The 113975-nt window shown below is 58.4% G+C and carries 104 protein-coding genes, 3 tRNA genes and 2 pseudogenes (2 of these 109 cut by a window edge); 60 read left to right on the top strand and 49 right to left on the bottom strand.

Features of this window, described 5'->3' with window-relative positions:
• The 13 genes from BMZ32_RS13590 to BMZ32_RS13535 form a co-directional block, all read left to right on the top strand.
• A protein-coding gene (locus tag BMZ32_RS13590) for a portal protein (protein ID WP_090242846.1) crosses the window boundary here: on the top strand, positions 1-1157 show its 3' portion. It extends 1144 nt beyond the left edge of the window; the window shows 1157 of its 2301 coding nt (coding positions 1145-2301); the start codon falls outside the window, past its left edge; the stop codon is at positions 1155-1157.
• A gap of 266 nt (positions 1158-1423) precedes the next feature.
• Positions 1424-2431, top strand: a complete 1008-nt coding sequence (locus BMZ32_RS13585; protein WP_090242844.1) for a hypothetical protein — start codon at positions 1424-1426, stop codon at positions 2429-2431.
• A gap of 33 nt (positions 2432-2464) precedes the next feature.
• Entirely contained in the window at positions 2465-3757 is a 1293-nt protein-coding gene (locus tag BMZ32_RS13580; RefSeq protein ID WP_090242842.1) for a phage capsid family protein, read from the top strand.
• 55 nt (positions 3758-3812) lie between these two features.
• Positions 3813-4292, top strand: a complete 480-nt coding sequence (locus tag BMZ32_RS13575; RefSeq protein ID WP_090242840.1) for a hypothetical protein — start codon at positions 3813-3815, stop codon at positions 4290-4292.
• Positions 4293-4339: 47 nt separating this feature from the next.
• Positions 4340-5191 (top strand): RyR domain-containing protein, encoded by an 852-nt coding sequence (locus tag BMZ32_RS13570; protein WP_139213960.1) that lies wholly within the window; start codon positions 4340-4342, stop codon positions 5189-5191.
• A complete protein-coding gene (locus tag BMZ32_RS13565; protein ID WP_090242836.1) occupies positions 5191-5862 on the top strand; it encodes a phage adaptor protein in 672 nt (223 codons plus the stop codon). The genes BMZ32_RS13570 and BMZ32_RS13565 overlap by 1 nt, the downstream gene beginning before the upstream one ends.
• Entirely contained in the window at positions 5859-6149 is a 291-nt protein-coding gene (locus BMZ32_RS13560; RefSeq protein WP_090242835.1) for an HP1 family phage holin, read from the top strand. Before BMZ32_RS13565 ends, BMZ32_RS13560 begins: the two co-directional genes overlap by 4 nt.
• A complete protein-coding gene (locus tag BMZ32_RS13555; RefSeq protein ID WP_090242833.1) occupies positions 6146-6709 on the top strand; it encodes a glycoside hydrolase family protein in 564 nt (187 codons plus the stop codon). Before BMZ32_RS13560 ends, BMZ32_RS13555 begins: the two co-directional genes overlap by 4 nt.
• Before the next feature lies 1 nt (position 6710).
• Positions 6711-6851, top strand: a complete 141-nt coding sequence (locus BMZ32_RS19455) for a hypothetical protein (RefSeq protein WP_167376760.1) — start codon at positions 6711-6713, stop codon at positions 6849-6851.
• Complete coding sequence (locus BMZ32_RS13550; protein WP_090242832.1) at positions 6839-7330, top strand: lysis system i-spanin subunit Rz; 492 nt, start codon at positions 6839-6841, stop codon at positions 7328-7330. Before BMZ32_RS19455 ends, BMZ32_RS13550 begins: the two co-directional genes overlap by 13 nt.
• Complete coding sequence (locus BMZ32_RS13545) at positions 7323-7955, top strand: hypothetical protein (RefSeq protein WP_090242829.1); 633 nt, start codon at positions 7323-7325, stop codon at positions 7953-7955. Before BMZ32_RS13550 ends, BMZ32_RS13545 begins: the two co-directional genes overlap by 8 nt.
• Positions 7952-8524 (top strand): hypothetical protein, encoded by a 573-nt coding sequence (locus tag BMZ32_RS13540; protein ID WP_090242827.1) that lies wholly within the window; start codon positions 7952-7954, stop codon positions 8522-8524. The genes BMZ32_RS13545 and BMZ32_RS13540 overlap by 4 nt, the downstream gene beginning before the upstream one ends.
• 2 nt (positions 8525-8526) lie before the next feature.
• Entirely contained in the window at positions 8527-8958 is a 432-nt protein-coding gene (locus BMZ32_RS13535) for a hypothetical protein (protein WP_090242825.1), read from the top strand.
• 106 nt (positions 8959-9064) lie between these two features.
• On the opposite strand, the gene BMZ32_RS13530 is transcribed toward BMZ32_RS13535, so the two are convergent.
• Positions 9065-9511: a hypothetical protein gene (locus BMZ32_RS13530; RefSeq protein WP_090242823.1), complete on the bottom strand. Its 447-nt coding sequence runs from the start codon at positions 9509-9511 to the stop codon at positions 9065-9067.
• Between the two features lie 174 nt (positions 9512-9685).
• Here BMZ32_RS13530 and BMZ32_RS13525 point away from each other — a divergent pair, with 174 nt between their 5' ends.
• The 11 genes from BMZ32_RS13525 (at position 9686) to BMZ32_RS13475 (ending at position 30134) form a co-directional block, all read left to right on the top strand.
• The gene (locus BMZ32_RS13525) at positions 9686-10879 is read left to right on the top strand and encodes a hypothetical protein (protein ID WP_090242821.1); all 1194 of its coding nucleotides are present in this window, start codon (positions 9686-9688) and stop codon (positions 10877-10879) included.
• Positions 10876-11376: a hypothetical protein gene (locus BMZ32_RS13520; RefSeq protein ID WP_090242819.1), complete on the top strand. Its 501-nt coding sequence runs from the start codon at positions 10876-10878 to the stop codon at positions 11374-11376. The genes BMZ32_RS13525 and BMZ32_RS13520 overlap by 4 nt, the downstream gene beginning before the upstream one ends.
• 9 nt (positions 11377-11385) lie before the next feature.
• Positions 11386-11805, top strand: a complete 420-nt coding sequence (locus BMZ32_RS13515; protein ID WP_090242817.1) for a phage tail fiber protein — start codon at positions 11386-11388, stop codon at positions 11803-11805.
• Positions 11795-12241 (top strand): hypothetical protein, encoded by a 447-nt coding sequence (locus BMZ32_RS13510; RefSeq protein WP_090242814.1) that lies wholly within the window; start codon positions 11795-11797, stop codon positions 12239-12241. Before BMZ32_RS13515 ends, BMZ32_RS13510 begins: the two co-directional genes overlap by 11 nt.
• An 8-nt stretch (positions 12242-12249) precedes the next feature.
• The gene (locus BMZ32_RS13505; RefSeq protein WP_090242812.1) at positions 12250-14130 is read left to right on the top strand and encodes a hypothetical protein; all 1881 of its coding nucleotides are present in this window, start codon (positions 12250-12252) and stop codon (positions 14128-14130) included.
• Positions 14097-16907, top strand: coding sequence for a hypothetical protein (locus tag BMZ32_RS13500; RefSeq protein WP_090242809.1), 2811 nt, complete (start codon positions 14097-14099; stop codon positions 16905-16907). Before BMZ32_RS13505 ends, BMZ32_RS13500 begins: the two co-directional genes overlap by 34 nt.
• On the top strand, positions 16897-17850 hold the full coding sequence (locus tag BMZ32_RS13495) for a hypothetical protein (RefSeq protein WP_090242807.1): 954 nt from the start codon (positions 16897-16899) through the stop codon (positions 17848-17850). Before BMZ32_RS13500 ends, BMZ32_RS13495 begins: the two co-directional genes overlap by 11 nt.
• Positions 17850-18515, top strand: a complete 666-nt coding sequence (locus tag BMZ32_RS13490) for a hypothetical protein (RefSeq protein WP_090242805.1) — start codon at positions 17850-17852, stop codon at positions 18513-18515. The genes BMZ32_RS13495 and BMZ32_RS13490 overlap by 1 nt, the downstream gene beginning before the upstream one ends.
• On the top strand, positions 18516-18974 hold the full coding sequence (locus BMZ32_RS13485) for a hypothetical protein (protein ID WP_090242803.1): 459 nt from the start codon (positions 18516-18518) through the stop codon (positions 18972-18974).
• Between the two features lie 100 nt (positions 18975-19074).
• A complete protein-coding gene (locus BMZ32_RS13480) occupies positions 19075-21045 on the top strand; it encodes a hypothetical protein (RefSeq protein ID WP_090242801.1) in 1971 nt (656 codons plus the stop codon).
• Positions 21045-30134, top strand: a complete 9090-nt coding sequence (locus tag BMZ32_RS13475; protein ID WP_090242799.1) for an ADP-ribosyltransferase-containing protein — start codon at positions 21045-21047, stop codon at positions 30132-30134. Before BMZ32_RS13480 ends, BMZ32_RS13475 begins: the two co-directional genes overlap by 1 nt.
• Positions 30135-30165: 31 nt before the next feature.
• On the opposite strand, the gene BMZ32_RS13470 is transcribed toward BMZ32_RS13475, so the two are convergent.
• Positions 30166-30408, bottom strand: a complete 243-nt coding sequence (locus BMZ32_RS13470) for a hypothetical protein (RefSeq protein WP_139213959.1) — start codon at positions 30406-30408, stop codon at positions 30166-30168.
• A 393-nt stretch (positions 30409-30801) separates the two neighbouring features.
• On the opposite strand from BMZ32_RS13470, the gene BMZ32_RS13465 reads away from it, so the two are divergent.
• The gene (locus BMZ32_RS13465) at positions 30802-35643 is read left to right on the top strand and encodes an NAD-glutamate dehydrogenase (protein WP_090242795.1); all 4842 of its coding nucleotides are present in this window, start codon (positions 30802-30804) and stop codon (positions 35641-35643) included.
• Positions 35644-35746: 103 nt separating this feature from the next.
• Here BMZ32_RS13465 and rnt read toward each other — a convergent pair whose 3' ends face one another.
• Together rnt and pyrC are read right to left on the bottom strand one after the other, a co-directional pair.
• Positions 35747-36421, bottom strand: a complete 675-nt coding sequence (gene rnt / locus BMZ32_RS13460; RefSeq protein WP_090242793.1) for a ribonuclease T — start codon at positions 36419-36421, stop codon at positions 35747-35749.
• Positions 36418-37464, bottom strand: a complete 1047-nt coding sequence (gene pyrC / locus BMZ32_RS13455; RefSeq protein ID WP_090242791.1) for a dihydroorotase — start codon at positions 37462-37464, stop codon at positions 36418-36420. The genes rnt and pyrC overlap by 4 nt, the downstream gene beginning before the upstream one ends.
• 204 nt (positions 37465-37668) lie before the next feature.
• On the opposite strand from pyrC, the gene BMZ32_RS13450 reads away from it, so the two are divergent.
• The 3 genes from BMZ32_RS13450 (at position 37669) to gloA (ending at position 40397) form a co-directional block, all read left to right on the top strand.
• Positions 37669-38580, top strand: coding sequence for a flagellar protein MotY (locus BMZ32_RS13450; protein WP_090242789.1), 912 nt, complete (start codon positions 37669-37671; stop codon positions 38578-38580).
• A 130-nt stretch (positions 38581-38710) separates the two neighbouring features.
• Positions 38711-39928 carry an argininosuccinate synthase gene (locus tag BMZ32_RS13445; RefSeq protein WP_090242786.1) on the top strand — a complete coding sequence of 406 codons (1218 nt, stop codon included), beginning with the start codon at positions 38711-38713 and terminating at the stop codon, positions 39926-39928.
• 76 nt (positions 39929-40004) lie between these two features.
• Positions 40005-40397, top strand: coding sequence for a lactoylglutathione lyase (gloA, locus tag BMZ32_RS13440; protein WP_090242784.1), 393 nt, complete (start codon positions 40005-40007; stop codon positions 40395-40397).
• A gap of 57 nt (positions 40398-40454) precedes the next feature.
• Here the strand turns inward: gloA and BMZ32_RS13435 are convergent, their stop codons facing one another.
• The 9 genes from BMZ32_RS13435 to metG form a co-directional block, all read right to left on the bottom strand.
• Positions 40455-40634 (bottom strand): PA3496 family putative envelope integrity protein, encoded by a 180-nt coding sequence (locus BMZ32_RS13435; protein ID WP_090242782.1) that lies wholly within the window; start codon positions 40632-40634, stop codon positions 40455-40457.
• A gap of 107 nt (positions 40635-40741) precedes the next feature.
• Positions 40742-41380, bottom strand: coding sequence for an endonuclease III (gene nth, locus BMZ32_RS13430; protein ID WP_090242780.1), 639 nt, complete (start codon positions 41378-41380; stop codon positions 40742-40744).
• Positions 41377-42090: an electron transport complex subunit E gene (locus BMZ32_RS13425; RefSeq protein WP_090242778.1), complete on the bottom strand. Its 714-nt coding sequence runs from the start codon at positions 42088-42090 to the stop codon at positions 41377-41379. Before BMZ32_RS13425 ends, nth begins: the two co-directional genes overlap by 4 nt.
• Entirely contained in the window at positions 42083-42724 is a 642-nt protein-coding gene (gene rsxG / locus BMZ32_RS13420) for an electron transport complex subunit RsxG (protein WP_090242776.1), read from the bottom strand. Before rsxG ends, BMZ32_RS13425 begins: the two co-directional genes overlap by 8 nt.
• 2 nt (positions 42725-42726) lie before the next feature.
• Entirely contained in the window at positions 42727-43758 is a 1032-nt protein-coding gene (locus BMZ32_RS13415; RefSeq protein ID WP_090242774.1) for an RnfABCDGE type electron transport complex subunit D, read from the bottom strand.
• A gap of 132 nt (positions 43759-43890) precedes the next feature.
• On the bottom strand, positions 43891-46185 hold the full coding sequence (rsxC, locus tag BMZ32_RS13410) for an electron transport complex subunit RsxC (protein WP_090242772.1): 2295 nt from the start codon (positions 46183-46185) through the stop codon (positions 43891-43893).
• Positions 46182-46757 (bottom strand): electron transport complex subunit RsxB, encoded by a 576-nt coding sequence (gene rsxB / locus BMZ32_RS13405; protein ID WP_090242770.1) that lies wholly within the window; start codon positions 46755-46757, stop codon positions 46182-46184. The genes rsxC and rsxB overlap by 4 nt, the downstream gene beginning before the upstream one ends.
• Positions 46754-47338, bottom strand: a complete 585-nt coding sequence (gene rsxA, locus BMZ32_RS13400) for an electron transport complex subunit RsxA (protein ID WP_090242768.1) — start codon at positions 47336-47338, stop codon at positions 46754-46756. The genes rsxB and rsxA overlap by 4 nt, the downstream gene beginning before the upstream one ends.
• A 157-nt stretch (positions 47339-47495) precedes the next feature.
• Positions 47496-49538 (bottom strand): methionine--tRNA ligase, encoded by a 2043-nt coding sequence (metG, locus tag BMZ32_RS13395; RefSeq protein WP_090242766.1) that lies wholly within the window; start codon positions 49536-49538, stop codon positions 47496-47498.
• 194 nt (positions 49539-49732) lie between these two features.
• Between metG and apbC the strand changes: the two genes are divergently transcribed.
• Entirely contained in the window at positions 49733-50824 is a 1092-nt protein-coding gene (apbC, locus tag BMZ32_RS13390) for an iron-sulfur cluster carrier protein ApbC (RefSeq protein WP_090242764.1), read from the top strand.
• A 109-nt stretch (positions 50825-50933) separates the two neighbouring features.
• Here the strand turns inward: apbC and BMZ32_RS13385 are convergent, their stop codons facing one another.
• On the bottom strand, positions 50934-51143 hold the full coding sequence (locus BMZ32_RS13385) for a cold-shock protein (RefSeq protein WP_090242762.1): 210 nt from the start codon (positions 51141-51143) through the stop codon (positions 50934-50936).
• A 323-nt stretch (positions 51144-51466) separates the two neighbouring features.
• Here BMZ32_RS13385 and dcd point away from each other — a divergent pair, with 323 nt between their 5' ends.
• On the top strand, positions 51467-52033 hold the full coding sequence (dcd, locus tag BMZ32_RS13380; RefSeq protein WP_090242759.1) for a dCTP deaminase: 567 nt from the start codon (positions 51467-51469) through the stop codon (positions 52031-52033).
• A gap of 52 nt (positions 52034-52085) precedes the next feature.
• Here the strand turns inward: dcd and nadE are convergent, their stop codons facing one another.
• The 5 genes from nadE to BMZ32_RS13355 all read right to left on the bottom strand — a co-directional run bounded on the left by nadE (position 52086) and on the right by BMZ32_RS13355 (position 57074).
• Positions 52086-52913, bottom strand: a complete 828-nt coding sequence (gene nadE, locus BMZ32_RS13375) for an ammonia-dependent NAD(+) synthetase (RefSeq protein ID WP_090242757.1) — start codon at positions 52911-52913, stop codon at positions 52086-52088.
• Between the two features lie 301 nt (positions 52914-53214).
• Positions 53215-55728, bottom strand: a complete 2514-nt coding sequence (locus tag BMZ32_RS13370; RefSeq protein ID WP_244153975.1) for a penicillin acylase family protein — start codon at positions 55726-55728, stop codon at positions 53215-53217.
• Positions 55729-55892: 164 nt separating this feature from the next.
• On the bottom strand, positions 55893-56348 hold the full coding sequence (locus BMZ32_RS13365; RefSeq protein ID WP_090242755.1) for a DUF2489 domain-containing protein: 456 nt from the start codon (positions 56346-56348) through the stop codon (positions 55893-55895).
• A 7-nt stretch (positions 56349-56355) separates the two neighbouring features.
• Complete coding sequence (locus tag BMZ32_RS13360; RefSeq protein ID WP_090242753.1) at positions 56356-56571, bottom strand: SEC-C metal-binding domain-containing protein; 216 nt, start codon at positions 56569-56571, stop codon at positions 56356-56358.
• 5 nt (positions 56572-56576) lie between these two features.
• Complete coding sequence (locus BMZ32_RS13355) at positions 56577-57074, bottom strand: LEA/WHy family protein (protein ID WP_090242751.1); 498 nt, start codon at positions 57072-57074, stop codon at positions 56577-56579.
• Between the two features lie 112 nt (positions 57075-57186).
• Here BMZ32_RS13355 and BMZ32_RS13350 point away from each other — a divergent pair, with 112 nt between their 5' ends.
• Entirely contained in the window at positions 57187-57756 is a 570-nt protein-coding gene (locus tag BMZ32_RS13350) for a hypothetical protein (RefSeq protein WP_090242749.1), read from the top strand.
• A gap of 58 nt (positions 57757-57814) precedes the next feature.
• On the opposite strand, the gene BMZ32_RS13345 is transcribed toward BMZ32_RS13350, so the two are convergent.
• Positions 57815-58288, bottom strand: a complete 474-nt coding sequence (locus BMZ32_RS13345; protein ID WP_090242747.1) for a YchJ family protein — start codon at positions 58286-58288, stop codon at positions 57815-57817.
• Between the two features lie 4 nt (positions 58289-58292).
• Positions 58293-58790: a DUF6231 family protein gene (locus tag BMZ32_RS13340; protein ID WP_090242745.1), complete on the bottom strand. Its 498-nt coding sequence runs from the start codon at positions 58788-58790 to the stop codon at positions 58293-58295.
• A gap of 436 nt (positions 58791-59226) precedes the next feature.
• On the opposite strand from BMZ32_RS13340, the pseudogene BMZ32_RS19595 reads away from it, so the two are divergent.
• The 4 genes and pseudogenes from BMZ32_RS19595 to BMZ32_RS13320 all read left to right on the top strand — a co-directional run.
• Positions 59227-59580: pseudogene (locus BMZ32_RS19595) on the top strand (OmpA family protein); the annotation flags it as partial.
• Positions 59581-59719: 139 nt separating this feature from the next.
• Positions 59720-60436: a PA1041 family peptidoglycan-binding anchor lipoprotein gene (locus tag BMZ32_RS13330; RefSeq protein WP_244153973.1), complete on the top strand. Its 717-nt coding sequence runs from the start codon at positions 59720-59722 to the stop codon at positions 60434-60436.
• A 188-nt stretch (positions 60437-60624) separates the two neighbouring features.
• Complete coding sequence (locus BMZ32_RS13325) at positions 60625-60942, top strand: DUF1145 domain-containing protein (RefSeq protein ID WP_090242739.1); 318 nt, start codon at positions 60625-60627, stop codon at positions 60940-60942.
• The gene (locus BMZ32_RS13320; RefSeq protein WP_090242737.1) at positions 60935-61696 is read left to right on the top strand and encodes a hypothetical protein; all 762 of its coding nucleotides are present in this window, start codon (positions 60935-60937) and stop codon (positions 61694-61696) included. The genes BMZ32_RS13325 and BMZ32_RS13320 overlap by 8 nt, the downstream gene beginning before the upstream one ends.
• Positions 61697-61748: 52 nt before the next feature.
• Here BMZ32_RS13320 and BMZ32_RS13315 read toward each other — a convergent pair whose 3' ends face one another.
• Positions 61749-62213: a CopD family protein gene (locus BMZ32_RS13315; RefSeq protein ID WP_090242735.1), complete on the bottom strand. Its 465-nt coding sequence runs from the start codon at positions 62211-62213 to the stop codon at positions 61749-61751.
• A gap of 269 nt (positions 62214-62482) precedes the next feature.
• Here BMZ32_RS13315 and dinG point away from each other — a divergent pair, with 269 nt between their 5' ends.
• From dinG to pdxH, 5 genes are all read left to right on the top strand, one after another.
• Positions 62483-64627: an ATP-dependent DNA helicase DinG gene (gene dinG / locus BMZ32_RS13310; protein WP_090242733.1), complete on the top strand. Its 2145-nt coding sequence runs from the start codon at positions 62483-62485 to the stop codon at positions 64625-64627.
• A 214-nt stretch (positions 64628-64841) separates the two neighbouring features.
• Positions 64842-66977: a beta-agarase gene (locus BMZ32_RS13305; protein WP_167376759.1), complete on the top strand. Its 2136-nt coding sequence runs from the start codon at positions 64842-64844 to the stop codon at positions 66975-66977.
• A gap of 117 nt (positions 66978-67094) precedes the next feature.
• Entirely contained in the window at positions 67095-68240 is a 1146-nt protein-coding gene (locus tag BMZ32_RS13300) for a serine hydrolase domain-containing protein (RefSeq protein WP_090242731.1), read from the top strand.
• A 94-nt stretch (positions 68241-68334) separates the two neighbouring features.
• Positions 68335-69015: an OmpA family protein gene (locus BMZ32_RS13295; RefSeq protein WP_090242729.1), complete on the top strand. Its 681-nt coding sequence runs from the start codon at positions 68335-68337 to the stop codon at positions 69013-69015.
• Between the two features lie 90 nt (positions 69016-69105).
• The gene (gene pdxH, locus BMZ32_RS13290) at positions 69106-69753 is read left to right on the top strand and encodes a pyridoxamine 5'-phosphate oxidase (protein WP_090242727.1); all 648 of its coding nucleotides are present in this window, start codon (positions 69106-69108) and stop codon (positions 69751-69753) included.
• Positions 69754-69760: 7 nt separating this feature from the next.
• Here the strand turns inward: pdxH and BMZ32_RS13285 are convergent, their stop codons facing one another.
• A complete protein-coding gene (locus BMZ32_RS13285) occupies positions 69761-69997 on the bottom strand; it encodes a hypothetical protein (protein ID WP_090242725.1) in 237 nt (78 codons plus the stop codon).
• A gap of 175 nt (positions 69998-70172) precedes the next feature.
• Between BMZ32_RS13285 and BMZ32_RS13280 the strand changes: the two genes are divergently transcribed.
• From BMZ32_RS13280 to BMZ32_RS13235, 10 genes are all read left to right on the top strand, one after another.
• Entirely contained in the window at positions 70173-70634 is a 462-nt protein-coding gene (locus BMZ32_RS13280; RefSeq protein WP_090242723.1) for an outer membrane lipoprotein, read from the top strand.
• A 327-nt stretch (positions 70635-70961) separates the two neighbouring features.
• Entirely contained in the window at positions 70962-73754 is a 2793-nt protein-coding gene (locus tag BMZ32_RS13275) for a monovalent cation/H+ antiporter subunit A (protein ID WP_090242721.1), read from the top strand.
• Position 73755: 1 nt separating this feature from the next.
• Entirely contained in the window at positions 73756-74085 is a 330-nt protein-coding gene (locus BMZ32_RS13270; RefSeq protein WP_090242719.1) for a Na+/H+ antiporter subunit C, read from the top strand.
• Positions 74082-75587, top strand: coding sequence for a monovalent cation/H+ antiporter subunit D (locus tag BMZ32_RS13265; RefSeq protein WP_090242717.1), 1506 nt, complete (start codon positions 74082-74084; stop codon positions 75585-75587). The genes BMZ32_RS13270 and BMZ32_RS13265 overlap by 4 nt, the downstream gene beginning before the upstream one ends.
• Complete coding sequence (locus tag BMZ32_RS13260) at positions 75584-76087, top strand: Na+/H+ antiporter subunit E (protein WP_090242715.1); 504 nt, start codon at positions 75584-75586, stop codon at positions 76085-76087. Before BMZ32_RS13265 ends, BMZ32_RS13260 begins: the two co-directional genes overlap by 4 nt.
• The gene (locus BMZ32_RS13255) at positions 76072-76341 is read left to right on the top strand and encodes a K+/H+ antiporter subunit F (RefSeq protein WP_090242714.1); all 270 of its coding nucleotides are present in this window, start codon (positions 76072-76074) and stop codon (positions 76339-76341) included. The genes BMZ32_RS13260 and BMZ32_RS13255 overlap by 16 nt, the downstream gene beginning before the upstream one ends.
• Before the next feature lie 10 nt (positions 76342-76351).
• Entirely contained in the window at positions 76352-76684 is a 333-nt protein-coding gene (locus tag BMZ32_RS13250) for a Na+/H+ antiporter subunit G (protein WP_090242713.1), read from the top strand.
• Positions 76685-76790: 106 nt separating this feature from the next.
• Complete coding sequence (locus BMZ32_RS13245) at positions 76791-77696, top strand: DMT family transporter (protein WP_090242711.1); 906 nt, start codon at positions 76791-76793, stop codon at positions 77694-77696.
• Between the two features lie 10 nt (positions 77697-77706).
• The gene (locus BMZ32_RS13240) at positions 77707-78807 is read left to right on the top strand and encodes a PLP-dependent cysteine synthase family protein (RefSeq protein WP_090242709.1); all 1101 of its coding nucleotides are present in this window, start codon (positions 77707-77709) and stop codon (positions 78805-78807) included.
• Between the two features lie 25 nt (positions 78808-78832).
• Positions 78833-79228 (top strand): DUF488 domain-containing protein, encoded by a 396-nt coding sequence (locus BMZ32_RS13235; protein WP_090242707.1) that lies wholly within the window; start codon positions 78833-78835, stop codon positions 79226-79228.
• Between the two features lie 21 nt (positions 79229-79249).
• Here the strand turns inward: BMZ32_RS13235 and BMZ32_RS13230 are convergent, their stop codons facing one another.
• The 12 genes from BMZ32_RS13230 to BMZ32_RS13175 all read right to left on the bottom strand — a co-directional run bounded on the left by BMZ32_RS13230 (position 79250) and on the right by BMZ32_RS13175 (position 88117).
• Positions 79250-80866, bottom strand: a complete 1617-nt coding sequence (locus BMZ32_RS13230) for an NAD(P)/FAD-dependent oxidoreductase (RefSeq protein ID WP_090242705.1) — start codon at positions 80864-80866, stop codon at positions 79250-79252.
• A gap of 151 nt (positions 80867-81017) precedes the next feature.
• Positions 81018-82019: a type I glyceraldehyde-3-phosphate dehydrogenase gene (gap, locus tag BMZ32_RS13225; RefSeq protein ID WP_090242703.1), complete on the bottom strand. Its 1002-nt coding sequence runs from the start codon at positions 82017-82019 to the stop codon at positions 81018-81020.
• Positions 82020-82121: 102 nt separating this feature from the next.
• A complete protein-coding gene (locus tag BMZ32_RS13220; RefSeq protein ID WP_090242701.1) occupies positions 82122-82793 on the bottom strand; it encodes a COG3650 family protein in 672 nt (223 codons plus the stop codon).
• Positions 82794-83062: 269 nt separating this feature from the next.
• The gene (locus tag BMZ32_RS13215) at positions 83063-83245 is read right to left on the bottom strand and encodes a DUF2986 domain-containing protein (RefSeq protein WP_090242699.1); all 183 of its coding nucleotides are present in this window, start codon (positions 83243-83245) and stop codon (positions 83063-83065) included.
• Between the two features lie 109 nt (positions 83246-83354).
• Entirely contained in the window at positions 83355-83672 is a 318-nt protein-coding gene (locus BMZ32_RS13210) for an antibiotic biosynthesis monooxygenase family protein (protein ID WP_090242697.1), read from the bottom strand.
• A 92-nt stretch (positions 83673-83764) separates the two neighbouring features.
• Positions 83765-84208 (bottom strand): hypothetical protein, encoded by a 444-nt coding sequence (locus BMZ32_RS13205; protein WP_090242695.1) that lies wholly within the window; start codon positions 84206-84208, stop codon positions 83765-83767.
• Between the two features lie 137 nt (positions 84209-84345).
• Positions 84346-84996, bottom strand: a complete 651-nt coding sequence (locus tag BMZ32_RS13200) for a hypothetical protein (protein WP_090242693.1) — start codon at positions 84994-84996, stop codon at positions 84346-84348.
• Between the two features lie 77 nt (positions 84997-85073).
• Positions 85074-85544: an RDD family protein gene (locus tag BMZ32_RS13195; protein ID WP_090242691.1), complete on the bottom strand. Its 471-nt coding sequence runs from the start codon at positions 85542-85544 to the stop codon at positions 85074-85076.
• Between the two features lie 110 nt (positions 85545-85654).
• On the bottom strand, positions 85655-86434 hold the full coding sequence (locus tag BMZ32_RS19355) for a hypothetical protein (RefSeq protein ID WP_139213958.1): 780 nt from the start codon (positions 86432-86434) through the stop codon (positions 85655-85657).
• 127 nt (positions 86435-86561) lie between these two features.
• Positions 86562-86906, bottom strand: coding sequence for an immunity protein Tsi6 family protein (locus BMZ32_RS13185; protein ID WP_090242686.1), 345 nt, complete (start codon positions 86904-86906; stop codon positions 86562-86564).
• A 112-nt stretch (positions 86907-87018) separates the two neighbouring features.
• Complete coding sequence (locus BMZ32_RS13180; protein WP_090242684.1) at positions 87019-87630, bottom strand: hypothetical protein; 612 nt, start codon at positions 87628-87630, stop codon at positions 87019-87021.
• Between the two features lie 88 nt (positions 87631-87718).
• Positions 87719-88117 carry a hypothetical protein gene (locus tag BMZ32_RS13175; RefSeq protein ID WP_090242682.1) on the bottom strand — a complete coding sequence of 133 codons (399 nt, stop codon included), beginning with the start codon at positions 88115-88117 and terminating at the stop codon, positions 87719-87721.
• A gap of 141 nt (positions 88118-88258) precedes the next feature.
• Here BMZ32_RS13175 and BMZ32_RS13170 point away from each other — a divergent pair, with 141 nt between their 5' ends.
• On the top strand, positions 88259-89227 hold the full coding sequence (locus BMZ32_RS13170; protein ID WP_090242680.1) for an integron integrase: 969 nt from the start codon (positions 88259-88261) through the stop codon (positions 89225-89227).
• Positions 89228-89266: 39 nt separating this feature from the next.
• Here BMZ32_RS13170 and rimO read toward each other — a convergent pair whose 3' ends face one another.
• The 5 genes from rimO to BMZ32_RS13145 form a co-directional block, all read right to left on the bottom strand.
• Positions 89267-90589 carry a 30S ribosomal protein S12 methylthiotransferase RimO gene (gene rimO, locus BMZ32_RS13165; protein ID WP_090242678.1) on the bottom strand — a complete coding sequence of 441 codons (1323 nt, stop codon included), beginning with the start codon at positions 90587-90589 and terminating at the stop codon, positions 89267-89269.
• 131 nt (positions 90590-90720) lie between these two features.
• Positions 90721-91272, bottom strand: coding sequence for a cytochrome b (locus BMZ32_RS13160; RefSeq protein ID WP_090242676.1), 552 nt, complete (start codon positions 91270-91272; stop codon positions 90721-90723).
• 133 nt (positions 91273-91405) lie between these two features.
• A tRNA-Met gene (locus BMZ32_RS13155) sits at positions 91406-91482 on the bottom strand.
• A gap of 122 nt (positions 91483-91604) precedes the next feature.
• Positions 91605-91681 (bottom strand) — tRNA-Met (locus BMZ32_RS13150).
• Between the two features lie 242 nt (positions 91682-91923).
• Positions 91924-92000, bottom strand: a tRNA-Met gene (locus BMZ32_RS13145).
• A gap of 204 nt (positions 92001-92204) precedes the next feature.
• Between BMZ32_RS13145 and BMZ32_RS13140 the strand changes: the two genes are divergently transcribed.
• Positions 92205-92420: a zinc-ribbon domain-containing protein gene (locus BMZ32_RS13140; protein WP_090242675.1), complete on the top strand. Its 216-nt coding sequence runs from the start codon at positions 92205-92207 to the stop codon at positions 92418-92420.
• 23 nt (positions 92421-92443) lie between these two features.
• Positions 92444-93505: a DNA polymerase IV gene (gene dinB / locus BMZ32_RS13135; RefSeq protein ID WP_090242673.1), complete on the top strand. Its 1062-nt coding sequence runs from the start codon at positions 92444-92446 to the stop codon at positions 93503-93505.
• A gap of 208 nt (positions 93506-93713) precedes the next feature.
• Here dinB and rhlB read toward each other — a convergent pair whose 3' ends face one another.
• The 5 genes and pseudogenes from rhlB to BMZ32_RS13110 form a co-directional block, all read right to left on the bottom strand.
• A complete protein-coding gene (rhlB, locus tag BMZ32_RS13130; RefSeq protein ID WP_090243068.1) occupies positions 93714-95156 on the bottom strand; it encodes an ATP-dependent RNA helicase RhlB in 1443 nt (480 codons plus the stop codon).
• A 112-nt stretch (positions 95157-95268) separates the two neighbouring features.
• Positions 95269-96299, bottom strand: a pseudogene (locus tag BMZ32_RS13125) (dipeptidase).
• 103 nt (positions 96300-96402) lie between these two features.
• Entirely contained in the window at positions 96403-97341 is a 939-nt protein-coding gene (locus BMZ32_RS13120; RefSeq protein WP_090242671.1) for a GGDEF domain-containing protein, read from the bottom strand.
• A 194-nt stretch (positions 97342-97535) separates the two neighbouring features.
• Positions 97536-99437: an acyl-CoA synthetase gene (locus BMZ32_RS13115; protein WP_090242669.1), complete on the bottom strand. Its 1902-nt coding sequence runs from the start codon at positions 99435-99437 to the stop codon at positions 97536-97538.
• A 22-nt stretch (positions 99438-99459) separates the two neighbouring features.
• Entirely contained in the window at positions 99460-100119 is a 660-nt protein-coding gene (locus BMZ32_RS13110; protein WP_090242667.1) for an alpha/beta hydrolase, read from the bottom strand.
• Positions 100120-100595: 476 nt separating this feature from the next.
• Here BMZ32_RS13110 and BMZ32_RS13105 point away from each other — a divergent pair, with 476 nt between their 5' ends.
• The 4 genes from BMZ32_RS13105 (at position 100596) to BMZ32_RS13090 (ending at position 104789) form a co-directional block, all read left to right on the top strand.
• Positions 100596-101624, top strand: a complete 1029-nt coding sequence (locus tag BMZ32_RS13105) for an amino acid ABC transporter substrate-binding protein (RefSeq protein WP_090242665.1) — start codon at positions 100596-100598, stop codon at positions 101622-101624.
• A 100-nt stretch (positions 101625-101724) separates the two neighbouring features.
• Positions 101725-102909 (top strand): amino acid ABC transporter permease, encoded by a 1185-nt coding sequence (locus tag BMZ32_RS13100; protein WP_090242663.1) that lies wholly within the window; start codon positions 101725-101727, stop codon positions 102907-102909.
• Positions 102910-102918: 9 nt separating this feature from the next.
• Entirely contained in the window at positions 102919-104016 is a 1098-nt protein-coding gene (locus tag BMZ32_RS13095) for an amino acid ABC transporter permease (protein ID WP_090242661.1), read from the top strand.
• Positions 104017-104027: 11 nt separating this feature from the next.
• Entirely contained in the window at positions 104028-104789 is a 762-nt protein-coding gene (locus tag BMZ32_RS13090) for an amino acid ABC transporter ATP-binding protein (protein WP_090242659.1), read from the top strand.
• A 60-nt stretch (positions 104790-104849) separates the two neighbouring features.
• On the opposite strand, the gene BMZ32_RS13085 is transcribed toward BMZ32_RS13090, so the two are convergent.
• From BMZ32_RS13085 to BMZ32_RS13070, 4 genes are read right to left on the bottom strand one after another with little or no spacing between them, the layout of a single operon-like run.
• The gene (locus BMZ32_RS13085; protein WP_090242657.1) at positions 104850-105254 is read right to left on the bottom strand and encodes an META domain-containing protein; all 405 of its coding nucleotides are present in this window, start codon (positions 105252-105254) and stop codon (positions 104850-104852) included.
• Positions 105251-105691 carry a hypothetical protein gene (locus BMZ32_RS13080; RefSeq protein ID WP_090242656.1) on the bottom strand — a complete coding sequence of 147 codons (441 nt, stop codon included), beginning with the start codon at positions 105689-105691 and terminating at the stop codon, positions 105251-105253. Before BMZ32_RS13080 ends, BMZ32_RS13085 begins: the two co-directional genes overlap by 4 nt.
• Positions 105692-105718: 27 nt before the next feature.
• Positions 105719-106711: a 2-hydroxyacid dehydrogenase gene (locus BMZ32_RS13075; RefSeq protein WP_090242654.1), complete on the bottom strand. Its 993-nt coding sequence runs from the start codon at positions 106709-106711 to the stop codon at positions 105719-105721.
• A gap of 35 nt (positions 106712-106746) precedes the next feature.
• Positions 106747-109497 carry an ATP-binding protein gene (locus BMZ32_RS13070; protein ID WP_090242652.1) on the bottom strand — a complete coding sequence of 917 codons (2751 nt, stop codon included), beginning with the start codon at positions 109495-109497 and terminating at the stop codon, positions 106747-106749.
• A gap of 151 nt (positions 109498-109648) precedes the next feature.
• Between BMZ32_RS13070 and cysM the strand changes: the two genes are divergently transcribed.
• The 3 genes from cysM to relA all read left to right on the top strand — a co-directional run.
• Positions 109649-110545, top strand: a complete 897-nt coding sequence (gene cysM / locus BMZ32_RS13065; RefSeq protein ID WP_090242650.1) for a cysteine synthase CysM — start codon at positions 109649-109651, stop codon at positions 110543-110545.
• Positions 110545-111897 carry a 23S rRNA (uracil(1939)-C(5))-methyltransferase RlmD gene (gene rlmD / locus BMZ32_RS13060; RefSeq protein ID WP_090242648.1) on the top strand — a complete coding sequence of 451 codons (1353 nt, stop codon included), beginning with the start codon at positions 110545-110547 and terminating at the stop codon, positions 111895-111897. The genes cysM and rlmD overlap by 1 nt, the downstream gene beginning before the upstream one ends.
• Positions 111898-112067: 170 nt before the next feature.
• Positions 112068-113975: the 5' portion of a GTP diphosphokinase gene (gene relA / locus BMZ32_RS13055; RefSeq protein WP_090242647.1), read on the top strand. 336 nt of this gene lie beyond the right edge of the window; the window shows 1908 of its 2244 coding nt (coding positions 1-1908); the start codon lies at positions 112068-112070; the stop codon falls past the right edge of the window.

The following is a 113975-nucleotide window of genomic DNA, read 5'->3' as shown; positions in this document are numbered from 1 at the left end:
CAGTGGATATGACCGATGCTCAGTTCCGTCGCCAGGTTGGCCGCGTGGACGCGGACATTGTGCTGAATGCCGAGCACATGGCTCGTAACGGCGCACGCTTTGATGTGAAGCGCGACTTCCAACTCAACGCCCAGCACTTCCAGCTGATCCAAGACAGCCGTCAGGCCATCCAGCGCGTGTCTGCAGTCACCAGCGGCTTTATGGGCAAGGAGGGCACTGCGCGTAGCGGACTGCAGGAGCAGACCCAGGTAGAGCAGAGCAACCAAAGCCTGGCCCGGATGATGGACAACTTCCGGGCAGGTCGCTCCATGGTCGGCGAGCTGCTACTGGCGATGATCGTTGAAGACTTGGGCGATAAGCCGCAGACGATCATCATCGAGGGCGATGCCGTGCGCGAGGATCGCGAGGTGGTGATCAACAAGCCCGAGGTCGACGAGCTGGGCTATGCGTACCTGAGCAACGACCTGCAGCGCACTCGCCTGCAAGTGGCACTGGAAGACGTGCCGAGCACCAAGAGCTATCGCGGCCAGCAGCTCAACGCTATGTCCGAAGCGGTCAAGTCGCTGCCGGCGCAGTACCAGGCGGCAATGCTGCCGTTCATGGTTTCGCTCATGGATGTGCCGTTCAAGAAGGATGTGGTCGAGGCTATCCGCGCTGCTGCCGAGCAGGAGTCTCCCGAGGCCGTTGAGAAGCGTATCGAGCAAGCGGTGAAGGACGCACTGCAGAAGTCTGGTGTTGACGTGAAGATGCGCGAGCTGGCGATGAAGGAGCGCAAGAGCGAGAGCGAGATTGCCGAAATCCAGGCGCGTGCCGTGCAGATCGGTGTGCAGGCTGCGTACTCCGCGATGCAGGCCGGCGCACAGGTGGCGCAGATGCCGCAGATCGCGCCGATTGCCGACGCGGTGATGCAGGGCGCTGGCTACCGCTCACCAACACCAGGCGGCGACGATCCCAACTTCCCGACGGTCGACAAGGCCGCGGCGATGAACATTCGCAGCCCGTACATTCAGGGCGATGGCGCGCAGCCAGGCAGTGAGCAGCTGCCGCCTGCTGTGCAGCAGAACACCAGCCCGGCTTATCCCCCGGTGCCGCAGCAAGGTGGCTCGCCGATGCAGGGCATCGAGACACCCGCCACCACTGACAACTTAGGAGCATGAGCAAAGAGCAAACGACTGGCCGCCATGACGTGGGTGGCACTGCTTAAAACGAACAGCGTGCAAGACCTTGACCCGCTTCGGCGGGTTTTTTTACGCCTGCAATTTGACCTGCAAAAACCCTGTCCCTTTGTAGGGTTCGCTCGACCCCCCCCCTGTCTTGACACTTGTTCGTAAGTTGAGCGCTACGCGCGCAGCGATGAGTAGGCCGTTGTTTGGCCTGCATTGCTAAGCCCCAAGCGGCCACGGCGATATGTGGCGGGACAGGCATGAATACCGAACAAGAAGCGTTTTTACAGCAGCACGCCGACGGCGAAATGACCGCAGAACAGGCTGCCCGGCTTTTAGAGCTGGGTGAGGGCGATACCGGCTTGCCGGAAATTGGTGGCGAGCCCTGCGCCACCCCTGAGAACGATCCAGCGCCAGGCGATGCGAAGGCCAGCAACGAGCCCGAGCTGACACCCGATAACGCGGTGATTTTGGCGCGGGACGGCAAGCACACCATCGACTACCAGAAGTTAGTGGATGAACGCGAAGCCGCGAAGACAGCCCGCGAGGGCGAACAGCGGGAGCGGGAGCGAGCAGAGGCCGCCCTGCAGGAGTTAGCCGAACTAAAAGCCCAGTCTCAACAGCGTGCGGACGCCGGGATAGCGCCCACCAAAACCGACAACCAAGTGGCTGCTGCTGAAGCGGCCATCGAGGCCGGTGTTGACCCTGAGTTGTTCGGCGACTTCAGCGAGGAAGCCATTGCCAAGGGCGTGTTGCATTTGGTTCGGCAGCAGACCGCAGCGCTGCAACAGCAGTTTGACGAGAAGCTGGCGAACGCCCTTAGCCCCTTCCAGCAAGAGAAGGCGCGCACCGTCGAGGATGCCCACTTTGGTGCCATCTACGCCGCGCACCCCGACCTCGACTCGATCACCGAAAGCAAAGAGCTGGCCGACTGGCTCAAGGCTCAGCCCGCGTATGTACGCGCCGGGTATGACCACCTGAGCCAGAAAGGCACCGCCGCCGAAGTGATCGAGTTCTTCGACACGTTCAAGCAAGCCACTGGAAAGACGCAGGCCGCGCCATCGGCTGACCCGAAGGCCGCCGCCAAAGCCGTTATCGCCCAATCACGCCCCGCTGTGCCAGCAAGCCTCTCGGACATTCCGGGCGGCACCGCAGGCCCAGCTTCGCGTGATGAGGCGCTGGCGCAAATGGGGAGCGTGGAAATGGCTGAAGCCATGGCCTCGATGACCCCCGAACAAATCGAAGCCTATTTGAACCGGCAGCTTTAACGCGCCGCCGTCCCGACTACAGGAGGTCATCACATGACCAACAAAACGAATACCCCTTACGGTGATAAGACCGCGCAGATTCAACAGGCCGTTGGCTTGTTTGCATCGCACAACCAGCGCAATACCACCATGAACCGCCTGACCGGCAAGATGCCGACGGGTACGGCCGGCGCCGAAATGACCCTGCGCAAGCAGAGTTCTTCGCACATGCCCATCGTCAAGTGTATGGACCTGGGCAAGAGCACTGGCGACGAGGTGACGTTCCACCTGCTGAACCCGGTGGGCGCCAAGCCGATCATGGGCAGCGCCAACGCTGAAGGCCGTGGCGTCGGCATGAAGCTGTCCGAAGACCGTCTGCGCGTGGATCAAGCGCGTTTCCCGGTTGACCTGGGCAACGCCATGACCAGCATCCGCAGCCCTGCCGACTTCCGCAAGCTGGGCCGCCCAGTAGCGCAAGGCCTGGCTGACAAGTACGTCGACCAGAGCAACCTGGTGCACATGGCGGGTGCGCGCGGCTTTAACGACAACATCGAGTGGGTGGTTCCGACCACTGCCGACTCGGACTTCGCCGCCATCATGGTCAACCCGGTGAAGGCGCCGACCAAGAACCGCCACTTCATCGCCGACGGCGGCAATGGCGTGAAGCCGTTCACCGTCAACGCTGGCGAAGTCGACCTGGTGTCGACTGACCTGCTGAAGATGGACACCGTTGACGGTATCCGCACCTACATGGAGCAGATCGCGCTGCCGCCGCCACCGGTCATTTTCGAGGGCGACGAAGCCGCCACCGATTCGCCGCTGCGCGTGTTGCTGGTTTCGCCGGCGCAGTACAGCACCTTCGCCACCGACCCGAACTTCCGTTCGTTCCAGGCCAGCGCTATGGCGCGTGCCAGCCAGGCGAAAGGCCACCCGCTGTTTAAGGGTGACGCGGGCCTGTGGAACGGCGTGTTGATCGTCAAGATGCCGAAGCCGATCCGCTTCTATGCGGGCGACACCATCAAGTATTGCGCCTCCTACACCAGCGAAGCGGAAACCAGCTGCATCGTGCCGGCCTCCTTTGGCACTACGCACGCGGTCGACCGCGCCATCCTGCTTGGCGGCCAGGCCGTTGCTGAAGCCTGGGCCGCCTCGGACAAGTCGAAGATTCCGTTCTTCTGGTCTGAGAAGGAGCTGGACCACGGCGACAAGTGCGAGCTGCTGCTGGGCATGATCCGGGGCGTTTCCAAGATTCGCTTCGATGTGGATCACGGCGACGGCAGCCAGTTCACCGACTACGGCGTGACGGTATTCGATACCGCCGTGCCGATCATCGGCGCCCGCAAGTAATGCGATGGGCCTGCTAGCCAGGCCCATCCGTTCCATCTGATTGAAGGAGGCCATCATGGCTAAGGTAACGATTAACCAGTTTCGCGGTCGCCAATTCGGCGGCGCTTCCCCGTTCGGCAACCTGTCGGTGCTGACCTACGCGCTGGCCACTGCTGCCAATGGCGGCGCGGTTGGTGCTGACTCTGCTGCGCCACTGGCAGTAGATGACAAGGTAGTCCTCGGCACTCTGCCGGCCGGCATGCGCCTGGATGACTGCACGCTGGTGATTTCCACTGCAATGTCCGCCACCGTCACCGGTTCGCTCGGCTTTGAGTACGAGGACGGTGAAGACAGCGCTGCTGTGCCGCAGGACGCGGCGTATTTCGGCGCCGGCATTGCCCTGAGTTCTGCCGCTCGCCTGCGCAACGCATCGAGCAAGGCCATCGTGACGCTGCCCAAAACGGCGAATCTGGTCCTGACCATCGCAGGCGCCCCAAACGCCAAGGCGAGCAAGGTCGACGTAGCGGTAATCGGCGAACTGCTTGGTCCGAAGTAATCCACTAGCGGGAGGGCTTCGGCCTTCCCGCGCTCAGGAGTAATGCCGTGTCTAAGTTAATGAGTGTTGCGCTGATGGCGATGGTTTGCCATGAAGCGAATCGCGCGTACTGCCAGTCGCTCGGCGATGACAGCCAGCCTGCATGGGCAGACGCACCGCAATGGCAAAAGGACAGTGCCGAGGCGGGTGTGAAAATGCACCTGGCCAACCCGGATGCAACCCCGGCTGACTCGCACGCTTCCTGGCTGGCGGGTAAAGAGGCCGACGGCTGGACCTATGGCCCGGTCAAGGACGCCGACGCCAAGACCCACCCTTGCTTTATGCCGTATGACGACCTGCCGGCCGAGCAGAAGGCTAAGGACTTCATCTTTCGTGGCGTAGTGCATGCACTGGCAGCCGTACCGATCACCGTCGAGGCAGAGCCTGAACAGCGGCCGAGCAGCGCCAAGGTGCTGATCGTCGACGACGTACAGGCGGGCTATGCACTGGTGGAATACATCGGTCGCCGCGAGTCGTGGAAGGACCACCTTTACCAAACCGGTCTGACCTTTGAGCGTGGCCAGGTGCGTTCTGTGCCTCACGACATTGCGCGCAAGCTGCTGCGCCACGGCGATATGTTTGCCGTTGGCAAGACGGCCCCGCGCACCACTAAGGCGACCAAGGCGGCCAGCACGGACGATACCGACGCCCTGCTGGAAGAAGCCGGCAAGCGTCAGGAAGAGCAGCGCACCGAGCTGTCTGACCTGCAAGACCTGCGCGACCGCGTGATGCTGATGGACAAGGCCGCCCTGCGCGAGTTTGCCACCAACAACTACCGGCAGACGTTCGGCAGCCGGGACACGGTAGACGTCATGCGCACCAAAGCTATTGGCTTCATTGACCAGTACGGGGCTGTCTGATGACGCGCGACGAGCTGACCAAGGCGTTTCGCATCGACGTGCAGGACACGGTTAAGCCGTACCTGTTCGACGACAGTACGGTGCATGGCTGGCTGGCTGAGGCCGAGGCAGAAGCGGCTATTCGTGGGCGCTTACTGCATGAGTCGAGCAATGCGCTTGTGTGCGAAATCGACGCCGAGGTCGGCACGTCGGTGTATCAGCTGCATCCGGCGCTGTACGAGATAAGCAGCGTTGGTTTCCGCCTGGTCGGTGCGCCACGGCGCGAGCCGGTCAAGCTGGTGTCCGTCGAGTACCTGGATGACCGGGTGCGCGATTGGCGCGATCTGGACGGCACGCCGACTTACGCCATTCAGTCCGAAACCTCTATTCGCTTGGTACCGCGCCCATTGGCGGCCGGCACCTTGCTGATGGAGTGCTACAGACTGCCGCTGAAGTCGCTCGCCGAGAACGGCACGGCCAAGCCAGAAATACATGTGGCGCACCATCGCCACCTGGTCGACTGGGCGTTGTTCCGTGCCTACGGCTTGCCTGACTCCGAAACCATGAACCTGGGCAGCGCTGATGCAGCTGAGCGCCGCTTTACCAACTACTTCGGTGTACGTCCGGACAGCAATCTGCGCCGGATCACGCGCGAAGACGGACCACACCACAATCAGGCGCACTTTCTATGAGTCAGACAGCCGACAAAGTAATGAGCGCGGCCAGTTATGCAGGCGGCGCGGTGTCCGTGGCAGCAGGCCTGACGCTGACCGAATGGGGAGTCATCGTCGGCATCGTGACAGCGCTGCTTACGTTCCTGGCCAATCAGTTGTGGCAGGTGCGCAAGTACCGGATGGAGCTGCGCATGCAGGAGACTGCTGATGCTCGGGCACAGCGCATCCATGACCTTGAGGTCCAGCGCCTGTGTCGCCAGCTGCCAGGCTCAAACACTTGCGAGCTGCAGGGAGGTGGCGAGTGACAGGGCGCGTTAGGACGCTTGCTGCTGCTCTTACGTTGAGCGCGATAGGGTTTGCCGGGTGGATTGCCAGCGAAGGCAGTAGCCCCGCAGTCAAGCAGGATGGCGCTGAGTTACTGGCGCCGCACATCCCTACCAAGGGCGACGTACCCACCATTGGTTATGGCTCAACCCGCTATGAGGACGGTACGCCTGTCACGCTGGCTGACCGCCCGATTACCCGCGAGCGTGCTGACCAATTGGCGCGAGCACTTCACAGCGAGGAAGAGCGGCGTTTCCGCGCCACGCTTCCTGGCGTGAAGCTGTACCAAGAGGAATACGACCTGTACCTGGATTTTACGGGCCAGTACGGCATCGGCAATTGGAGCCGGTCAGCCATGCGCCGTGAACTGCGTGCAGGAAATTACGGAAAGGCCTGCGCCGCGCTGCTGTCGTATCGGTTCGCCGCAGGCTACGACTGCTCAACCCTGGTCAACGGCAAGCCCAACCGACGCTGCTGGGGTTCATGGCAGCGGCAGTTAAAGCGCCATGCTCAGTGCATGGCCGCACAAGGAGGACAGTGATATGCGCCTACGTCAACGCAAGCGTGTAGTCGCTCGCCGAAAGCCAGTGCTGACGCCTGAGAAAGTGCAGGCGCCCACTGACGATATGCCGGTGGCCCTGACCTACCCAATCGCCAAAGGGGCAAAGCCATGCGCGTATTGATCGCCATTACGGCCGCTCTTAGCGTCCTGTTGGTCCTGGCGCTGTGGCGCATCGATAACGTCACCAGTGAGCGCGATAACGCGGTAACGGCGGCCGACGAGAGTGCCGTTAAGGCTGAATCACTGCGCGTCACGCTGCGTATCAGCCGTGAGCTGATCACCGACTACCAGGCGGCCGAGGCCGAATACCAGAAGGAAACGACCGATGCTCAAGATGAAGCTGATCGTCTGCGCCGCTGTCTTGCTGATGGCACTTGCGGGCTGCGAGTCAATGCCACCTGCGTGCGAGTGGACCGCCCCACCGCCATTGCCGGCGAGCCTGATGCAGGAACCGCAGAGCTTACAGCCGCTGCTGGATGGGATTATTCAGCCCTACAGCAAGGGCTCAAACAACACCGCGCCCAAATAAAGGGGCTACAGAAAGCCCTTATCGGCCTGCACAGCAAGTGCAAAATAATCGGAGTTGGCAGCAATGGCTGAGCAGATCGATCTAACTATCACCCGCGGCAAGACCTTTGAGTTTGGCTTTCTGTACGCCGACGATGAACCGCGCCAGTTCATCATCGAGGGCATGCCAAGCAAAGCACCGCTGCGCCTTACCGTGCAGGCTCATGGCCTGCCGGAGGGCTGGCCTTTTTGGGTGACGTGCGTAAAGCGTCCTGCTGAGCTGAACACGGCGGTGCAGTCGAGCGATGCGCGTGAAGTGATCGAGGCCGAGCCTTACTTTGTGACCGTCGTTGACGAGAACACCATCGAGGTTCCAGGTGTAGTGGCCTTCTGCTGGAAAGATTTGGTCGGCCAAGGGTTGCTGATAACGCGGCCGCCGGTCGACCTTACCGGCTGGCACTGTCGCGCCCAGGTGCGTGACAAGGCTGGCGGTCAGGTTTTGTTCTCTTGGCACAGTGATCCGGCTGAAACCCGAGACGGTACTGCGATTGTTGATGTGGGCCTGAGCGCGTTCTTCTTGACGATGGACGCTGCCACTTCGGCGGGCCTCAGTTGGAGGCGTGGTGTGTACGACGTTGAGGCGATCGCCCCTACTGGCCAAATTTACTCACTGACTGCCATCAGCCAGATGGTAGTTGAGAATGAGGTGACAGCATGAGCCCGCTTTACATTACGAAGCGAGGTAGTCGGTCCGTTATATCGGCCGGCATGCGCGGTATCGCTGGCGGCGGCCCTGGAGGCAGCGGCGGGGTGCGCACATTCAATACCAGGTCGGGTGTTGTAGTCCTCATAGGCGCTGACGTAACCGCAGCTCTTGGTTACACGCCGGCCAATGGTGCAAGCCTGGCAGCGGTTGCCTTCTCCGGGGCTTATTCGGCGCTAACTGGCAAGCCGTTCATCCCAACAACTGCCGCGCAAATAGGCGCAGCAACACAGAGCCAGGGCGAACTTGCGGCAACGGCTGTGCAGCCGGAGGCGCTGACCATAGCCCTGAATAGCAAGGTGGACAGGGCAGAAGGCTACGGCCTAAGCCAAGAAAACTTCACGCTCACAGAGAAGAACAAGCTGGCCGGCATTAGTGACAACGTGACAGCTCAGCTGGCAGACCTGACTCTGCGCCTTGAAACGCTTGAAAGCAGCGGGGGGGCGCCTAATGGCGCACTGACTGATGGCGCTGGCAATGTGCTGGTCGATGGTGCGGGCAATACACTCATAGCAGGAGCATGATCATGGCGACAAAGCAGCATATTTATGAGGGCGTGGTTCCGCCGACAGATACATTTATCGCCGAAACTGGGTCGCACTATATTGACACCAACAATGGAACGATCTGGTTTGCTGTGGATAGCGGCGTGTACGAAGGCGTGCCGTACACCTACTGGAGTGAAATGAAGGTGGTTAGTAATTTGCTCCCGCCCGTGCAGGGCGGTGGGTTTGGCACGAACTCAAAGTTTGACTTTGAGGGTGTCTTAGATGCTGGATCTGGAGTCAACCTTGGAAATGCGGGGACTATTTACACCAATGTCACAATTCAGGTTAGCGGAACAGGCGAACGCTCATACACAGTGCCAGGCAGCGAGCCATGCTATTACAAGGCTAACAGTGATGGGGCAGGCAACATGCTGTTCATGGTTACTCCGCTGAACATTTACGTCGGATAAAACAGGGCTGGTAGGATTTTAGCCCTATGTAACTCTGAAAGCCCGCCACGTGCGGGCTTTTTGTTGCCTGTAGACGAGAGCGCCCCAGTGACATTACTCCAATACATCAAGTATCCGGCGACTCAGCTACGGCATATATACTTTCACAAATAACCTGGTACTCCGTTCGCGCAGAACCATCCATTAATATTGGGGTCATGGTGTTTTTGCTGAAGAAATTTAGTCCTTGAGTCATCAGGTAGGTTTCTACTTCCATAGGTTCTCCTGTGACCGCGTGGGCGGCTAAAACACGAATACAACCCAAGCACTCTGCGGACTTCAGATTAGGAACGGTCAGGCTCATTTTGACGGTGTATTTTTTGCCAAAAACTGTGCCTTTTCCGTACGGAGGATTTTCGCTAACTACCTCGAATTCGTTGCCAAGGTCGCTGGCTATTTCTTGCCAGCGGGTTATGTGTTTAAGAAAATTTATTTGTATTTGCTGGAACTGTTCATCCATGTTCAAGAAGAGAGACTTGATAGATCCTGTTTTGGTGAGGCGAAGCTGTTCCATGTGATATGAGCCCTGACTGTATGGTTCGAGTGGACACTATAAATACAGCTAATACTGCCATCCACTCAAACGATGTGCGCGTACTCTTGCTGCTTTGTGAAGCCTGACCCCCTGTAGGGTTCGCCCCCTAAATCGCCGTAATCCAGTATCTGCTCATCACAAGCAGGTACGGATATGGCTGAACGCATCGAGCAAACGAACTGGGGTGGCGGCATCGACAACCTGTCGCGCCGTGAGCGAGTCAAAGAAGGTTGCGTGCGCGACGCGTTGAACGTCACCCCGACCAATGGAGGCACCTTTACCCTGCGCCCTGGCGCTGAGCTAGTGGTGTCGGGCAGTCGTATTCGGGGCGTATTGTCGGTTGGCGCTGACGTGCTGTATGCCGAGGGCGACAAGTTGATGCGCCTCGACACTCGCACCGGCACCACTGAGCAGCTGGGCAGCATTCCGCCTGCGGGCGCCTTCGCTGGCGCAGTGCTCAATGACGAGCTGTTTATCAGCACTGAAGCCGACTGCCTGCGCTATAAGGCGGGCGTGCTGCGTGGCTGGGGGCTAGGTGAATGTCGTTTTGACGTGCAGCGGGGTACTGGCCAGCTGGTCAAGGGCATGTATCAAGTGGTGTGCGTGCAGATCAATCAGCACGGCGAGGAAAGCCCGACCGTGGCTCCCGCCTCAATTGCGCTACTGGACGGCTGCTCGCTGGAAGTGACGTGTGATCCTCTGCCGGGGCATAGCGTGCGCGTGTACGCCTCAACCGCTGACGGCGAAACCCTGTACTTGCAGGGCGTGGTCAGCGGAGCGCTGAGCCTGCAAACCTTGCGCGACGACACTGCTCGCTTTCAGGGCGGCGGCGAGCTGTCGCCAATCCCTTGCCGAATGCTGGCCCAGGTCGGCGGCTCGCTCGCCTGCGCCAGCGGCGGCCTGTTGTGGCTTACTGCACCTATGCGCCCCCATGTGCGCAGCAGTCTGGAGCGCTTCTTTCAGTTTGCCGCGCCGGTTGGTGTGCTGCTGAAGGCGGGCGATGGCCTGTTTGTCTCGGCCGACAAAACCTATTTCTTGAGCGGCATCGAAGGCCCGGCCCCGAGCCAGCGTGAAGTGCTGCCTTACCCGGCTATTACCGGCACCGGGGTACAGCTGCGCGACGGTCGAGCCGCTTGGATGACCCCTTACGGGCTGGCTATTGGTCAGGCGGACGGCAGCGTCAGCCTGGTTAGCAGTGACCGCTTCGCCCCGTCCTGTGGCACTGCCGGCACAAGCGCGGCAATTGACCTGGACGGTAATCAAACCGTTGTAACCGGCATGACTGGCCCGCGTGAAGACGCCGGAATGGTTGCCCGCGACTATTACGAAGTGGAGATCGTGCAGTGAAAGAGACAACTGACTGGGGCTTTACCTTCTACCCCGAGCTGACCCTACCGAGCGGCGAGGTCGTCACCGGCCAGCCTGTGCATAACCGCATCCCTAACGAGGGCATTGACCACCTTACCGGGCTATTCCTTGGTACATCGCCACTGATTAGCGCCTGGCACGTCGGCCTGTTTGAAAAGAACTATGTGCCGGTGGCGGAAACCGTTGCCGCCGACCTGCCGCTGACGGTGGCTGAATGTACCACCTACACCAGCGCCACGCGCCCATTGTGGACGCCTGACACGGTAGGAGCGGGGGTGATCGACAACATGGTCAACCGCTCCAGCTTTGAGTTCACCAGCGACAAGCGCCTGTATGGCGGCTTCCTTGCCTCGTCCTCGGACAAGGCGTCGGGCACTGGCCTGCTGTTCTCTATCGCGCGCTTTAACACGCCTATCGACGTGACGGCGGGCAGTACGCTGCGCCTGCGCATCGCCACTGTCTTCGTCACCAGCTAAGGAGGTCGCATGGCCAACACTACGCATTCAAGCGCTGAAATCATCAAGCAGCTGTTTACCACCGAGGCGCTGGCCGCGCGGCCGACCGCTTGGTTTGTGGCAGCGCACACTGGCGAGGCTGGCATTGACGCCAGCTCCAACGAAGTCAGCACCGGCAGCGATGCCAACTACGCGCGCCAAGCCGTGACGTTCGCCACATCGGTTGAGCTCGGCGTGACCAGCGCCAAGAACACCGCCGACCTGGCCTTTCCTGCGTCGGCCGCGGCTGCGCCGTACACCGTGCGTTCCGTGTCGATCCATACGCAGAGCAGCGGCGGCATTGCCCTGGCTGTGCTGCCGCTTGATCCACCGCGCATCGTGCAGCCGGGTGGCGTGCTGCGCTTCCCAATCAATGAATTGATTATCGAGGGCTTCTGTCATGGCGACTAAAATCAGCACTGGGCTGGCCAACTACCTGCTGGGCGTCGGCTCGCTTCGGCAGGCCATGCAGGGTGCAGTGATTCGCGTGTACTCGGGGCAAGAGCCGCAGGCGGCAGACAGTAGCCTGCCGGGCGATGCTGTGCTGCTTGCAGAGTTTTCCGTCGACGGCACCGGCGCCGGCTTGTCGCTGCAGCCCACTGCGACAGGCGCGGTGATTGCCAAAAACCCCGACGAAGCCTGGCGCGCTACTGCCGTCGGCACCGGCACGGCGTCTTGGTTCCGCTGGACGCAGCCAAGCGACGCAGGCGGTTCGGGTTCGACTTATCTACGCCTGCAAGGCGCGGTATCGGTTTCCGGCGCAGAACTGAACTTCTCGTCGCTGAGCTTTGCCCAGGGCGCGATCCAGAAGGTTGATTACTTTGCCGTGGCAATGCCGGCCAACTGAGGCTCAACATGGCCAATCGCCTAAGCAAGGAACTGCAATACATCTTCGACCGTGGGCAGGAGGGCTGGTCCGCCAGCGGCCCGCGCACGTTTGAGGTGCTGCAAGCGGCCAGCGCCAATGGCGGTTATGACGACTACCGGGTTGGCCTGTTCCGGCAGTGGACGGCTGAGCGTGGTGGCACGGAAACCTGGATACGCTATGACCCGCTGACCAATCGCGGCGGCTACTACGTCTTCTACTGGCCTGCCCGCGCAGCTCGCCCGCGCATCCCGCCGAGCATCAAGGTGAAGACTCGCGCCGGCTGGAATGCCAAGGGCGATTCTATCTACCTGAGTGCGGCGGATTTTGCTTTTCGCTTCGACTACGCCAAGCACCCTAATGGTGGCGTGATCGTCGGCGTTGCAGCGGCTCAAGGCGCAGGTAGTCAAGCATTCACTACGGCCGAGATTGTCGGCGGGGTGATGCTGCGCGATGGCTCGATTGAAGTGGTCAGCCGTGGCCTGACCCTGGCCGTAGCGCCGTACACGCCGCAGCAGCAGCCTGCTATTGCGGTGCGCCGTGTGGGCAGCCAGGTAATCGTCAGTGTCGGTGACTGGGCGTATTCGGTGGTAGGCCAGTTGCATGGCGCGGCCTTTGTTCGCGCCATGCCCTACACCGCAGGTGACTACATCAACAATCCGGCGCTTTCCTTCCCTGTGGTGGGTGGCGCAACCGGTGCAGTAGGTTTCCGTGCGGCGGTGCCTGACTTCGCCAGGGCTAAAGGTGGCGTAGGCTTCCGGTTGAAGAAGCTGGCCGCCAAGGACCGCATAGGCTTTGCGGGGTGGGCGAGTGGCTGGGTGGACGCATCGGGGCGCGCCAAGGCCGGGGTAGGCTTTGGCGTTCGCCTGGCAGCTGCTGGTGGCACGCTGCGCGCGACACTGCCAGGGCTTTCCGTGTTTGGTGGGAGTGGCGAGGGTAGTAAAGGGTTGGCCAGGCTGCCGCGCCTCAGTGCGCAGGGCGATGGTGGCTTTTACATTGTGCCGGGTGGTGGCGCGCTATTGGCCCTGCTGCCGCCTGCGGCCTACGGTTCCGGCTTGGTTGGGTTTATCGGCAACAGCGACATTACCCTGCCGGCGCTGGCCTGTGGCGGCGGTGACTACGCCTATGGCTTTGGCCGCCTGCGCTTGCCACGGCTACGGGCGTTTGGTGACGAGGGGCAGACCTTCCCCGGCCTGGCCGACCTGATCATTACGATCAATGTGGCGCAGGCCTACCAGTCGCAGCTGGCGCTGCTGGTGTCGATCCGCGAGCAGGTGGGTGTCTCGGTTGAGCTGTCGCTTACGGCGTTGTTTGCCGAGGCGCTGTTTGAGTCGCTGAGCATGACCGGTAACGTAAGCGTGTCGACGCTGCTGAATGCCATCCTCACTGAGCGGGTGTCTATCGTTGACGCACTTGATCGCATCAAGGGCGAGGCAGTGCAGTACGCCACCAACGTGCTAACCGGTGCGGTATCGCGCTATGAAGGCTTCGACTTTGTGAGCTTCGCCAGCGTTGGCCAGGACACCTACGCGGCGGCCGAGAACGGTATTTACCGTGTGACGCACAACAGCGAACCTCTGCAGGCTGCCATTGAGTTTGCCGCCGTAGGCGCTGGTGCCGGCAACGGCAAGCGCCTGGAGTCGGTTTACCTTGGACTGGACAGTGATGGTGAAACCTATCTGCGCGTAACCGGTGATGATGGCGTGGAGCGCTCTTACAAGGCAGTCGGGCGCGGCGGCATGCTGCGCGGGCAGATGGCCAAGGGCGTGAAGTCGCGGCACTGGGATGTGCGCCTTGAGGTGCTCGACGCCACCAGCCTGGAGCTGGATCGCGTGGAATGGCTGATGCCGATTTCAGCGAGGCGCGTGTGATGCGCCATGTGCTGATCCGCTTTGCTGGCGAGATAGATGCTGTGGTGCGACGTAAAGCGCGCCAGCTCGGCCAGGCTACGCGACCAGGGCATAAAAAGACGCTGGTGTTTCGGGGCTACATCGTCAGTGCGATTGGCGGGGATGACCGCGTGGTTGTGACCGCCATCGAACTGCCTTCGACGCTGCGCGAGCAGGAGAACTTTGTTTTCAGCCTGGATTACAGCTACCTGCTCAGGACGTACAACATCCGCAAAGGGTTGCTGCTGCGACCGCAGTGGGAGCCATTAAAGCCGGGGGTTTACAAGGACAAGCCGCGCAGCAAAATCAGCAGCGTGTACTTTAGCTGCGTGACCCGCTCTGGTCCTGACCGCATGCGACAGCTTTATACACCGCAAGAGGATATGCGCGAGGCGGACTACCTCATGGCGCGATCAGCAGGGATAATCGACCAAGACCAGCGCCGACTGCGCTACGAGGTCGAAGTGAACGCCCAGTACCGCGTGACCATGCTGGACGAAGACGGCAGTGCTCGGCCGTGGCCTTTTGCGTACACCTCATGGCGTGGCGTGCTGGCCCCGCTGAATGACAGCATGCTGGTCAAGGTGGATACGCAGGGCAGGCGCTTGGTGGCAGACGGCTACGAGCTGTACATCGAATCGGGCTACCTGAGTCAGCTGTATGGTTCGCGCGTGCGCTTTATCGGCGCACCGACCCGCACCAATGACCTAACAGACACCGCCAAGCCCTACGGCGACCCGCCACCGACGTTCTTCTATGACGGCCAGCCAGTGCAAGCCCCGCAGCTATTCGGCAAGCGGCCGGGGGATGTAAACAGCCAGTCGTATAGCCAGGGCGTGCGAAACCCCTGGCCCCTGCAGTCAACCCTGGAGGCATTCGGCGCCAGGCCGCAAGCCTGCCACCCGCATGTAGCGCCCAGCTGCGACGCGCCGACGGATAACTCGCCAGGCTATGACGCGGCGCTGTTGATGTTCCCGTGCGTCAACGTGCCTGACGCCTTCGACGTAATGAGCGTTGAGGCGAATGACGAATACGAAGTGCCAGGCCAAGTCACGCGGCGCACTGGCAACCTGTCGTCGCTATCATTCGTGCTGGGCGCTGGCGATATGCTCAACAGCACTGATGGCACGGCGGTGATGGGCTACGGCACGCCGCTGGCTTGCGTGCTCGCGGTCAATCCGAAGGTCGCGCTTACCGAAACCGAGGCCGCCAGCCGGCTTGGCGACCGGGAAGACCGCATACCCAATCTGTTTAGCCCGCCATCGCCCTACAGCAACGGAGCGCGCTACCCGCACCCACTGGGCGAAGTGGAATCGCTTGGCGCTATTGGTCAGTACCTGGACGCGGCACGCCTGGTCGAGGGTGAGCCGATGCCTGACATAGGCGCACACCTGTTCGTATCGCTTTACGACCTGCCGGCATGGATTTGGCCGGATAAGGTGAAAGACGCTTGGACGCAGTTCATTACCGCGTCCGGGGCCGACCTCGAGGAAGAACCCAAGCTACTCAGCGATCAGCGCATGAGCGCGGTTTTTGGCGAGGTGCGCTCGACGCAAGTGGGCAATCAGCTGGAGCTGCTGTTTTCCGTGACCTCGCGCGCCACCACTACGGTGAGCGTGGTCAATCGCTTGCGCGAATATGACAACTGGGGCCAGCCCAAGCTGGATGGCAATGGTCAATTTATCTATTACGGCCCCACCGACGCCCCGGTTCACCAGACCAAAACCGCGCTGGCGAAGGTCACTGCGACTATTAACGCGAGCGACGGGCGCATTACCGGCATAACCCCAGTGAGCCATGAGCTGTTGCACCGGGATGTTCTCGGCCCGACCCGCTCAAGCCTGTTCGCGGGCGGCATGGACGCCAGCACGGCCAAGTACCCGGCCATGCTGTGGGGTGGAGTGATGCAGGGCAAGCGCGTGTACCTGGCCCGCGCTGTGCGCTATCTGCGTGATGAGTTTTGTGGCTCGCTGGAGCAGCGCACGCGCTCATTCCAGACGGGCACCGAGAACGGTAGCAGCTTCTTTGAGGACAACGGCCGCTATGGTCCGCGCCCTGACCAGGCGGCCTTTGAGGAGCTGTGGCTGATGGTCAACGGTGCGCGCACGGTCATTGCCGCGCCGAACAACTTTGTGTTTGCGCCAACCATTGATGGTGACGATTATTTTTTCGGCAGCGCTTACCGGCCTCTGCTGGGTGTCAACACCAGCAACAACGAATCATGGCTGATCGGCACCAGCAACGGTCAGGTCAAGCGCACGGCCAAAGACCGCATGCTGGAAGAACGCTACGGCCTTGGTGCGGTGTTCAACACGGTGGCGCAAATCAGCTCGACCGACATTATGGTGCTGATGCATGAGCCAACCCTGGAAGGCAGCGTAGAGCGTGGCGTCGCCCTGTTGCGGATTAACATTAACAGTGGGGCGCAGCAGGTGGTGTTCACGGGCGACTTGCCCAATAGCCCGAACGGAGCGCCTTCCGGGCGGTTTTTCTCGCTGAACTGCTACCAGCGCGAGGTGCTGAAAGATGGCGAGGTGGTGATGCCAGCGCACTTATTCCTGCGCGAGGGCAGCGGCGGGCTATTCGATCACCGCACCTATCTGTTTGCTTCCGCAGACGGCGGCGCGTCGTGGGTGATGGTGCGCGACGATCTTGGCGGCGGCGGCGGCCTTGGTCAGTACATTGATACAGCGGAAATGAAAAGCGGCGCGGTTGACCCGGCCTCACCACTTTATAAGGGGCGCACAGATGAGCAGTAATTACCCAGCCACAACCAACAACCTTTTTGGCATTGCCAACCGCGCGCTAACCGAGGCGCTGAACACGCGCAGCCTGATCGTCAACACGCGGTCACGCACGCGCGTCAAGCAGGCCAAGTTTGATCACGAAGTAGGTAAGCCGAATACACAGCCACCACCGGCTTTCAGCGATCTGTTTGCCGGTGGCGACAGCACGTCGACCGAGATTGTCCGTCTGAACGGCGAGGCTGACGAGTGGATACAAAAATACTTCCCCAGCATCGGTGCGGGGATCAATAAGTCGCTGCCAGAAGACTTTCTGCTTAACGTGATCAGCGGCGTTAAACCGTTTGGCTTGGATGAAACAGTGTTTGAGCGTATCTGGCACAAGGCTCGCGACCGCGCCTACCGTGCGCAGACGACTGAATCAAAGACCCTGGCGGCGACGTTCTCCGGTGCTGGCTTTACCCTGGCCCCTGGAGCGATGGTCGCCGCACTGACAGAGAGCGAGCAGCGTGCCAGCCTGGCGATAGCAGCAGTGAACATCGAGCAGGCGGTCAAAGAGGCCGAGATTAAGCTGGAGCTGCTGAAGTTTGCCGAAGAGCAAGCGATCAACTTGAAGCTGGGGCTTATGCGCTCAATGGCGGACTTCTACCGCATGTGGTTCGCCATGCCTGACCGCGATCTGGAGCGTGCCCGCGTGCGGGCTCAGGCGATGGGCACCTTCTACCAGGCGCTGTCCAGCTACCACAACGTCGAAGTAGCGTTTGAGCGGTTGAACCTGGAAACCGAGAAAGCCGGCGCTGACATTGACGTGCAGAACGCGCGGATCGCCCTGGACGCCAGCAACGACTTCGACGCTAACCTGTCGGCGCTTGGACAGGCGGCAAGCGCATTTGCCAACGTAGCCAGTGGCGCTGCGAGTGCGGCCGGTACGTTGGTGGCCGAAGTGGAGAACCTGTGATGATCGATAAAAAGTCCGTTGCCATCATCATTTTGCCACCAGAGTACCGGCCAACAGACCCTTACCCGCCCGCAGCCGTGGACAATCCCACATTGTTATTTGAGTCTTATGACGACTATCACGGCTGGCTTTCAGAGAAAGTTTGTAGGCTTGCCATTCATGATCCGATTGCAGGAACAACACTGGTTAAGCGTATAGCCGCGCTGCCGATTACGGGTTTTGGTATTAAAAGTCAGCACCATGTACTGCACGGTAGTGAATGGTTTTCACCAATAGATGCGGGCGTTATATGCGCTAGTTGGGATCGGCTATTTAATGATTATCGGATGACCGTGAGCTATGCAAAATTCGCAGAGGAGGGTGCTGCAGAGCCCGACATTGAGTTGTTGCTTGGCCCTATCGCGCCATCCTCCGACGGTGATGCAAGAGTGTATTTTGCGAGTGACGGCAGAAGACTCTCGATACTCACGATGCCCGCTAACCCCGGAGGGGATGGGGCTTTTCTTTACACAATAACCCCTGAGCCATTGAGCGGTGAAAGTCGCCTCACCACCACCAGGCTTCCTCAGCTCGCATCAGGAACTGCAGGCAGTGATATGACATATGTCTCGGCGGAGCTGAATGGTGATGTTTTTTCCGCTTACACGACCAGGCAGGATTTCTAAATGGCCGCGAACAATTCATTTCAGCTTGTTGTAACCCTGAGTGAAGGGGTGCTGCCTGATGACTGGGCTGATGCTTCTAACGGTTACGAGCGCCCACCTAGTTACGGCACGAAAACAGAAAGTGAGTTTTTCGATTACGGCCTATACCGTTGGTTTCTGCATGCAGCGGGCGCCCTTGAGTCTTCGGTTGTTGTCGTCGGCGGCGAGTATTCAGCTGTCTATGCGACTGACACAGGTATTTTCTTGGGCGTTGGTATTGTTGGCGCGGATGGGTTGCCAGTGTTTGCTGAAACCCCACTGGACATTGACGCGATAGCAAAAGCTGCCGCGCCAGATATTTTGCTGATGCCTTATCTATCTCCACCCATAGCAGGGGGTGCAACTTACCTCGGCGAGGCGGTTATCCCGCCGCCGCCGCGCTTCTGGACGGGCATGGTGAATGCTATTGAAACCGTGTAAGCCTGGCGCCTAAAAGCGTTAATTCCCGCGAACCGCTGTAGGGTTCGCAAGCTAATTCACGCCCCAGCACACTCCCTCTATACACATAGAGGGCTTCCCCATGTTTGGCTTCCCCAGCGCTAAGCGCGCAAAGCAAAAGGGCGGCGGCCCTATCGTCGGCCAGGGCACTGGCACATCTGACTCCATCGACAAACAGACGCCGGTTGGCAGTTACATCATGCCGGCCGACTCAACTGCCGCCGTTGGCCATGACGGCCTGGCCAAGCTGGGCTTTAGCAAGAAGAGCGTCCCGATCAGCGTCAGCAATGGTGAGCATGAAATGCTGCCCGAGCAGGTGCATGCAGTGGGCGTGCAGGCGCTCAACCAGCTGAAAGCAGCCACCCACCAGCCCGTTGCAGCGGATGACCAAGGTCCGCGCCAGTTCTTTGCCAATGGCGGCCTGGTCGAAGACCCTGAAGAGGTGAAGCAGCGCGCCCGGATTGGCATTCCCTCTGTGCGCCCTGGTTATGACGCGATGCCTGCCGTGCGCAGCGCGCAAGCGGCCGTTGATTCAGCCATGCAATCCGGCTCGGTGCGCAATGCTGAAACGGCCCAGCGCGGCCTGCTTGGCGAGGCTGTTACCACCGCAGCAGGGCAGCAGGCCATACAGACTGCGCTGACGCCCCCAATGCCAACGCTGGGCAATCCTGAGCGCGCTGCACGCATGCAAGCGCAGTTCGATCAGCCTGTGACCAAGGGCGGCCAGCCAAAAGCCAATCAGCCTGTGGCAGCCGGTATTCCATCACCTAAAGCTGGCGGGCCGGTTAGCGAAGGCTTGCGGGGCGTAGCTGAAGCAGGGCTAGGCATCGCTGCCTATCCGGCATCTGCCGTTTGGGACGGCGTGCGCAATGCGGCTGGCTATCTCTCGGGCGGTGATACAGACCAGCTAACCCAATACCGCGAGGGAGCGGCGGAGATTTTCGGAACGGGCGTGGACCGCATGAGCGATAGCGCTGCGCAGTTGCGCGAATCAGCGGGAGCCACTGTACGCGGCGCGCTTGGTATCGAGAAGCGCACTCAGACTGCCAGCACTGGCCAGCCATCGGCCAGCAACCCATACAGCGGCGAGCCGTTTGACCAGTGGGCGAAAAGCCAGGGCGCCATGCCTAGCACCTCACCTGCTACGCCAAACACCTCACCCATTAGCGCTGATGCACCCGGCGAGCAGGGGAATGGCTACACCCGCACCGGCATTGGTCAGGGCCGCCAGGGTGGCGAAATCGTCGGTCGTATTGGTGCCAACGGCGTGCCTGAGTTCACCAATGAAGCGGCAACCCCTGGAGCCGTTACTGGAGCCGCGTCGGTTGGCGGCATTGGCCGCGTGGGCAATGGCCAGGGCGGCACCTTCTCGGTAGGTGCGCCAGGCGATGCGCAGTTGGCCTACGACCGCAACGAGCGCGCGATTGCCGAGCGCGAAAAGATGATTGGCATAAGCCGGCGCGGCGAAATTGGCGAGGGCGGTGGCCGCGTGACCGTGGTGCGCGACAGCTCGCGTGTGCCAGGTCGCGATGACCGCCTTCGCGCCCGCAATGATGAGCAGATCGCGCGTACCGAAGCGCTGCGCACCGACGCTCAGCTGGGCCTCAAGCGTGACGCCAGAGAGAGCGCTGATAGCCAGCTCAACCGTGGCGTACAGCAGCAACAGCTTCAGGTGGGCAGCCTGGATATAGCCGACCGCCAGCGCATCCAGAACCTCTACGCCCAATACGAGAGTGCCGCCCCGGGCGAGCGGGCGGCGCTGGCTGAGCAGATTCGCACGCTCACCGGCAAGGATCAGGCGCAGCGCTTCACGGTTGTGCCTGGCGGGCAAGAAGTCGACCCAGTTACTCAGCAGTTAGTGACGCGACCAGCTCGCGTAATCAATAACCAGACCGGCAGTTTTGTTGATCAGCAGGGCGGCGAACAGGCAAGCCAGCCCGAGCAAGGCGCCGCAAAGTTTGAGAGCGGACGTGTGTACCGAAACAGCGCAGGCGAGCGCGCGATCTATCGCGGCGTTGACGCCAACGGCAACGACAAATGGGAGAGTGTGTAATGGCTTTTGATCCTACTGGCGCCATGCTGGACGATGAGCAGCCGTCTGCGCCAGGCCTGGGCCTTCGCAAGAAGCCTGCCGAGCCAAGCACCGCAGCATTTAACCCGGCAGGCGCCATGCTTGATGAGAAAGCCGAGCAGGGCGTCACTGGTACGCTGTGGCAGGGCGCAAAAAGCGCCGCACGCGCGCTTGATTCGGCGACCAGCACTTACACCGGCACCGGCGATGCAGTCGTCGATAACGCGCAAGCGCAGCAGGAAGCGCCGAAGGATTACCGGCTGGAGAATTTCTATGCCGACGTGCAGCGCAACAAGGAAGACGATGCTGAAGACGCCGGCCTATGGGACGGCATCAAGAACGTAGGCGGGGCCATTGCCGACAACCCAGCCGGCGCTGGGCTGGCCATTGTTGAGCAGCTGCCAAACTCGGTCCCAACCCTGGCGGGCGGCTATGCCGGCTTCAAAGGCGGCGCACTGGCAGGCGGCGCTCTTGGCAGTGTCGTACCCGTCCTGGGTACCACGGCAGGCGCGGCGGTCGGCGGCGTCATTGGTGGCTTGACCGGTATGTTCATCGGTAACACCGCCATCGAAACTGGGCACAAGGCGATGGCCGCCGCTGATGATGGCCAGTTCACCACGGACGAAATGGGGCAGGTTCAGCGCGAAGGCGCCATAAAGGGCGGCGTGATCACCGCTATTGACGGCCTGACCCTTGGCCTTGGTGGCAAGGTCGCGAGTGCTATGCAGCGCACCGTAACAACCGCCATGGAAACCGCAACGCGCAAGGTGCTGGTTGACCGCGGTATTGATGTGGCGGACGAGGTGGCCGTGCTTGCTGCGCGCCAGAGCCCTGAAATCTCCGCTGCTGTGCGTGCAGCACAGAATGGCGCTATTAAGGTGACCGACACGCTCAAACGCCGCGCAACTGAAGCAGGCACCTTGCTTGGCATGGAGAGTGTGGGCGAAGGTCTTGGCGAATACCTGGGTGAGCTGGCGGCAACCGGAGAGTCGGATGTAACCGATGCTGTAATGGAGGCGGCGCTTTCGCTTGGCCAGTCCGGCGCTGAGGCGGCCTGGAACATTAGCCGCAACCGAGCGGATCGAGGCCAATGGGAGCCTGCGAAGATTCAGCCAATGTCCACGGCTGACAACCCAAACCCTGTGCCGATTGATCGGCCAGACCCGAATGCCGGCAGCCTGTCGCGCGCCGCTAACCTGCTGCCGGCGCCAGGCGCCCAGAGCGACGTATTTGTCGACGGTAGCGGCAACGCCTCGACCAACCGGCCGACATGGGTAAACCCTGACAACGACCCGAATGCGCAGAGCTTTGGCCCAGGCATGGACCAGCAGGCTGCGCGCGGTGAAAGCACGCTAGAGGGCGACTACATTCCTCGCCCTCGGTTTGCTGAAAAGCCGGGCCTTCGCGCCGACGCGGTGGATGTAGCCGATGCTGCATTCCCAGAGCTGACCGATCAGCGCGAGCGCGTGTTCTTTGCTGACGAACAAGGCAATACCACGCAAGGCCGATCGCCGAATGTACCGCCACGCGATTACGTCCAGGGCGGTCGCGGCATGGACCAGCAAACGCCGACCGGAAAGACCTACAGCAATGTGCTGGCCGCCAAGAACGCCATCAGCAAGGCCGCACAGCCTAGCCTACTGGAAGTAGTAAAGCTGGGCGATAAGCAGTTCGAAGTACGACCGACCGCCGAGGCGCAGGAGCAGACCAAGCCCGTCCTGCAGAACCGCGACCGCTCGACCCCGGCTAGCATTACGCAAATGCGCGGCATTGCCGCCAAGCCGGATTACCAGCGCGTGAGCATTTCCCGCGACTTCGCCAACGGTGCCCCGGTGGTTGAGCCTGGCGCAAGCGTGCCTGCCAACCGTAAGGGCCGTGCCGAAGTGGTGAGCACGGCCAGCGGGCGCAAGATCAACGCGCAGTACGCTGTGATCGAGGCCGCCGACCTGCTACCTAGCCACGACATTAACGGTAGCCAGAATGCCGACTATGAGAGCGGCGCCCCGGGCAAGAGCCGCGCAATCGCCGGCAACGGCCGCGTGACCGGTATTAGCCACGCCTACACCCAAGGCACGGCCGGCGAGTACCGCCGCGAACTGGAAGCCGATGCAGGCGGGCATGGCATCAGCCCGGCCGCCATTAAAGGCATGCGCAACCCGGTGCTGGTAAGGATCATGCCGCAGGGCCAGATCACCCAGGACATTGGCGACGAGTCGAACACCGCCACCGTGTCGGCGCTGTCTGCCGGAGAGCAAGCACGAAACGACGCCAAGCGGATTGACGCCGGCAGCATGGTATTTGACGACAACGGCGAAATCAGCGAAGCCACCGTGCGCCAGTTTATTCAGGCCATGCCTGAAGCTGAGCGCGGCGCCTTGTTGGATGGCGGTCGCCCCAGCCGTCAGGCGCATGAGCGTGCGGCGTCTGCTGTATTTGCCAGCGCGTATGAGAGCGATGAGCTTGTGCGCCTTCAGGCTCAGGCCACCGACCCCGAGGCGCGCACTGTGCTGGCAGGCTTGTTGGCTGCCGCCTCGAAAATGGCACGCCTAAAAGGCCAGGGCCAGTGGGATATTCGCGGCCTGGTGGTCGAAGCCGCGCAGGCAGCTGTAAACGCTACGCGCAACGGGCAGACGCTTGCCGCCTACGCGCAGCAGCTCGACATTGAGCGTAACCCTGAAGCCACTTACTTTATTGACCTGTTTGCGGCCAACAGCCGTTCGGGCAAGCGCATTGGCGAAGAGCTGTCAGCCATCGCTGATACCTTCTATGCTGAAGCCTCAAAGGCCGAAGCCGATATGTTTGGCGCAGTCCCGCGCCGTAACCGCCAAGAATTACTGGGAGAGTCGAATGGAGCCGCCGAAGGTCAGCCAGGCAGTGCGCAACCTACTGGGCAGCCAGCAGGGTCAGCAGCTATTGAAGCAAGCGGGCCAGCAGCAGCCGCTAACGACAGCGAGCAAGCAAGTGCTGGAGCAGATGCACAAGCTGAAACCTTCCAGCTAAACCAGCAGACCGAAGAAGAGCTTGCCGCTGCCGATGCCGCCAACAAGGCGCGCATTAAGGCTGAGGAAAAGGCCCAGGCCGAGGCCGACGAGAAGCAGCGCAAGGCCGACGAGCAGGCGCAGATCAAAGCGCAGAGCGAAGCGCAGGCCGACAACTTCACCCTTGGGGTAAACGCCGACGACAGCCTGTCCGGGCAATCCGGCATGTTCGACAGCCAGCCGAGCCTGACCGAGCTGGGTGGCAAGCCTGACGTGTCAGCCAAGAACGTCATTCCAGCCCAGCCAAAACAGACGCCTACAGCTGAGCCTGATCCGCGAAAAGTCGCTGCGACCAAACCAGAAAAAACCAAACCCCAAGCCACGCCTACAGCCAAGGTCGAGGACTTTGGCGAGAAAATCGGCGGTGCGAGAAAAGACACGTCTACCCCAGGCAAGAGGAAAGCCGCTAAGGGAACGGACAGTCGCCCAGCATGGCAGCGCCGCTACGAAATCACTCAGGTGGTCACCAGTACCGCGCCTGGAGAGGCTGGCCGCTGGGTGATTAGCGACAAGCGCAAACTCGACTGGAAGAAACAGCCGAAGCAGCTGCGTGGTAACTACGCGACTGAAGAAGAAGCCGTGCAAATGCTGCCGGTAATTGCGGTAGCGCAGAAGCATCGCGTTCTGTCTGTTCGCGATGGTGACGGCACCGGCTTTGAAATCTGGCGGGATGTTACGGACCGCAAGCGCGTTAAGGTTGTCGATCAGGTGTTCCCATCCAGAGAAGCCGGGATGGAGTACATGGCGAAGAACGCCGAGGCAATCATCGAAACCAACACCACGTTCGGTGAGGCTGACTTGCCGCGGCCTGATAGCACTCTGCGCCAAGGTGCTGAGCGTCGCACTGGCCCGGTGAAGGACAGTGCATTTACCGAAGCCTTTGGGTTCCGTGGTGTGGAGTTCGGTAATTGGAACAATCAGGAAGAACGTCAGCAGCTTCTGGATGATGCCTACGATGGCCTGATGGATCTGGCTGAAGTGATGGGTATCCCGCCGCGCGCTATCAGCTTGAATGGTGACCTGGCACTGGCATTCGGTGCGCGCGGGCAAGGCCTGAGCGGTGCTCGAGCACACTATGAGCCCGGCAAGGTGGTTATCAACCTGACCAAGCTGAACGGCGCCGGCTCGCTGGCGCATGAGTGGTTCCATGCGCTCGATCACTACTTTGCACGCCAGGATGGCAAGTCCTCTTCCGAGTGGGCGATGGACAAGGACGGTACGCGTGCGCTGAAAATTGCGAGCAACTTCGAGAGTGATGCGGCGAGCTCTGGTTTTTTACGTCACAACTCGGGTGTGCGTGAGGTGTTGCGCGATGCCTACACCGACCTGATGAAAACCATGTTCAGCAAGGGCGAAACCTATGTTGAGGATACGGTCCGCGTTGATGAGTTTGTGGGGCGCTCACGTAAGGAGCTGACAGACCGCCTTGATGAAATCCGCCGTGATCTGGCTGAGCAGAAAGATCCAAGGTACTGGAAGCGCAATAACAAACCGGCCAGTGCTGAGCAGCTAGCCGAGTTCGATACCGTTGCCCAGCTTGTGCGGGATGGCAAAGCGCTAAGTACCGAGCTGCGCGCGAACCCTGGCAAGTCACGCTCCGTTCTAACCAGCATGCGCTGGACCAACGATGCCTTGGAGAAGATGAGCGAAATCTACAAGGCTGTGCGTGGCCGTACTGGGTTTAACGCAGAAACCAGTGGAGTACTCGACCGATTACGCCAGAGTATGAGCGCGTACTCGTCTCGCCTGAAGATGCTTGCTGATGCGCAGAGCGGGGAGGAAAAGGTCAAGAAGGTTCCTACCCAGTTTGCCATGGACGCCAAAGAGCTGGACCAGGGGCGAGGCACCGACTACTGGACTACTCCGCACGAAATGGCAGCCAGAGCGTTCCAGGGTTATGTAGAAGACAAAATTGCAGAGGCTGACGGCAGCAGCCCTTTCCTGAACTTCGGCCCGGAAAATGTCGCAATCCCTACGCCGTGGGGTTGGAAGCGGCCGTTTCCAGCAGGCGAGGAACGCAAGGCAATCAATCGGAGTTTTGACAAGCTGGTAGGGGTGATCCAAACCCGCGAAACGGAAGATGGCAACGTCGCACTATTCAGTCGGCGTGGGCTTGGCGTACCCGGAACGGCAGGTGCCATCTTTGAGCATGATGCAGCAAAAGTCATCATTGAACGCATCGGGGCCAAACTCGGGCTCGGGGTTCCTATCCAGATTTACCGCAGCGAGGCGGCGCTGTTTGCGGCAGAACCAGCGATAAGCAATCAGGCCGAGAAGGATGGCGCCAAGGGCCAGGTACACGCCGTCTATTACCGTGGGAAAGTCCATGTCGTGACCAGTGCCTTTGCGCGCGAAACTGATGTGGAGACGGTCATTCTGGATGCGCTGGCCCACGAAGGGCAAGGACATTACGGCATTCGCGCAATGTACGGCGGTGACGCTGTATCTGTTGATGCGGCGCTGCGCGAGGTGTTTGCAGCCATTGGCGGCGTGGCTGGGATTAAGCGTTTGGCTGCGAAGAATGGCCTTGACCTGAGCCTGTACCTGAAAACAGCCGAAGGCATGAACCCGCGCGCGAGTGCTGGATACCTGGCTGACGAGCTGCTGGCGCACCTGCAGGGCAAGGCCGCTACTGTTGGCCTGACCGAGCGTGCCAAGGCGGCGATCCGCGCGTACTTTGGGGCGGTACGCGAATGGCTGCGCACTTACGGGTTCCCCAATCTGGCGAAAGGCACTGACGCAGATATTGCGCTGCTGCTCAAGCGTATGAGGGAGGCATCAATGCGCAAGCCAAGCGGGCGCGGCTTGACTGCTAGGTTTGTTCGGGCGGGTGACACCCCGGCACGCTTCAAGCGTGCGGCGGGCATTGCTACGGCCGCGTTCAAGAGCTGGTTTGGCGCATCCAAGGTCGTCAACAACCAGGGTGAGCCAAAGATTCTGTACCACGGCACGGGCGAAGACTTCACCGTGTTCGATCAGGGCCGCAGCGGCAGCAGCACCCGACACAGCACGGCGCCGCTGGGCATCTTCTTAACCGGCGACCGCGACACTGCCCAGGCCTACGCCAACAAGGCCAGCGATGGCCAGCCTGGCTATGCCCGCGTGATGCAACTGTACGCCGCGATCCGCAACCCGTACCTGATGAGCGTTGCCGAGTCTCAAGCCATTGATTCGCCGGGTGAGGCGGTGGCCTTCCGGGCCAAGCTGGAGCGCGAAGGCTATGACGGTATCAACCTGGAAGGCACCGACACTTGGATTGCCTTCAGCAACACGCAGGTGAAGTCGGCCACCGATAACAACGGTGAGTTTGACGAGTGGAGCGGCGACATTCGTTTCCGCCGCAGCGCCCGCGAGCTGTTCGACCGCGCCACCGGCCCCGCGCCGCTGGACCGTAACGACCCGTTCGCCGCCGAGAACCGCCGCCTGCGTGAGGATGACAGCACCCTATGGGCCAAGGCCAAGAAGGTATTCGCGCGCCAGTTCGCCCCGGGCGGCCTGCTGCCTGAAGCGGTGTTTAACGAAAAAATCACCCGGGACAGCGAGTTCCAGGCGGTTGAGTTTGACGTGCGCCACCTGTCCAGCACGTTGAGCAAGGCGGTCAAGGCTGACTACGGCGTGGATATTGAGAGCCTGACCCCGGCGCAGATGAAGCTACTGGCAGAGGCCTTGGCTGGGCGCGTTGATCCAAGCATCCCTGAGTCGACCAAGGTGGCCATTGTGGCCATGCGCCAATACATCGACAGCCTGTCGGGTGAGTACCTGAGTATCTTGCAGGCGCAGGTAGAGGCCAACATGGACGGCGCCGACCAGGCGTTGATCGACAAGATCACCGGCAACCTGGGCGCTTACGTCAACCGCTCCTATCAGGCGTTCGACGATCCTAAGTGGTTCAAGACGGTGCCGACCGAGGTGGTTAATGCTGCGCGTGCCTACCTGATTTCAGGCTATGTGAGCCAGGGCGAAACCGCCGCCGAGGCCGCGCGCCTGGCTGACGTGACTGTGAATGAAATGCTCAAGAACGGCACGGCCTACGACTCGATGGGGGCATTCATCGCCGAGGGCAAGCTGGGCGCCAAAGACCTGACCGTGCTGATTAAGCGCAAGGAAATTGCCCCGGAGATACGCGCACTGCTGGGCGAGTACCTTGACCCGCGCCTGAACTTCGCCAAGTCGGCGACCAAGATGGGCCGCCTGGTGTGGAACCAGCGCTTCCTTGATCGGGTGCTGTCGTTTGGCATGGGCACCATCTTGTTCGAGGGCAAGAATCGCCCAGCCGATGCGACCACGCAGATTGCCGGCGATAAGTCGGAAACCTACGCGCCGCTCAACGGCCTGTGGACCTTCCCTGAAGTGGCGCAGGCCTTCCAAGATGCCTTGGGCAAAGAGCAGATGAGCGACCTGTACCGCACCGTTGTACGCCTGAACGGCATGGTGAAGTACGGCAAGACCATCCTGTCGCCGACCACCGCCATGCGTAACTGGCAGTCGGCGATGTTCTTCAGCTTGGCCAATGGTCACTTCGACATGACGCAGATGAAGAAGAGCTGGGCCGCGCTGCGCGAGCAGGTGACGCAGACCGCAACCGGCGATGACCTGACCTACCTGCGTAAGCTCAAGCAGCTCGGCGTGGTGTACGACACGCCATACGCCGGGGAAATGATGGCGCTGCTGCAGGATGCGCGCATGGACGAACTGCTGAGCAGCAAAAGCGGTACCGGCCTGAAGTGGCTGCGCAAGGCCAACCAGTTTGCCCAAGGCTTCTATTCGTTCGGTGACGACTTCTGGAAGATCATCGGTTTTGAGAATGAGAAGGTCGGGCTGCTGAAGGCAGGTATCCCACTGGCTGAAGCGGAAGTGATGGCGGCCAAGCGTATCCGCGACACTTACCCAACCTACTCGATGATCGGCAAGGCGGTGCAGTGGCTGCGTCGGTTCCCGCTGGCGGGTACGTTCGTCAGCTTCCCGTCCGAGATTATTCGCACCAGCGTCAACATGCTGCAGATCACCGCGACTGACCTGAAGAGCGACAACCCAGGCCTGCGCGTCATTGGCCGCAAGCGTGCCGCGGGCATTGCGCTGGTATCGGGAGGCTTCTACGCCCTGGCTGCACTGACCGCTGCTGCTGCTGGCGTGGGTGACGATGAGGAAGAAGCGCTGCGCGACCTGGCTGCGCCGTGGTCGAAGAACTCGACGTTCCTCTACACGGGCCGCGATGCCGACGGCAAGTTGCGCTACTTCGACTTGAGCTTCCTTGACCCCTACGGTTATTGGAAGCGGCCACTCACGGCGATGATGCGTGACCAGCCGTGGGAAAAGGCAGCGGCCAGTGGGCTTAGCGATCTGCTGTCGCCGTTTTTTGGTGCCGACATTACCGCTGGCGCCATCTTTGAGGTGTTGGCCAACAAGAAACCTACAGGCGGCGCGGTGTTCAACCCGGACGCCGGCAGCGTTGACCAGCTGCAGGATATTGCCAACCACATGCGCAAGGCTTTGCAGCCAGGCTTTGTGAGCAACGGTGAACGCCTATGGCTTGCCGGCAGTGAAGCGCGCCGCGAAGGCAGCGGGCAGCCCTACATTATGCGTGACGAACTGGTCAGCCTGCTTGGCTGGCGCGCGTCCACGCTGGACACGCAAACCGGGCTTTACTACCGGTCATTCGACTTCACAGATGGCCTAACCAATGCGAAGAAAACCCTGACGCGCACGCTGCGCAGCAGTAACGAGGTGTCAGAGGGAGATATTCGGGAGGCGAAGGAGTCGGCAAACGCTCAGTACCAGCAGGCATTTGTCGAAATGGGCAGACTTGTTCGATCCGCAGAAGCAGCCGGCATGAGCCGAACTGAAATCATGCAGACACTCAAGCTGAGCGGGGTAGGGCAGCGCAATATCTCCGCGCTGATGGGCGGGCGGGTTCCACCGATTGATATTGGCATGCAGGCGCAGACCAATGCGGTACGTCAGGCGGTAGTGATGCGTGACCGGGAGCATGGCGCAGAGATTGCGCGGCGCTTCAGGTTGGCCAGGGAGGAATAAAGAAGGGCGCCGCAATGGCGCCCTTCTTGTTTTAGTAGCAGCTGCTGGCGCCGCGTGCTGGATTGCATTCACCGTCCGCGCCTTCATCGAAGTCAGGCCCGCGCTCGACCACGGCCAGCGTGAGCAGAAGCGAAAGGACTGCGACGACAGAAAGGATGATCTTGTTGCGCTTGTCGTTGCGCGGCATGAGCCAGGCCATTAGCCCGCCGACAACCAGTAGAAGCCAGACGAAGTTGGTGCCCAGGAAGAGCAGGAAGGTCATTGTTTTAATCACGGTGAATCTCCGTTTTGCTGGCGCCTTAGCGCTTCAGGCAGCTCTATCGCTTGTACCAATTTCTGTACCAATTAACGGGTATTGAGGGGTGTGCATGTTTGCCAGATGCCTCTCCAGCCCAGCAAATACGTTTAAGTACCTACCCCTAAATACCCCCTAATCTAGAAAGAAAATGTCGCAGCGCGATAAGCGCTTCACGGTGTTCCATCGTTAAGCTCATCCGGCAAATGTGACCAGCGGGTCTTGAGACTCGCCAAAGTTAAGTGGCAGCCACTTTAATGCAATCGCTGCCTCCTAGACTAACGTTGAACAACAAGGTTGTGGCGAAGGTCCTTTTCACGGCTTCCCCTGATCGAATCACCAGACGAATCACAAGCCAAATGGAGCACACCCATGGCGTTCTTTACGGCGGCCAGCAAAGCCGATTTTCAGCATCACCTGCAAACGGCACTGGCGCAGCACGTCAGCGAACAGGCTCTGCCACAAGTAGCCCTGTTCGCCGAGCAATTCTTCGGCATCATCGCCCTTGAGGAGCTGACTCAGCGTCGCCTCTCTGATCTGGTCGGCTGTACCTTGTCGTCCTGGCGGGTGCTGGAGCGTTTTGAACCAAGCAAGCCTGAGGTGCGGGTATTCAACCCTGATTACGAAAAACACGGCTGGCAGTCAACCCACACCGCCGTGGAAGTTTTGCACCGTGATATTCCATTTTTGGTCGACTCGGTACGCATGGAGCTGAACCGTCGCGGTTATAGCATCCACACCTTGCAGAACAGCGTGTTCAGTGTGCGCCGCAATAAAAGTGGCGTGCTGCAAGAGATTCTGCCCAAAGGTGCTCAGGGCAAGGACGTGCAACAAGAAGCGCTGATGTTCCTGGAGATTGATCGCTGCTCCAGCGCCGGCGAGCTGAAAGCTCTAGAAAAAGCCCTGCACGACGTATTCGGCGATGTACGCCAGAGCGTGGTGGATTTCCAGCCGATGAAGGACAAGGCCAAAGAGCTGCGCGCCTGGCTGGATAAGGCCAAGCTCAAAGTTGAAGGTGCCGAGCTGGAAGAGGTCAAGGTGTTCATGAGCTGGTTGCTCGATGATCACTTCACCTTCCTCGGCTACGAAGAGTTCACTGTTGCCGACAGCGCCGCTGGCGGCAGTATTGTCTATGACGAGAAGTCTCTGTTGGGCCTGTCCAAACGCCTGCGCAGCGGGCTGACGGCCGAAGACACGCACATCGAGCCGGAGGCGGTCTGTTACCTGCGCGAAGCGCAGTTGCTGTCGTTTGCCAAGGCGGCTGTGCCGAGCCGTGTGCACCGCCCGGCCTATCCGGATTTGGTGTCGATTCGTGAGCTGGACAGCACCGGCAAGGTCATCAAGGAGTGCCGCTTTATGGGGCTCTACACCTCATCGGTATATGCCGAGAGCGTGTGGAACATCCCCTATATCCGTCGCAAAATCGCAGTCATCGAGCAGCGCTCGGGCTTTGATAGCAGCGCTCATCTGGGCAAAGAGCTGGCTCAGGTGCTGGAAGTGCTGCCGCGTGACGACTTGTTCCAAACATCGGTGGACGAGTTGTTCAACACCACCATGTCGATCGTGCAGATTCAGGAACGCAACAAAATTCGTGTTTTCCTGCGCCGCGATCCTTACGGCCGTTTCTGCTACTGCCTGGCCTATGTGCCGCGTGATGTTTATTCCACCGAAACTCGGGTGAAAATCCAACAGGTGCTGATGGATCGCCTGCAGGGTATTGATTGCGAGTTCTGGACCTTCTTCTCCGAGTCAGTGTTGGCGCGGGTGCAGTTCATTCTCAAGGTCGACCCGAAGAATCGTGTGCAAATCGACCCCGTGCGCCTGGAAAAAGAAGTGATCCAGGCCTGCCGTTCGTGGAAGGACGATTACACCAGCTTGATCGTCGAGAGCCTCGGCGAGGCCCAGGGCACTGAAGTGCTGAGTGAGTTCCCGGACGGCTTTCCTGCCGGTTACCGCGAGCGTTTTGCCCCGCATTCGGCGGTGGTGGACATGCAGCACCTGCTTAGCCTTAACGCTAAACGCCAACTGGTGATGAGCTTTTATCAGCCGCTGACCCAGGGTGAGCAGCAGTTGCACTGCAAGCTCTACCACGCTGATACGCCGTTGCCGCTCTCGGACGTGTTGCCCATTCTGGAAAACCTCGGCCTGCGCGTGCTTGGCGAGTTCCCCTACAAATTGCGCCGCGCCGATGGCCGCGAGTTCTGGATCCATGACTTCGCTTTCACCTATGCCGAAGGCCTGGATGTGGATATCCAGCAACTCAACGACACCCTGCAGGACGCCTTTGTCAATATCGTTGGCAGCGCGGCAGAGAATGACGGCTTCAACCGCCTGGTGCTGATGGCCGCCATGCCGTGGCGCGATGTGGCGTTGTTGCGTGCCTATGCGCGTTACCTCAAGCAGATCCGCCTAGGTTTCGACTTGAGCTACATCGCCGGTACTTTGGTCAACCACTCGAATATTGCCAAGGAATTGGTGCGTCTGTTCAAGACGCGCTTCTATTTGGCGCGCAAGCTCACCGCCGATGATCTGGAAGACAAGCAGCAGAAGCTTGAACAGGCAATTCTGGCGGCCCTGGATAACGTCGCCGTACTCAACGAAGACCGCATCCTGCGCCGTTATCTCGACCTGATCAAAGCCACCCTGCGCACCAACTTCTACCAGACGGATGCTGCCGGGCAGAACAAAGCCTACTTCAGCTTCAAGCTCAACCCGCGCGCCATTCCGGATATTCCACGGCCGACGCCGAAGTTTGAAATCTTCGTTTATTCGCCGCGGGTTGAAGGTGTGCATCTGCGCTTTGGTGACGTCGCCCGTGGCGGCCTGCGCTGGTCGGACCGCGAAGAAGACTTCCGCACTGAAGTGCTGGGCCTGGTCAAGGCGCAGCAGGTGAAGAACGCCGTCATCGTGCCGATGGGTGCTAAAGGCGGCTTTGTACCACGGCGTCTGCCGCTGGGTGGCACACGTGATGACGTGCTGGCGGAAGGCATTGCCTGCTACCGTATCTTTATCAGCGGCTTGTTGGATATCACCGACAACCTCAAAGAGGGCGTCGTGGTGCCGCCGCAGAATGTGGTGCGCCACGACGGTGACGATCCCTATCTGGTGGTGGCTGCCGACAAAGGTACTGCCACGTTTTCTGATATCGCCAACGGCATCGCCGCCGATTACGGCTTCTGGCTGGATGATGCGTTCGCCTCGGGCGGCTCTGCCGGTTACGACCACAAAGGCATGGGTATTACCGCTAAAGGCGCGTGGGTCTCGGTGCAGCGTCACTTCCGCGAACGCGGTATCGATGTGCAAAACGATGACGTTACGGTAATTGGTATCGGCGATATGGCCGGTGACGTGTTCGGTAACGGCCTGTTGCTCTCGCAGAGCCTGCAACTGGTTGCAGCCTTCAACCACATGCATATCTTCATTGACCCGAACCCGGACGCTGCTAAGAGCTTTGTCGAGCGTCAGCGCCTGTTCGATCTGCCGCGCTCCAGTTGGACCGATTACGACGCCAAGCTGATCTCGGCCGGCGGCGGCATCTTCCTGCGCAGCGCCAAGAGCATTCCAATCAGTGCACAGATGAAAGAGCGCTTTGACATCAGCGCCGACAAGCTGGCGCCGAACGAGCTGCTCAACGCTTTGCTCAAGGCACCGGTCGATCTGTTGTGGAACGGCGGCATTGGCACCTACGTTAAATCCAGTAAAGAAAGCCACGCTGATGTCGGTGACAAGGCCAACGACCTGCTGCGCGTAGATGGCCGCGAATTGCGCGCCAAAGTGGTGGGTGAGGGCGGTAACCTCGGCATGACCCAACTGGGTCGCGTTGAATACGGTCTCAATGGCGGCAAGAGCAACACCGACTTTATCGATAACGCCGGTGGTGTGGACTGCTCAGACCACGAAGTGAACATCAAGATTCTGCTTGGTGAAATCGTTGCGGCGGGCGACATGACCGGCAAGCAGCGTAACAAACTGATGGTGGAAATGACCGATGCGGTCGGCGGCTTGGTGCTGGGCAACAACTACAAGCAGACCCAGGCGCTGTCGCTGGCCGAGCGCCGCGCCCGCGAGCGGGGCGGCGAGTACAAACGTCTTATGTCGGCTCTGGAAACTTCAGGCAAATTGGACCGTGCTCTGGAATTTCTGCCCACCGATGACGAACTCAATGAACGTGCGGCTAAAGGGCAAGGGTTGACCCGTCCTGAGCTGTCGGTGTTGATCTCCTACAGCAAAATCGACCTGAAAGAGTCACTGCTCAAATCCTTAGTACCCGATGACGAGTACCTGGCGCGCGAGATGGAAACGGCCTTCCCGCCCTTGTTGGCGGAGAAGTTCGGTGAGCCGATGCGTCGCCATCGCCTCAAGCGTGAAATCGTCAGCACGCAGATCGCCAATGACCTGGTCAACCACATGGGCATCACCTTCGTGCAGCGCCTGAAGGAGTCCACCGGCATGAGCGCGGCGAATGTTGCCGGTGCTTATGTGATTGTGCGCGACCTGTTCCGCCTGCCGCATTGGTGGCAGCAGATTGAGGCGTTGGACTCCAAGGTGTCAGCCGAGCTGCAGTTGCAGCTGATGGATGAGCTAATACGCTTGGGCCGCCGTGCTACCCGCTGGTTCCTGCGCAACCGCCGCAATGATCTGGATGCAGCGCGCGATGTTGCGCATTTTGCGCCGCGTATCGAGGCGCTGGTTGGGTGCCTGGATGAGCTGCTCGAAGGCCCGGCCCGTGAACAATGGCTGGCGCGCTTCCGGGGTTATGTCGAAGCCGGTGTGCCGGAAGAGCTGGCGCGGGTGGTGGCGGGTACAAGCCACTTGTACACCTTGCTGCCGATCATTGAGGCGTCGGATGTCACGGGCCAAGAACCGGCGCGTGTGGCGGCTGCCTACTTTGCTATTGGCGGCTCGCTGGAGCTGTCTTGGTACCTGCAGCAGATCAGCAGCCTGCCAGTGGAAAACAACTGGCAAGCGCTGGCCCGTGAAGCCTTCCGCGATGACTTGGACTGGCAACAGCGCGCTATCACCGTCTCGGTGCTGCAAATGGCCGAAGGGCCGGCGGATATCGAAGAACGGGTCGGCGTGTGGTTGGATCAACACCGTCGCTTGGTTGATCGTTGGAAGGTCATGCTCGGCGAACTGCGAGCCGCCACCAACACCGACTACGCCATGTACGCCGTGGCTAACCGTGAGTTGATGGACTTGGCACAAAGCGCTTAAGAGGGATCGGCGCAGGCCTGGCCTGCGCTGCACCTGAAGCAATAAAAAGCCCCGTCTAGAACGGGGCTTTTTATTGCTTCAGGTTAAGTGACAACTAGAGAGGTCAGTCGTCGAAATCCATCCAGCCGCCCATCTCCTTCCAACGATTGACGATGCCGCAGTAAAGCTCAGCCGTTTTCTCGGTGTCGTAGCGAGCTGAGTGGGCTTCCTTGCCATCGAAATCGATGCCTGCCGCCTGACACGCTTTGGCCAGCACGGTCTGGCCATAGGCAAGACCGGCCAGGGTGGCGGTGTCGAAGCTGGAGAACGGGTGGAACGGATTACGCTTGATCCCGGTACGCGCCACAGCGGCATTGAGGAAGCCGAGGTCGAAGCTGCTGTTATGGCCGACCAGAATCGCCCGTTTGCAGCTGTTGGATTTCAGCGATTTGCGCAGGCTGCGGAAGATTTCCGTCAGTGCGTGTTCTTCCGTGACGGCCATGCGCAAGGGGTGATCAAGCTTGATCCCGGTGAAGTCCAGCGCTGCCTGCTCGATGTTCGCGCCAACAAATGGCTCGACACGGAAAAACTGGGTGTGCTCCGGGTAAAGGAAGCCGCTTTCGTCCATACCAATGGTAGTGGCCGCAATTTCCAGCAGGGCATCTGTGGCGCAGTTAAAGCCACCGGTTTCCACATCCACGACTACCGGAAGGTAGCCACGGAAGCGTGCGGCCATCGGGTGGCGCGGGCCTGAGTGGCTGTTGTTCTCGGGCTCGTCGTCGTATAGGTCTTCACTCACGCGTGGTTCTCCAGCAGACGCCAGCGCATGGTTTCACCGGCGCGCAGCGGGATAACGATTTGCTCGCCAAAGGGCAAGCTGGCAGGTGCCGTCCAGTCTTCACGGACCAGGGTAATGCTGTCGCTGTTGCGCGGAAGGCCATAGAAATCCGGGCCGTTTAGGCTGGCGAAGGCTTCTAGTTTGTCCAGCGCGTTGCGCTGCTCGAAGGCTTCGGCATACAGCTCGATGGCAGCATGGGCGCTGTAGCAACCGGCGCAACCGCAGGCAGCTTCTTTAGCATGCTGGGCATGGGGAGCCGAGTCGGTGCCGAGGAAGAACTTAGTATTGCCGCTGGTGGCCGCATCTAGCAAAGCGTCCTGGTGAGTGTTGCGCTTGAGGACTGGCAGGCAAAACAGGTGCGGCCGAATACCGCCAACCAACATGTGATTGCGGTTGTAGAGCAGGTGGTGCGCGGTGATGGTCGCGCCAACGTTGGCCGAAGCACTCTGCACGAACTCCACCGCATCGCGGGTGGTGATGTGCTCGAACACCACTTTCAGGGTCGGGAAACGCTCGACCACACGGCTCAGGTGCTCACTAATAAAGATTTTTTCGCGGTCGAAGATGTCGATCTCGCTGCGCGTTACTTCACCGTGCACCAGCAGCGGCATGCCCACTTCGGCCATGGTCTCGAGCACCGGGAAAATCGTGTCGATGCTGGTTACGCCAGAATCAGAGTTGGTGGTCGCGCCGGCCGGGTAGAGCTTGGCGGCATGGACAAAGCCCGAAGCCATCGCGCTGCGGATATCAGCAGGCTGGGTCAGGTCGGTAAGGTACAGCACCATCAGGGGTTCGAAACGGCTGCCAGCCGGGCGGGCGCTAAGAATGCGCTGGCGGTAGGCATCGGCTTCACTGGCGTTGCGCACAGGCGGCACCAGGTTAGGCATGATGATGGCGCGGCCAAAGGTGCGGGCTACATCAGCGACGGTGTGAGGCAGCACGCTACCGTCACGCAGGTGGATGTGCCAGTCGTCAGGACGCAGCAGGGTAAGGCGGTCAGTCATGGAAGCTTCCAGGCGGGCAAAACGTGGCGAGAATGCTACCGGAAAAGGCCCTTGGCAGCACGCTGAAAGCGGGCTATTCAGGCAAAGCTGACTTAAGGCTGGACTGCACTGCGGCCATTCATGCGTAGCGATATAACGCCCAGCTCAAGTTTTTAGCTTTGGCACCGATAGAAAAGGGGTAAGCCGTATTCACTGGAGTCTGTCGTGCGACCCTATCCACTCGCAGTGCTGTGCCTGCTGGCAAGTCAGTCTGTTCTTGCCATCAGCTTCCAGACCCGTCTGGAGAAGATCGAGTGGCAGGTCGAAGGCGATCAGTTCGAGTGCCGTCTGTCGCAACCTATCACTGATTTTGGCTCCGGACTGTTTGTGCGCCGTGCGGGCGAGCAGGTCACGTTTAGTTTAAAAGCTCGCGAACGCTGGCTGGGAGCCGGTAACGCGACCTTGCTCGCGGCCGCTGCGCCCTGGCAGCCAGGGCGCGGCGATATCAACCTCGGCTCGGTCAGCGTGGTGCCTGCCGAAGTGCTGTTCAACAGCTCCCAAGAGCAGGGCGCGCGTTTGCTTACCGGTTTGCTTGAAGGGCGCAGCCCCTTAGTGCGACATCGCACGGCAATGGGCGGTGATGCGGTTGAAGTACGCTTGCTGCCGGCTAAGTTCAAAAAAGCCTACAACGACTATTTGGATTGCACGGCCAAGTTGTTGCCGGTGAATTTCGATCAAGTGCGCAAAAGCCTGGTGGGTTTCCCGGGCGGCGGTGTCGAGCTTGAGCCGCTGGCTCAGGCCAAGCTGGACATTATCCTGAGCTTTCTTAAGGCTGACCCCAGCGTCAATCGCATCCAGCTTGATGGTCATGCCGATAACAGTGGCAATCGCCTGACTAACCGGGACCTGTCGCGTCGCCGGGCCTTGGCGGTGATGGAGTATCTCAAAGCCAACGGTATTCCAGCCGAGCAGATCACCCTGCGCTTCCATGGTGAACGCTACCCGCTTGTGCCCAATAACAAGGAGGTTAATCGGGCAAAAAATCGCCGGGTAAGCATTCTCCTTGACCGCGTACCTGAAGCCGTTTCACCCCCTGCACCTGCGGCTGCAGCAGCTGATCCTGCTGCTACTTCTTAACACTGACTATTTACGGGCTGCTTAACAATAAACCGTCGCGTGGTCGTCACAAGCTGTCGCGCCTCTGTAAATCAGGCGACATGGGCAGTAGAATCACGGGTTTCCCGCACAACCCCGTGGAGTTGATGGCATGGCCGACGTAAACAAGGTAGTCCTGGCATATTCCGGTGGCCTGGACACTTCAGTGATCCTCAAGTGGCTGCAAGATACCTATAACTGCGAAGTGGTGACCTTCACCGCTGACCTCGGCCAAGGTGAGGAAGTCGAGCCGGCCCGCGTCAAGGCTCAGGCCATGGGCGTCAAGGAAATCTACATCGACGACCTGCGTGAAGAGTTCGTCCGCGACTTCGTCTATCCGATGTTCCGTGCCAACACCGTCTACGAAGGCGAGTACCTGCTGGGTACCTCCATTGCGCGTCCGTTGATCGCCAAGCGCTTGATCGAGATCGCCAACGAGACCGGCGCAGATGCCATCTCCCACGGCGCGACCGGAAAAGGTAATGACCAAGTACGTTTCGAACTGGGCGCTTATGCGCTCAAGCCTGGCGTGAAAGTGATTGCTCCTTGGCGCGAGTGGGATTTGCTCTCGCGTGAGAAGCTGATGGACTACGCCGAGAAGCACGCGATTCCGATCGAGCGCCACGGCAAGAAGAAGTCGCCGTACTCCATGGACGCCAACTTGCTGCACATCTCCTATGAAGGCGGTGTACTGGAAGACACCTGGACCGAGCACGAAGAAGACATGTGGAAATGGACGGTCTCCCCCGAGGCAGCGCCAGACACCGCGACCTATATCGAGTTGACTTACCGCGCCGGCGATATCGTGGCTATTGACGGCGTTGAGATGACTCCGGCTACCGTACTGGCAGAGCTGAATCGCATCGGTGGGATCAACGGCATCGGCCGGCTGGATATCGTCGAGAACCGCTTTGTCGGCATGAAGTCCCGTGGCTGCTATGAGACGCCAGGCGGTACCATCATGCTCAAAGGCCACCGCGCCATTGAGTCGATCACCCTCGATCGCGAAGTCGCGCACTTGAAAGACGAGCTGATGCCTAAGTACGCCAGCCTGATCTACAACGGTTTCTGGTGGAGCCCTGAGCGTCTGATGCTGCAGCAGATGATCGACGCGTCCCAGGCCAACGTGAACGGTGTGGTCCGGATGAAACTGTACAAGGGCAACGTGATCATCACCGGGCGTAAGTCTGATGATTCGCTATTCGACGCCAATATCGCCACCTTCGAAGAAGACGGCGGTGCTTACAACCAGCAGGACGCCGCGGGCTTTATCAAGCTCAATGCCCTGCGCATGCGTATCGCAGCTAACAAAGGCCGCAAGATGCTCTGATAGACTCGAGCACCTGAGCCACAACAAGCCCCGGCCATAAGCCGGGGTTTGCATTTATATGATGAGGAGATACCTGATGAGACTGCTGCATACCATGCTGCGCGTCGGCGATATGGATAAATCCATCGCGTTCTATACCGAAGTACTGGGCATGACCTTACTGCGGCGTAAGGACTATCCAGAAGGCCAGTTCACCTTGGCGTTCGTCGGTTACGGTGACGAAGCGCATAACAGCGTGATCGAGCTGACCCATAACTGGGGTGTGGAAAGTTACGAGCTGGGCAGCGGCTACGGCCATATAGCTTTAGAAGTGGCCGACGTCTACAAAGCCTGTGACGATATCCGTACACGCGGCGGCAAGATAACTCGTGAGCCCGGGCCGATGAAACACGGCAGCAGCATCCTGGCGTTCGTCGAAGATCCGGACGGCTACAAAATTGAATTGCTTTCGCCATCACGCGCTGACTGAGGCGTATGCGTTAGCTAAGAAAAAGCCCCGCATTGTTGCGGGGCTTTTTCTTAGGGCTTACAGATCAAAGTCGTATTCAGATATTTGTCTGTTCAGGCGGCGCTCATCCAGTAGGTTATCGATAATGCGGCGCTTGGTCAGGTTGGTCTTGGCAACCTCTGCCGGTGCCTCGGTGTCATCAGCATCATCGGCCACAAAATCGTCGTCGAGCTCAAGATTTTCTTTATCAGTGCTCATTTGTTTCACTCCAGGCTACAAGGGCCATTTGCGCACCTTATAGCGGCAAAAGCGGAGCGGGTAAAAAAGTTTTTTTCAATCGACTCATTGAGTGGCTGAATAGCCGCTCAATCGTCAGAGGTTTTTTGCTTGTATTCGCACAGGTCTTCGATGCGACAACTGCCGCAACGTGGCTTGCGCGCCTGGCACACATAGCGGCCATGCAAGATCAGCCAGTGGTGTGAGTCGAGCAGAAATTGCTTGGGTACAAACTTCATCAGCTTGTTTTCCACCTCAACAACATTCTTACCAGGAGCGATGCCGGTGCGGTTACTGACGCGAAAAATGTGCGTGTCCACCGCCATGGCCAGTTGGCGAAACGCCGTGTTAAGCACCACGTTGGCGGTCTTACGGCCTACGCCTGGCAGTGCTTCAAGCTCCTCGCGGGTTTCTGGCACCTGACTGCCGTGCCGCTCAATCAGCAGGCGGCAGGTTTCAATCACGTTTTTGGCTTTGCTGTTGTACAGGCCGATGGTCTTGATGTAATCGCTCAAGCCCTCAACGCCTAGGGCATAGATAGCTTCGGGCGTATTGGCCATCGGGAAGAGCTTGGCGGTGGCCTTGTTGACGCTCACATCGGTGGCCTGAGCTGAGAGCGTGACGGCAATCAGCAGCTCAAACGGCGAGCTATAGGCCAGCTCAGTCTTGGGCTCGGGGTTGTCTTCGTGCAGGCGGCGGAAGATTTCCAAGCGTTTAGCGGCGTTCACTCGATCACTCCGGTCACTCGCACGCGACGGCTTAGCACGGGCACTTCGACTTGTTGCGCCTTGGCCCGTTCGGCCAGCACTTCATCCACACGGTTTTTACAGGCAATCAGCAGGCCGAGGACGATAAACGCACCGGGCGGCAGAATGGCCAGCAGAAAGCCTTTGTATTCGGGTATCAGGGTGAGCTGCCAGTTGACGGCCATCGGGCCGAACAATAAATGCATATTGGCTAACACCGCACCGGTGCCAAGTAGCTCGCGCAGCGCGCCTATCATCACCAGGACGATACCGAAGCCAAGGCCCATGACTAAACCGTCATAGGCGGCGCGGGCGGGATCGTGCTTGGCTGCAAAACCGTCGGCGCGGCCGAGGATTACGCAATTGGTGGTGATCAGCGGGATAAAGATGCCGAGTATCTGGTACAGCTCGTAGGTGAAGGCCTGCATCAGCAGCTCGATGCAGGTGGTCAGGGCGGCAATAATCATCACGAAGGCCGGCAAGCGCACAGCGGTATTGACCACGCCACGCACCAACGATACCGCCGTATTGGAACAGATCAGTACCAGGGCGCTGGCTAGGGCCAGGCCGAGAGCGTTAACCGCCGAATTGCTGACGCCCAGTAGCGGACACAGGCCGAGCAGCTGCACCAGGGCCGGGTTGTTCTTCCACAAGCCGTTGATTGTGATCTCGCGATAGCTGGGACTAGCCATTGGACTTCACCTGGGCTGCGAACAGCTGTTGCTGATGGGCATCGAAATACTGCAGGGCTTTGTGTACGGCTTTGACCACGGCGCGCGGGGTGATAGTGGCGCCGGCAAACTGGTCGAATGCGCCGCGATCTTTCTTCACTGCCCAGCCATCGATGCTGGGCGTAGTCAGCGATTTGCCCTCAAAGCTGCGAACCCAGCTGCTCTTAGCTAGATCTATTTTGTCGCCAAGCCCTGGGGTTTCCCGGTGATTGAGCACACGCACGCCGGCCAGGCGGCCATCCGCCTGAATGCCGATCAGCAGTTGGATTGCGCCACTGTAACCGTCCGGTGCGGTAGCGCGGAGGATGATGGCGCTGGGTTTGCCGTCTTTGAGGGCGACATAGGCGGCTTGCGGCGATTTGTTGCCGAGTAGTGGGTCAAACAGTTCAATGCTGTTATCCAGCAAATGATTGTCATAGCTGCCTTGAGGCAGGATCTCACTGAGGGCGCGCACTTGAGCGTCGCGCTCGGCAGTGGCGATGCGTCCTGCAGTGACTTGTTGCAGTACTGCCACCAGCCCGACTGTGGCAATGGCAAATAGCCCAAGCACCAGGCTGTTTTTCAGCATCGAACGGCTAATTTCAGGCAGGGCCATGGTCACTCTCCCAGCTTGAAGCCGCGTGTCGGCTTGCGGTGGCCGTAGGTGCGCGGCCGTGTGTAGTAGTCGATGGTCGGGGCTGCCAAATTCATCAGCAACACGGCAAAGGCGACAGCATCCGGGTAACCGCCCCAGGCGCGAATCACATACACCAACAGGCCAACACCTATGCCGAAAATCAACCGGCCGAGGTTGCTGGTGGCGCCGCTGACGGGGTCGGTGACGATAAAGAAGGCGCCGAGCATGGTGGCACCGGTGAGCAGGTGAAACAGTGGTGAGCCGTGCGAGTCCGAGCCTGAGCCGTTCCAAAACAGCAAGCTCATCAGCGCTAGAGCCGCGAGCATGCCGACGGGGGCATGCCAGGTGAACAGGCGTTTGTGCAGTAGGTACAGGCCGCCCGCGAGGAAGGCTAAGTTAACCGCTTCGCTGCCTGCGCCGCCAAATCGGCCGAACGCTGGGTTTTGCGTCCACAGCTCGTCTATGGTCAGGCTTTTATTGACCTTCAAAGCGTCCAGCGCAGTGGCTTGGGCCCAGCCATCGGGCAGGTTGGCGATGCCGAGAATCTGTTGCAGGCCTTCGAGCATGCCCACCGCATGGGGAGCTGGCCAGCTGGTCATTTCTACCGGGAAGGACACCAGTACCACGACATAGCCGAGCATGGCCGGGTTGAACGGGTTTTGCCCAAGGCCGCCATACAGCTGCTTGCCTAAAATCACCGCAAAACCGGTGGCCACCACCGTTAACCACCACGGTGCATAGGGGGGCAGCGCCAAGGCCAGCAGTACGGCCGTGACTAATACGCTGTAGTCCTTGAGGAAGAACGCCACAGGGCGCTTGCGCAAGGCCAGGATGGCCGCCTCGAAGCCTAGGGCGCACAGGCTGGCCCACAGCAGGTTGAACAAGGTACCGATACCAAACAGCCAGGTCACGGCCAGGATGCCCGGTACGGCAGCCAGCAGCACCTGCAGCATCACTTGCTGGGTGCGGTTGTTGCCCTTAGCGTGGGGCGAGGTGATGCGGGGTAGGGCCATTGGTGCTCCGGTTGAACAATCTGTTGTCGGGCGAGTCAGCCGCGTAACCCACCCACCGGCCTAAAGGCCAGCGGCTTTGGCAGTTAAACTGCCTTCAGTGGGTTACGCCTAGGGCTAACCCACCCTACGATTCTATGCGCTCTGGTGCTGCGCCAGATGCTGCTCGGCGTCGGCCAGACGCTGGCGGGCCGCAGTAAGTACATCCGTTGCGCTATTGTCGTCACGCTCCAGTTTGCGCAGGTCGGCGCGAGCAAAGGCGACTTCGGTTTTCAGCGCGCGGGTGGCTTCGTCAATCGGCTTTTTGTCCGTGCGTACCAGTTCCGGCGCAGGCTTGCCGGACGCCGCTTCAGCCGCATGCAGCGCTTGCTCAGCCAGGGTCAATGCTTCTCGTAAGCTGTTGAGGGTTGCCTCGTCGCTCTGGGCTTTTTCAGCTTTCTTTAGCTCCACCCGTTTCATTGCCAGCTCGATCTTGGCCTTTTTTAGCGGGTCGATGGCTGCGGCTTCTGCTTGGGGGGCAGGCGTGACAGGTGCTTGAGCTTCAAGGTTGGCCAGCAGCGTCTGCGCAGCGTCGAGCTGGTTGCGCAGTTGTTGCAGTTCGTCCTGTTGCTCGTCGCTCGGCGCTTCGAGTTTTTCCAGCTTGCGCACCTGGGCGCGGAGCATGGCGGCGTCGATCTTGGCTTTTTTCAGCGCGCTATCGTCGGCTGTGGGGGCTGCGGCCGCCACAGGCGCTGGCGGGTCGGCTGCCAGCGCTGTATCCAGCGCCAGTTGTGCGGCAGCAGCAGCGCTGCGTAGCGCGTCGACCTGAGTTTGCAATTCGCTTGTGGCGTGGGTGGCCAGCTGCTTTTCGGCTTTCTTCAGCGCCACCTGCGCCATGCTGGCTTCGATTTTCAGTTTCTTTTGTTCGTCGCTCAGGCCCGCTGGCTTGGCGGCAGGGGCATCGCTGCCTGCCGTGGGGGCCGCTTGAGCCTGGGCGGCCTTGGCTTGCGCGGCTTTAGCGGCGCGGGCCTGGCGGTCGGCTTCTTTTTGCTCTTCGGCGCGGCGCAGGCGCTCTTGGCGCAACTCGAAACGCTGCTTGGACTGTTCGGCCTTCAGCTGTTTCTGCTCCAGATCGCGAATTTCGCCTTTGGCGGCGCGGTAATACTGCACCAGGGGGATGCTCGACGGGCAGACATAGGCGCAAGCGCCGCATTCGATGCAGTCGAACAGGTTATGTGCCCTGAGCTGCTCGTGCTCCTGGCCGATGGCGAAGAAGTGCAGCTGCTGCGGCAGCAAGCTAGCCGGGCAGGCTTCGGCACATTCACCGCAACGGATGCACGGCATGGCCGGCGGCGGCGGGGGTAGTTCGGCGGCGCTAGCGGCGAGCAGGCAGTTGGTGGTCTTGATCAGCGGGGCCGTGAAGTCGGGCAGGGTAAAACCCATCATCGGGCCGCCCATGATCAGCCGGTTCAGCTTGGCTTTATCCAGCCCGGCAAAGGCCAGCAGTTCACTGACTGGCGTGCCGAGTAATACCTCGACATTCATCGGCTGCGCCAAGGCTTCGCCCGTCAGTGTGGTGATACGCGAAATCAGTGGTTTGCCGTGGATCACAGCGTCATGGATGGCCACGCAGGTGCCGACGTTGTGGCAGAGCATGCCGATATCGGCCGGTAGGCCGCCGCTGGGCACCTCCACGCCGGTGAGGATCTGGATCAGTTGCTTCTCGCCGCCCGAGGGGTACTTGGTCGGGAACACCTTGAGCTGATAACTGCGCTCGGCCAAAGCGTCGCGCATAGCGGCGATGGCCCCGGGCTTGTTGTCTTCGATACCAATCAGCACCTGATCCGGCTTAATCAAATGCACCAGGATGTCGATCCCAGAGACCAGTTCGCTGGCGCGTTCGCGCATCAGCAGGTCATCGGCGGTGATGTAGGGTTCACACTCGGTGCCATTGATGATCAGCGTGTGGGTTTTCTGCGTGGGCCGCGCATTGAGTTTGACGGCCGTAGGAAAACCCGCGCCACCCATGCCGCTGATGCCGGCCTGACGGATCAGCTCAAGCAGGGCGCTGTGTTCCAAGTGGCGATAGTCCGGGCAAGGCGTCAGTTCGCACCACTGCTCTAGGCCGTCGCTGTCGATGACGATGGCCGGGGCGAGTATGCCGGATACGTGCGGGTATGGCTGCGGGCCGATAAAGCTGACGGTGCCAGAGGTGGGCGCATGCACGGGCACACTGACAAAACCATTAGCAGCGGCAATCAGCTGACCTTTCAGTACGCGCTCACCGACGGCGACAACTGGCTCTGCCGGCGCGCCGATATGTTGGTTAAGCGGCAGTGTCAGGTGTTTGGGCAGCGGTGCTGGCTGGATCGGCGTGCGGTTCGACAGCTCCTTGCGCTCGGCCGGGTGAATGCCGCCGGGGATGTCCCAGATACGTTGTTGTGCGGTCATGCTGCTTGCTCCCGGTCACTGGCAATAAGTTGGCCGGGGGCCAGGGGCTTTTCCCATTTCCAGTTTTGTACGCTGCTGCTAACTTCGAGCATGTCGATGCAGTCCACTGGGCAGGGCTCAACGCACAGGTCGCAGCCGGTGCATTCGCTGACGATCACCGTGTGCATCTGCTTGGCCGCGCCGACAATGGCGTCCACCGGGCAGGCCTGGATGCACTTGGTGCAGCCGATGCATTCGGCTTCGCGGATGTAGGCGACCATCTGCGGCTTTTGGCCTTCCACGGCATCCAGCGGCTCGGCTTCTACGTCGAGCAGATCAGCCAGCGCCTGAATGGTCGCTTCACCGCCGGGTGGGCATTTATTGATCTTGTCACCGCCGGCAATCGCCTCGGCGTAGGGTTTACAGCCGGGGTAGCCGCACTGACCGCACTGGGTTTGCGGCAGCAAGGCGTTGATCTGTTCAGCAATCGGGTTGCCTTCGACCTTGAAGCGCACCGCTGCGAAACCAAGGATGGCGCCGGCCACCAGGCACAGGGTGAGCAATGCTAGAACGGCGATCAGCACCAGGCTCATAGCTTGATCAGCCCGCTAAAGCCCATAAAGGCCAGCGACATTAGCCCGGCGGTGATCATGCCGATAGCCGCGCCCTGGAAGGACTTCGGCACATCGGCAATGGCAATGCGCTCACGCATGGCTGCAAACAACACCAGCACCAGGGAGAAGCCCAGTCCGGCGGCGAAGCCATTGGCGGTGGCGCTGATAAAGGTGAATTCGGCCTTGTTGGCGTTGAGCAAGGCTACGCCGAGGACGATGCAGTTGGTGGTGATCAGCGGCAGGAAGATGCCCAGCACGCGGTAAAGCAACGGGCTGGTTTTGTTCACCACCATCTCGGTGAACTGCACCACCACGGCGATCACCAGAATAAAACTGATAGTGCGCAGGTATTCGATATCCAGCGGCTTGAGCACGTACTGCTGGACCAGATAGCTGCACATGGCCGCCAGGGTCAGCACGAAGGTGGTGGCCAGCGAAAGACCAATCGCCGTCTCGATTTTCTTTGAGACGCCCATAAACGGGCACAGGCCAAGGAACTGGACCAACACGAAGTTGTTAACCAGGATGGCGCTGACCATGATCAAGGCGAGTTCGGTCATTGCAGGTTCCGTTAATGGACGGGCAAAGGCCGCAGGAAAAGGGTGCCTATTATCGATAAGCCGATGCAGCCATACAAGCTGGATCAGCGTTCCTGAGGTGTGGGCATAAGGCTAGCGCAGACAGAGAGTCCTGACTGCGCTGATCCGTCGCAGCGGGTTACTTAACTCGCTGACCCGGCTTCGCGCCGCTGTCGGGGCTGAGCAGGTAAATTTCCTCACCACCAGGGCCGGCAGCCAGCACCATGCCTTCGGATACGCCGAACTTCATCTTACGCGCCGCCAGGTTGGCCACGTACAGGGTCATACGGCCTTCCAGCTTGCTTGGGTCGGGGTAGGCGCTCTTGATGCCACTGAACACATTGCGCTTGGCGTCGCCGATATCCAGGGTCAGGCGCAGCAGCTTGTCAGCGCCTTCAACGAACTCGCATTTCTCGATAAGGGCGATACGCAGATCAACGGCGGCAAAGGCATCGAAAGCGATCTCGGCAGCCAACGGATCTTTGCTCAGCTCGCCATTTCCTTGGGCCGCGGGTGCTGCTTCGCTGGCGGCCAGGTCTTCCTTGGATGCTTCAATCAACGCTTCGACTTTCGCCGGCTCGATCCGGGTGAGTAGGGCATTGAACGGGTTGAGCTGATGGTCCGCCAGTAGGTACTGATGGTCGTCCCAGGTCAATGGCGCGACATTGAGGAAGGCTTCGGCATCTTTAGCCAGCTGCGGCAGTACCGGTTTCAAGAAAATCACCAACTGGCGGAACAGGTTTATGCCCAAAGCGCAGATAGCCTGAACTTCAGCTTCTTTGCCTTCTTGCTTATTGAGCGACCAGGGGGCTTTATCGGCGATCCAGGCATTGGCTCGGTCGGCCAGGCCCATGATTTCGCGCATTGCGCGGGCAAAATCGCGGGTCTCATAGGCTTCGGCGATAGACGGTGTGGCCGCGTCAAAAGCCTCGGTCAACTCCGGCGCAATATTGCCAGCCAGAAGAAGACCATTATTGCCCTTGTGGATAAAGCCGGCGCAGCGGCTGGCGATATTCACTACCTTGCCGACCAAGTCGGAATTGACCTTTTGGATGAAGTCGTCAAGGTTGAGGTCAAGGTCATCGACGCCACGGCCCAGCTTGGCTGCGTAGTAGTAACGCAGGTACTCCGGGTTGAGGTGGTCCAGGTAGGTGCGCGCTTTGATAAAGGTGCCGCGTGACTTGGACATCTTCTGGCCGTTGACCGTCAGGTAGCCGTGTACGGCGACCGCAGTGGGCTTGCGATAGCCGGCGCCTTCAAGCATGGCCGGCCAGAACAGGGTGTGGAAGTTGACGATGTCTTTGCCGATAAAGTGGTACAGCTCAGCAGTCGACTCTTTACCCCAGAACGCGTCGAAATCCAGTTCGGGCGAACGCGCACAGAGGTTTTTGAAGCTGGCCATGTAACCGATGGGGGCGTCCAGCCAGACGTAGAAGTACTTGCCGGGTTCGTCCGGGATTTCAAAACCGAAGTAGGGCGCATCACGGCTGATGTCCCATTCATGCAAGCCGGAATCTAGCCATTCGGCGATTTTATTGGCTACGGCGTCCTGCAATGCGCCGCTGCGGGTCCAGCTTTTCAGCATGGCCTCGAAGTCCGGTAGCTTGAAAAAGAAGTGCTTGGAGTCGCGCAGTTCCGGAACAGCGCCCGAGATCGCCGAGCGCGGGTTTTTCAGCTCGGTCGGTTCGTAGGTGGCACCGCATTTCTCGCAGTTATCGCCATACTGGTCCTCGGTCGCGCATTTTGGACAGGTACCCTTGATGAAGCGGTCGGCGAGGAACATGCCCTTTTCAGGGTCGAAGTACTGCGTGACCGAGCGCGTGGCGATATGCCCGGCATCACGCAGCTTCAGGTAGATGGCCGCTGACAGCTCGCGGTTCTCATCCGAGTGAGTCGAATGGTAGTTGTCGAAGTTCACCCCGAAATCAGCAAAATCCGCAGTGTGTTCGGCTTGTACTTTTGCGATCAACTGCTCTGGGGTGATGCCTTCTTTCTCAGCACGCAGCATGATGGCTGAGCCGTGTGCGTCGTCAGCGCAGACATAGATGGCCTGGTTGCCGCGCAGCTTCTGGAAACGCACCCACATGTCGGTCTGGATGTACTCGAGCATATGGCCGAGGTGGATCGAGCCGTTGGCATAGGGCAGGGCGCTGGTAACGAGAATCTTGCGGGCTTGGCTCATGGGAATTGGCTGCATTGGTAACTCAGAGAAGCCGGCAACTATATAGCGGCGGCGGATATTTTTCATCCTTGCGCGGCCAATGCCTGGTATGAGGGCTGAAGGTGGCGTGGGGTTAATCACCCGCGGATGCGCACCGCTGGCAGGTCAGTGGGTTAACATGCCTGCCTGCTTTACTCAGCCTTTTGGAGCCCACCATGAGTGTCGTTACCCGCGCAGCGGTTGAAGCCGCGTTGTCCCAATACACCGATCCCCACCTGAATCAGGACCCGGTCAGCGCTGGCTGCGTGCGTGAGGTGGATATCCAGGGTGGTCAAGTCAAGGTGCGTCTGCAGTTGGGCTATGCCGCCGGGCTTTTCAAAACAGGCTGGGCGCAAATGCTGCAAATGGCCTTGGAGAGCCTCGACGGCGTAGAGCGTGCGCAGGTGCAGGTGGACTGTGTGATCGAAGCGCACAAAGCGCAGGATCAGGTCCCGGCACTGGCGAATGTGAAAAACGTGATTGCCGTGGCGTCAGGCAAGGGCGGTGTGGGCAAGTCCACTACTGCGGCTAACCTGGCACTGGCGCTGGCCCGCGAAGGCGCGAAGGTCGGTATTCTGGATGCCGATATCTATGGGCCGAGCCAGGGCATCATGTTTGGTATCGCCGAAGGCACGCGGCCAGAGGTAAAAGATCAAAAGTGGTTTGTGCCGCTCAAAGCCCATGGCGTGGAAGTGATGTCCATGGCCTTTCTTACCGATGAGAACACCCCGGTGGTCTGGCGTGGGCCGATGGTCTCCGGTGCATTGCTGCAGTTGATCACTCAGACAGCCTGGAATGACTTGGATTATCTGGTCGTCGACATGCCGCCGGGCACGGGTGACATTCAGTTGACCTTGGCGCAAAAAGTGCCAGTGGCCGGCGCGGTGATTGTCACTACACCGCAGGATCTGGCGCTGCTGGATGCTAAGAAGGGCGTTGAAATGTTCCGTAAGGTGAATATTCCGGTGCTGGGGGTGGTGGAAAACATGGCCGTGCATATTTGCTCGAACTGTGGCCATGCAGAGCATTTGTTTGGTGAGGGCGGCGGCGAAAAACTGGCGGCGCAGTTCAGCGTCGACCTGCTGGCCTCGTTACCGTTGTCGATGGCTATCCGCATGCAGTCCGATGGTGGCAAGCCGACCACCATCGCCGATCCGGAAAGCCAGATCGCGATGATCTATCAAGAAACCGCTCGCAATGTTGGTGCGCGCATTGCTCAAGGTGGCGCGCAGCGGGCGATGCCGAGCATCGTCGTCAGCGAAGATTGATTGGTTCGTGGCGCATGCAAGTGCGCCGCATCTTGCACAGAGATAAATAAGCGCCCACAAAAAAGCCCCGCACATGGCGGGGCTTTTTATCAAGCGAGGTTAGTGCAGGTTATACAACCTGAACTTCCTCAGCCTGCATGCCTTTCTGGCCACGGGTAGCGACGAAAGTCACTGCCTGGCCTTCTTTCAGGCTCTTAAAGCCATCGCTCTGGATAGCTTTGAAGTGTACGAACAGGTCGTCACCGGACTGTGGGGTGATGAAGCCGTAGCCTTTCTCATCGTTGAACCACTTAACGGTGCCATTTTGACGATTCGACATGTTATGTCTCCTAAAAATTTTATTAACAGCCCTGGAAAAGCCCAGGCCGGGACTGAGTGCAACGAGTACTAGGAGTCGTACGATGTTTGGATCGAAATCTAGGCATCATGAAGCGATTCGCGGTGACACATGCAGCACAGTGGCGCACACAATACCCGCTTTTAGCGCTAAGCGCGAATGCTCTGTGCATCTTTCTGTTATTTAGGCGCAGATCGATTCTTGGCGATTTGCACCATGGCTGTTTCCACAGCCTTTGAACCCAATCGTCCGGCCCGGTAAGATGCGAGCATCTTTTCACCCTTCGTTACAGCAGGACAGTCGCCATGAGCATTAAATCGGATAAGTGGATTCGCCGCATGGCTCAAGAGCACGGCATGATCGAGCCTTTCGTTGAGCGCCAAGTGCGCAATGAAGGTGCTGAGAAGCTGATCTCTTACGGGGTTTCCAGCTATGGCTACGATGTGCGTTGTGCCGATGAGTTCAAGGTATTTACCAATATTAATTCGGCCACAGTCGACCCCAAAAACTTCGATGAGAAGAGCTTTGTCGATGTAAAGAGTGATGTGTGCATTATTCCGCCCAACTCCTTTGCCTTGGCCCGCACCGTGGAATTCTTTAGGATTCCACGTGATGTACTGACCATCTGTCTAGGCAAAAGCACCTACGCGCGTTGCGGCATCATCGTCAACGTCACCCCGCTTGAGCCGGAGTGGGAGGGTCATGTGACCTTGGAGTTTTCCAATACCACCACCTTGCCGGCGAAGATTTATGCCAATGAAGGTGTCGCGCAGATGCTGTTTTTTCAGTCCGATGAGCCCTGTGAGGTTTCTTACAAGGACCGCGGGGGCAAGTATCAAGGGCAGCTGGGCGTCACGTTGCCGCGGACCTGATACACAGCGTAAATAAAAAGCCGGGCAATGCCCGGCTTTTTTGTGCTCATTGTTATGGTGCTAGCGGCAGTTCGCGTTTGTGGCGGGTGTTGTCGTAGGTGCGCACGATGATGTCATAGGCTTCTTCGCGCACTGACAGTCCGTGTAAGAATGCATCAATCTCGGTATAGCTGACACCATGCGCTTCTTCGTCAGGCTTGCCGGGGCGCAACTCTTCCAGGTCTGCAGTCGGTACCTTGAGTACCAAGTTTTCCGGTGCGCCCAGGTACTTCGCGATGGAGCGCACCTGGCCTTTGACCAAGCCGGACAGTGGTGCGAGGTCGCAAGCGCCGTCACCAAACTTAGTGAAAAAGCCCATGACCGCCTCGGCGGCGTGATCGGTGCCGATCACCAAGCCATTGTTAGCGTTGGCGATGGTGAACTGGGCGACCATGCGAAGCCGGGCTTTGACATTGCCCATGACAAAATCGCGGCGAGCCGCGCTGAGATTTTGCAGGTGAGTAATTTGTGCACCCAGACCTAGCGCACTGCTTTCGATATTGACCGTATCTTCTTCATCAGCGCGGATAAATTGCAGGGAGGCCTGGGCGTCATGTTCGTCGTGTTGAGTGCCATGGGGCAGGCGTACAGCGATAAAGCGGTAGGCCGAATCGCCGCTCTCACCACGCAATTCCTCAACGGAAAGCTGCGCCAATCTGCCGGCGGTCAGTGAGTCGACGCCGCCGCTGATACCCAGCACCAGTACCTTCAGCCCCGAATTCTTCAAGCAGTTTTTAATAAAGGCTTTGCGCCGGTCGACCTGCGCGACCAGTGCGGCTTCGTCGGCGAAGGGCGGGACTACGTCGAGCGCTGCAGCAATTTCGGCTTGGCGGTTGCTCATTTCAACGTCCTCACTGGGAGCAGAACACATGGCTTGTGCAGTCACACGGCAGGTATACCCGGCTGTAAGGCAGCAAGCGTTAGCAGAATGCGTAAAGCTTACGTTGAAGTGGCTGTGAAGTGCACGCTAGAGGTGCTTGGATACGCTAACTAATGTGTCGAAGCTAAATCGCAGGCAAAAGAAAGGGCGCTAGAAGCGCCCTAAAACGATGATGTGTGGAGTAAGTCCACTTTGTCAGAGCGGCAGTTGTTGGATTGGTTCAGTAACTACCGACGAGCGGTCATTCATGTGCGGCTTCGCTTTAGTTCGCTGGCATCAGCAGCAAGCGCTTGTTGCCATACACCTTGTCGAGATTGCGTGGCTGAAAGGGAAAGCTCATGTAGCTGCCCTTGAGCCAGGCATCGATACCGTCGGCGTAGTGTTTGCTAGCTGGGTTGCCGGATTGCCCTGAGCTGTTAAGGCCGATCAGCGGTTCCTCGCGGCCGAAGTCGACGACGATGCGCATGGCGGGAATCAACCAAGTGTCGAAGTTCTCGCCCCAGTTATATGCCGCCACATTCAGCGTGCTGTGATCGCCGCCTGCCGGGTAAGGGCCGCGATCCAGATAGCCCTTGATGGCATTGATGCTACTGCGCTGGCTGGCGCTCATGTACGGCGCAAGTTGGCTGGTTTCGGTTGTCCAGTTGTAGGTGTGCAACTTGCCCCACTGCCAGGCGCTGCGTTCAACGCCCAGCTTGCTTTCCAGTAGCGTGACTGCGCCTGCCAGGCTGCGCGCCAGGATGGTCGGTTTGTCTTCTTGCTGCGCGGTGCTGCGATCGTTCCAGAAGGGGCTGTCTTCACGGCCCAGCAAGTGGTCCGCCTGAGCGGAGTAGGAACTGTTGGCGGTTTCGACGAATGCCTTCCAGGCCGGTGTATTTTCCGGGCCCAGTTCGTCGAGGAAAGTTTCCCGCGCGCTCTGATAAAGGAAGGCGCTGTACAACGCGGCATCTGCCGAGGTGGCGGCCATCTTGCCATCGAATTTCAGCAGTCGGCTGTGCGCTTCACGGGCTTTGTTACGGTCTGCAGCTGGCATGGAGTCGATAGCGGCTTTTAGACCCTCGGCCATGCCTGGAGCGCTAAACATGTTTTGCAGCTTGGCGGCAAAGGGCGAGGTCTGGTCGTACTGCATGGCGATCATGCTCTGGCTGTCATGTCGACCGGTAGCGGCTAGCTGAGCTATACGCTCGGCGCGTTCTGGGTAGAACCAAGAGTTGGACAGCTGCATGCCATATCCGCGCGGTACCGTACGCTGGTTTGCGGTGCCTAGCCAGCCTTGCGGCGGGTCCTGATCGTAGGGGTGCAGCATGGGATCGGCGAAGCCATCCCATTCGTACTGGCTATCCCAGCCGGGTGAGGGCATCAGACCTAGGCCCGCGCGGCGATTGGGGAAGCGCCCGGTCACTTGCCAGCCTATATGTTGCGCATCAGCGAAGACGATATTCAGCGGCATGGCGCGGATTTCACGGGTGGCCTCAAAGGCCTGCTCGACCGACTGCGCGCGCGACAGGTCGAAGAAGGCATCGAGGGTCTGGTCTGCTTCGAATGGGGTGGTTTTCAGTGCCAGGCCATAGCCGCTGTTCAGCTGCATAGGCTGCAGCTTGTGTTTGCGCCCACCCAGTACCGAATTCAACAGTGGGCCATGGCGGGTTTCGAAAATGGTCTCGCGGATTGGCCGCTGCCCTTTGATGAAGAAGGTCTCTTGACGCTCTTGCGCGGGCAGCCATTTGCCGTCAGCGAGGTAGTGCAGGCGGCCATTCTGGCGTCTGACTTGCTCAAGAAATAAATCCTGATTATCGCCCATGACCATGGTCATGCCCCAGCCTAGCTTGCCATTGAAGCCCGCTACGATAGCGGGTACGCCAGCAATTGAGACGCCGGCGGCTTGGTATTTGGGTGAGCGGATCTGTACAAAATTCCACACGGATGGCATCGACAGTGGCAAGTGGGTGTCGTTGGCCAGTAAGCTTTTGCCGCTGCGCGTACGCTGAGGAGCGAAGGCCCAGTTGTTAGACGCGGCTACGCCGAGCATGTGCGCATCGGCAAATTGGCTGACGGCTTCACTGACCGCGCTTAGGCCCGCCAGCTGACCATTGAGCTTGAGCCCCTTAAGCTTGTCGGCCTCTTCGAGTGGTAAGGGTTCGTCGGGGTAGGTCGGTAGCAGCCAGGCGAGTTGCTCGCTGCCGACTTTTTGCGCGAGTACCAGTGCGGCGATTTCTTCTTGCAGGTTCACTGAAAGACCGAAATTCAGCAGGCAAAACACCAGAGCCGAGTCTTCGGCTTTCCAGTACGCCGGACGATAGCCGGATTCGGCCAGGTCCATTGGTAGTCTGTCGCGGTAGCGGAACAGATAGGCGTTGACCCCGCGTGCATAAACCTCGAAGAAGCGTTTTATCCGCGGAGAAGTGTTGCTGTAGAGCACCTCAGCGCTTTTTTTCAGGTTGACCGCGCGCATGAAGCGGTCCATTTCCAGTACGCCTGGACCAGCCATTTCGGCCAGACGGCCTTCGGCCATTAAGCGCAGGCCAACCATTTGGCTCAGGCGGTCACTGGCGTGCACATAGCCTAGGGCGAACAGGGCGTCATGGAATGTGTTGGTTTCGATCAGCGGCATGCCTAACGGGTTACGGCGTATTACCACGCTTTGAGCCAGACCTTTGACCCTCTCGATACCTTGATCCGGGGGTACGCTGTCGCCGAAGCGGCTGCTCAGGAATGACTGGCAGCCACTCAGTGCGACTGCTGCCGTCAGTATGGCGGCGAGGCTGAGATGAGCCATGGGGCGTATCGCGCGCGCTAGCATGCAGCTGGCTCCTTGCGGATGGAAACCGATTGAGTGAAGTGGCGCCTTCCGGCAAGTGCGACGACGTTCAGGTACGGACCCACTACGTTAGCCAGCGGCCATGCCCCTGACAAGGCGCATGGCGGGTTAAATCAGGCGTTTTATCGGGCTGGCGGCAGGGCTTCGTCGAGTAGCCAGCGGGCAGCGGCGCGAGCCGCCGCCTTGTGCTGCAACTCCAGTTCGCTGAAGTGCTGCTCATGTTGGCGGCGCACGCTTTTCTCCAGGGCTTTCCACTCGGCGTGGGTTGGCACTTGGGTGGTTGCCGCAAACAACTGATGAAAAACCTCACAGTGCTGATTCTGGCTGAGGCTGCTGTCGAAGTTATCCAGCAGTACTTTGATCCGAATCGCGCCCTCGATCAGCGGTAGCTGGCCATCGAGCAAGCTACTAGCGAGGATGCGTAAATCGCCAGCGATGCGTTCGCGTTGCGAAGTGATCGCTTCGGCTTGCGCTTTTTCCTTGCTCCAGACGCGACGCCACAGCTGCAGTGCGTAAAGCGCCAGTGCGGTAATCAGTACGCCGCTTGCGATCAGTACGAGCAAGTTGAGGTTATTCATCGCAGGCTTACGCGCCGTGGCATTTTTTGAATTTCTTCTGGCTGCCGCAAGGGCAAGGGTCATTGCGGCCAACGTCTTTAAGAGCGTTGCGCGCAGGCTCGTGGTGGCCATGATTGCAATCGGGCCCATGTACGTGTCCATGATCATGGTCGTGGCTATGGTCGTGGCTATGGTCGTGATCGTGGGTGCAGTCAGGACCGTGAACGTGTTCTTGCTGGGTCATGCGAGTTACTCCTGGAGGTAATTGCCGGGAATTATCTCGCCATTGCGCGACATGTGCACGCTCCGTCCGAACAACCAGCCGGTTTTCACTGCGCCTTGCAATCGATAGGGGATGGGTTCGTCAGGTCTGTCTAGCGCTTTGACGATCTGCCGCAGGTGTCGCCAGAGGTTAGTACGGACCGGAACGTTGAAACTGTAGTGGCCGTGGGCCGGCACGGTGAAGGAGGCATTCGATTCGCCTTCAGCCAGCTTTACCTGATTCAGATGCACGATGTAGTCCAGCCCGCGCACCGGCAGGCTGAAGTTATTGGGGTTGTCGATACGAAAGCGCAACATGAAATGCTGCTCCAGCAGTCTAGCCTTGACCACATCGACGTTGACCAAGCGGACCTCAGGGTCTTTAAAGTCGCCTGATGACCAAGAGGAACAACCACCGAGGGCCGAAGATAGACCAAAAAATAGCAATAGGCTGAGAATTCTTATCGTTTGCGCCTGATAAAACATTGCTTACTCCGGTTGACGCGTCAGTGTAACAAGCAAGTGCTTGGCTGCCACCTGTTGTGGCGGTAAAAAAACCTGCGCCATACTGAGCACTGAATAGGACAGGAGTATGACCATGGCTCGCTACGAAATTGCCTTTAGTGCGCAATTGGTTTCGGGGGCTCAGCTGGCGTTGGTAAAGGCCAACGTGGCCAAGCTGTTTCAAGCCGATGAGCAACGTGTGGCGTTGTTGTTTTCTGGGCGGCGCATCGTGATTAAAAGCAACCTGGATGCGGCTGGTGCTGAGAAGTACCGCTCGGCGTTGGAGCGTGCCGGGGCTGTGGCCGAAGTGACCTGTATCGACGAAGAGATCGAAGAAATTGAATTAACCGCTGCGCCTGTATCTACGCCCATTTCCGCGCCGGTCGTTTCGCCGGTTAAAGCTGCGGCTAGCAGCCCGCCTGCGGGGCGGTTGCAGGTTGCGCCGCGCGATGAGTACATGGCTGCATTTGCTGAGGTAGATGCGCCGGATTTTGGCATCGCCCCGCTGGGGGATGATGTGCAGGACGATAAGCCGCAGGCGGCTGTTCCTATGCTGGATTTATCGCAGCTCAGTTTGGCCCCGCCCGGCAGTGATATGGGCGAGGCAAAAAAAGCCCCAGCCGGGCCTCCGCCCGATATCTCTCATCTGAAGCTGCAGGATTAGTATGCGTGGCGCAGGGCGCAACAGCTCGTTGCCTCTGCGCGAATAGTCCGCTTCAGTGCTATGGAAAATAGCCCGCACAGCATTTTTTGAACTTCAATCCGCTGTTGCAAGGGCATGGGTCATTGCGCTCGAGCTTGATCTCGACAGTTGGATCAATGAAATACCAGTTGCCGTTATTGCGTACGAATGCCGAGCGCTCGCGATGGCTATGTTCGCCGTTTTCGTCACGCCAGCGTGCGGTAAAGGTGACATAAGCGTGCTGGGGTTCACCTTTAATTAGCTGTGTCTGATTGACCTCAAGCCCAAGCCATGTGCTGCTAAGGCTCCAGGCGAGAATCGCCTGTTGGTCGAGGCTGGCTTGCTGGGCTGGCAGGGTGCTGTGCACCAAATAATTGACCAACCCCAGAGCGTAAGCACTGTAGCGCGAACGCATCAAGGCCTCTGCGCTGGGCGGCGGAGTACCTGCGTGATAGCGGTCGCAGCAAAGCGTTAGCAATTGACCACTGCCGCAGGGGCAGGCCGCGCTGTTCATGGGTTTACCACCAGTACTTTCCAAAATTCTCTGGGTTGGCCCAAAATTTAGCATTTAGCCAGTCAGGTACTTGCTTGTAATCGAGCAGGTCGTAAGTGAACAGGTTGAGTATTTGCTCGTCACGCTGGAAGCTCTCGCTGGCCTGCAGGGCCAGGGCAAAAAAGTCTGTTTCTTGCCAATCGCAAGCCTGCAGGTCGACCAGTACAACCATACGGCTGGCATTCAGGTTGCGAATGCCACCAAGCAATTCCAGCCCTGCACGTTTCGGTAAATGCTCAAGGCAATCGACGATCAGAGCCAGATCGAAACGTTGCGCGGCCACATCGTCGGGCAGTGCTCCAGCCTCTATTTGAGTAATTTGACAGCCTGGGTGGGCTTGGCTAAATGCATCAATCGCAGGTAATCCGCGGTTACCAACTACTAGCAGGCGCTCTGGCATGTAGCGCGCCAGGAGTGCTGCAAGGGCTTGCTGGGGGGTTCGAGATGAAGGGGTTGCAGGCATGTAAGATCCTCGCTTTAGTACGTGAAGACTAACGTGCAGCGGCAGAGTGGCCTAGTGTGGATCGTGCAACTAATGTGTTTGTATATCCTCTGGCGCATTTTGTTACTGGCGTCTTTACTTTGCAGTATCGGTTTTTACCGATTTATCAATTGGAGACTTACATATGAGCATCACCAGGAAAGCATTACCCCTTATTGTCGCGAGTAGCTTATTAACCGGTTGCGCCGGCCTGCAGAAAACGGATTGGCCAACTTGTGCCGCGGTTGGCGGTGTGGGCGGTGCTGCTCTGGGTGCTATTGAAAGCTCTACCTGGGCTGGCGGTGGTGCACTAGTTGGTGCCGGTATGGCGGCCGCTTATTGCTGGGTGCATGGCGCCGGCGAAGAGCAAGTTGTCATGGTTGAAGAAGTGATGGAAGAGCCGGTGATGGCTGAGCCGGCTGAGGCTGTGCGGGTAGAACTGGACGTCAAGTTCGACTTCGACAAGGCTCAGGTTAAGCCTGAAAGCTATGGCGATATCAAGAACCTGGCTGACTTCCTGACGCAATATCCACAAACCACCACCGTGGTTGAAGGTCATACGGACGCTGTGGGTAGCGATGCCTACAACCAGACTTTGTCCGAACGTCGCGCCAATGCCGTGCGTGATGTACTGGTTAATCAGTACGGCGTAGGCAGTAACCGTGTCAACGCTGTGGGCTATGGCGAGACCCGTCCGGTTGCGGACAACGCTAATGCTGACGGTCGCGCCGTCAACCGTCGCGTAGAAGCAGAAGTAGAAGCACGTCCTTGATTGTTTGATTCAAGGCTGCTTGAAGAAAACAAGCCAGACTCTTAGGGTCTGGCTTGTGCAGTTTGAAGGGTAGGTCTTTACTCCTAGTTACCGGCAGTAGCCGGCAAAACAGGAGATTCGTGCCATGAGAGTTAGATCCATGATGGGGCTAGCCCCCATTCTCTTGGCCAGCAGTGTTCTTTCAGGTTGCGTCACAACTTCCAGTACGGGAGATGCGCCACTCAACCAAGGGAACTGGCCCCTGTGCAGTGTAATTGGCGGTCTGGCCGGTGCTGGTCTGGGCGCAATCGAAAGTTCAGCATGGGCAGCAGGTGGAGCCTTGGCCGGTGCGGTCGTTGGCACGCTGATTTGCTACGCCCAGGATGGTGATGAAGACGACGACGGTGTGTTTGATCGTCGCGACCGTTGCCTAGGAACTCCGTCTAATACCCCGGTTCACACTAACGGCTGTCCGATTAAAGAATATGCCAGTACGCCTGTCGAAGTAGAGCCCGTTGAGGTTGCCGACACAGTTCGGGTCGAGCTGGATGTGAAGTTCGATTTCAATAAATCTGATGTCAAAGCAGGCAGTCAGGCGGATATCAAAAGCCTTGCTGACTTTATGAAGCAGTACCCACAAACCACCACCACTGTTGAAGGGCATACCGACGCGATAGGCAGCGATGCCTATAATCGAGGGCTGTCTGAGCGGCGTGCCAATGCGGTGCGTGATGTGCTGGTTCAACAGCATGGCATTGACAGCGGCAGAGTTTCATCGGTTGGCTATGGCGAGTCGCAGCCGGTTGCTGATAACGCAAGTGAATCCGGGCGGGCGATCAATCGCCGTGTCGAAGCGGAAGTTGAAGCGCAGCCATAACTGATGTGACGCGCTGGCAGTTCCTTGCGAACCCTGTGAGTCGATTCACAAGGGCCTGCTGATAATAGGGCAGTTTCAACCCAGTAAAGCCATGAAGGCATGCAGTCGTCATGGTTTTTACTGGTCTTCTGGCAGCACACCCCTAAAGCAGATATGGTGCAGCGAAATAAAAAACTGCTGGGGCGGGTATGAAGATATTTTTGACGTTGGGCAAGGGTCTGACTGCATTGTTCTGGGGAGCCGTATTGGCGAACCTGTTGCAGCCTTTCGCACAACCTTTTGCACTGCTACTTAATGGTGCAGGCGCTTTTATCCTGCTGATTCATGCGCTGGAACTGTGGTTTTTTAACGCGCGTATCGCCGCTTGCCCCAAGCCGGCTCAAGAGCGTGTACATGTCATGCTCTTCGGGATCTTTCAGTTGCTTGGGTTGCCAGCGGAGCAAGTGGCTGTCGCCACCGTCGCCGAACCGCAGGAAGCACTGCAGATGGAGGCTGAAAATGCATAAGCTACTCGCTCTCGCGGCATTGTTCAGCCCTCTGGCGTTTGCCCAGGCTGTGATTGAAGTCGATTCCCATGCGTTCATGCGCCTGCCAAGCAATACCAGTGTGTTGCTGCTGGACCGTCTGGACATTGCCGATCATGGCACCTTGTTGATTCCTGCTGGTTTAACTGAAATCCGTGTGACGCAATTGCGTTTGGGTCGCGAGGCGCGCCTGGCGATTGCCCCTAGCGAGCAGGTGCTGCGCCTCGAAGTGGCGTCTGCAGAGATTGCCAGTGGGGCGCAGATCAGTGCGCGTGGAGCCCAAGGCAGCGCTGAAAAGCCAGCCTTGCCAGGGCGCAACCTAAGCGTGCGCTTGCAAATTATGACCTTCGAAAACTTGGTGCTGGATGCCCGCGGTGGAGCGGGTGCGCCTGGTTATGCAGGGCTTGCCGGCGCCGATGGCGAGCCGGGTGGATGCACTTGGGGTGAGGCCAGTCGTGGCCACGATGGCTTAGATGGGGGTGACGGCCAGCCAGGTGCCGCCGGTGCACAGGTGCGTCTGGAAGTGCCGCAGGGCTTCCCGGTTGAGCAATTGCAGGTGCGTGTGGACGGTGGCAGCGGTGGTCAACCGGGCGCACCGGGGCCCGCTGGTCAAGGTGGTATGAGTAAGGGGTGCTGGTTGTACAGCACCGATGGCGCGCGTGATGGCAAACCTGGACAGGCAGGGCGTGGCGGTGAGTCCGGCCCTGCCGGCGCGTTGAATGTTGTGCAGTTCTAATCGCACTTACCGTTCTAACCGCTGCCTTCTGGCAGCGGTTAATTGAACAGTGCTAGAACGAAGGGCGGGCCGCCGCGATTACAACCACCAGCACCCCCAGCAATAGATTGATGCCGACTAGGCGTCGAATACGCCCAAGCACTGCGCCGCCACTCTGCCAGTCTTCTGCTGTTACGGCGCGGCGCAATTCCGGCAGTTGCAGGGCCTGAATCCGCAGAAACAGCGCCAGCATCGCGATATACAGCCCTATCATGATGTGCACATAGCGTGGCGCGGTCTCGAAGCCGCTAAAGCGCAGATGCAACATGCCCATGCCGGTAATTGGCAAGACAATCACAGCCGCCCAAACCCAGTAGAAAAAACGTGGGAAAACCGCCAGCCAAAGTTTTAAGCGGGCCGGGGCTTCCAGTGCGGCAACGGCTGCGGGACGCAAGACCATCCACGCGAAGAACATGCCGCCCACCCAGGCGAGTGCTGCGAGCAGGTGCAGGCTGTAGATGAAGGCGTAAGGGGTCATGCAGGTACTCCTGTTGGTTACGCGGTTCAGCGCTGGATCGATTAGCGCGCTATGATAGCCGCCGATTTCAAACACTGAAAATTTATCCAGCCTTTTGCGTCCTGAACGTCTGTCGGATTTCACCGTCCGTAATGAGGAACAGTCCGGTGCGAGGCGTTTTATCGTGCTTGTGAGGCGAGTAGGGCTCTATTTAATGAGAAACAGCGGTAAAAATGGCCGTGTCCGGCTTTTCTGCAGTAGAACAGTGTCAAGTCCGACAGGCTCCTAGCATGCTCAGCACCGAACTCAAGTCCCAGATCCAGGGCGCTTATTCCCGTTTTCTCGAAGCCAAGTCGCTTAAGCCGCGCTATGGCCAGCGCTTGATGATTGCCGAAATCGCTAAGGTGCTCGGGGCCATTGAGGTTGATGAAGAAGGCCGGCGTGTCGGTGACCCCGCAGTGGTAGCGGTTGAGGCCGGCACCGGTACGGGCAAAACCGTGGCCTACAGCATGGCGGCGATTCCCACGGCTAAGGCTGCCGGCAAACGCTTGGTGATCGCCACAGCCACCGTGGCGCTGCAAGAGCAGATCGTGCATAAAGATCTGCCGGACCTGATGCGCAACAGCGGTCTTAACTTCAGCTTCGCCCTGGCTAAGGGACGCGGCCGTTATCTGTGCCTGTCCAAGCTGGATATGCTGCTGCAGGAAGGCCAGGCGCAAAGCGCTACCGCGCAGCTGTTCGAGGAGGAAGGCTTCAAGATCGATGTGGATGAGCAGAGTCAGAAGCTCTTTACTGCGATGATCGAAAAGCTCGCTGGAAACAAGTGGGACGGCGACCGCGACAGCTGGCCGGAAGAGCTGGAAGACGCGCGCTGGTCACAACTGACCACCGACCACAGCCAGTGCACCAGCCGTCATTGCCCGAACTTCCAGCAGTGCGCCTTTTACAAGGCGCGCGAGGGCATGGGCAAGGTTGATGTCATCGTCACCAACCATGACATGGTCCTGGCTGATCTGGCTCTTGGCGGCGGCGCAGTATTGCCGGACCCACGTGACACCCTTTATGTGTTTGATGAAGGCCATCACCTGCCGGATAAAGCCATCGGTCATTTCGCCCATTTCACTCGCCTGCGTTCGACTGCTGATTGGCTGGAACAGACCGCCAAGAACCTTACCAAGTTGCTTGCCCAGCACCCGTTGCCGGGTGATTTAGGCCGGTTGATTGAGCAGGTGCCGGAGCTGGCGCGGGAGATCAAAACCCACCAGCAATTTATGTTCGCCGCGTGTGAGCAGGTAGCCGACTTTAAACCGGGCGAAGACATGCAGGGCCGCGAGCGACCGCGTCATCGTTTTATCGGTGGCCTGGTGCCTGGCCATTTGATTGAGTTGGGCGTCGAACTGAAAAAGGGCTTTTCCAAGCTAACCGAGTTGTTTACTGGCGTGACCGAAAAGCTTAAAGAGGCTATGGATGGCGAGGCCACTGTTGGCATCGCCAGTCACCAGGCCGAAGAGTGGTACCCGTTGTTCGGCAGCCTGCTGGCGCGGGCTCAGGGTAGCTGGGAGTTATGGTTGGCCTTTACCGCCGAAGACCCCGAGGAAAGCCCGCCGATGGCGCGTTGGCTGACCTTAGCCGACAGCGGCGCGCTGTTTGATATTGAAGTCAACGCTAGCCCGATCTTGGCCGCCGAAACCCTGCGCCGAAACCTGTGGAATGTGGCCTATGGCGCGCTGGTGACCTCGGCGACGCTGACGGCGCTGGGTACCTTTGACCGCTACCGCATGCGTGCCGGCTTGCCGAAAGTCGCGGTCAGTACCGTGGTGCCGAGCCCGTTTCACCATGCTGATGCCGGTGTGCTGCGGGTGCCCAACTTGAATGCCGATCCGCGTGATGCGGTGGCCCATACGGCAGCGATTATTCGTGACTTGCCTGGGCTGGTTGAGGGCTCGCGTGGCACCTTGGTGTTGTTTTCCTCGCGTAAACAAATGCAGGACGTCTTCGAAGGGCTGGAGCGCGACTGGCGCAAGCGGGTGTTTATTCAAGGCAACCTGTCCAAGCAGGAAACCCTGAACAAGCACAAGGCGCGGGTCGATAGCGGTGAGGAAAGCGTGCTATTTGGCCTGGCCAGTTTTGCCGAGGGGGTCGACCTTCCGGGTGCCTACTGCGAGCATGTGGTGATCGCCAAGATCCCTTTTGCCGTACCGGACGACCCAGTGGAAGCGGCTCTGGCCGAGTGGATCGAAGCGCGCGGCGGCAACCCCTTTATGGAAATCGCCGTCCCGGATGCTTCGCTGCGCCTGGTGCAGGCGTGCGGCCGCTTGCTGCGCACCGAGGCGGATCGCGGAATTATTACCCTGTTGGATCGCCGCGTAGTTACGCAGCGGTACGGCAAATCAATTCTCAATGCTTTGCCGCCGTTTCGGCGGGAAATCAGTTAGCACCCCGCCTGTCGGTACAAGGCAACTCGCTGCGCTGTATAGGTTCCAAGTGGAGCGCATAGAGGGCCTTGGTGATCACCAAGGCCTGAATTTTGCCACGGACAGTGTTGTCCGTGGTGGCTGAAACAATGGGGGAGTGTGGTTCGTGAAGGTTAAACGCAGGCTGCAGACAGGTATTTTGCTATCAGTACTACTGGGTTATTGCAGCGCAGCCATGGCGACAGAACCGCAGGAGTTGTTCAACTTTGTCCGGCCACTGGACGCTGTTCAGGTGACCACGCAGGATGCTGAGCTGCCTAATCGCATTGGCGAGCCGACCCCGCAAGGCGAAGTGCTGCGCCGGGTGACCTTCCATCCCGCCGCGCAGCCGAGCCTACGCCTTACCCCGCAAAGCGGTAGCTGGGACTGGTCGCAGCAAACCCTGGTCAGCTTGCGTGTGCAAAACGCCATGGATTGGGCGCTAACTCTGGATGTGCTGATTGAAAGCACGGACGGCCAGCGCCTAAGCACCCGCATCGCTTTGCCGGCGGGGCCAGCGCAAACCTTGCTGATTCCCCTAAAAGCAGCTTCGCCGCGTGATCAGGGTATGCGCGCCGGGGTACCGATGCCCTGGACGCACAAAGGCCAGCGGCTGCTGCTCGCGGATACACTCACTGGCGCGCTGGACCTGAGCAAGGTCAGCGCGCTAACCCTGTCCATACCGCAACCGCAGGCGGCGCAAGATATTTTGATCAGCCAGTTCGGCGTCAGCAGCGAACAGCTATCGGCCGCGGCCTATGCCGGTATCGTCGACAGCTACGGCCAGTTCACGCGGGGCAACTGGCCAGGCAAGGTCAAGAGCGAGGCGCAACTGCAGGAAGCCGTAGTGCAGGAGCAGAAGCAGTTGCATGACTGGCTGGCTGAGCGTCCGGCGCAGGATAAATTTTCCGGTTGGACGGGTGGGCAGCCGTTTGAAGCGAGCGGCTTTTTCCGTACGGAAAAGCGTGACGGCCGTTGGTTTCTAGTGACGCCAGAGGGCCATCCGTTTTACTCGCTGGGCGTAAACGCGGTGACCGCACAACAGAGCGCCACCTATGTTGAGGGGCGTGAGGCGATGTTTAGTGCTTTACCGCAACAGGGGGATGCCCTGGCGGCCTACTTCGGCACGTCCGACAGCCGCAGCGATAACGGCGCCAACCAGGGGCGGACATTTGCCAGCGGGCGTTGGTTCGATTTCTACAAGGCTAACCTGCAGCGCAGTTACCGCGGGGCTGATCCGGTGGCTTGGCGCATGCTCAGTCAGGACCGTCTGCAAGCCTGGGGCTTCAATACCCTGGGGAACTGGAGTGAGCCGGCCTTTGCCGGCGATGCACGCATGCCGTTCAGTATTCCGCTGTTGATTGGTGGCGACTACGCCACCATCAGCACAGGTGTCGACTGGTGGGGCGCGATGCCTGACCCGTTTGATCCGCGCTTTGCCATGGCCACTGAGCGCGCTGTAGCGATTGCCTCACGCGATCACCGTGATAACCCTTGGCTGCTCGGTTATTTCGCCGACAACGAGCTCGCTTGGGCGGGGCCTGCGGATGACCCTAATGGTCGTTACGCTCTGGCTTACGCCACGCTAAGGTTGACCACCGATGTGCCGGCTAAGCGTGCGTTCCTTAAGCAGCTGCGCGATAAATACCGTAACCACAATGGCCTGTCGCGCGCCTGGGGTATTCAGTTGCAGGCTTGGGAACTGATGGAAGACCCTGGTTTTCAGGCGCCGCTGCCCAGTGCTGAGTTCCCGGCCATCGAGCAGGACATGCAGGCCTTTTTAAGCCTGTACGCCGAAACCTACTTCAAGACCATTGCCGACTCGCTCGACTGGCACGCGCCTAATCACTTGCTGCTGGGTGGGCGTTTCGCCAGCAGCATCCCCGAGGCGGTGAATGCCTGTGCGCGTTTCTGTGATGTGCTGAGCTTCAATTTCTACACCCGTGAGCCGCAGCAGGGGTATGACTTCGCCGCGCTGCGCGAGCTGGACAAGCCGCTGATGATCACCGAGTTCCACTTCGGCTCGCGTGATCGCGGGCCGTTCTGGGGCGGCGTCGCCGAGGTTTATAAGGAAGAGGAACGCGGCCCGGCCTATGCGCACTTCCTCACTAAAGCGCTGGAAGAGCCTCAGATCGTTGGCGTGCACTGGTTCCAGTACCTTGATCAACCGGTTACCGGGCGTCTGCTGGATGGCGAAAATGGCCATTTGGGCCTGGTTGCAATCACCGATCGACCTTGGGCAGGCTTCGTTAAAAGCGTGCGCAACGCCAACTTGGCGGTGCCAAAGGCCCTGCTTAAGCCAGTGCCTGCGCCCGCCACGGCAGGCCCGTGAAGGGCTATTCGCGGGGCTGATAATGCTGTTTCTAGCCCTGAGTCGGGTTCACCGCAAGTGGCGCAGCTGAAACAATCCGCCGAACAGTTGGCCGAACAGTGATAGAGGAGCAAGACGGTGCAGATACAGGGCTATTTCGACCTTAAGTTCGAGGCGCTGAGAGACGCTTTTGCGGCGTTGTTCGAGGACCCACAAGAGCGCGGCATGGCGCTCTGTGTGCAAGTCGGCGGTGAAACCGTGGTGGACCTGTGGGCTGGAGTGGCCGACAAAGACGGCCAGCAGGCCTGGCACAGCGACACCATTCTCAACCTGTTCTCTTGTACCAAGACCTTTACCGCAGTCACTGCCTTGCAGTTGGTCGGCGAGGGCAAGCTTGAACTGGATGCTCCGGTCGCACGTTACTGGCCCGAGTTCGCCGCGGCCGGCAAAGACAAAGTCACCCTGCGTCATTTACTCAGCCATCAGGCTGGGCTTCCGGCCTTGCACCAGATGCTGCCGGCCGAAGCATTGTATGACTGGCAGACCATGACTGCCGCGCTAGCCGCAGAGCAGCCCTGGTGGGCCTTGGGCGAGGGCCATGGTTATGCACCGATCACCTACGGTTGGCTGGTGGGTGAAGTGTTGCGCCGGGTCGAGGGGCGCGGGGCGGGTGAGTCCATCGTCGCGCGCACGGCCACGCCTCTTGGCCTCGACTTTCACGTCGGCCTTGCAGATGAAGAGTTTGATCGGGTGGCGATTATCTCGCGTGGCAAGGGCAACTTTGGTGATGCCGCGGCTCAACGCCTGCTCAAGACCATGATGAGCGAGCCTGCGGCTATGAGTACACGGGCTTTTACCAATCCACCGTCGATCATGACCAGCACCAACAAGCCTGAATGGCGGCGTATGCAGCAACCGGCGGCCAATGGCCATGGTAATGCGCGCAGCCTGGCAGGTTTTTACAGCGGCTTGCTGGACGGCCGGTTGCTGGAGAGCGAGTTGCTGGCCGAGCTGACCCGCGAGCATGCGGTGGGCGAGGACAAAACGCTGCTGACCCGTACCCGTTTCGGTCTGGGTTGCATGCTCGATCAGCCAGAGGTCGCCAACGCTACCTATGGCATGGGGCCACGTGCATTTGGTCACCCTGGTGCCGGCGGCTCCATTGGCTTTGCCGACCCAGAGCGGGATGTGGCCTTCGGCTTCGTCACCAACAATCTGGGACCGTTCGTCCTGATGGACCCCCGCGCGCAGAAACTTGCGCGTCTATTGGCTGATTGTTTATAGCCAGCTCAGCTAAACTGCTGCGAACCATGGCCTGGTCTGCTTTCTGCGCAGGCCATTAACCGGCTTCTTTTGCTTATCACGATGTGGATTCCCGATGCTCGCCAACAAAACTCTCGCCATCGCCCTGTGTGTGCTGATCAGCGGTTGCAGTGCTTTCGAAAAATACACAAAGCCTGAGCCTAAAGTGGTCGCCATGCCGCCGCCGGCAGTGACCCAGGCCTGGCTGGATGTGTATGAGCCCAAGGTGCGCGAAGCGATTAAGGGCACTCCTTTCGAATTTGAACGCCGAGAAAACCTCTTGGTGATCACCGCGCCGGTGCAGGGTACGTTCAACCCCGACCGTCCGAATATGATGCTCCCCGTCACCCTCGGCCCACTGAGCCGCATGGCTAAGTTGCTGGAGAGTGATGAAAGCATCGGCGTGCTGATCCTTGGCCATGCCGACAGCAGCGGCGAAGTGAATGCCAACCGTGAGCTGAGCCAACAGCGTGCCCGCGCGTTCACCTCGATCTTCCGTCTCAGCGGTCTTAAGCAGAATCGTCTGATGGTTAAAGGCATGGGCTCCGACATGCCGCGTGCGGCTAACGACAGCCGGCAAGGCCGCGAACTGAACCGTCGGGTCGAGATCATGCTGACCTCGAAAGCCACTCTCAATGCGCTGATTGCCAAATACAGCGCACCTGCGCCTGCCACTGCTGTTGCGGTAGTCAAGCCTGCTTCAGGCAAGAACGCCAAGGTGATTGCCAAGGCGGACAAGCCAGCCACTCGCCCATAAGGCCGAGATACAGCGGCCTTTTGTCGCAGATCAAGCTAAGTAGAGCGCCAGTGGTTAAGCTTGGCGCCATCTGTTCGAGAGGATTTGCCGATGACTCAAACCCTGGCTGATATGCGCCGTGACTACACCCGTGATGGCTTGTGCGAGGCGCAAGCGCCGCTTGAGCCGTTTGCACTGTTTGAGCAATGGTTTGCCGAGGCGGTGAAAACCGAACAGCTACCGGTTGAACCCAATGCCATGACCCTGGCAACCGTTGATGCTGAGGGGCGGCCACATTGCCGCGTGCTGCTGCTCAAAGGACTGGATGCGCGCGGTTTTACCTTCTTTAGCAATTACGACAGCGCAAAAGGTCAGCATCTGCTGGCCAATCCATTTGCTGCTATGACCTTCTTCTGGCCCAGCCTGGAGCGTCAGGTGCGCATCGAAGGGCGTGTCGAGCGGGTAACGGCAGAGGAGTGCGATGCCTACTTTCAAGTGCGTCCATTGGGCAGCCGTTTGGGTGCCTGGGCTTCACCGCAAAGCCAGGTCATCGCTGATCGCACTGAGTTAGAAGACCTGCTGGCGCAAACGGAGCAACGCTTTCTTGATCGCGCACCGCATTGTCCGCCGCACTGGGGTGGCTATCGTCTGCTGCCGGAGCGTATCGAGTTCTGGCAGGGCCGTTCTAGCCGTCTGCATGACCGCCTCAACTTCCGTTTAGAAAACGCCGCCTGGTTGCGCGAGCGCCTGGCACCTTGAACACTATTCACTCGCCAGGATAATTCGCTGCGGCTTGCTCAAGTAAGTTGGGCAGGTCGCTGCGCTTGATGCCTTTAGCCTGTGCTTCAGCCAGTCGATCGAGCATATAGCGACGCTTGCGCGACGAGTCGCCGGCCATTGATAGCGCCAGGTCACGGTCCATCCAGCGTTTGATCCGTACATACAGCCACCAGTGGAAGTACAGGCCGGCAGCGGTAGTAATAGCGACGATGAAATAATCCATAAATCCCCCAGTTCGAGCTTTAGTCTAGGCTGACCCGGCAGCTGCATTAAAGGTGGTGTTGTGTCGCGGCCGAGCCCTGCGTTTCAGGTCGGATAATTTTTTGCCGTATATTGGCGGGTGACAGCTTAGCGGTGCAGGCGTTCTAATGATGGCCTGCCTAACTGGAGAAATAATCATGCGTAAACCCCTTTTGTTGGCTGCATCGTTTGCCGCACTAGCCCTGTTGGGCGGTTGCGCCTCCAGCCTGACCGGTGACACTTACTCGCGTGATGAAGCACGCACCGTGCAGACCGTGCGCATGGGTACTATTGAATCGCTGCGACCGGTGAAAATCGAAGGCACGAAAACCCCAATCGGCGCAGGTGCCGGTGCGGTAATTGGTGGTGTTGCAGGCAGTAGCGTTGGCGGCGGCCGCGGCAGTGTAGTGGCGGCAGTGATCGGTGCAGTGGCCGGTGGCCTACTGGGCGCCGTGACCGAAGAAGGCCTGACTCGCACTCAGGGTGTGGAAATCACCGTGCGTGAAGATGACGGCAGCATGCGCGCTTATGTGCAGGCCGTGGAAGAGAATCAAATCTTTCGGGTCGGCGAGCGCGTTCGCATCATGACGGTCAATGGCACCAGCCGCGTTACCCAGTGAGTGTTGCAGAAGCCGGATCAGTATTGACTGATCCGGCTTTTTATTGCCTTTTTTCTAGATAGGCAAGACGTTTCCCGGTGTTTGTCGGTTATCTCAGGCAAGTTCGCGGTAAGTGGAGCGTTTTGTAATGATTCTATCCATGACGGCTGGCCGATAGTTATGGATAATCGCCCACGTTTTTCTGTTGATCGGCTTTCGTCGCTGCGCGGCGTATTACATATGTGTGGGCTGTGACTCGGGTAAAAGCCTGTGGTTTACCGCCAGTGAGTAAGTTAGAGAGTCGGCCGGGTACGTGTGCGTGCCTGGTTCGTATTAAGAGGTTTATTTATGACGCTTGCGCTGATCATCGCCTTGCCATTTCTCGGCATGTTTCTGCCTCTACTGGCCGAACGTTTGGGCCGTTCAGCCTGCGCCGCAGCGGCCTCGTTGGCACCGCTGACGGCACTGGTGCTGTTGCTCTCGCAGCAATCTGCGGTGTTCTCTGGTGAGCTGCTCAAGGTCAAGTTGGAGTGGCTGCCGAGCCTGGGCCTGAATCTCAGCCTGCGCCTCGATGGCTTGGGTTTTCTGTTTGCCCTGCTGATTCTCGGTATCGGCCTGTTGGTGATTCTCTACGCGCGCTACTACCTAGCGAAAAAGGAGCCGATGGGGCGTTTCTTCGCCTTCCTCCTGCTATTTATGGGCGCCATGCTCGGCGTGGTGCTCTCAGAAAACCTGCTGTTAATGCTGATGTTCTGGGAGCTGACCAGCCTGTCGTCGTTCCTGCTGATTGGCTTCTGGGGCGAGCGCTCGGATGCACGTAAGGGTGCGCGCATGGCCCTGGCCGTGACCGGTGGTGGCGGCCTCGCGCTGTTTGCCGGGATCCTGCTCATCGGTCATATCGCTGGCAGTTTCGAGTTGTCCCAGGTACTGGCAGCCGGTTACGCGATTCGTGCGCATGAACTGTATCCGCTGGCGCTGATTTTGGTGTTGCTGGGCGTATTCACCAAGTCGGCGCAGTTTCCGTTCCATTTCTGGCTGCCCCATGCGATGGCCGCACCAACCCCGGTTTCCGCCTATCTGCACTCGGCAACCATGGTTAAAGCCGGGGTGTTTTTGCTGGCGCGCCTATACCCAGCGTTGGCGGGTTCGGAGTGGTGGTTCTATCTGGTCAGCATCACTGGCTTGGTGACGCTGTTGGTCGGTGCCGGGATGGCATTGTTTCAGCATGACCTCAAGGGCCTGTTGGCTTATTCGACCATCAGTCACCTGGGTCTGATTACCTTGCTGTTCGGCCTGGATACCCGCCTAGCCGCCGTGGCTGCCGTGTTTCACATCATTAATCACGCGACCTTTAAGGCTTCGTTGTTTATGGCGGCGGGGATCATTGATCACGAAACCGGTAGCCGCGATATGCGGCGAATTAACGGCATGTGGAAGTACATGCCGCACACGGCCGTGTTAGCCATGGTCGCGGCGTCGGCGATGGCCGGTGTACCGCTGCTAAATGGCTTCTTGAGCAAGGAAATGTTCTTCAGCGAGACCCTCAATCAGCACTTATTGGGCAGCTTTAACTGGGTGATCCCGGCGGCTGCCACCTTGGCTGGGGTGTTCTCGGTGGCCTATTCACTGCGCTTTATCCACGACGTGTTCTTCAACGGTGAGCCGATCAACCTACCGCATTACCCGCCGCACGAGCCGCCGCGCTATATGAAAGTGCCGGTGGAAATTCTGGTGTTTCTCTGCCTTTTGGTCGGCATTGTTCCGGCCTACACCGTGGCGCCGCTGCTAGCCGCTGCGGCGACGGCAACCCTGGGCGGTGACCTTCCGGTATACAGCCTGGCGATCTGGCATGGCCTGAACCTGGCGTTGCTGATGAGCTTTATTGCTCTGTTTGGCGGGATTTTGGTCTACGTATTCCGCCAGCCGTTGTTTCGCTGGTATGCCGGCCTGCCGAGTGTGGATGCAAAGTTACTGTTCGAGAGCGGTATGTTGATTCTGCTTAAGGTCTGTACGGCCGTGACCCACTGGCTGGAGAACGCTTCGCTGCAGCGTTATCTGGCGCTGTTGCTGGTGGCGGCATTGCTGGTGGTGACCCAAGGCTTGAGTTCGTTACCGCAGATCAGCGGGCCGCTAGCCATGAGCGAGATCGACGGCATCACTGCCTTGGGCCTCGGCATCATGGCGCTGGCGGCGCTGGTTACGGTTATCTTCCATCGCCAGCGCTTGGTCTCATTGCTGATGCTCAGCGTGGTCGGGCTGATGGTGGCGCTGGCTTTTGCCCGTTACTCGGCCCCGGATTTAGCCCTGACCCAGCTGTCGGTTGAGGTAGTGACCATTGTGCTGTTGATGTTGGCGCTGTTCTTTCTGCCGGCGCATACCCAAATGGAATCGAGCAGCCTGCGTGGTCTGCGTGATTTTACCCTTGCGGTTAGCTGCGGCTTGATGGTGTCGATACTGGTGTTTGCCGTGCTTACACGGCCGTATGACAGCATTTCTGCGTTCTTCCTAGAGAACAGCGTGCCGGGCGGCGGTGGGACCAACGTGGTTAATGTGATCTTGGTTGACTTCCGCGGTTTCGACACCCTGGGTGAGGTGACTGTTCTAGCGATTGCTGCAGTCGGTATCTTCGCCACGCTCGACGGGTTGCGTTTGTTTCAGCCCAAGGCTGATGCGCAAGGGCGCAACTGGGCGCGTGACCGGCATCCGCTGATCCTCGCTACGTTGTCGCGGGTGCTGCTGCCCATGGCGCTGCTGGTCTCGGTGTTCATCTTCCTGCGCGGCCACAACTTGCCGGGTGGCGGCTTTATCGCCGGGTTAGTCACAGCCGTGGCGTTGATCCTGCAATACGTCGCCAGTGGCGTGCAGTGGACGCAGTCGCGCATGCCGTTGAATTATCAAGGCATGGCTGGCCTTGGTGTGTTGATCGCCGGTCTTACTGGTTTGGGTAGTTGGTTGTTTGATCGACCGTTCCTGACCTCAGCTTTCGGCCATTTCCAGATTCCGCTGATCGGTGAAATCGAGCTGGCGACTGCCATGCTCTTCGACCTCGGGGTGTACCTGACAGTTGTCGGCGCGACCCTGTTGATTCTCGCCAACCTGGGCAAGCTCACCCAGGAAAAAGCTGCACAAGAGGTACTTTGAGATGGAAGCCATATTTGCTGCAACGCTGGGCATCTTGACTGCCAGCGGTGTGTACCTGCTGCTACGCGCCCGTACGTTCCCGGTGGTGTTAGGGCTGACGCTGATTTCCTATGCGGTCAACCTGTTCCTATTCGCCATGGGCCGTTTGCAAACCGGGGTGGTCACGGTGATCGGGGAGGGCGCTGTATACGCTGACCCGTTGCCGCAAGCGTTGGTGCTGACCGCCATCGTCATCGGTTTTGCCATGACCGCTTTCGTCGTGGTGCTGGCCTTGCGCAGTGTCGGCGAAACCCAGACCGACCATGTTGACGGCCAGGAGCCTGCCCAATGAATCACAGCTTGATCCTGCCCATCCTGATCCCCATGTTTGCGGGCAGCCTGTTGCTGCTGGGAGCAGGTCTGAGCCAGCGGTTTAAGCGCTGCGTATCGTTGCTGGCGACCTTACTGTTACTGCCATTAAGCGGTTATTTGCTGTGGCTAGCTGACCAAGGGGTGTTGCAGGTATACGCCGCCGGCAACTGGGCAGCACCGTTCGGCATCATCCTGCTGCTGGATCGCCTCAGTGCCTTGTTGCTGCTGGTGACTGCAGTACTCGGCAGCTTTGCCTTGCTCTATGCCGTGCGCGGCGATGATGAGCGTGGGCAGAGCTTTCATGCACTGTTCCAGTTCCAGCTGATGGGCATTAACGGCGCCTTTCTGACGGGTGATTTGTTTAACCTGTTCGTGTTCTTTGAAATCCTGCTGATCGCCTCCTACTCGCTATTGCTGCACGGCGGCGGGGCTGACCGGGTGCGTGCAGGCTTGCATTACGTGGTGCTGAACCTAGTCGGTTCAGCGTTCTTCCTGCTCGCAGTCGGCGTGTTGTACGGCATCACCGGCACCCTGAACATGGCCGATATGGCCATTCGTGTTGCGGCCGCTGGGCCTGATGATGCTGCGCTGCTCGGCGCGGCCGGCTTGCTCTTGCTGGTGGTATTCGGCCTCAAGGCGGCGTTTCTGCCGTTATATTTCTGGTTGCCCAAGGCCTATGCCTCGGCCACTGCTCCGGTAGCTGCGCTGTTTGCGGTCATGACCAAGGTCGGGCTGTATTCGATCATCCGCGTGTACACGCTGATCTTTGGTGATGATGCCGGCACATTGGCCAATATGGCCAACGACTGGCTGTGGCCGATCGCCCTATTGACCCTGACCCTGGGCGTGATTGGCGCTCTGGCGGCAGGCAGCTTGCATGGTTTGCTGGCGTACCTGGTGGTGGTGTCGGTCGGTACCTTGCTCGCTGGTGTGGCCATCGGCACTGAGCAAGCATTGGCGGCCGCTCTGTTTTACCTGGTCCACAGCACCTGGGTTGCCGGCGGGCTGTTCTTGTTGGCCGACCTGATTGCCCGTCAGCGTGGGGTTAAACATTCGCTGCTGATTCAGGGGCCGGCGCTGCAGAACCCTCACATACTCGGTAGCTTATTCTTTTTCGGTGCGATTGCAGTCGCTGGCTTGCCGCCGCTGTCCGGGTTTTTCGGCAAGCTGCTGTTGCTGCGCTCACTGGATCCAGGCCTAGAGGCTTTGCTGCTCTGGCCTGTGGTGTTGGTTGGCAGTCTGCTCACCGTTATTGCACTGAGCCGGGCCGGTAGTACCTTGTTCTGGCGGGTAGGCGTGAGCCAGCTGGACAGCGCTGAGCTGGATTATGGCCGGCTGTTTGCCTGCCTGGGCTTGTTGTCACTCAGTCTGCTGCTGGTGTTCTGTGCGGCGCCGCTACTGAGCTATGTCGAGGCCACGGCCAGTCAGTTGCATGACTTGGCGCTGTACCGGCAGATCATCGAATCGGGAGCCCTGCCATGAAAGCACGTCGCTGGATACCCCATCCGCTGCTGAGCTTGTGCCTGCTGCTGGTATGGCTGCTACTGATGAATGACCTGAGCCTGGGTCACTTTTTGCTCGGTGCGCTGCTCGGTTGGGCTATTCCGTTGCTGACCCAGGTGTTCTGGATCAACCCGCCGAAAGTCGATAAGCCGTTCAAGCTTTGCCTGTTTCTGCTGCGCATTCTTGGCGATATCGTCATGGCCAACCTGCAGGTGGCCAAGTTGATCCTCGGCCCAACCGCCAAACTGCGGCCTGCGTTCGTGGAAATACCGCTGCTGCTGGAGGATGAACTTGCTTTGACCATGCTTACCAGCATCATTTCTCTGACGCCAGGCACGGTTTCCGCCGATCTCAGTGATGATCACAAGACCCTGCTGGTGCATGGTCTCGATGTGCCCGACGCCGAGGCCCTTGTGGCGGAGATCAAGCAGCGCTACGAAGCTCCCTTGCTGGAGGTATTCACATGCTCGACTACGTGATTCCGCTGTGCCTGGTGATTATCGGCATGGCCCTGGTGCTAACCATGGCGCGCCTGATCAAAGGCCCCGATCTGCCCGACCGCATCCTGGCGCTGGATACCCTGTATATCAACGCGATTGCCATACTCGTGCTGTTTGGCGTGTGGCTGGGGTCGGATCTGTATTTTGAAGCGGCCCTGCTGATTGCGGTGATGGGCTTTATTGGTACGGTGGCCGTGGCCAAGTATCTGCTGCGCGGCGATATCATCGAATGAGGAGCATCTGATGGCGTTCTGGATCGAAGCGTTGGTCGCGCTGTTTCTCCTGCTCGGCAGCCTGTTCGCCCTGGTCGGCGCGATTGGTCTGTATCGGCTGCCGGACTTCTTTATGCGCCTGCACGGCCCAACCAAGGCCAGCACCTTGGGCGTGGGCGGCATGGTGATTGCCTCGATGATCTATTTCAGCTTTAGCGGTAAGGGCATCAGCCTGCATGAACTGCTGATCGCCTTGTTTTTGTTTATCACCGCGCCGGTCAGCGCCCATATGTTGGCCAAAGCGGCCATGCAGCAAAAGCTCCATATCAACAAGGAAACCCGCGGCAAGCCCTGGGAGCAATAAGCCTTCCGAGCGTGTAGTAGCCCGCCCACACAGTTCGCCGTGCTGACTGTATCTGTCGGCGGCACATCGTCCTCTCTACAATGCCGCCTTTGGTCGGAGGTGGTGTATGCGCGAGCAGGGAAGAAGCGTGGCGGTGATCTGCCTGGTGATTGCCATGGCGTTGTGGGGCAGTTCGTTTATTGCGCTGAAACTGGCCTTTGCCGAGTTGCCGCCGTTGTGGGTGATTTTCGGCCGTATGGCCCTCGGCAGCCTGGTGTTTTTGCTGGCCTGGCGCTGGCGCGGGCAGATGCATTACCGCGCCGGCGACTGGAAATACCTGCTGGGCCTGGCCGCCTGCGAACCCTGTCTGTATTTCCTCTTCGAAGCCCTCGCGCTGCAGCACACCAGTGCCGCCCAGGCCGGTATGGTCACAGCCTTGCTGCCGCTGCTGGTGGCGGTCGGCGCGTTTATCTTTCTGCACGAGCGGATCAGCCGCATTACCCTGGCCGGGTTTCTCCTCGCCCTGGTCGGTGCCATCTGGCTGAGCCTGTCTGGCAGCGCCGATGAGCATGCCAGTAACCCTTTGCTCGGTAACTTCTACGAACTCCTCGCCATGCTCTGCGCCACCGGTTACACCCTGTTGCTAAAGCATCTATCGGGGCGTTATTCGCCTTTTCTGCTGACAGCGATGGTGGCCTTTGTCGGCACCCTCTTTTTTCTGCCCATGGCCTTGCTGAGTGCGCCGTTGCCGAGCTCTGTCAGCCCTATGGGGCTGGGCGCCGTGGCGTATTTAGGCATCGTGGTCACGGTGGGCGCTTATGGCTTGTACAACTTCGGCGTCAGCCGTTTGCCGGCGAGTCAGGCCTCGGGTTTCACCAACCTGATCCCGGTCTTCACTCTGTTGTTCGCCATACTGCTGTTGGGCGAAAGCCTGAATGCCGTGCAGATGCTGGCTGCGGCCTTGGTGTTCGCCGGCGTGCTGCTCAGTCAATGGCGCGGCACGCAAGTGCTACCGGTTGGTGTACTGGATTAAGGAGCAAGGCATGAGTGATAGGCGAACCTGGGCGCGCGAAGCTATCCGGATTATTGAGGCGGATTTTCAGCGCAGCGCCGACACCCATCTGATTCCTTTGGCGTTGCCTGGCTTACCGGGCGTTGAGCTGTATTTTAAGGATGAATCCAGCCATCCCACCGGCAGCCTCAAACACCGCCTGGCGCGCTCGCTGTTTCTCTACGCGCTGTGTAACGGCTGGCTAAAGCCGGGTGCGCCGGTCATTGAGGCCTCCAGCGGCTCTACGGCCATTTCCGAAGCCTATTTCGCCCGTTTATTAGGGCTGCCGTTTATCGCAGTAATGCCGGCCAGCACCTCGAAAGAGAAGATCGCGCAGATCGCCTTCTACGGTGGGCAAAGCCATTTGGTCAGCGATCCAACGCTGATTTATGCCGAGTCCGAACGCTTGGCCCGTGAGACCGGTGGGCACTTTATGGATCAGTTCACCTACGCCGAGCGCGCCACCGATTGGCGCGCCAATAACAATATCGCCGAGTCGATCTTCCAGCAGCTGCGCAGTGAGCACTTCCCCGAGCCGAGTTGGCTGGTTTCCAGCCCTGGCACCGGCGGCACCCTGGCGACGTTGGGGCGCTATGTGCGTTATCGCCGTCACAACACCCGCGTGTTGTGCGCCGACGCCGAGCGGTCGGTGTTCTTTGATTACTACCGCAGCGGCGATGCCAGCCTCTGCCTGGACCACGGCTCGCGCATCGAGGGCATCGGCCGGCCGCGGGTCGAAGCATCCTTTCTGCCTGCGGTAATCGACGCCATGTGTAAGGTGCCGGATGCACTGTCCTTGGCGGCGATGCATTACCTGGCGCAGCGTTTGGGGCGAAAGGTGGGCGGCTCCAGCGGGACCAACCTGATTGGCGCACTGCTGGTGGCACAGCGCATGGTCGCGACCGGCGAGTCGGGCTCGGTAGTGGCGATTCTCTGCGATGGTGGCGAGCGCTATGTCGGTACTTATTACGACCCCGCCTGGTTAGCCGCACAAGGTTTTGATCTGGGCCCGTTAGTCGAACGTATTACCGCTTGCGCAGAGCAGGGCGCAGTTCTGGGCTTCGAGGTTCCCAGCCTGGGGATCGACAGCTAAGTGCGGTGAGTAAGAGGGCGAGGTGATGCTTCAGTACAAGCGAGTTTATGAGCCTGCTGAGAGCAGTGATGGGCTGCGCGTACTGGTTGATCGCTTATGGCCACGCGGGCTAAGCAAGCAGGCGTTGCAGTTGGATGCGTGGTTGCCGGATGTCGCGCCCTCCACCGAGTTGCGTCGTGAGTACCAGCATCAAGCCAGCGCCTTCGCCGCGTTCAGCGAAAAATACCGCGAGCAATTGGTCGCACATCCCGAACATTGGCAAGGGCTGCTCGGCATGGCCAAGCAGGGCACGCTGACCCTGCTGTTTGCCGCGCGAGACCCACAACTCAGTAATGCGCGGGTGCTGGCTGAGTTCCTGGAAGATGAGTTGGACCGTCGCGATCAGCCCAGCTCACCCACCTGCTATACCAATCACGATTAAGCCTGCTAACTGTGGCGCGTTTCAGGCCTCGGCAATGCCGAGCATGTCCTTGATCAGCGCTTCGGCCACGCGAATCCCATCCACGCCTGCCGAAAGAATACCGCCGGCGTAACCCGCGCCCTCACCGGCCGGGTACAGCCCGCGCACGTTAAGGCTCTGCATGTCCGCGCCACGGGTGATGCGCAGCGGCGAGGAGGTTCGGGTTTCGATCCCGGTGAGTACCGCATCATGCAGATCGAAGCCTTTGATCTGCTTGCCGAAGGCCGGCAACGCTTCGCGGATGGCCTCGATGGCAAAGTCCGGCAGCGCCAAGGCCAAGTCGCCGAGTTTGATCCCCGGCTTGTAGGACGGCTCGACACTGCCCAGTTCGGTGGACGCTTTGCCGGCGATAAAGTCGCCGACCAACTGCCCCGGCGCTTCGTAGGTGCTGCCGCCGAGCAGGTAGGCCTGAGATTCCAAGCGCTCTTGCAGCTCAATCCCGGCCAGCGGGCTGCCTGGGTAATCCTGCTCCGGGGTAATGCCGACGACAATACCGGCGTTGGCATTGCGCTCGTTACGTGAGTACTGGCTCATGCCGTTGGTCACGACGCGGTTCGGTTCCGAGGTCGCCGCCACCACCGTGCCGCCCGGGCACATGCAGAAGCTATAAACCGAGCGGCCATTTTTGGCGTGGTGCACCAGCTTGTAATCCGCCGCGCCCAACTTGGGGTGGCCGGCGTATTTGCCCAGGCGGGCACGGTCGATCAGCCCCTGCGGGTGCTCGATGCGGAAACCCACCGAGAACGGCTTGGCCTCCATAAACACCTCGCGCTTATGCAGCATGCGGAAGGTGTCACGCGCGCTGTGACCCAGTGCGATGATCACTTGGCGGCTGAGAATCTGCTCGCCACTGTCGAGTACCACGCCGCTGAGCTGGCCGTCCTCGATCAGCACATCGCTGACGCGCTGCTGAAAACGTACTTCACCGCCCAGTGCCTTGATTTCCTCGCGCATGGTCGCGACCACGCCAGTCAGGCGGAAGGTGCCGATATGCGGTTTGCTGACGTAGAGGATCTCATCCGGTGCGCCGGCCTTAACGAACTCCTGCAGCACCTTGCGACCGTAATGCTTGGGGTCTTTGATCTGGCTGTAGAGCTTGCCGTCGGAGAAGGTGCCCGCGCCGCCTTCGCCAAACTGCACGTTGGACTCCGGCTTGAGTACATTCTTGCGCCACAGGCCCCAGGTGTCCTTGGTGCGCTGGCGCACTTCGGTGCCGCGCTCCAGCACAATCGGCTTGAGCCCTGCTTGAGCGAGAATCAGCGCGGCAAAAATACCGCAGGGGCCAAAACCGACTACCAGTGGGCGTTCGGCAAGGTCTTCTGCAGCCTGGCCGACAGCTTTGTAGGCGGTGTCCGGTGTCACGCTGATGTGCCGGTCGTCGGCAAACTGGCTCAGCAGCGCTGCTTCATCGCGCAGGTTGCAGTCGATGGTGTAGATGAAGTGTATTTCGCTGGATTTTTTTCGCGCATCGTAGCTGCGCTTGAACAGGCTGAAATCGAGCAGCTCGCTGTCGGTAATCCCTAAGCGCTGGATGATGGCTGGGCGCAGAGCTTCTTCAGGATGGTCGAGCGGCAGCTTGAGTTCGGTGATGCGTAACATGATGGGCGGTCCACTATCAGGGCCGGAGGCAACCCGGCAGCTTTTAAGAGGCGGCGATTATACCTATGAATAAGCGCCGCTCGCTTAGGTGTGGCGGCTGCAGGTCTGGCTGCGCGCTCGCGCAGCGTTTTTAGGAGGCCAAAGGCTGTTCTTACGCCGGCTTCACCCAAGCCAGCATCACATCCAGCATGCGGTTGGCAAACGCCCACTCGTTGTCATACCAGGCCAATACCTTAACCAGATCACCTTGCACGCGCGTGTGATTGAGGTCGACCACGCAAGACACCGGATAACCGTTGAAGTCACTGGACACCAACGCCAGCTCGTTGCACTCCATCACCCCAGGAGGCAGTTGCGCGGCACCGGCTTGCAGCGCAGCGTTGATCGCCTCACGGCTGGTCGGGCGCTCGCAGGTAAAGGTCAGGTCAACCAGCGACACATTGGGCGTCGGTACGCGCACCGACAGGCCATCCAGGCGCCCGGCTAATTCCGGCAGTACCAGGCCGATGGTCTTGGCCGCACCGGTGCTGGTGGGGATCATTGACACAGCAGCGGCGCGGGCCCGGTACAAGTCGCTGTGAGTTTTATCCAGTAGGTTTTGGTCGTTGGTATAGGAGTGAATGGTGTTAACCAGGCCCTGGCGAATGCCCACAGCCTCGTGCAGCACCTTGGCCAGCGGGGCGAGGCAATTGGTGGTGCAGGACGCGTTGGAAACGATCTGCTGATCGCCAAGCTGCTCATGATTAACGCCGTACACCACGGTTAGATCGGCACTGTCGAGCGGGTGGGAGAGCAGCACCCGTGGACTACCGGCACTGATGTGCTGCTCGACCTGGACGCGCTTCTTCAGCTTGCCTGTGCATTCGAGCACCAGGTCAACTTGGTGCTCACGCCAAGGCAAATTCGCCACTTCGCGCTCACACAGCAGCTTGATAGGGTGACCATTGACCTGCAACAGATCACCTTCCAGGCTGATTTGTCCGGGGAAGCGCCCGAAGGTCGAGTCGAAGCGCGTCAGGTGGGCGAGGGTGCTTTGCTCACCCAAGTCATTGATCGCGGTGAGGTGAATCCGATCTTGTAGGTTGCGCTCGAACAACGCGCGTACCAAGCAACGACCAATACGTCCATATCCATTGATAGCAATGCGCAGCATAACGATATCCCTTTGGCTGACTTCCCTCCCAGCTTAGGCCAATCGCCTAACAGCGGGCTGATCTATCTCAGCACTCTGCGCATTGTGTGTTTGCCGATGTGTCTAGTCGTTGCGCGCGCCGCCGAGATAAGCGCAGCCGCGCAAGACTTCACCATCGAGGCGTAACTCGGCACTCATGTGCTGCACCGCGCCATTCATGCTGTCGACGCAGCGCTGCTTGGCAACCCAGAGTTCCAGGCGCTGGCCATTGGCTTCGCTGCTCAGATTGAGGCGACCTTCCGGCAGTTGCTCTTCCAGGTACGGCAACGCCTGCGGTTCTTTACCCACCCGATTGAGGATCAAGCCCTGATTGCTTACGGCAATGCTCCAGTCCGGCGCGTGGCCACTGGCACGCAGTAGGGTACGGGCAAAATTAATGTCTTTGCAGCCCTGGCCTTCAGCCTGTACGCGGTACACCTGGCTGGGCACAAACTGGCCGTCGATACCGGCTTGGGCGTTGGCTTGGAGTTGACCACGCATGTCTACATAGAGGCTGTTGTGACCATCGCTGAACAAGCTGTTGGCATCGCTGCTGAGCCCGTCTGCGCTATCGTCCTTGAGGAGAAATTGACGCTGTTCCTGGCAGGGGCGAAACAGCAATTGGCCTGCATTGAGGCTGAGCTCGCCCTGCATGCGCGTTTGCTCAATCACTGGCGCAGTGGGTTTGTCGGTAAACACCTGGCAACTGGCGAGCAATGGCAACAAGGCAAAGCAAAAAGGGCGGCTGAAACGCATCGTGGCACTCCTAGAAAGTGCGCTCACGTTACCGAGGCACCTGCCTGACCACAAGGGCAGCGCAGCATGCGACGTACACCAAGTGCGCATGCCTACTAGAGCAGGCCTAGGCTATTGGCTGAGCGCAAGGCGTGAAGTGCTCGGCGCTTTAGCGTTCTTGACCATGCCAGGCAGAGCTTCATGGCTGGCTGTCGCCTTTAAAATGAACACATCCCACTGTGGTTAATGCTCGTCAACCGATGACGTGATAGTCGTCATGCTTAATCAATTTAATTATTAAGCTTAATAGGCTCGTGTTCAGGCGCTATGGATGATTCAGGCGTGGATTCAGCGTCGCTCTTCAAACGATCCGCTTTACTGATGTATTTATTCTTGCTCGGCGGTGCCAGCTTGGCACTGGCCTTTTTGGCGTGAGCCTTTAAAAGTTGCTTGATCTTTTTTTGGCGGTTCATGGCAGTGCTCGGCGTGTGAATTCTAGAGTGGTGCTGGGGTATCGCGATTAAGCAAAGGCGGCAATATTAACCGATCACAGAGAGCGAAGTGAGTAAATCAATTGGTTAGCTAGATGCCATAATCACGCTCAACCTTGGATATTCTTACTTTAAATGCTGAGTACCATTTCTCATGACCAAGCTGTTGAGCCCGAGTGTGTTCGATATTAGCTTTCCAGTTCTTTATTGATTCAAGATCGGACCAATATGAAACAGTAATCCCAAGGTCTTCTTTGGCTGACTCTACACCTAAGTAACCAGGCTGCTGGGCTGCGAGGTCAAGCATTTTAGTGGCCATGTCGCCATAGCCGTTATCACCATCCGTACGTTGAGAGGTAAAGATGACCGCATAATAAGGCGGGTTGGGTGTAGTAGCGATTGTTGGCATATTTTTCTTAGAAACCTAACGTCCGGCACACGTGCCGGTTTGTAGCCGCGAAGCGGCGGAGAAGCGTTCACCGTGCTGCCGCTTGTTAGGCATTATTGATCCTCAAACTTTGAAAGGCACACCTCTAGTGCTTTTATCTTTTGTTTTAACCTTTCCGTTTCTTCAGGGTACCGCCTTATCTGGCTGAGCTTAGATACGGATACAAAAGAGGCAACGATAACTAGAGCCCAAGACGCAAACTTAAATAGCGTGAAGGGACTGGCGGCTCCGCTGACGAACTCTAGAAGCGGCCCAAAAATAGAAGCAACACCAATCAAAAACAGAACTATAAATAACAATCTAAAACTGAAAAGCACCGCCTCTTCAAAAGAGTTGCCGACACGCTCTAACCATTCCTGCTCTACCTTAAGCCCCTCGATCTTACCTGCTATCGCTTTCTTGGTTCGGTACTGCCAGAAACGTTTAAACCCATAAACTAGCGCCATGGTTAATAAAGCGAGAATTACTGACTTAAGGTCCTGAGTTGTCAGTTCCACTTAGTGCTCCCTGTTTGATGATGCTTAACGTTTGGTTAAGGGGCGGGCTTTAGCCCGTCCCAGTGAGCGAAGCGAACGATTTGAACCAGTTGTTAGGTAACGTTAACCTGGGTGTGTTACTGAAATAATTTGGTGGCCTATTTATCACTAATAAGCATAATTTCGATTGTCTCGCGAAATTTAAAAAGCCGTGTGTCGCCAAGCTTTTTAATTGTTTCTTCAGGCTTGTATTTATGCCATTTTCTATCTGTTTTGTGATCAAGTTTTAATAGGTCTTTATTGATAAAGTCATGCGCGGAGTCTTCTATTTTTACTGCGAATTCAATAAAGTCGTATCTAATTAGTGCTCCGATTTCCTGTAGTTTTTCGTCAGATGCTGTTCGCACTAATTCGTTAAGGCTAACTACGTAGTCGAGGAAAAGGCTTATTTCACGCTTTAGGCCAAATGAAAACCAACGCTCGGAAGAGTTCCTCATGCTAGAAAAATTAACAAGAAAATCACTGAGTTCTTGCTGGCCATTCATGGGTAGAGGGGTTCTTTTTAGCTCTTTTTCCCCATCCCAACCACCCAGTAATAGCATTGTTCTGATTTGGCCGAGAAAGTCTATTAGGTTGTCATGAGCCTGTAGCTTTCTGTCGACCACCTTCTCGGTAATTCGAAGTTTTGTTTCTCTGGCTTTTGATATATAGCTAAACACCCCGGTCAATAAAGAGCCTGATATTACGCCAAGCAATGCAAATATTGCAGATGCGTTTTTCTGAAGAAACTCAATGAACTCGGGATTCATGGTGTTACCTAACGATTAAGCTAAGGGGCTGGCTTTAGCCAGTCCCAGTGAGCGAAGCGAACGATTTGAGCGCCTTGTTAGGCGTTATTGAACCGTACTGGCTCTGGCCCTGTATTTACTTTTTTAATAACTACAGTTCCTGCAAGTTTGTCATGCCACCCTTGTTTGCGTTTATCAAAGGCCACCCAGAAAATACCTAGAAATAGTGGAATCATTGATACGAAATACGCGAAATAGCGGCCCACCAATTGTGCAGTGCTTGCTGGTTGCCCCGTTGTGGCGTCGACTATTTTTGCGGATATAGCCATCTTGCCGGGTGTGGCCTGTTTAAATATCCAGAAAATAATTACGGCAATGGTCGGTAAAACCCATGATATTAGGAAGTCAGCTGGTCCAGCGATTAAGTCTGTTTTTTCTCCGTCAAAGTAAGCCCAGCCATAAATTGATATAAGCAGGGGAAATGTTATTAGCATAATTAGAATTGTGTCGATTATTGCGGCACCAGTTCTTGCCCAAAAACCTGCGTATTCCAGTCCTTGATCTTGCATTTTTAGCGTTTCCTTTTGGTTTGTAATAATGCCTAACGTTTGGTTAAGGGGCGGGCTTTAGCCCGTCCCAGTGAGCGCAGCGAACGATTTGAACCAGTTGTTAGAAGCCCTTACTCCGATGTGGTTGGTGAGAAGATATACTCTTTGCCTTCGGGTGTAATTATTGTTTCAGGGCCATGAAATTCTTTATTTATTTTGGCTTCTTCATACATGTAGCCATTATGCAGCTCAGAATAGTCAGGTACTGGTGTGTTAAGCCATGGGTCGACTGTAAAGTTTGGAGGCTGCATTTTAGAACCACCTGCTTCAATTTTTGCTTCGCCGTAGTTGCTTTTATATTTGGGGTCTTTCATTGCAAGCTCAGGATGCTTAAGAGTCAATTCCCGAAGGGCTTCAATGTCTTTGATAAGTTTGGAGTGAACTCCAATGCAGCAAGCTTGAGCATGTAATTGCATTTTTTGCACGGTATCAGGATTTATTGGAAATGAAATGCATTTGTTAGATATTGTTATTGATGTTGGAATCAGAAAATCTTCATCTGCTATGTGCATGCCTGCGGTCAAAATACGAGGCGATATTTCTGTGAAGTCATCATGCGCAACTAAAGCGCTACGAACAGTGAGTATATGCTCATGAATTTCAGATGAAAAACCACTTGCCTTCTTCAATTCTTTTGTCGGGTAACATATTTTCCCGTCTTCGAATTTTGAATTTAAGAATGGTTTTGCATAACGAATTACTGCCCAGTGGAAGACAGAAGGTAATAGTATTGGGTCTTCTGTGTTTGCGAGATCCAGCATTTTAGAAAAGCCAATTGAAGAAGCATTTATATTTTGAAATGCTTTAATTCCAACTTTGCAGTCAAGAATGGCTTTGTCGTATTTGTTCATGAATTCCGCACTACCTTTCTTGGGCTTCTAACGTTTGGTTAAGGGGCGGGCTTTAGCCCGTCCCAGTGAGCGCAGCGAACGGTTTGAACCATTTGTTAGCCGTGCTTGAATTAATATATTTGACGAGTCAAATAATGTTGCCGCTCTCGTCAATGCAAGGAACTTTTAGCCCTTGGGATTTGTAATAGCAAATAAAGTAAGCACGATTTAAGGTTGCTGCGAATTCCGGATCGCTTTCTTCGAATTCCCTGATTGCTATATGCCCGACTGAGATGTCATGGAGCCTTGATCTGTCGATGCCAGCATCTTCTATGCAGTGTTTTACATATTGAAGCTGGTTGAGCAAAGAAGAATACATGCCTGAAAGTTTTGTGCTTATTGATTTGTCAGTGCGAATACGTGCGGCATCAATTGCATTGTCAATGCACAGTAATTGATCTTCCTTGCTTTGAAACTTAGTTGCATTGTGCATTGCAGATTACCAAGGTGTACGGCTAACGTTTGGTTAAGGGGCGGGCTTTAGCCCGTCCCAGTGAGCGAAGCGAACGATTTGAACCATTAGTTATAAGCCATGCGGCGCAGGCTTAATGCCATGAAAAAAAATCAAATGGTATCTTCCTGTGTGCAGAAACAGATAGTCGCTCAAAATTCTCTTTAACCATTTTTAGTGTTGATTCAGGAGCCTTTATTCGGACTAATGCGCTATTTCCAAAAACAGTGGCGTACTCGAATACCATATATATATCTTCAATAATCCATTCTCTTGACCCAATAGTGTCAGGTGTCACGTCCCACCAGCCACCTGTCTTGGGTGGGAGTAACATTGCGTGAGGATTATCGTCTGGCTCTAGTGAGCCCTTTGAAAGGTGCTTTCGTTTGAAAACTGATTGAACCACCTCGTTCGTGAGTGGTGTCTGAAACAATGGTTTGTCGTGCGACGGGTGCAGCTCTACATGAAAAATATCTGCCATGAAGATAATGGCTCGCACTCGAATGGTTGCATTTGAGTTGTTTTGAATTTGCAGAGTGAAAGAGCATTTATTGGTTTGGTGGTCGAAGCCAATGCCAACGCCTCCTTGATTAATGGCTCCCTTTAGGGATTTCTCAAGGAATAAATTTCTCACCCAGCTGTATACCCAGGCGGTACCAGCTATAAAGGAGGCAGTTATGATGGCTGTTATGAAGTCTTCGGTCATGGTTTATAACGTTTGGTTAAGGGGCGGGCTTTAGCCCGTCCCAGTGAGCGAAGCGAACGATTTGAACCATTTGTTAGAGGTTGCTTGCTCAATGTCGAGTAATTTTTGCTTGAGAAAAATGGCCTTGCTCATCGAAGTAGATGTGCAAGTAGTCGTAATCAATTCCCAAGCCGCTGCACATGCCAAGTGAGTATTGATATTCTTGTTTCGTAAACTGCTCGCTTGGCTCTCCAAGTAAAACAGCTACATCATTTTCAGTCATTTTTTTTGATAACAAGCCTTGTATGTCGTTAGCCATCCCTCCGCGGTAGCAAGTGGCAGATTGTTCGTCGGATATTGCGGCGTGCCATTTTGTTTTTTCAAAAGTTTCAGAGCTGAAAACTCCAGAACTTGCATACCAATAAGCAAATGCCAGTAAAGATAAAAGTACTAGGAAAGTGGCTCCTATAGAAATGAGTACCCATTTTATAAGTTTTAACGCATGCATCCGTGCAACCTCTAACTATTAATTGTGCGACATTCGATGTCGCGTTTTGGTGTCGCATAACGCGCCTTGTTACCCTCTGCTTCCTTGTCTAGTCTGAGGTCTGTCGTGAATAACACGACACCATTCAGGGAGTAACACGACATGGATGATGGCAAACCCAGGCTACTGGATCAGGTGCGGCAGCAGATTCGCGTCAGAAATTATTCCATTCGCACAGAGACTGTCTATGCCGAGTGGGTAAAGCGTTATATCCGCTTTCATCAGTATCGTCACCCGCTCGAGATGGGTGCGGTCGAGATTGAGGCGTTTCTTACACATTTGGCGGTCAAGCGCAACGTAGCGGGGGCGACGCAAAATCAGGCCTTGGCGGCGCTGCTGTTTCTTTATAAGGAGGTGTTGAAGGTCGATTTACCCTGGTTGGCTGGTATCGTCCGGGCCAAGAAGCCTAAGCACTTACCCGTGGTGTTGACGCGTGATGAGGTGACCCGTGTTTTGGCGCAATTATCCGGGGTTAAGTGGATGGTAGCCACGCTGCTTTATGGTTCTGGTTTGCGTCTTTTGGAAGCATTGCGCTTGCGAGTCAAAGATGTTGAGTTTGCCCGGGGGGAAGTTGTCGTGCGCGACGGTAAGGGCCAGAAGGATCGGGTAACGATGTTGCCGCGTGCATTGGTTGTTCCTTTGCAGGAGCATCTTGAGAAGGTTGCGGCGTTGCATCAGCAGGATTTGGCTGAGGGCTTTGGGCATGCGAATCTGCCGTTTGCACTGGCGCGCAAATACCCTAACGCTGCGGCTGATTGGGCTTGGCAGTTTGTATTTCCGTCAGGAAATCGCTCTGTTGATCCGCGTTCAAAGGGGATTTTTCGTCATCACGTGCATGAGAAAACCATTCAGCGTGCAATGCGTGAAGCGGTTCGTGGCGCAGGAGTGATCAAGCCTGCCACACCACACACATTGCGTCATTCCTTTGCGACTCACCTGCTGGAGAGTGGTCAGGACATTCGTACTGTGCAGGAGTTGCTTGGCCATTCGGACGTGAAGACGACGATGATTTATACCCATGTACTCAATCGCGGTGGGCTGGGTGTGATGAGCCCGTTGGATCGCGCATAAAAAAGCCCCGCTTGTGCGGGGCTTTTTAGACTGTAGGGGTTAGATCAGCTCTGCCCACATGTCGTATTCATCGGCATCGACGATGCGCACGCGGACTTTATCGCCCGGTTTCACCTCAGTGCTGGCGATAAATACGCTGCCGTCGATCTCCGGGGCGTCGGCATAGCAGCGGGCGACGGCGCCTTGGTCGTCGACTTCGTCGATCAATACGTCCATTTCTTTACCGACCTTCAGCTGCAGGCGTGCCGTGCTAATGGCCTGCTGGTGGGCCATAAAACGGTCCCAGCGATCTTGTTTAACGTCATCCGGTACGTGGTTGTCGAGCAGGTTGGCGGATGCGCCTTCAACCGGCGAGTACTGGAAGCAGCCTACGCGGTCGAGTTGGGCTTCGGTCAGCCAGTTGAGCAGGTATTCGAAGTCTTCTTCGGTTTCGCCGGGGAAGCCAACGATAAAGGTCGAGCGGATGGTCAGTTCCGGGCAGATCTCGCGCCAGTTCTTGATCCGCGCCAGGGTCTTGTCTTCGAAAGCTGGGCGCTTCATCGCCTTGAGCACTTTCGGGCTGGCGTGCTGGAAGGGGATGTCCAGGTACGGCAGGATCTTGCCAGCGGCCATTAGTGGGATCAGTTCGTCGACGTGCGGGTAGGGGTAGACGTAATGCAGGCGTACCCATACGCCCATACTCGACAAGGCTTCACACATTTCGGTCATGCGGGTTTTCACCGGCTGGCCGTTCCAGAAGTCGGTCTTGTACTTCATGTCGACGCCATAGGCGCTGGTGTCTTGGGAAATCACCAGCAGCTCTTTTACGCCGGATTTAACCAGTCGCTCGGCCTCGCTGAGCACGTCACCCACCGGGCGGCTGACCAGCTTGCCGCGCATCGATGGAATGATGCAGAAGCTGCAGCTGTGGTTACAGCCTTCGGAAATCTTCAGATAAGCATAGTGACGTGGGGTGAGCTTGATACCTTGTGGCGGCACCAGGTCGATCAGCGGGTTGTGCGAGGTGGAGGGCGGTACTACTTCGTGTACGGCGTTAAGCACCTGCTCATATTGCTGCGGGCCGGTGACTGAGAGCACGCTGGGGTGTACGTCGCGAATTGCGCCTTCTTCCACGCCCATGCAGCCAGTAACGATCACCTTACCGTTTTCTTTAATGGCTTCGCCGATCACTTCCAGAGATTCGGCCTTGGCACTGTCGATAAAGCCGCAGGTGTTGACCACCACTACGTCAGCGTCCTGATAGGTCGACACCACTTCATAACCTTCCATGCGCAACTGGGTCAGGATGCGCTCGGAATCCACCAGTGCTTTGGGGCATCCGAGTGAAACGAAGCCGACTTTGGGCGTGGCGGGGGTAGACATGGCGTTAACCTCAGGCGTGTACGGACGGATGCTGGGCACTGAGTGTGCCTCTGATCAAAAAGTGCGCAATTCTAGCGGCGACGCTGCCAATTGACCAGCACTGAGCGTCGCCTGCTATAGGGGTGGTTGGTTCAGGCATGCTTGGTCGGCAGGATGCGCGTCAGGGTGTTGTCGCGTGTAACAAAGTGATGGAACAACCCGGCGACAGCATGTAGGCCTATCAGCCAGTAGCCGGCGCTGCCGGCCAGTTCATGCCACTCTTTGATCTCGCCGGCCAGTGGTTTGTTGGGGGCGAGCAGTGCAGGCAGTTCCAGGCCGAAGAATGGGATGGGTTTGCCGGCAGCGCTGAGTATCAACCAGCCAGCCAGTGGCGCGCCGATCATCAGGGCGTAGAGCGCCGCGTGCATCAACTTGGCCGGGATGGCTTGCCAGGCAGGTGGGGCAGGGTTGATTGTTGGTGTCGGTGAGATTGTACGTGCCAGCAGGCGCAGCCAGGCCAAGGCGAACACGCTAAGGCCGAGCATAAAGTGCCATTGCTTGAGCAGTTCGCGCATATCGCTGCCCTTAGGGAAGTTGCCCCTGAGTTCGATGCAGGCATAAACGCCAGCAATCAGAACCAGCATCAGCCAATGCAACGCAATGGACAGGCTGCCGTAGCGCGATTCGGTATTTTTCCAGGACATGATGGTGTGGGCTCTGAAGGGTAAGTGATGATCACTTCATTCTAGGGGGGCAATGCTTAAGCTTTGCTGAGCTTGATCACTTAAATCGCGCACAAAAAAAAGGCCGCTCGATTGAGTGGCCTTCTTGAGTATTTGGTTGCGGAAGCCGGATTTGAACCGACGACCTTCGGGTTATGAGCCCGACGAGCTACCAGACTGCTCCATTCCGCGCCGTTGATTCTATAGGGAAATCGTATGCTGTCAATAGAATTGTGTTTTTAATCAAATGCTTAGGCATACCATAGACAAGAAACAAAAAAGGCCACTCGTTTGAGTGGCCTTTTTTGAGTATCTGGTTGCGGGAGCCGGATTTGAACCGACGACCTTCGGGTTATGAGCCCGACGAGCTACCAGACTGCTCCATCCCGCGCCGGCTATTCTATATAGATACGATGCCTTGTCAATCGATTAGTGGTTTTTAATCAATAACTTAAATCGTTGAGGGTGACGAAGCGGCGGGAGTGCGGCGCCTGAGCTGGCTGTTGCCGGCGTATTCAGCCCTAATCAGTCGAGGGCTAATTAGGAGTTGAGGCCAGTCGAAATGCCTTGTGAATCGCATTTGATTAAAATGAAGCCAAAAAAAACCACTCATTGAGTGGTCTTTTTAATATTTGGTTGCGGAAGCCGGATTTGAACCGACGACCTTCGGGTTATGAGCCCGACGAGCTACCAGACTGCTCCATTCCGCGGGGCCAATTCTAGCGCCTAAATGAATCGTGTCAACCTAAATGTAGGTTTAAGGCACCTTTATTCAGGTCTTTAGCCATAAATACTCAGATTTATGCATCTGCGTACTAAGTGAGAGCCTGGCTGGAGGGGCGTGAATGTTTTCGCCATAGCCTCTGACCGGGCTGTTGGGCTAGAGTCCGTGCCCATTGAATGGGAGCAGTGCTATGAATGGTAAATGTAAGTCCTGCGGTGCCCAGGTTTCAGCCCACGCCAAAACCTGCGCGGGTTGCGGTGCAGCGCTGGCAGCTAAGACCAAGTTGCTGCCATTGGCCGCTTTTATGCTGATCGTGATCCTGATTATCCAGTCCTATATCAGTAAGCCGGACGATACGGAGAGTGAAGCCAAGCCGGCCGTCCCCGTGAGTTCAGCCGCGCAATAAATGCAGGGTTGACGGCGTTGACTATGAACAGCCGCAAGATCATCCACGTTGACTGCGATTGTTTCTATGCCGCAATCGAGATGCGTGATGATCCGAGTCTGGCGAGCAAGCCCCTGGCAGTCGGCGGCTTGGCGGATCGGCGTGGGGTAATTGCCACCTGTAATTATGAGGCGCGCAGTTATGGCGTGCGTTCTGCGATGGCCTCAGGCCAGGCGCTGAAATTGTGCCCCGACCTGCTGATCGTCAAGCCGCGCATGGAGGCTTACAGGGCGGTGTCGCGAGAGATTCAGGCGATTTTTCGTGATTACACTGAGTTGATCGAACCCTTATCGCTGGATGAGGCCTACTTAGATGTAAGCGACAGTCAGCACTTTGCCGGTAGCGCTACGCGCATTGCCCAGGATATTCGTCGGCGGGTGTCGCAGGAGCTGCACATCACTGTTTCTGCGGGCGTCGCGCCGAATAAGTTCCTCGCCAAGATCGCCAGTGACTGGAAGAAGCCCAACGGCCTGTTTGTGATTACCCCAGATCAGGTGGAGGAGTTTGTCGCCGCTTTGCCAGTGAGTAAGCTGCATGGCGTGGGCAAGGTCACGGCTGACAAGCTCGGGCGTTTGGGTATTCGCACCTGCAGCGATCTGCGAGCGTGGAGCAAGCTGGCGCTGGTCAAGGAATTCGGCAGTTTCGGCGAGCGTCTGTGGGGGCTCTCCTATGGCATTGATGAGCGCCTGGTACGTAACGACAGCCGACGGCAGTCGGTCAGCGTGGAAAATACCTTCGACAAGGACTTGCCCGATCTGGCCGCTTGCCTTGAGCAGCTGCCCGCGTTGCTGGCGCAGCTGGAAACGCGCATGGCGCTGCTCGATCCGACTTATCGGCCGGACAAACCCTTCGTCAAAATCAAGTTTCATGACTTCAGTCAGACCACCCTGGAGCAGGCTGGAGCGCGGCGTGACCTGGACAGCTACAAGCGGCTGCTCAGCGCGGCTTTTGCCCGAGGCAACAAGGCAGTGCGCCTGCTGGGCGTTGGCGTGCGCTTGTATGACCTGCGCGTTAAGCATGAGCAGTTGGAGTTGTTTGCGCCCTAACGATGTGTGTCCGTGCAGGTCGCATGCATCTGACAGGTTGGTGTTGAGCGAAGCCCAGCAAGCACCATCAAAGGGATGCAGCGACTTGAAGGTTTTATCGCTGCTAAAGTGCCTCCTCCGGACGGAAGCCGCTGGCAGCAGCTGCTCAAACACACAGCCATAAAAAAGGCGAAGCCGCAGGGCTTCGCCTTTAATAGTTGCGCGCGTGTCAGTTCTTGCGCGGCACCGGCTTGAGCAGCTCGTCAGGCGGCATTTCGCAAGCGATCTTGCGGCCCAGCAGTGCTTCGATACCTGGCAGGGCGTAGGCATCGTCTTCGCCGGCAAAACTGATTGAGGTGCCGCTACTGCCGGCACGACCGGTACGACCGATACGGTGTACGTAGTCGTCCGGTGTTTCCGGTAGGGTGAAGTTGATCACGTGGCTGATGGCATCGACGTGGATGCCGCGACCGGCTACATCGGTGGCGACCATCACGCGGATCTTGCCTTCGCGGAAGCCTTCTAGCGCGCGGATGCGTTTGTGCTGTGGTACGTCGCCAGACATTTGCACAGCACTGATACCGTCGCGGGTCAGGCGTTCTTCGATGCGCCGCACTTCATCTTTGCGGTTGGCGAAGACCATCACGCGGATCCAGTCGTTCTGGCTGATCAGGTTGTACAGCAGCTTGTACTTGTCGCTGCCAGCGACGGCATAGACGTGCTGCTCGACCGTCTCGCTGGCGACGTTTTCCGGTTCGATCTCGACGATGGCCGGGTCGGTGGTCCATTGCTTGGCCAGGTTCATCACGTCTTCGGTGAAGGTGGCTGAGAACAAGAGTGTCTGACGTTCGCTCTTCACTGGGGTCTGGCGAATGATCTGACGTACCTGGGGGATAAAGCCCATGTCGAGCATGCGGTCGGCTTCGTCCAGCACCATCACTTCGACCATGTCCAGGTGCACTTCGCCGCGCTGGTTGAAGTCGAGCAAGCGACCTGGTGTTGCTACCAAAATATCGCAGAAGCGCGACTCAAGCAGTTTGAGCTGTTTATCGAAGTCCATGCCGCCAACAAAGCTCATCACGTTGAGGCCGGTGTACTTGGTCAGGTCAGCGGCGTCTTTGGCAATCTGCACCACCAGCTCACGGGTCGGCGCGATGATCAGCGCTCGTGGTTCGCCCATATAGCGTTCTTTCGGTGGAGGCGTTTGCAGCAGCTGGGTAATGATCGAGACCAGAAACGCAGCGGTCTTGCCTGTGCCGGTCTGGGCGCGGCCGATGGCGTCGCGGCCGTTGAGGGTGTAGCCCAGCACTTGCGCCTGGATCGGCGTGCAGTAAGGGAAGCCAAGGTCATGGATGGCGTGCATCAGCTCGGGCGAGAGCTTGAAGTCATGAAAGCGGGTTTTACCCTCGGCCGGTGCTACAGAGAAGTCTTCCAGTTTCCAGGTATCTATCGGTTTTGCAGCACGTTCGCGGCGTGGTTTCGCCGGTTTTTCCTTGCTCGGTAACGGTCTTTCCACGCTTTTACTCTCGCGTGGTGCAGCGCTGCGGCTGGGAGTTTCAGCGGTGGCGTCATGCTGGACGCGCTGCGCGCTGGGCGTTACAGGCGTTGGTGTGAGTGGGCTGGATTGCTCGCCCTCGGCTTTGCCGAATATTTTCTTAAGTGCTTTGAGCACGGTCATCTCATCAATTGGTTAAGGAGTGAACAGCCGCCAGTGTAATGCAAGAAGCCGGCGCGGCGTAGTGCCGCGCCAGATCCTGCCTGGTGGCGGGAAATTATGAGTACTTTCAGTCCCTTGGTAGGCTGCTTAGGAGCAGGCGCTGCACATTGCCGCCCATGATGGCGGCAATGTCGGCGTGGCTGAAGCCGGCTTCGAGCAGGCCTTGGGTCAATTGTGGCAAGCCGGTTACGTCAAAGGGCGCATGAATGGTGCCATTGAAGTCCGAACCTAGCGCCACGTGCTCGACGCCAACCCTGTCGACTGTATAACGGATGGCATTGACGATGGCCGCGCCGGAGGTGGGGCAGACAGCAGCATCCCAGTAACCGATGCCGATTACTCCGCCGGTGGCTGCGATGGCCTGCAGGTGTTTGTCACTCAGGTTGCGGGTGCCTATGCAGATACCTTCGACGCCGGTGTGCGAGACCAGTACTGGCGCGTGGTCATGCCCAGCACGTCATCGATTAGTGGGCGAGAGGCGTGAGCCAGGTCGATCAGCATGGATTTCGCTTCCAGGCGCTTGATCACCTGGCGGCCAAGTGGCGTAAGGCCGCCTTTTTCCAGGTCATGGGCGGAGCCGCCAACTTCATTATCGAAAAAGTGGGTTAGGCCAGCGATACGAAAACCGGCCTGGTAGAGTGCATCAACGTTCTCCAGCTTGCCTTGGATCGGCTGTAAACCTTCGGTGGCGAGGATTGCCGCTACGCGTTGCGGGTCTTGTTGCCAGGCGCTGACAAAGCGGGCCAGGTCGCTACGGTTTTTGATCAGTACCAGGCGGCCATCGCTGTTGGCACTGGCCTCGTTGAGTTTATGCGCCTGGTACAGGGCGCGTTGTAGCAGGCTGTTCCAGGTTTCCCGAGGCCAGCGTTGGGCCATGGCTAGCAGGGTGATGTTGTCAGTTTCGTCCTCAGAGCAGTACATCGTCATGCAAGTCCGCGATAAACAACTGTTGATGCAGTTGCTTGGCCGGCGCGCTGGTGGGGTAAGGGGGGGGACTTCGACGCTGTTCATCTTGCGATCAAGCAATGAAGGCAGGGCCAATACAGCCTCTACAGCAATCAGCAAGACAATCAACAGACCAATAAGAAGCTTGCGCATAGAAACGTGCCATCCGAGCATTGTTATTGTGCGCAGCACTCTAGCAAGAGTGAGGGAGAGGCGTGCCACAGCAGCACCGCGCTGCAGCTTGTAGTCGGCATATTCAGCCGCAGAGGCAGTCGCGACCTTGCTGCTTAGCTTGGTACAACGCGCTGTCGGCGCGAGCAATAAGGCCATGTAAGCTGTCCTTCGGCTGCATTTGCGCGAGACCAATGGACACGGTTACGCCTGGCTGTACGCCAATTGGCGAATGAAATGAGCTGATCTGGCTCATGGCTGTGCGCAGCCGTTCGCCAATGCTGCGGGCCTCATCGGCGCTGATTTCTGGTAGCAAAATGACGAATTCTTCACCGCCGAAGCGGGTCAGGCTGTCTTTGGGCCGTAGCTGGTTGTGTAAGGTATTGGACAGCATGCACAAGGCATAATCACCGGCGAGATGGCCGTGCTGATCGTTGTAGGCTTTGAAGTGGTCGACATCCAGCATCAGCATGCACAGGGGCTTGCCATTGAAGGCGCTGCGAGTGCTCTCGCGCTCGAAAATATGTTCCAGCCAACGGCGATTGTAGGCTCCGGTCAGTGCATCAATATTAGCGTTCTGTTCGCTGTCGAGAATGATCCGGTTGCCTTGGCGTACGCGGTCGCAGAGCAGTTCGAGCAGATTTTGCATCAGCTCAGGCGATTGGCGGAACAGGTTGAATAACGATTCGCGGTGTAAACGCAGCACGCAGCAGGGTTCGGTTGCGACGACAAAGGCAGACGGGTGTTCATTGTCGATAAAGCTGATTTCACCGGCGCAGTCACCGACTTTCAGGGTGCTCACCGGCTGACTGTCGAGCGAGCCGAGGTAGACTTTGAGTTGGCCTTTGAGCAGCAGGTAAAGGTATTGGTTGCGATTGGCGGGCGAGAGCAGCACTTCGCTAGTTTCCAAGTCGCAGGCGAGAAAATCTTTGAGCAACTGATCAATGCTGCTGGCGGCAACGTTATTGAACAAACGCAGCTGGCGCAGCTGTTGCAGGTCGGCCTGCCAAGGGGCGCTTTTCATCTGCTCGACGGGCGAAATGGTGTGTTGGGTGAACGGGGCATCGTTAACGCTCCCTGTTGTTCGGACGATTACCGTGTTTGACCTTATGCCGCTGCCTGAGGGCTGACAATCCTTGTCTTACACTCGGGCGACCAGCGGTATAAAGTTGAATGGTTGGTCACAATTGCGGCGCAATCCCAGTCCCAGGCTATTGCTTACTCGGCTGGATGCAATTCTATGGCGACGGCAAAGCCGCCCAGGCGCTGAGACACGGCGTCTGCCAGGGCAGTTTGGCCTGCGGGCAAATAGATGTGCGCGACCTGGCCGCGTTTATCGTCGCTCAGTACTTCAACGCGCAGGCGTTGATCCAGCTCCGCCAGTGCTGCTTGGTAGACGCGAGCGATGGCGTCGAAGCGCAGCGCTGGTTTGAAGGTTTTTCCAACGGCAGTCAATGGAATAGCCTCGATGATCCAGGCGTCCTTAGGGATCGCCGCGCGCTCGGGGATATGTTCGGCGGCATGCGCCAGTAGCTCAGCCTCGCTGGCCTGTGCGCCGGGCTTGAGCTGGACATACACCACGGGGAGTTCACCGGCCTTTTCGTCCGGCTTGCCGACCGCCGCCGCCATGGCTACGGCAGGGTGTTTGTGCAGGGCTTCTTCGATCATCTGCGGGTCGATGTTGTGGCCGCCGCGGATGATCAGGTCCTTGCTGCGGCCGGTCAGCCAGATATAACCGTCGGCATCCACGCGTCCCAGGTCGCCGCTGTTAAACCAGTTATCGTCGACCCAGATGCCCGCATTTTTGCTGGTCTGCAGGTAGCCCTTGAATACAGTGGCGCCGCGGATGCACAGGTTGCCGATTTCATTGTGCGCGGCATCCCTCAAATAGTTGCCTTGCTCATCGAGTACCTTGATGGCCACTTCGCAATACGGCATCGGTAGGCCGATGGAGCCTGCGCGCCGCTCACCAGCGGGCGGGTTGGCGCTGCTGCCGCAGGTGCCTTCGGTCAGACCGTAGCCTTCGATTAGGGTCAGCCCGGTTTTGCTCTCAAACTGACGGATCAGTTCCACTGGCATTGGCGCGGCACCGCACAGGGCGTATTTCAGCGAGCTGAGGTCATAGCCTTTGCTAGGCACTTGCAGCAGGCCAGCATAAATAGTCGGTACGCCGCTGAAGAAACTGACGTTGTGCCGTTCGATGATCGCCCAGAAATTGCTGATCAGGTTTGGGTTGCGGTAACCCTGAGGTGTGGCCAGCAACACTTCGGCCCCGCCAATAAACGCGGTAAGGCCGGTGACAATCACGCCATTGACATGAAACAACGGCAGGCCGCAAAGGGTGACATCGCCGGGTGCAAAGTCGGTCACCAAGTTCATGCTGAAGGCCATGGCCACTTCATTGCCATGGCTATGCGGCGCAAGTTTCGGCGTGCCGGTGGTGCCGCCGGTGTGGAAGTAGCTGGCAATGTCGTCAGGGGCGATAACGCGGCCGCTTTCCAGGTGGTCGTCCGGGCAACCGGCAATCAGCTCGTCGAAGTCCAGTACGCCATCGGGCAGAGGGCCGCGTTGCGTCTTGAGTGAACTGCGCTGCGGCTCCGGCAACAGGTTGGCCATGTCCACGCAGATAATTGCCTTGAGGTTAGGCAGTTGCTCGCGCAGGCCTTCGACCTTGGCCCATAAGTCGGTGCCGGGGAAGGGGGCGAGGGTGACCAGAAGTTCTGAATCCGAGGCCTGGATCAACTCGGCGATATGCTCCGGGTCGAGCAGTGGGTTGATCGCATTGACGATCCCGGCCGCTTCACCCCCCCAGATGGTGAAATGGGTGTGCGGCAGGTTCGGCAGCAGAAACGACACTGCCTTACCTGGGCGCAGGCCCAGGCGATGGAAGGCGTTGGCGGTCTGGTTGATCTTGCCCAGCAGTTGCCCGTAGGTGAGGCGGTATGCCGCCTCATCAGCCGTGCCTTGAAGGATAAACGACAGCGCCGGCGCATCAGGTTGCCGCACTGCGCTGCGGCGGATCAACTCATAGGTGCTGGCCGGCAGGTTGCGCTCTGCCAGTGGGGTTTGCTCGATCTGCTGGATGTCACGCAGGGTTTTGATGGCGGGGATGGCAGGCATAGGCGTTCTCGCTTGCAGGCAGTCAACTGTTTAAGCGTTGCTCCAGCCAATCGGCAATGTCGCGAATCTCCTCATTCACCACTTCGTGGCCCATCGGGTAGTCACGCCATTGCACGCTGACGCCGGAGGCGCTCAGGTAGTCATGGGCTGCTCGGCCCATGGCCGGCAGTACGATGTCGTCGAATGTGCCATGCAAACACAGCACCGGCAGTTGTCTTTTTGTATCTGCCAGGCTGATGTCGTCGCCGAAGGTGGGTGCGTAGGTCGACAGGGCTATTACCCCGCCTAGGGCAAACTGCCAGCGCAGAAAGGCGGTGTGCAGCACCACCGCGCCGCCTTGGGAAAAGCCCGCGAGAATGATCCGCGCCGGGTCAATGCCACTGTCGCGCTGCGCTTCGATCAAGTTGATGACTTGCTGGGCTGAAGCTTCCAGTTGCTCGCGGTTGATCGCGCGGGCTGGGCTCATAGCCAAAATGTCATACCAGCTGGGCATGGCGTAGCCGCCATTAATGGTGACTGCCTGGGTCGGTGCTTGCGGCAGAACGAAGCGGGTGCTGGGCAAACGCTGCTGCAAGGCTTCGGCGACGGGCATAAAGTCATAACGGTCGGCACCGAGGCCGTGCAACCAAATGACGCACGCGTCGGCGGCAAGTGTGGGCTGAAGGATCAAGGGTTCACTCATCTGAGGCTCCGCTGTGGTGCGATTGCACTGATTTAGTGCGAGATAGAAAATAGGCTGTGGTGATTATGGAAAGAAGATGTCGCCAGGTTGAAAGTTTTGCTCTTGATCTACCTGTTTTTAGCTTGATGGGCGCGACTGGTACGGCCCTTGCTATGTACCTGTGAGACTGATGATGTTGTCTGGTCGTGGTAACAGTGCCACCCAACTGGGCGTGGAGAGTGAGTCGCCTTTAAACGGCGCTTCACGGGTTCGCCAGGCATTGCAGGCTGTACGAAAAGTCACTTGCTATGTGTCTCTAGCTCATTCAAATAATGGGCGGGTGAGAGTTTATGGCCGTTGGAGCAATCGGCAACTAGACTTGAACCAAGGTTTCGATCCCGGTTGTGTGTGTTGCTGCCGACACGCTCAACGAGCCCCATAAGGGTACGGTGGTAGAACCGAGACTCCAAACACAACAAAAGCAACTGGAGGTTTTAATGAAGATGGTGAAATCCACACTGGCAGTACTGACCACCGCCGCTGTACTTGGCGTCAGCAGTTTTGCTCAAGCTGGCGCTACTTTGGACGCAATCCAGAAGAAAGGTTTTGTTCAGTGCGGCATCAGCGATGGTCTGCCTGGCTTTTCCTACGCCGACGAGAAAGGTAACTACATGGGCCTCGACGTTGACGTATGCCGTGCAGTTGCTGCTGCGGTGTTCGGCGATGCAACCAAGGTTAAGTACAGCCCGTTGACCGCCAAAGAGCGCTTCACCGCGTTGCAGTCTGGCGAAGTCGACGTCCTTTCGCGTAACACCACTTGGACCAGCTCGCGCGATTCCGGCCTGGGCCTGAATTTTGCCGGCGTTAACTACTACGACGGTCAAGGCTTCCTGGTTAACAAGAAGCTCGGCGTTTCCAGCGCTAAGGAGCTCGACGGTGCGACTGTCTGCATCCAGGCAGGTACCACGACCGAGCTGAACCTCTCCGACTACTTCCGTGCTAACAACCTGAAGTACACCCCCATCACTTACGACACCTCCGACGAGAGCGCCAAATCGGTTGAAGCAGGCCGTTGTGACGTGCTGACCTCCGACCAGTCGCAGCTATATGCACAGCGCATCAAGCTGGCTGATCCTGAGTCCTATGTAGTGCTGCCGGAAGTGATCTCGAAAGAGCCACTGGGTCCGGTTGTACGCCAGGGTGACGAAGAGTGGTTCGACATCGTGCGCTGGTCGCTGTACGCGATGGTCAACGCCGAAGAGCTGGGCATCACCTCGGCCAACGTTGAAGAGCAAGCCAAATCCACTAAAAACCCCGACGTAGCACGTCTGCTCGGTGCCGAAGGTGAGTTTGGTAAAGACCTAAAACTGCCGAAAGACTGGGCCGTTCAGATCGTTAAGCAAGTTGGTAACTACGGCGAAAGCTTCGAGCGTAACGTCGGTGTCGGCAGCCAGCTGAAGATCGAACGTGGCCTCAACGCCCTGTGGAACAAAGGTGGTCTGCAATACGCACCGCCGGTGCGCTGACCGTCTGCTGTCAGCCACTCGCCCTGAGTGGCTGACATTGTTCTGATTGATGTGACTTTCATGCCCGCCGTCGCGGGCATGAAAGTCCAAGAGGGCTCCTATGCAAACCACTGCAAATGCCCCGCGCCCCGGTGGATCGGTCTGGACCGACCCCAAGGCACGTGCCTGGCTATTTCAAATTCTTGCCGTTATCGCTGTTGTGGCGCTCGGCTGGTTTCTGTTTGACAACACCCAGACCAACCTAGAGAAGCGTGGGATTACCTCTGGTTTTTCCTTTCTCAATAACAGCGCCGGCTTCGGCATCGCCCAGCACCTGATCGACTACGACGAAAGCAACTCCTATGGGCGTGTTTTCGTGGTGGGCCTGCTCAACACCTTGTTGGTGTCGGTGATTGGTATTGTCCTGGCGACGCTATTAGGTTTCCTTCTGGGGGTGGCGCGTCTGTCGCCCAATTGGTTGATCAGCAAGCTGGCAACCGTTTACATCGAAATCTTCCGAAATATCCCGCCGCTGCTGCAAATTTTCTTCTGGTACTTCGCGGTGATGCTCTCCCTGCCAGGGCCGCGGCAAAGCATGGGCGTGGGCGAGACGTTTTTCCTCAACAGCCGTGGCCTGTATATGCCAGCGCCAAGCCCGGGGGATAACTTCGGTCTGTTTGCTGGCGCGGTGATTGTGGCGATTATTGGTGTGATGCTGCTGTCGCGTTGGTCGAAGGCGCGTTTTGAGGCCACCGGCCGGTTGTTCCCGGTTTCTTTGGGGGCGATCCCCCTGCTGATCGGGCTGCCAGGCCTGGCGATTCTGCTGGGCGGCAATCCGTTGCAGTGGAGTATGCCGGCGCTTACTGGCTTCAACTTTACGGGCGGCTGGGTGCTGATTCCTGAGTTGATGGCGTTGACCTTGGCGTTGACCATCTACACCGCCGCTTTTATCGCTGAAAACGTACGTTCCGGTATCCAGGCCGTCAATCATGGGCAAACCGAGGCAGCGCGCTCTTTGGGCCTTCCTGCTGGCAAGACCTTGCGTCTGGTGATTATTCCGCAGGCACTGCGGGTAATTATTCCGCCGCTGACCAGCCAATACCTGAATCTGGCGAAGAACTCCTCGCTGGCTGCCGGTATCGGTTACCCGGACATGGTCTCGCTGTTCGCCGGTACGGTACTCAATCAGACCGGACAAGCCATCGAGGTGATTGCCATCACCATGAGCGTTTACCTGGCGATCAGCATCAGTATTTCCATGCTGATGAACTGGTACAACAAGCGCATTGCGCTGATCGAGCGGTAAGGAGCAGCCATGCAAATTCATACGTTTAAACCTGATTTACCGCCACCCGCGCTGAGCGTTGGTGTAGTCGGTTGGCTGCGTGCCAACCTATTTTCCAGCTGGTTCAATACGCTACTAACGCTGTTCGCTGCGTATTTGGTCTGGCTGATTGTGCCGCCACTGATTCAGTGGGCCTTGATCGATGCCGACTGGACCGGTACTACCCGTGCCGACTGCACCAGCGGCGGGGCGTGCTGGGTGTTTGTGCAGCAACGTTTCGGTCAGTTCATGTACGGTTTTTACCCGACCGAGCTGCGTTGGCGCGTTGACCTGACCCTGTGGTTGGCGGTGATCGGTGCCGCCCCGCTATTCATTCCGCAGATACCACGTAAAGCGTTTTATGGCCTGGTTTTCTTGGTGGTCTACCCGCTGGTGGCGTATTGGTTGCTGCACGGTGGTTTCTTCGGCCTGTCAACGGTGTCTACTAGCCGTTGGGGTGGCCTGATGTTGACCCTGGTGATTGCTGCTGTCGGTATTGCAGGCGCTTTGCCGCTGGGTGTCGTGTTGGCGCTGGGGCGGCGTTCGGATATGCCTGCCATCCGGGTGATCTGCGTAACCTTTATCGAGTTCTGGCGTGGCGTACCCCTGATCACTGTGCTGTTTATGTCTTCGGTGATGCTGCCGCTATTCCTCCCAGAGGGTATGAGTTTCGACAAGCTGATGCGGGCATTGATCGGGGTGATTCTGTTCCAGTCGGCCTACATCGCTGAAGTGGTGCGCGGTGGGCTTCAGGCAATACCCAAAGGTCAGTACGAAGCCGCTGCGGCCATGGGCCTGGGTTACTGGCGAACGATGGGCTTGGTGATTCTGCCGCAAGCCATGAAGTTGGTGATCCCCGGGATCGTTAACACCTTTATTGCGCTGTTCAAGGACACCAGCCTGGTGATCATCATCGGTCTGTTTGACTTGCTCAACAGCATCAAACAAGCCACCACCGACCCGGCTTGGCTGGGCATGGCCACTGAAGGCTACGTATTCGCTGCACTAATTTTCTGGATTTTCTGTTTTGGTATGTCCCGCTACTCCCAACATTTGGAGCGCAAGCTGGACACCGGCCATAAGCGTTAGGAGACCTTTCAATGCCTGAAGCAATCAAACAAACCAGCGCCGAGCCGATGATCCTCATGGAAGGTGTGCACAAGTGGTACGGCCAATTCCACGTACTCAAGGACATCAACCTGAGTGTGCAGCAGGGCGAGCGTATCGTGCTCTGTGGCCCATCTGGTTCGGGCAAGTCCACCGCGATTCGCTGCCTTAACCGTTTGGAAGAGCATCAGCAGGGCCGCATCATTATCGACGGTACCGAGTTGACCCACGACCTTAAGCATATCGAGGCCGTGCGTCGCGAAGTGGGTATGGTGTTCCAGCACTTCAATCTGTTTCCGCACCTCACCGTGCTGCAGAACTGCACCCTGGCGCCTATGTGGGTGCGCAAGATGCCCAAGCGCGAAGCCGAGGAAGTGGCCATGCACTACTTGGAGCGCGTACGCATTCCAGAGCAAGCCCATAAGTATCCCGGGCAGCTGTCCGGTGGCCAGCAGCAGCGTGTGGCGATTGCCCGTGCGCTGTGTATGAAACCGAAAATTATGCTCTTCGACGAGCCAACCTCGGCCCTCGATCCAGAAATGGTCAAAGAGGTACTCGATACCATGGTTGGCCTGGCTGAAGACGGCATGACCATGCTCTGTGTAACCCATGAGATGGGCTTTGCCCGTACCGTGGCGAACCGGGTGATTTTCCTCGATAAAGGCGAGATCGTTGAAGAAAATGAGCCAGAAGCCTTCTTCACTAACCCGCAGAACGAGCGGACCCAGCTGTTCCTCAGTCAGATAATCCACTGATTTACAGCTGTTATAAAAAGGGAGCCTTCGGGCTCCCTTTTTTATGCGGGGTGTGGGGGCTTAACTGTCTTCTGGCCATAAGCGAAGCGGCTTGCCTTCTGCAGGCCACAGACGCAGTTGCTCGGTGGCGGAGAAGTCCCAGCGCTGCACTGTGCTTAGGTTCTCGAGAAAGCGCGCTTCCTGCTCCATCAGCGCCGGTGCGCACATTTTACGCGTGCTGCCTGCGGCACTGAAACTGATCTGCGCGCCTGTCAGGGTATAGCCGGCAAACCAGTGGTTACAGCCCGCGTTACCATAGGCGCGACCATCATCCCCCAGGGTGATGGTTAGGTGACTGCTGTCGATCAGTGGACGTTCACCTATCCATTCCACTTGGTAGGTCTGTTCGGTTTGCAGTTGCGGCGAGGATGTGGCGCAGCCTGCAAGGCTTGCAGCCAGTAGACCGATAGTCCATGTGCGGTTCATGGAGCCTCCTGGTTAATGCACTTAGGGCACAAGTGCTTGGCGGCTTTCGACTGCCAACCAAGTTCCTTGATCCGTGCTTCGGCGGCTGGCGCTTGGGCTTTTTTGCCGAGCGCGGCATCGACTGCGAACTCGAAGTCCAGCTGGGTCTTGCAGCTGTCGCAATTGACCTGCCAATTGAAGATGGCCAGTTCGCCGAACACCGGTCCGGTGGCCACGGCTACCCACTGGCCGCGTGGGTTGATCAGGTGGCGAACCTTGTCGGCCAGCAGGCGCATGGACAGCTCGCGGCTGCCTTTGAGGGTAACCAATAGGGTGTCGCCGCTCTGGATCGAGCCGCCATTGCCAGTGACCTGATAGCGGCCGGGTGTCAGCGCGCGGCATTCGATCAGGGTGTGCTCGGGGTTGAGCAGGTTGTAGCGAAAGTCGTGTTCAGCCATGGATCCTCCAAATAGACGTAAATGCTATCACGCGGCAGGAAGTAGCTGATTGATCGGCGAGTTGGCCAGCCAGGCGGCGACATTGTCGCGGGTGGTGCCGGCAATTGCGGCTAAGGCTTCATGGGTGAGAAAAGCTTGGTGCGCAGTAATCAGTACAGTGGAGAAACTCAGCAGGCGCGCCAACACATCATCCTGTAGCGGTTGTTCGGAGCAATCCTCGAAGAACAGCTCGGCCTCTTCTTCATAGACATCCAGGCCCAGGTAGCCCAGTTGCCCACTTTTCAGCGCGCCGATCAGTGCCGGTGTATCGATCAAGGCCCCGCGCCCAGTATTGATCAACATGGCGCCACGCTTCATTTGTTGTAAGCGCGCGGCGTCGATCAGGTGGTGAGTGGCGGTGTTGAGCGGGCAGTGCAAGCTGATGATGTCGCTGCCTTCGAGTAGTTGATCCAGTTCGACTTGGCGCGCGCCCACCGGTAGATCAGCAACCGGCTGCGGGTCATGGATCATCAGCTGGCAGCCGAAGCCGGCCATGATCCGCGCAAAGGTCAGGCCGATTTGCCCGGCGCCGATGATGCCGACGTGTTTGCCATGCAGGTCGAAGCCGATCAGCCCATGCAGGGAGAAGTCGCCTTCGCGGGTGCGGTTAAAGGCGCGGTGGGTGCGCCGGTTGAGGGTCATGATCAGCGCCACCGCATGCTCAGCGACGGCATGCGGTGAGTACGCGGGCACCCGCACCACGGTCAGGCCGAGGGCTTGCGCAGCGTGCAGGTCGACATGGTTGTAGCCGGCGGAGCGCAGAGCAATCAGTCGGGTGCCGCCTGCCGCGAGTTGCTGCAATACCGCTGCACTGAGGTCGTCATTGATAAAGGCGCATACCACCTCGTAACCGGCGGCTAGGCCGGCGCTGTCCTCGCGCAAGTGGGCTTCCTGAAAGCTCAATTTCCAGTCGTCAGGAAACCCCGCGGCGTCAAAGCTCTGTTGGTCATAGGGCTTGCTGCTGAACAGAATGATGCGCATGAAGTTCCTCGACTCGTGATTTCAATCGCCCTGACTCAAGCGCCGACCTGAGCGTGCTGAGCCAGCCGTTCGATGGCTGCATCCAGCTCATCCAAGGCTTGTTGGGCGGCTGGGTCGTTCTGTTTCAGTAGGGTTTCGCTGCGCTGGCAAGCGGCGCGCAGTTGCGGCACGCCGCAATAGCGAGTGGCCCCGTGCAGGCGGTGTACGCGCTCAATCAGGCTGTTGCGTTCGCCGCTGTCGCGGGCTTGGCGAATGGCCTGGCGGTCGCCGGGCAGGCCGGCCAGCAGCATGCTCAGCATATCGGCGGCCAGATCCGCTTTACCGGCGGCCAGGCGCAGGCCTTCGTTGGCATCCAGTACGCTGAGGTTGTTATGTGTCGTGCTGATACCGGTGTGCTCGCTGCTCTGGCTACGCAGGGCTAGGCCGGTCCACTTGAGCACCACCTGGGCCAATTGGCGTTCACTGATGGGTTTGGTCAGGTAGTCATCCAGGCCACTTTGCAGCAGCGCGCGTTTTTCGTTGGCGAGGGCGTGGGCGGTCAGCGCGATAATCGGTACCGGGCTTTGGTTGTGTTGGTTTTCCGCTTGGCGAATCGCTTCGGTGGCCTGACGACCGTCCATACCAGGCATTTGCACGTCCATAAAGATCAGGTCGAAGGTTTGCTCAGCGGCTTTTTTCACGGCTTCAAAGCCGCTGTTGGCGATGTTGACCTGGGCACCCATATCGTCCAGCAGGGTTTGTACCAGCAGCAGGTTGGCCGGGTTGTCGTCGACGCAGAGAATCAGCGGTGGTCGGCTGGGCGCAGTATGTTTGTAGTCGGCACGGTTCTGCCTTGGGCTAATCAGCTCGGTCAGGCCTCGTTGCAGCTTGCGTGTACAGGCGGGTTTAGCTTGCAGCTGGCTGTACGCATCCGGCAAAAAGCTGTGGTAGAGCGACTGCTCAGTGGTGGGGCAGAGCAGCAAGGTTTTACAGGCCAAGCGTTCGAGTTCCCATATGCGCTGATCAAGCCGCTCTGGCGGCAGGGTCTGGGTACTGACGCCGAGCACCGCCAGCTCAATCGGTTGAGCGCTATGTCGGGCTTCGGCCACCGCGCTGAGCAAGCTGTCGAGGCTGTCAAAGCCACTGACCTGCAGGCCGCAGTCTTCCAGTTGGTGCTGCAGGGCCTGGCGGGCCAGGTCGTGGCTTTCCAGAGCCGCCACGCGGCGCCCGAGCAGTGGAGGGCGTGGCAGGTCTTCAGCATCATCACGGGCCTTGGGCAGGCTCAGGGTGATCCAGAATTCCGAGCCCTCTTCGGGGGTGCTGTCGACTCCGATTTCACCACCCATTTGCTCGATCAGGCGTTTGGAAATCACCAGGCCCAAACCGGTGCCGCCCGCCTGGCGGCTCAGTGAGTTGTCGGCCTGGCTGAAGGCCTGGAACAGTTCGCGCAAATCTTCATCGGAGAGGCCGATGCCGGTGTCCTGCACGCTGATGCGCAGCTGCGCGCGGTCGGCACTTTCGTCTTCGAGCATGGCGCGGATGACGACGGTGCCGGCGCGGGTGAACTTGATCGCGTTGCTCACCAAGTTCGTAAGCACTTGCTTGAGCCGCAGTGGGTCGCCGATTAGCGACAGCGGTGTGTCGCGATAGACCAGGCTGAGCAGCTCCAGCTGCTTGGCGTGAGCGGCCGGGGCAAGGATGGTCAGGGTTTCCTGGAGCAGATCACGCAGGTTGAACGGGATATTTTCCAAGACCAGCTTGCCGGCCTCGATTTTAGAAAAATCGAGGATCTCGTTGATGATCGCCAGCAGGCTGTCGGCGGATTTTTCGATGGTGCCCAGATAGTCCTGCTGGCGCGGGGTCAGCTCGCTTTTTTGCAGCAGGTTGGTGAAGCCGAGGATGCCGTTGAGCGGTGTGCGGATCTCATGGCTCATATTGGCAAGAAATTCGGATTTGATCCGGCTGGCCTCTAGGGCCTCTTTGCGCGCTAAGTCCAATTCGATGTTCTGAATTTCGATGGTTTCCAGGTTCTGCCGCACATCCTCGGTGGCCTGGTCGACACTGTGCTGCAGTTCTTCCTGAGCGTTCTGCAGGGACTCGGCCATGCGGTTGATGCCCGACGCCAGCTCGTCCAGTTCATGGCTGCCAAGTGGCGGCAAGCGGGTTTCCAGGTGGCCGTCCTTGAGCTGGGCGACGCCGTGTTTGATCCGCCGCAGTGGTTCGTTGATGGTGTGGCTCATGCGCACGGCAAGCAGGGCGGTGACCATCAGTCCTGCGGCAATTAACAGCAGGCTGGCGAGCAGGCTGCGGTAGCCGATGATAAGGGTGCTGTGATGCGAGAGTTCCAGCTCGACCCAGCCGAGCAACTGAGTGCCAGGGGCGCTGATAGCCTTACCGGTTAAGCTCAGGTGCTGTTGATACACCGGCAGGAGAAATCGCGTCGCGTTCTGGTTGCCGCTCTGCACAAGCGGCTGTTCGCCAGTCGCTGGCGAAGGATTGAGCATGCTCGGCCCAGCGTGGGCCAGGGCGTTACGTTCGGCGCTGAGGAAACTCACGGCGCGAACGTCTGGCTGCTCGAGAGCCTGGCTGGCGATGCGCTGCAACAGCTCGGCGTCGCCGCTTTGTAGTGCAGGGGCGGCGAGGGGGGCGAGTTGCTCGATGATCATCTGCCCGCGCTGCAGCAGCTGCTCCTGCAAGCTGGATAACTGCATCCAGGTGAAATAGCCACCGAGCACCAGTGCCAACAGGCTAGTGGGCAGTAGGGTGAGCATGAGCACCCGGCCTTTGATGCCTAAATCCGTTATCACGCGCTGACTCCTGTACCGACGTGGCAGCAGTTTAGCGTTTGCGCCTGCTCTCTTGGCAAATGCTGTCGTGCAAAGCGGGTCGGTTATATAGCCGAGGGTGGTTTGCCGGTATCATGAGCGCCTTCTTTGCTTCTGGATCACCTTGTTCGCCATGAGCCTGCATTACCCAACTATCGCCGATTGCGTCGGCAACACCCCACTGGTTCGCCTGCAACGTTTGCCGGGTAACACCCGCAATACCTTGCTGCTGAAACTTGAAGGGAACAATCCGGCGGGCTCAGTAAAAGACCGCCCGGCCTTGTCGATGATTAGCCGCGCCGAGTTGCGCGGTGATATCAGCCCTGGTGATGTGCTGATTGAAGCCACCAGCGGCAATACCGGGATTGCCCTGGCCATGGCGTCGGCGATCAAGGGCTACCGCATGGTGCTGATCATGCCGGACAACTCCACCGCCGAACGCAAGGCGGCGATGACGGCCTATGGCGCGCAGTTGATTCTGGTGGGCGGGATGGAGGAGGCGCGCGACCTAGCCTTGCAGATGCAGGCTGATGGTAAGGGTAAGGTCCTCGATCAGTTCGCCAATGGCGATAACCCGATTGCTCACTACACCAGTACCGGGCCGGAAATCTGGCAGCAAACGGGCGGGCAGGTCACCCATTTCATCAGCTCCATGGGCACCACAGGCACCATCATGGGGGTGTCGCGCTTCTTGAAAGAGCAGAATCCTGACGTGCAGATCGTCGGTCTGCAGCCGATGGAAGGCGCGTCGATTCCTGGAATCCGCCGCTGGCCGCAGGCGTACTTGCCGTCGATTTATCAGGCAGAGCGGGTTGATCGCATTATCGACATGGGCCAGCAGGAAGCCGAAGAGGTGATGCGCCGCCTGGCGCGCGAAGAGGGCATCTTCTGTGGTGTGTCTTCCGGCGGTTCGGTGGCGGCCATGCTGCGGTTGTCGCAGGAAGTCGAGAATGCGGTGATGGTGGCAATTATCTGCGATCGTGGCGACCGTTACCTGTCCAGCGGCATTTACGCCGCACCGAGTAACTGATGGCTAAGAAAGACGGCGGTCTACGCTTTCAACCCAGTGGTGGTTCCCGTGCGCCGCAGGTGCCGGTTGGCAAAAAGCAAAAACTGCTCATCGAGCGCCTGTCCAACGATGGCCGTGGTATCGGTTTTATTGAGGGGCGGACTTGGTTTGTCAGCGGTGCGCTGGCCGGTGAGCAGATCGAGGCGCGGGTGCTGGGTGCCCATGGCAAAGTGGTCGAGGCGCGGGTCGAGCGCATTCTTACCGCCAGTCCCGAGCGCCGTAATGAGGCCTGCGTTCACGCCAAAGTCTGTGGCGGCTGCAGCCTGCAACACATGGCGCAGGCCGATCAGCTTGCCCTAAAACAGCGCATGCTCGCCGAGCAGCTGAGCCGTCTGGCTAACCTTGAACCGCGTGAGTGGGCCGCGCCGCTGGTCGGTCCTGAGCTGGCGTATCGCCGTCGCGCGCGGATTGCCGTGCGTTGGGACCATAAAGCCAAGCGTTTAGACGTTGGTTTCCGCGCAGCGGCCAGCCAGGACATCATCGCTATTAGCGATTGCCCAGTACTGGTACAGCCTTTGCAACCAATTATGCGCGCGCTACCTCAGGTATTGCGCGAGCTGGATAAACCCCAGGCCATTGGTCATATCGAGCTGTTCAGCGGCAGCGACAGTGCTGTGTTGGTGCGGCATACCGCTGCACTGAGTGAGACTGACCTCGAACGCTTACAGGCATTTTGCACCGCGCAGGATGCCCAACTGTGGTTGCAGGGCAGCGCTGAGCCGCAGCCGTTCGTTGCCGAACAGCAGCTGAGTTATCGCCTGGATGCCTTCAACCTCAGCCTGGCCTATCGGCCAGGGGACTTTATTCAGGTCAACCAAGCGGTCAACGACGCTATGGTCGCCCAGGCCCTAGATTGGCTCGCGCCGCAAGCCGATGAGCGGATGCTGGATCTGTTCTGTGGCCTGGGTAATTTTGCCTTGCCACTGGCCCAGCGCGGGCGCGAATTAATCGCGGTAGAAGGCGTGCAGACCATGGTCGAGCGCGCTGCACTAAATGCCGAAGCCAATGGTCTGGGCAACGCGCACTTTTACCAGGCCGACCTGTCCAACCCGCTGGCTGAGGCTGACTGGGCACAGGGCGGTTTCGCCGCCGTGCTGCTGGACCCGCCGCGCGATGGCGCCCTACAAATGGTCAAGCAAATGGCTGAGTTAGGCGTTAAGCGGGTGCTGTATGTGTCGTGTAATCCAACGACGCTGGCCCGCGACAGCGCTGAGCTAGTAACGCAGGGCTATCAGCTTGAACGGGCCGGTATCCTCGACATGTTTCCGCAAACCGCGCACGTCGAAGCGATGGCGCTGTTTGTTAGGCCGTAGATAGACGCATCGAGATATGGTGGCAGGCTGCTTGGCTTACTAGGGCCGCTCTACTCTCGATGCAGCAGGGGTGCACAGGGATTGCGCCTTAAGTGGTTAAACCGACCGGCCCATAGAAGGCCGGCGACTGTTCGGTGTGCATATCACGCACCGTAGGGAAGGTAAGCAATATGGTTCAGGTCAGAGCGCATCAGCCGATCAACGACGACGGCAGTGTCAATCTTGAGGCATGGCTCGAACATGTAATGAGTGTCGATCCCGCATTGGATCGTGAGGCGCTGCGTGAGGCCTGCGAGTTCGCTCGCGCGGCTGAGCAGCAGGCCAATGCCGCGAAGAATTTATGGACCGAGGGCGCGTCGAGCTTTCGCTCCGGTCTGGAAATCGCCGAAATTCTCGCCGATCTCAAACTCGATCAAGACTCCCTCGTCGCGGCCGTCATTTACCGCTGCGTGCGTGAGGGCAAGGTGCCGTTGGCCATGGTTCACCAGCGCTTCGGTCCGGTGGTGGCCAAACTGGTGGAGGGCGTGCTGCGTATGGCCGCCATCAGTGCCTCGATGAACCCGCGCGATTCCTTAGTGCTGGGCTCCCAAGGCCAAGTGGAAAACCTGCGCAAGATGCTCGTGGCAATGGTCGATGACGTGCGTGTTGCGCTGATCAAGCTGGCCGAGCGCACCTGTGCGATTCGTGCGGTGAAGGAGGCTGATGACGAGAAGCGTCAGCGCGTGGCCCGCGAGGTGTTCGATATTTATGCACCGCTGGCCCACCGGCTGGGTATCGGGCATATCAAGTGGGAGCTCGAAGACCTGTCATTTCGCTACTTGGAGCCCGAGCAATACAAGCAGATCGCCAAGCTGCTGCACGAGCGCCGCTTGGATCGCGAGCACTACATCAACGAAGTGATGGGCCAGTTGCGGGGCGAACTGGAAACCACTGGCGTCAAGGCCGACATCAGTGGTCGGGTGAAACACATCTATTCCATCTGGCGGAAAATGCAGCGCAAAGGGCTGCAGTTCAACCAAATTTATGACGTGCGCGCCGTGCGGGTGCTGGTGCCGGCAGTGCGTGATTGCTACACCGCGCTGGGTATCGTGCACACCTTGTGGCGGCACATTCCCAAGGAGTTTGACGACTACATCGCCAACCCCAAAGAGAACGGCTATCGCTCGCTGCACACGGCCGTGCTCGGCCCGGAGGGCAAGGTGCTGGAGGTGCAAATCCGCACCCAGGCCATGCACGAAGAAGCCGAGCTGGGGGTGTGCGCGCACTGGCGCTACAAGGGCACCGACGTCAAGGCCGGCTCCAACCATTACGAGGAGAAGATTTCCTGGCTGCGTCAGGTGCTCGAATGGCATGAAGAGCTCGGTGATATCGGTGGCTTGGCCGAACAGCTGCGTGTGGATATCGAACCAGACCGGGTGTACGTGTTCACCCCGGACGGTCACGCCATCGACCTGCCCAAAGGCGCAACGCCGTTGGATTTTGCCTACCGGGTGCACACCGAAATCGGCCATAACTGCCGTGGCGCGAAAATTAACGGGCGCATCGTACCGCTCAACTACAGCCTGCAGACCGGTGAGCAGGTGGAAATCATCACCAGCAAGCACGGCACGCCAAGCCGCGACTGGCTGAACTCCAACCTCGGTTACGTCACCACCTCACGGGCGCGGGCGAAGATCGTCCACTGGTTCAAACTGCAGGATCGCGACCAGAACGTCGCGGCCGGTAAAGTCCAGCTCGAGCGCGAGCTGCAGCGCCTAGCATTGCCCCATGTCGACTTCGAAAAATTGGCCGAGAAGGCCAACATGAAGACCAGCGAAGACCTGTTCGCCTCGCTCGGCGCCGGCGATCTGCGTCTGGCGCAACTGATCAACCTGGCGCAGCAACTGGTTGAGCCTGATCGGGTCAACGAACAGCTTGAGTTGATCCCGCGCAAGGCGTTGGGCTTCAAGCCGGGCAAGCGTGGTGATATCCAGATTCAGGGCGTGGGTAACCTGCTGACGCAGATGGCAGGCTGCTGCCAGCCGCTGCCGGGCGACCCGATTGTGGGCTACATTACCCTGGGCCGCGGGGTGAGCATT

Origin of the sequence: Pseudomonas guineae (genome assembly GCF_900113745.1) — a bacterium.
Taxonomy (GTDB): Bacteria; Pseudomonadota; Gammaproteobacteria; order Pseudomonadales; family Pseudomonadaceae; genus Aquipseudomonas; species Aquipseudomonas guineae.
The sequence above is the reverse complement of the archived record's forward strand: the minus strand, read 5'-3'. Positions and strand labels throughout refer to the sequence as shown.

What these genes read in the sequence shown, in the direction of transcription:
- BMZ32_RS13585 (WP_090242844.1), top strand. Translation starts at nt 1,424, where the DNA reads ATGAATACCGAACAAGAAGCGTTTTTACAGCAGCACGCCGACGGCGAA.
- BMZ32_RS13580 (WP_090242842.1), top strand. Translation starts at nt 2,465, where the DNA reads ATGACCAACAAAACGAATACCCCTTACGGTGATAAGACCGCGCAGATT.
- BMZ32_RS13575 (WP_090242840.1), top strand. Translation starts at nt 3,813, where the DNA reads ATGGCTAAGGTAACGATTAACCAGTTTCGCGGTCGCCAATTCGGCGGC.
- BMZ32_RS13565 (WP_090242836.1), top strand. Translation starts at nt 5,191, where the DNA reads ATGACGCGCGACGAGCTGACCAAGGCGTTTCGCATCGACGTGCAGGAC.
- BMZ32_RS13560 (WP_090242835.1), top strand. Translation starts at nt 5,859, where the DNA reads ATGAGTCAGACAGCCGACAAAGTAATGAGCGCGGCCAGTTATGCAGGC.
- BMZ32_RS19455 (WP_167376760.1), top strand. Translation starts at nt 6,711, where the DNA reads ATGCGCCTACGTCAACGCAAGCGTGTAGTCGCTCGCCGAAAGCCAGTG.
- BMZ32_RS13550 (WP_090242832.1), top strand. Translation starts at nt 6,839, where the DNA reads ATGCGCGTATTGATCGCCATTACGGCCGCTCTTAGCGTCCTGTTGGTC.
- BMZ32_RS13545 (WP_090242829.1), top strand. Translation starts at nt 7,323, where the DNA reads ATGGCTGAGCAGATCGATCTAACTATCACCCGCGGCAAGACCTTTGAG.
- BMZ32_RS13540 (WP_090242827.1), top strand. Translation starts at nt 7,952, where the DNA reads ATGAGCCCGCTTTACATTACGAAGCGAGGTAGTCGGTCCGTTATATCG.
- BMZ32_RS13535 (WP_090242825.1), top strand. Translation starts at nt 8,527, where the DNA reads ATGGCGACAAAGCAGCATATTTATGAGGGCGTGGTTCCGCCGACAGAT.
- BMZ32_RS13530 (WP_090242823.1), bottom strand. Translation starts at nt 9,511, where the DNA reads ATGGAACAGCTTCGCCTCACCAAAACAGGATCTATCAAGTCTCTCTTC.
- BMZ32_RS13525 (WP_090242821.1), top strand. Translation starts at nt 9,686, where the DNA reads ATGGCTGAACGCATCGAGCAAACGAACTGGGGTGGCGGCATCGACAAC.
- BMZ32_RS13515 (WP_090242817.1), top strand. Translation starts at nt 11,386, where the DNA reads ATGGCCAACACTACGCATTCAAGCGCTGAAATCATCAAGCAGCTGTTT.
- BMZ32_RS13510 (WP_090242814.1), top strand. Translation starts at nt 11,795, where the DNA reads ATGGCGACTAAAATCAGCACTGGGCTGGCCAACTACCTGCTGGGCGTC.
- BMZ32_RS13505 (WP_090242812.1), top strand. Translation starts at nt 12,250, where the DNA reads ATGGCCAATCGCCTAAGCAAGGAACTGCAATACATCTTCGACCGTGGG.
- BMZ32_RS13500 (WP_090242809.1), top strand. Translation starts at nt 14,097, where the DNA reads ATGGCTGATGCCGATTTCAGCGAGGCGCGTGTGATGCGCCATGTGCTG.
- BMZ32_RS13495 (WP_090242807.1), top strand. Translation starts at nt 16,897, where the DNA reads ATGAGCAGTAATTACCCAGCCACAACCAACAACCTTTTTGGCATTGCC.
- BMZ32_RS13490 (WP_090242805.1), top strand. Translation starts at nt 17,850, where the DNA reads ATGATCGATAAAAAGTCCGTTGCCATCATCATTTTGCCACCAGAGTAC.
- BMZ32_RS13485 (WP_090242803.1), top strand. Translation starts at nt 18,516, where the DNA reads ATGGCCGCGAACAATTCATTTCAGCTTGTTGTAACCCTGAGTGAAGGG.
- BMZ32_RS13480 (WP_090242801.1), top strand. Translation starts at nt 19,075, where the DNA reads ATGTTTGGCTTCCCCAGCGCTAAGCGCGCAAAGCAAAAGGGCGGCGGC.
- BMZ32_RS13475 (WP_090242799.1), top strand. Translation starts at nt 21,045, where the DNA reads ATGGCTTTTGATCCTACTGGCGCCATGCTGGACGATGAGCAGCCGTCT.
- BMZ32_RS13465 (WP_090242795.1), top strand. Translation starts at nt 30,802, where the DNA reads ATGGCGTTCTTTACGGCGGCCAGCAAAGCCGATTTTCAGCATCACCTG.
- pyrC (WP_090242791.1), bottom strand. Translation starts at nt 37,464, where the DNA reads ATGACTGACCGCCTTACCCTGCTGCGTCCTGACGACTGGCACATCCAC.
- BMZ32_RS13445 (WP_090242786.1), top strand. Translation starts at nt 38,711, where the DNA reads ATGGCCGACGTAAACAAGGTAGTCCTGGCATATTCCGGTGGCCTGGAC.
- gloA (WP_090242784.1), top strand. Translation starts at nt 40,005, where the DNA reads ATGAGACTGCTGCATACCATGCTGCGCGTCGGCGATATGGATAAATCC.
- BMZ32_RS13435 (WP_090242782.1), bottom strand. Translation starts at nt 40,634, where the DNA reads ATGAGCACTGATAAAGAAAATCTTGAGCTCGACGACGATTTTGTGGCC.
- BMZ32_RS13425 (WP_090242778.1), bottom strand. Translation starts at nt 42,090, where the DNA reads ATGGCTAGTCCCAGCTATCGCGAGATCACAATCAACGGCTTGTGGAAG.
- rsxG (WP_090242776.1), bottom strand. Translation starts at nt 42,724, where the DNA reads ATGGCCCTGCCTGAAATTAGCCGTTCGATGCTGAAAAACAGCCTGGTG.
- BMZ32_RS13415 (WP_090242774.1), bottom strand. Translation starts at nt 43,758, where the DNA reads ATGGCCCTACCCCGCATCACCTCGCCCCACGCTAAGGGCAACAACCGC.
- rsxC (WP_090242772.1), bottom strand. Translation starts at nt 46,185, where the DNA reads ATGACCGCACAACAACGTATCTGGGACATCCCCGGCGGCATTCACCCG.
- rsxB (WP_090242770.1), bottom strand. Translation starts at nt 46,757, where the DNA reads ATGAGCCTGGTGCTGATCGCCGTTCTAGCATTGCTCACCCTGTGCCTG.
- rsxA (WP_090242768.1), bottom strand. Translation starts at nt 47,338, where the DNA reads ATGACCGAACTCGCCTTGATCATGGTCAGCGCCATCCTGGTTAACAAC.
- metG (WP_090242766.1), bottom strand. Translation starts at nt 49,538, where the DNA reads ATGAGCCAAGCCCGCAAGATTCTCGTTACCAGCGCCCTGCCCTATGCC.
- apbC (WP_090242764.1), top strand. Translation starts at nt 49,733, where the DNA reads ATGAGTGTCGTTACCCGCGCAGCGGTTGAAGCCGCGTTGTCCCAATAC.
- BMZ32_RS13385 (WP_090242762.1), bottom strand. Translation starts at nt 51,143, where the DNA reads ATGTCGAATCGTCAAAATGGCACCGTTAAGTGGTTCAACGATGAGAAA.
- dcd (WP_090242759.1), top strand. Translation starts at nt 51,467, where the DNA reads ATGAGCATTAAATCGGATAAGTGGATTCGCCGCATGGCTCAAGAGCAC.
- nadE (WP_090242757.1), bottom strand. Translation starts at nt 52,913, where the DNA reads ATGAGCAACCGCCAAGCCGAAATTGCTGCAGCGCTCGACGTAGTCCCG.
- BMZ32_RS13370 (WP_244153975.1), bottom strand. Translation starts at nt 55,728, where the DNA reads ATGGCTCATCTCAGCCTCGCCGCCATACTGACGGCAGCAGTCGCACTG.
- BMZ32_RS13365 (WP_090242755.1), bottom strand. Translation starts at nt 56,348, where the DNA reads ATGAATAACCTCAACTTGCTCGTACTGATCGCAAGCGGCGTACTGATT.
- BMZ32_RS13360 (WP_090242753.1), bottom strand. Translation starts at nt 56,571, where the DNA reads ATGACCCAGCAAGAACACGTTCACGGTCCTGACTGCACCCACGATCAC.
- BMZ32_RS13355 (WP_090242751.1), bottom strand. Translation starts at nt 57,074, where the DNA reads ATGTTTTATCAGGCGCAAACGATAAGAATTCTCAGCCTATTGCTATTT.
- BMZ32_RS13350 (WP_090242749.1), top strand. Translation starts at nt 57,187, where the DNA reads ATGGCTCGCTACGAAATTGCCTTTAGTGCGCAATTGGTTTCGGGGGCT.
- BMZ32_RS13345 (WP_090242747.1), bottom strand. Translation starts at nt 58,288, where the DNA reads ATGAACAGCGCGGCCTGCCCCTGCGGCAGTGGTCAATTGCTAACGCTT.
- BMZ32_RS13340 (WP_090242745.1), bottom strand. Translation starts at nt 58,790, where the DNA reads ATGCCTGCAACCCCTTCATCTCGAACCCCCCAGCAAGCCCTTGCAGCA.
- BMZ32_RS13330 (WP_244153973.1), top strand. Translation starts at nt 59,720, where the DNA reads ATGATGGGGCTAGCCCCCATTCTCTTGGCCAGCAGTGTTCTTTCAGGT.
- BMZ32_RS13325 (WP_090242739.1), top strand. Translation starts at nt 60,625, where the DNA reads ATGAAGATATTTTTGACGTTGGGCAAGGGTCTGACTGCATTGTTCTGG.
- BMZ32_RS13320 (WP_090242737.1), top strand. Translation starts at nt 60,935, where the DNA reads ATGCATAAGCTACTCGCTCTCGCGGCATTGTTCAGCCCTCTGGCGTTT.
- BMZ32_RS13315 (WP_090242735.1), bottom strand. Translation starts at nt 62,213, where the DNA reads ATGACCCCTTACGCCTTCATCTACAGCCTGCACCTGCTCGCAGCACTC.
- dinG (WP_090242733.1), top strand. Translation starts at nt 62,483, where the DNA reads ATGCTCAGCACCGAACTCAAGTCCCAGATCCAGGGCGCTTATTCCCGT.
- BMZ32_RS13305 (WP_167376759.1), top strand. Translation starts at nt 64,842, where the DNA reads ATGGCGACAGAACCGCAGGAGTTGTTCAACTTTGTCCGGCCACTGGAC.
- BMZ32_RS13295 (WP_090242729.1), top strand. Translation starts at nt 68,335, where the DNA reads ATGCTCGCCAACAAAACTCTCGCCATCGCCCTGTGTGTGCTGATCAGC.
- pdxH (WP_090242727.1), top strand. Translation starts at nt 69,106, where the DNA reads ATGACTCAAACCCTGGCTGATATGCGCCGTGACTACACCCGTGATGGC.
- BMZ32_RS13285 (WP_090242725.1), bottom strand. Translation starts at nt 69,997, where the DNA reads ATGGATTATTTCATCGTCGCTATTACTACCGCTGCCGGCCTGTACTTC.
- BMZ32_RS13280 (WP_090242723.1), top strand. Translation starts at nt 70,173, where the DNA reads ATGCGTAAACCCCTTTTGTTGGCTGCATCGTTTGCCGCACTAGCCCTG.
- BMZ32_RS13275 (WP_090242721.1), top strand. Translation starts at nt 70,962, where the DNA reads ATGACGCTTGCGCTGATCATCGCCTTGCCATTTCTCGGCATGTTTCTG.
- BMZ32_RS13270 (WP_090242719.1), top strand. Translation starts at nt 73,756, where the DNA reads ATGGAAGCCATATTTGCTGCAACGCTGGGCATCTTGACTGCCAGCGGT.
- BMZ32_RS13265 (WP_090242717.1), top strand. Translation starts at nt 74,082, where the DNA reads ATGAATCACAGCTTGATCCTGCCCATCCTGATCCCCATGTTTGCGGGC.
- BMZ32_RS13260 (WP_090242715.1), top strand. Translation starts at nt 75,584, where the DNA reads ATGAAAGCACGTCGCTGGATACCCCATCCGCTGCTGAGCTTGTGCCTG.
- BMZ32_RS13255 (WP_090242714.1), top strand. Translation starts at nt 76,072, where the DNA reads ATGCTCGACTACGTGATTCCGCTGTGCCTGGTGATTATCGGCATGGCC.
- BMZ32_RS13250 (WP_090242713.1), top strand. Translation starts at nt 76,352, where the DNA reads ATGGCGTTCTGGATCGAAGCGTTGGTCGCGCTGTTTCTCCTGCTCGGC.
- BMZ32_RS13245 (WP_090242711.1), top strand. Translation starts at nt 76,791, where the DNA reads ATGCGCGAGCAGGGAAGAAGCGTGGCGGTGATCTGCCTGGTGATTGCC.
- BMZ32_RS13240 (WP_090242709.1), top strand. Translation starts at nt 77,707, where the DNA reads ATGAGTGATAGGCGAACCTGGGCGCGCGAAGCTATCCGGATTATTGAG.
- BMZ32_RS13235 (WP_090242707.1), top strand. Translation starts at nt 78,833, where the DNA reads ATGCTTCAGTACAAGCGAGTTTATGAGCCTGCTGAGAGCAGTGATGGG.
- BMZ32_RS13230 (WP_090242705.1), bottom strand. Translation starts at nt 80,866, where the DNA reads ATGTTACGCATCACCGAACTCAAGCTGCCGCTCGACCATCCTGAAGAA.
- gap (WP_090242703.1), bottom strand. Translation starts at nt 82,019, where the DNA reads ATGCTGCGCATTGCTATCAATGGATATGGACGTATTGGTCGTTGCTTG.
- BMZ32_RS13220 (WP_090242701.1), bottom strand. Translation starts at nt 82,793, where the DNA reads ATGCGTTTCAGCCGCCCTTTTTGCTTTGCCTTGTTGCCATTGCTCGCC.
- BMZ32_RS13215 (WP_090242699.1), bottom strand. Translation starts at nt 83,245, where the DNA reads ATGAACCGCCAAAAAAAGATCAAGCAACTTTTAAAGGCTCACGCCAAA.
- BMZ32_RS13210 (WP_090242697.1), bottom strand. Translation starts at nt 83,672, where the DNA reads ATGCCAACAATCGCTACTACACCCAACCCGCCTTATTATGCGGTCATC.
- BMZ32_RS13200 (WP_090242693.1), bottom strand. Translation starts at nt 84,996, where the DNA reads ATGAATCCCGAGTTCATTGAGTTTCTTCAGAAAAACGCATCTGCAATA.
- BMZ32_RS13195 (WP_090242691.1), bottom strand. Translation starts at nt 85,544, where the DNA reads ATGCAAGATCAAGGACTGGAATACGCAGGTTTTTGGGCAAGAACTGGT.
- BMZ32_RS19355 (WP_139213958.1), bottom strand. Translation starts at nt 86,434, where the DNA reads ATGAACAAATACGACAAAGCCATTCTTGACTGCAAAGTTGGAATTAAA.
- BMZ32_RS13185 (WP_090242686.1), bottom strand. Translation starts at nt 86,906, where the DNA reads ATGCACAATGCAACTAAGTTTCAAAGCAAGGAAGATCAATTACTGTGC.
- BMZ32_RS13180 (WP_090242684.1), bottom strand. Translation starts at nt 87,630, where the DNA reads ATGACCGAAGACTTCATAACAGCCATCATAACTGCCTCCTTTATAGCT.
- BMZ32_RS13175 (WP_090242682.1), bottom strand. Translation starts at nt 88,117, where the DNA reads ATGCATGCGTTAAAACTTATAAAATGGGTACTCATTTCTATAGGAGCC.
- BMZ32_RS13170 (WP_090242680.1), top strand. Translation starts at nt 88,259, where the DNA reads ATGGATGATGGCAAACCCAGGCTACTGGATCAGGTGCGGCAGCAGATT.
- rimO (WP_090242678.1), bottom strand. Translation starts at nt 90,589, where the DNA reads ATGTCTACCCCCGCCACGCCCAAAGTCGGCTTCGTTTCACTCGGATGC.
- BMZ32_RS13160 (WP_090242676.1), bottom strand. Translation starts at nt 91,272, where the DNA reads ATGTCCTGGAAAAATACCGAATCGCGCTACGGCAGCCTGTCCATTGCG.
- BMZ32_RS13140 (WP_090242675.1), top strand. Translation starts at nt 92,205, where the DNA reads ATGAATGGTAAATGTAAGTCCTGCGGTGCCCAGGTTTCAGCCCACGCC.
- dinB (WP_090242673.1), top strand. Translation starts at nt 92,444, where the DNA reads ATGAACAGCCGCAAGATCATCCACGTTGACTGCGATTGTTTCTATGCC.
- BMZ32_RS13120 (WP_090242671.1), bottom strand. Translation starts at nt 97,341, where the DNA reads ATGAAAAGCGCCCCTTGGCAGGCCGACCTGCAACAGCTGCGCCAGCTG.
- BMZ32_RS13115 (WP_090242669.1), bottom strand. Translation starts at nt 99,437, where the DNA reads ATGCCTGCCATCCCCGCCATCAAAACCCTGCGTGACATCCAGCAGATC.
- BMZ32_RS13110 (WP_090242667.1), bottom strand. Translation starts at nt 100,119, where the DNA reads ATGAGTGAACCCTTGATCCTTCAGCCCACACTTGCCGCCGACGCGTGC.
- BMZ32_RS13105 (WP_090242665.1), top strand. Translation starts at nt 100,596, where the DNA reads ATGAAGATGGTGAAATCCACACTGGCAGTACTGACCACCGCCGCTGTA.
- BMZ32_RS13100 (WP_090242663.1), top strand. Translation starts at nt 101,725, where the DNA reads ATGCAAACCACTGCAAATGCCCCGCGCCCCGGTGGATCGGTCTGGACC.
- BMZ32_RS13095 (WP_090242661.1), top strand. Translation starts at nt 102,919, where the DNA reads ATGCAAATTCATACGTTTAAACCTGATTTACCGCCACCCGCGCTGAGC.
- BMZ32_RS13090 (WP_090242659.1), top strand. Translation starts at nt 104,028, where the DNA reads ATGCCTGAAGCAATCAAACAAACCAGCGCCGAGCCGATGATCCTCATG.
- BMZ32_RS13085 (WP_090242657.1), bottom strand. Translation starts at nt 105,254, where the DNA reads ATGAACCGCACATGGACTATCGGTCTACTGGCTGCAAGCCTTGCAGGC.
- BMZ32_RS13080 (WP_090242656.1), bottom strand. Translation starts at nt 105,691, where the DNA reads ATGGCTGAACACGACTTTCGCTACAACCTGCTCAACCCCGAGCACACC.
- BMZ32_RS13075 (WP_090242654.1), bottom strand. Translation starts at nt 106,711, where the DNA reads ATGCGCATCATTCTGTTCAGCAGCAAGCCCTATGACCAACAGAGCTTT.
- cysM (WP_090242650.1), top strand. Translation starts at nt 109,649, where the DNA reads ATGAGCCTGCATTACCCAACTATCGCCGATTGCGTCGGCAACACCCCA.
- rlmD (WP_090242648.1), top strand. Translation starts at nt 110,545, where the DNA reads ATGGCTAAGAAAGACGGCGGTCTACGCTTTCAACCCAGTGGTGGTTCC.